Consider the following 115,343-nt stretch of genomic DNA (forward strand, 5'->3'; position numbering starts at 1 on the left):
TATCTTATCGCTGTCAATTAACATTCCGAAGCTCAGAGACTTCGGTGTTTTGAGCTTAACGTTTTGTTCGTTTTACGCTCAAATCGAAGTACTAATCTACATGATGCCTACATTTTCACGCAAGCGACTTTCTTACGCACACCCTCTTTTTTTTCTATCTCTCTCATTTTCTGTCTATTCTGCGCCTTATTTCCTGTTTTAGCGGCACTGAAAAGGCAGAGCCCTTCTGCTCAAAACAGCGGTTTCCTTATCTTTAAGCCAATTCTTGCAACCAAATCCGCCACTCCATAAAGTGAGGTTGACACAAGTAATCTAACGAGGAGCTTTATGCAGAACATATTGAAGCAATTTATCTTGGGCGCAGCCCTATTCGCGGCTGGAGTGCTTTCATCGGAAGAAACGATAGCAGACAAGTCTACGGGAAAAACCTTCCCTGTGAATGTCTCTTTCTCTCATGGTGGAAAAGAGTGGAACCTGAACGCCACAGGCGTCTCCACGAGAACCAAGTTTTTTGTGAAAGTCTACAGCGTTGCCAGCTACATCCAAGAGGGCGCCGACTTAAACAAGAACAACGTCTTCAACCAGGCGCTCAATGACAATTTAGCCAAGCAGTTGACTCAGATCTGGGTCCGCGATGTCGATTCCAAGACAATCAAAGACGGTTATCAGGACACATTCAAGAAAGTGTTCTCCCAGGCTCAGCAGCAGGCACTGCAATCCCAAGAGGAACAGTTTTTGGGCTTCTTCAATGAAAATGCCAGTGTTAACGATAAGCACGTTCTGCGCTGGATCCCCGGAGGCATCATTGAAGTTGAGATCAATGGGGTAAAAAAAGGCGAAGTGCAAAGTCCTGAGTTTGCAAGGGCTGTCTGGAGCATTTGGCTTGGACCGAAGAGTGTAGTTAATAGAGCTCAGCTCGTCTCCCGAGTCGGCGGCTAAACACTTTCTCGCACCGTTGCCCGGGGGCATCCCCGGGCATCTAAACACTCCCCTGCTACAACTCTTTTCACCCCCGTCAAAATCAAACACCCACCCCGAGGATCTCCTTGGACTTCAAAGTAATCAGCGACTCACGATGCCTAAAGCATGAGACCCCCCTCTATCACCCCGAAAGTAAGCAGCGCTTTCTTACCGTCGAAAGAGCGCTCAGGGAAAAGGGCCTGCTCAACATCTCCGATCTTCCAACTCCCCGACTGGCAGCAATGGAAGACCTGCTGCTTTGCCACAGCCCACAGTACATCACAACACTGACCCACGAAATAGAGCGTTTGCGCGAGGGAGAGATCAATCTCCTTTCCACCGGAGACGTCTGGATAAGCCCCTTCAGCTTTCTTGCCGCAAAGGCTGCCGCCGGCTCTATGCTGGCCGCCGCCGACCATATCATGGGGGGTTACTGCCGCAAGGTGTTTGTCAACGCCCGCCCTCCTGGCCACCACGCCACTTCCGATGCCGGTATGGGATTTTGTCTAATCAACAACGTCGCGGTCGCCGCAGCGCACCTGCTCTACCGCCACCACCTGCAACGCCTGCTCGTTATTGACTGGGATGTTCATCACGGAAACGGCACACAAGATATCTTTTACAGAGATCCCAGGGTCTTTTACTTCAGCACCCATCAAGAGGGAATCTATCCCGGCACAGGGCTAGCCAGCGAACAGGGAGAGGGAGAGGGCGCCGGAACGACAATGAACAGGCCGGTCGCGGCCGGAAATGGGGCGTTTGCTAAGATTCAGTCCGCGTTTCAAGACTTGGAAGAGGCAATGGAAAAATATCAGCCTCAGTTTGTTTTGATATCCGCCGGCTTTGATGCCCATGAATTGGATCCCCTGGGGGGACTAAAACTCAAAACGGAAGACTTTGGCTGGATGACTACGAGAGCTTGCCTCTTAGCGAAGCGCTACGCCGAAGGAAGGATAATTTCTGTTCTTGAAGGGGGATATAGCCTCGATGGGTTATATTCTTCCATCAATATCCATCTTGAGGGGCTGATTTAATCAGCAACCCAAAAGAAAAGCTTTTGAAATGGTTGCCTAAGGGCAACCACCCAATTTTATTGCTCTTCCAGACGGATAACATTCTGAATCATCTCTCCCATCACCCACTCTTCAAACCTAATTAAGGCCAGCTCCAGCTTATACTGCTGCGCAGCCTTGGGTGAATTGGCAAGAATAGATTGCACGCGTTGACTTAGCTTGATGTCATCACAGCCCATAGTTCCTTTCTGGCACTCTTTAAGAAACAGGAAATCCTCTTTGAGATTGTAGTCCTCATCAAAGATCTCCTCTCCGGGAAGAAAACTATATTTGATCTGGTTGCGCGCCAGCCTTTTCAATTGGTCATACGACAGCTTATAGCGGGTTGCGGCAATTTTATATTCGTTGCCAAGAGAGCTGCCATTAACCCCCGCATCATCGGTATTGATTGTAACGGGAATCCCTTCATTCAAAAACTTTTTGAATGGGTGGCTTCCATTGACGACCTTTAGCGTCTTTTCATTGCTGGAAAAACAAGTTTCGACACAGATCTTTTTACTCTTCAAAAGAGCAAGAAGCTCGAACATGTTTTTGTCCTGGGATATGCAAACGGCATGTCCGATACGACTCGGATTTCCCAGTTTGATCGCCTTCCTGATCGCCCCTCTCATCGCCTGCTTCGGCACCAGTGCCTCTGTCAGTTCTCCCGCATGCAAGCTTAAGCGGACATCAGGCATTCGGTGCTGAAAGTAACGGATCATTTTCAGCTGCGCATCTCTGTTAGTCAGCGCATTCTCATGATGCTCCCGGCCCGAGATTACAATGCCGACAATCCGGGGATTTGGTCTTTCACGCTCTATCTGAACCAGTCTGAATGCGACGGCCAGATCCGCAAAGAAACTGGGCAAAGGCAATTCGCGGTTCACATCCACATTCAATTTAACAACAGTGGGATTGTTAAGGGAAAACAGCGAATCTTTGAAGCCATACTTGTGCAACTCCCTCGGGATGGCATCCGCTTCATCCAGGTAGAGAACATACTGTCTTGCCACAATATCAATGTACGTAAGAAGAATTTGCAGCTTATCGTCTAAAATCAGCTTTAACTCAACATCCTGTTCATCATCCTTGATCGGCAGTAATTTGTTATCAAAACGCTCTGCGGTAGGAAAGCTGTTCAAGTAAAGTGTCTTGCGGCAAAGCGTTTCGACCGGAATTTTTTCAGAGGATTGCGCGCATAACAAGTCGAGTCCTTCGGTTTGAGCGGGCGACGACAACTCAAAACGGCCCAGAATCGTATCCTCGTCCCATCGGCCCTGGCTTTGGGGCGGTTCTTTCAGAAGATCGAGGTCAAACTCAAAGCCCTTGCTCGTCTCAAGGTAAAATGTTTTCTGTTCATAGGCATCTTTAAGAAGCGGTGCCAGCAGCTGTGTCAGCTTCAGATATTTTTCTATGCTCTCAAATACTGGAAATGTTTCAAAAAAATGATGGTGGGTCAAACCGGTTTCTACTGTCTGTCCACGAGTCGTCGCTTTTTGATAATATTTAGTCTGCAAGGAGAAATTGGACATAATCTCGGCCGCGGTCAAGACACCGCTCGACGATGCGTCCCATTTATCTCTCTTTCTGAAAATGAATGTCTCGGGATCGCATACCAGATCCAGCGATACCGCGTAGCGCAAATAGGTGTTGGCATCAAGTGAACCGGTAAGATGGCAGTGTGTATCTCCGCCCTTGGGGAACACGCTTAGAAACTGAGTCAGATAGTGCTCGTCCACCATTATTTCCGTCAGAAACTGACCGACACCAAGTTCCCTGCTGGCCTGAGCGATGTGGCTAATTTGGGACAAAACTCTAGTGTCTATTGCCTGATCATCCCTTGCTTTGCCGTGCATTCCTTCCTTAGGACTTCCACTAGAGCCTCCCCGGGATATCACATAACAAATCGTGACAGGATCTTCGGCATCGTCGTCGCTCGATTCGGCAGAGATTCTTCCTACCAGCGAAACACTTTCATCACCAACGCGTGGGACATAGCAACCTATTCGATTTGTAAATTGACTTAGGGGCGAGGTACTGTGCGTGCTGTTGCCTGGCTGTGAGTAAACACCGCCTGTTCGCGTGATGCTAATGGGCGGCGTCCCTAAGGAGCTGGAAGTACCCTCCCCGGACGAGTTGTACCCTGGAAGAGGTCTTATCTCTAGCGATTGATGCAAAGGAGACTTTCCTTCCGACGAAAGAAAAGAGGTTTTTTCTGGAGACGACATACCCGGCTACCTGATATTAAAGTAATAAGTATATAGTTTACTAATTGATTCTTTGGTTCTTAGGGTCTAGTATTCACACTCTTGCCCAGACTGTCAATACTCGAATTGGAATCGGAGGAAAGGCCTTTGAGCGTCTCACGGGGAGCTCACCATTTGACGCTTATATCCTAAATTTCCAGTTTACCCCTTAATTCAGGGAACAGTATAAGCCACAAAGCGATTTAATGTAACGTACTTTATATCAAAACAATTGCTATTAAGTATATTATAAAAGATGATTAAAACTTTTTGAAATTCATTGAGCTTTGCGATGACACATCTGAGATGTGTCTTAGCATTTAGTTTTCGCCACCCTCAAAGCCAACACAAAATTTTGAGTAGTTTTCGGTATATTTAAGAACAAAAAAAAACAGCCCCCAATCGGGGGCTGTCACAGGCTTGTACTTTTGACTGAAGTAAAAGCTTTAAGCGCCGCGCGCAAGCATCGCTAGCAACAGAAGCGCAACGATGTTGGCGATCTTGATCATAGGATTGATCGCAGGGCCGGCCGTATCCTTATAAGGATCGCCCACCGTATCTCCGGTAACGGCGGCCTTATGCGCCTCAGACCCTTTGCCTCCATGGTATCCCTCTTCAATACGCTTTTTAGCGTTATCCCAGGCACCACCGCCGGAAGTCATCGACAGTCCTACAAACAGACCTGTTACGACGATTCCAAGAAGCATTGAACCCAAGGTAGCAAACGCCTCGGATCTTCCCGCCACATAATCGATCACAAAAAAGACCACTACAGGGGCAAGAACAGGGAGAAGTGAAGGAGCGATCATCTCTTTGATCGCCGACTTAGTCAATAGGTCAACCGCTCTGCCATAGTCGGGCTTTGCAGTCCCTTCCATCAGCCCTTTAATCTCTCTGAACTGACGTCTTACTTCAACCACCACAGAACCAGCAGCTCTGCCGACAGCCATCATGCTTAACGCTCCGAACAGGTAAGGCAGTAAGCCACCGATGAAGAGACCTACCACTACATAGGGGTTCTGCAGCTCAAACTGCGTCACAACCTTGGGGAAATAGTGCTGGAGGTCCTCTAAAAACGCAGAGAAAAGGACCAAGGCAGCAAGTCCCGCCGAGGCGATCGCATAACCTTTTGTCACCGCTTTTGTTGTGTTGCCCACTGCATCGAGCAGGTCGGTTGTTTCCCGTACCTCTTTCGGCAGGTGCGCCATTTCAGCAATGCCGCCTGCGTTATCGGTCACAGGACCGTAAGCGTCGAGCGCTACGATCATCCCTGCCAGTGCAAGCATTGTGGTCGCCGCCACGGCAACGCCATAGAGGTGGCCGTTGGCATACGACACCAAGATCGCTCCGCAAACGACAAGCACAGGAAGAGCTGTCGCTTCCATCGAAACCGCGATACCTTGGATAATATTAGTACCGTGGCCTGTTGTGGAGGCATCGGCAATACTCTTGACGGGTCTATACTTGCCTAAGGTGTAGTACTCCGTAATTTTCATGATCAGACCGGTTACCACAAGACCTGTCAAGGCACAGTAGAAAATATTCAAACCGGTGAATGTTGTCCCTTCAATAACAAAAGTGGTGTTGAATCCAATCATGGCATTGGTAACAAATCCAATTCCGAAAGCAGAAAAGACGGCTGTCGCGAACGAACCTTGGTACAAAGCAGCCATGATGTCTCTTGTTCTTCCCAACTTGACAAAGTAAGTACCAAATATAGAGGCTAATGTACAAATGCCGCCAATTGCCAAAGGATAGAACATCATCGTATCCATCAGGGGGGCGAGATCTCCTACGAACAGCACGCCTGCCAACAGCATCGTACCAACGATGGTCACAACATAGGTTTCAAAGAGGTCTGCCGCCATACCTGCGCAGTCTCCAACGTTGTCGCCTACGTTATCGGCGATTACCGCTGCGTTTCTTGGGTCATCTTCCGGGATGCCGGCTTCGATCTTACCCACAAGGTCCGCTCCAACGTCAGCGCCCTTAGTGAAAATCCCGCCGCCCAGTCTTGCAAAAATCGAGATCAAAGATGCGCCAAATCCAAGTGCCACGAGAGGCTCGAGAAGCGCGCGGTCGGCGTAACCCGACATTTTCAGATAGAGGTAATAGACTGTTAAGCCAATCAGGCCAAGACCGACAACCAACATTCCTGTGATTGCACCTGACTTGAAGGCTACATCAAGAGCCGGCTCCAAGCCGCCCTTGGCAGCTTCGGTCGTCCTGACGTTTGCCCTGACGGAAATATACATTCCCACATAGCCCGCTACTCCGGAAAGAACCGCTCCAATTAAAAAGCCGATACTTACAGACCAGCCGAGCACCCATGTCAAAAGGGCAAATATAGCGATACCAACTATCGTAATAACCTGGTATTGCCGGTTCAAATAAGCGCTGGCTCCTTCCTGGATTGCGGACGCAATTTTCTGCATCTCCGCTGTGCCTGCGCTAAGAGACAGGATAGAGCGGATCATGTAAATCCCATAGCCGATAGCTAAGAGTCCGCTCCCTATCACAAGAGCAAAGGATAAATTCATATTCTCCTCTTTATTCGTTTTGTTTTTTTGAAATTGATCACTGTCTTTAAAGATTTTCCACGATTTGAGATTGAGTTCATTTCGGTATAAGCAATACAGCTTAAAAAAGAAAAAATTTTCACTTTTTGTGGTAAAATGAACGCGCGAGAGGAAATTGCCTTATTTCAGAAGGCCCTAATTGAAAGAGGATAACGGTCAATGTATCACACCGAACGTGCTTCAAAATTTGGTCTTTGGCAACGAGAAAGCTCCCCAAAATGGAAGGACTGTAAGTCTCCTAATAGTAAAAGCTTGAGACGACTTGCATTCTTTCAATCTAGGGGCCTTTCTCAAAGCTCGCACGCCAATTATCGAGACGCTTTCGGTGCTAATTGATACTATGACCTTTGCTCTCTCTCTATCACAGCAACTTTCACGCAGGCGAAAAACCACTTATTGAGTTCATTTCACTACGAGAGACCATCCGCAAACAGATTTCGTCTGATTTCAGCCTACGGGCAGTCTGCAAAGTCAAGAGGATGCCATAACCTTACATTTATGAGGAGTCAAAATTGGAATGTAAACCCGGAGGCCATCAACCGCTTTAGCCTCCCATCTTTATTGTAAAAAACTTTTCGATCACTGATCGATCTGCATCCCAATTTTCATTTTGGCAAGCGTCTGATCGACCACTGCTTGTGTGACCTTAACGAAGACTCTCTCCCCCTCACTTTCGCTCAAGTTGCCAATTGCCCCATCCATGTCGTCCATCACCTTCTCCAAGGTAGGAAGATGATATTCCATATCCAGAAAGAGACCCAGACCCTCCCTCTCTTTATGGGAGGAAGGCCCCTGCTCTACCGCCGATATCGTTTCATGAAGAGAACTAAACAGAGCGCGGCGGGTCGCAGCTACCTTTTTATAGTTTTTCAACATCTCCCCAATCCGACGATTCTCGCTCTCTTCCCTGCTCGCATCCCGAATTTCACGCCCCTGTCCCTTCCGCTTCGGCTTGACGGATTGGATACTTTCAGTGGCATGAAGCCTTACCGCCTCTACCTCCGCATGCAGATCGCTGAGTTTTTTAGTTTTCCAACTCTCCTCAAACACCTTTGCCACTGAAGATATACAGAGGTCGAGAACCGACAAAGCGAAAGCCGGTTGCCCCTTCTTCTTAAAATCTTCATCCTCTTCTATTTTTGTCAGCAGGTACTCGAGCACCTCTGTTTCGGCAAAAACATGGGAGGAAGAGGCTTGCTGTCTTTTGAGAAGGATCTGTAAAAGGGCTTCACGTTCGATCGATTTGATCTCCATCAAATTAAACCTTCGTAAAAAGGCAGGGTCTCCCTTTGGTTTATCCGCCTCGGCTTCAGCTCCTCCCCCAGCAATATGCTCTTTGAACTCATGGTCCGTAGTCGCTGCAACGCACATCAGATCAGGTCTATCAAGCAACGGCTTTAAAAAATCAGACAGGGAGCTTTTGTTTTTCAGTGCGACATGCACCTCGTCAAAAAACAGGATCACTTGGTCGAGCCTTCTGATCCGGTTGAGAAGAACCTTCATCTGATCGGCGTAACCGAAAAATCCTCCCGATACCAAGCTTGCCGTGTTGACCAAAAACACTTTCCTGCCTTTGAGCGAATCGGGCACATCACCGCGCGCGATCCTTCGGGCAACCCCTTTAACAATCTCTGTTTTACCCACCCCCGATTTTCCAACCAGCAAGACATGATTCTTCTGCTTACACTCCTTGTTATCGAGCATGTGGATCATTTCATCGATTTCCGCCTCTCGCCCGATGACTTGACCTATACGCCCCTGTAGAGCATCCAGTGTCAAGTTCGATTCGCAATGCGGCAAAGTATCGGGACACGGCCTTAGAAAACGGATATATATCGTCATCAGCACCATTAAAACAGCGACCACACCGGCTGTGATGGCATAAACTTCAAGGCCCGCTGCGGGAAGGAATAATTTGATCAGAACCGAAATCACCGCCGGTATCATGAAAAATTTGTAGTAGATATCGAGCATCGCCTGAGCTTCCCATGCCGACTGAGGATCTTTACCGACATCGAAAAGAGTAAAGGCGATGAGGAAGATATCGATGATGTTGGTCAAAAAGCTGACAAAGGCCTTCCAGATTTTCGTGATCTCCCACGACTGATCTTTAAATTCCACTTCACTTTCGACCAACTTAAGTTTGCAGTCAGCAAGATAATCTGCAACATCTTGCAAGCCCTCATATTTATCCTGTATGATAGCTTTTACCGCTTCTAAATCGAGGCAGTCAGAAACCCATTTGGGCGCGCCCTCCCCTCCCCTTTCTGCACTCACCAGCCAAGCGGCCATCAAAAACAGATCCAGCGAGCCTGGTTTTAGCTTGGCAAGCTCTTCTTTTAACAGCTCTTTGCATTCTCTATCCGGCTCCTGTTGCAGCAGATTTTGCAGCAACTCTTTTAGATTCGAAAGGTCTATCGACTCGCTGCTTTCGTCCAAACTTCTTAACGCCCTAAAGAAGTTCTCCCAATCGGACTTATCGATCGTTTCCTGACGAAAGGAAGAAGCCTGAAAAGGAACGAAAAGACGATCCGCGGTGCTAATTTGTGCAGTGGACATAATAGGTTGATCCTAAAGTTAGCGGTTAAAGAAGCAGGTCAAAGGGCCGTAGCAAGTCCTGCCCGGCCAAGACACGAAAATGCAGAGCGAAAAACTCCATAAAACAGAGACAGAAAATCATATCTAAAGCACGGAAACCAAGAAAGGAATATCTCTCTGGATTTGTTTCAAATTTTATGTTAACGCATAAAGTGAGTGAACTCACCCTTTGACCGCAAAATATATTTTGAAAGGAGCCCCCCATGAAAGAAACCTGTGAAACCAAGACCCGTAAAGAAAAAGACTCCATGGGCGAGGTCGAAGTAGCCGAAAGCGCATACTGGGGAGCGCAAACGCAAAGGTCGCTCGAACATTTTAAGATCGGATCCAAGTCAATGCCGAAAGACCTCATCATAGCGTTCGGCATTTTAAAAAAAGCGGCCGCTAAAGCCAACTTGGAACTGAAACTTCTCGATGAAGAAAAGGCTCGTTTGATTGTGCGGGCAGCCAATGAGATCATCGAAGAAAAATTGATGAACCATTTTCCCTTAAGTGTCTTTCAAACAGGTAGCGGCACCCAAACCAACATGAATGTCAACGAAGTGATCGCCAACAGGGCAATCGAAGAGGCCGGAGGAGTACGCGGAAGCAAAAATCCCATCCATCCCAACGATCATGTGAACATGTCCCAATCATCGAATGACACTTTTCCGACAGCAATGCATATCGCTGCTGTAATGGCAGTTAAAAAAAGCTTGTTACCCGCTCTTGAATCTCTTCAAAAGTCTTTACAAAAGAAGGAAAGAGAATTTGCACATATCATCAAAATTGGCCGGACGCATTTAATGGATGCGGTGCCGATCACTTTGGGGCAGGAATTTTCAGGGTATATCGCCCAGCTTAAATTTGCCGAGGAAGCCATCGTCAACTCTCTGACAGGACTCTACCCGTTGGCGCTTGGAGGGACAGCTGTCGGGACGGGAATCAATGCCCATCCCCGTTTTGCATCGATTGCGACCGAGGAGATCGCAAAAGAAACAAAAGAGCCCTTTAGATCAGCCGAAAACAAATTTGCAGCCTTAAGCTCGCACGATCCTTTCATCGTAGCGGGAGCTGCCCTTAAAACCTTGGCATCCGCCCTTATGAAAATCGCCAACGATATCCGCTGGATGGGTTCCGGGCCAAGAGCCGGCCTTAACGAGCTACTTCTTCCCGAAAATGAACCGGGATCTTCCATCATGCCTGGGAAAGTGAATCCCACGCAATGTGAAGCGCTGACAATGGCAGCTTGTCAAGTTTACGGAAACGAGCTCTCCATCAGCATGGCAGCCTCGCAAGGCAATTTTGAGCTAAACGTCTACAAACCCCTCATTATCCACAACTACCTGGAGGCACTCTATCTTTTGTCGGATGCCATTCGGAGCTTCGAGAAACATCTGATCGAGGGTTTAAAGGCAAACATCAAGACGATGGAAGGTTATCTTGAAAGGTCTCTCATGCTTGTCACTGCTTTGTCGCCCAAGATCGGATACGACAAAGCCGCTCAAATCGCCCACACCGCCCATCATGATGGATTATCGCTTAAAGAGGCCGCGCTGAAAACAGGCTATCTTACAGAGAAAGAATTTGAACAGTGGGTGCGCCCTGAGGCGATGCTCGGACCTGCCGAAGAAAAAAGATAGATTTACCGAAAACTGGCTCAAGATTTGGGCTTGGCAACGAGAAAGATCCCCAAGATTGAAAGTCACCTAATATGAGAAATATGAGGTGGCTTACGATCATTCAATCGCGAGAGTTTTCTCAAAGCCCACATCCCAAGTTTTGAGATACTTTCGGTATAAGCATCCCACTTTAGAATCTGTAGGTGATCGAATGAATAAAGCTGTTGATTAATGACAGCACAAGAGCAAACGCAAGAGCCCACCAAAAGCCATCCACTACAAATCCGGGTACAATCGAACTGACAAGCAGCACGAGGCCTCCAAGGATTACAAACGTAAATAAGCCCAGAGTCAAAATATTGATCGGAAGTGTCAGAATGAGAATGATCGGTCTGATAAAGGTGTTGATGACTCCTAAAACCACAGCAACAACAAGAGCGGTCCAGTAGTCTTTTAAATGAATGCCCGGAAGGATGTAAGCCGTAACGAATACTGCTAAACTATTCAACAGCAGCGCGATTATAATACCCATTTGCCTCCAAGGATGTTTCTTTTTTAGAGCGGGTTTAGAGCCTATCGTAACCGGATGTGCATCAAACTTCGTGTTTGAGACAACTCCATTACATTACTCAATCTGAAGCTTTTACCATTCGACAATATCCTTCGGACAGAAGAGGCGCCCTATCCATGTAGGTCTCTGTCAGCCTTAGAAGCCTGCTTGCAGCAAGTTGTGAACTCAAAGCTTTAACGCACACGCTCACTTAAGCCTAACGCCTCTGATAATTGCAAGCAAATAGAAAGGTGGGAGACTCCCTCCGGCATTGTGCTAACGGATTTGGACTTGTGCTAGATTTGAAATCGGATGATTTGCTAATGCATGCGAGCTATCAGGGTCTGGTACACCGCAAGCGTCTCAAAATTCGAGATTTTGGAGATTTGGTAGGCTTTTGAACCGACGCCTCAATCCTTTTGCTGTGAATTTACGAGGGACAAAGACCTCTGATGATGAAATCTTGAGACTTGCAAAGTTTTAATGCGCATGGCAAAAGGAAATTTCGTACATGACAGACAGGCGGCGCTATGACTTTTCAGCAGGGACTCATCTTAGTCCTGATCAGTATCACACTCCTTCTCACATGGTATATTTTCAGTAATAACTACCTTAGGGACAAAAAGCTAAAGATGGATGACAGCAAACCTCTTTTCAAAGAGAAAATCTCCCTTTCCGATGAGGAGTGGAGGAACAGGCTTCCAGAAAATCGATACCACGTTCTACGACAGGCTGGAACAGAACAGGCTTTCAGCGGTGATTTGTGGGATGAAAAGAAAGAAGGCACTTATTATTGTGCCGGTTGTGGTTTACCCCTCTTTACGTCAGAGGCGAAGTTCGATTCAGGCACAGGGTGGCCAAGCTTTTTCAAGCCGATCAATCAAGAACACGTCGCACTGAAGGATGATTACAAATTATTTGCCAGAAGAACCGAGGTACGCTGCGCCCGGTGCGAATCTCATCTCGGACACGTCTTTGACGACGGTCCCGCGCCAACCGGTAAACGTTACTGCATGAATTCCCTCTCCCTGCAGTTTAAGGAAGAGGAAAGCCCTTAGAAACTTTCCATAAACTGAAATCGTATAATTCGAGTTTGTGGACAGCCTCTTAGAACCTGGCTGCATGCTTTCACTATAGGTTTACCGCTAATCCGACACTCTTGAGACACTTTGGCATGTATGTTTCTTTATAATCTTAAGCTTATTTAGAAGGTTAAGCATATGTCAGTTGAAACACCCCGTTTGCTGATTGAGTACGGCCAGTCCCAATCCGATACACAAGAGAAACGGACAGCACTATCACCACAGGATAAACTAAGCTGCATTGTATCCGTGATCCAGCAAGCTCCCAGCGAGGCTCATTTCCAGGGATGGAGAAGCCATAGCGTTATTGAAGACTATTCGGGTGATCCATCCGCTTGCGGCCCCTTCTTCAACCAATTTCAAGGGCGTGACGATCCCAGTTATTTTTTTGCAGCCAGGCTGAAAGCATATATCGAACAGCTAGAAAGAGAAGTCCACAGCAGTAAACGAGAAAATGAAAGATTGCTTCATAGTGAGCAGGCCCTAAAGAAGCTTGTCGAGAGATCACTTAACGAAGTTGTCGCCAAACTCAATGAAAGGCTGCTCTCGTTTATTACCTCATCATCGCCTCGCGTTGCAGAGGTGCTCCGAAAGGCTAAAAAAGAAGAAGGAGTCGATCTTGAACTCCTGCTCAAGGAGCTGCGTCTCTTGGAGAGCGAAGCTCTTATCAACAACTGGATACTCATCGAACAGCCTGCGAATGCGGAGGATCTCACCTTATCGGCTTATGAAAAACAAGAGTTTGGGTATCAGCTCATTTCACTGGAAGTGCCTCAGACAGAGCTTAGCAGCTTGATTGAAGATATCACGGCGATCAAAGGGTTTCTCTCCAAGGAAGGCGACCCGGAAATCACTCTTCCCCCACCGGCTCCAGGCAATATGGAGATCATTCTGCGGGGGCTGCTAAAAGCCCTGCGCTTCGTTGGAGAGGCCAGCTTCTATGGCCTGACTTCGCTTTTCTCCGTCTACAGAGAAGTGATTAGAGCGGCCACTTTTTTTGGTGTGGCCACTGTTGTGCTGCAAAGTCCCTGGACACCCGTCACACAAGCAGTTGGAGGACTTCTGATCGGAATAGCACGAAACGCTCTTCATGTCTAGGCCAAGCCCTCCCCCCATTTTCATGAAAATACTATGCTTTGACCGCATCTTAGTCTGCCCGGCTGTTGGATTGACTCATTCCTAACTATTGCGTGAGCATTGCCATCTCCACCCGCCCTTCTTCCCGCAAACAATTTGTGAACAGAGTCGGCACGTTAAAAAAATGTAGAGTGGTACAGTCACCAAACAATGTTGATGTCGAGTCGAGGTCTATAGATGGGTGCAGCAAAGCTGGTAGATTTGGCGCTTAGCTAAAACACTAAGAACCGGTACTAAGGGAATGTCAACGGATTTGGTCGTTTACAGGCTTTAAAACCCACCCGAGAGGGGTGGGTTTAAAAAAGGGGGGAATCGATTAGATGAAAAAGCGTTTTACGAAATCAATCGGTTTTTCGAGTGAAGCTGCAGCGATCAGCTTAAGAACGCTTCCAACCACAAAGGGAACAACCCCGAGCAAGATGGCATTTTCGAAACCGACGAAAAAGGACAGAACTGTCGCGCCCAAAATATAAATCACGGCTTCACCTGCAAAAAGAGCAGTCATCGTCCAGAGAAAACTTCTGTTTTGCTTCATCTCGAGCAGGGATGAAGAGACAAAGACAGCCGCAACGAAACCGATTAAATAGCCGGCTGTCGGAGAGATTGCCCATAGAGGTTGTACAGCTCCTCCGGCGAGTACAGGCAAACCTAGGGTGGCTTGCATTAAGTAAGCCAAAACGGCACACAGTGCTTCTTTTTTGCCCAGCGTCAAGGCGAGCAACATGACTCCGAAAGTCTGCATGGATACAGGAACAGGATTGAAGGGCAAAGGGATTGCGATCTGCGCCATACCGGCTAGAAAAATGCTTCCCGCAGCGATCGTGAGTACCTTCTTCCAAACTGACTTTTCGGCATTGAGGGCCTCTCTCTCTTTATCGAGACTGATAATTGTAGATTTCATCGGTTCACCTTAAGGTTAGAGCTTTCCACCATAGACTAAAAAGGACTGAGGATCGGGCTTTATCGCGGTATTGGGGGATGTTTAGAACCTGTCAAAACAGACACCTTTCCCTGACATAACTCTCTTTTGCAGTTGTCATATGCAAAACACCGCTTCCGCAAAGAAGAAAAAGCCTCGCTTCCAGTTCTTTTCTCCTGGTACAAGCCGGATCATATCGGTTGCCATTCATAGGCAACTTAAAAAACCAGCCGCAGCCAGTGCTACTTTGTTGTTTACGTGTAATATAGGGAGAGGCGCCAATATTTAGCAATGTGCAAAACAACTTTTTAATAGCTAAAAGCCAGAGCTAAGTGAAAGAAAATCATGCGACTTTTACTTTCCGGCCATCTTTTAGGATAGATATGCTCGGTCAACGCCGCTCCTTCTTGTAAAGCTGAAATTGAATTTGCCAAAATGGCTCTTTCAAATTATACCAACTCTTAGATACCGACAGCAGAACCTGGCCAAAATTGGACTGGCATCGGTTTTAATTGAAATAAACGAAAACACCGGCAGACAAAAATGGCAATGGACCGCCTGATCAGAGAGTTAGAGAGTGGCGATCTCCACCTTCGCGATCAATGGCAATTCGAGTTGAAGTCGGAATTTATTCCCTCCGAAGACCCCAAAAAGAACAGGTATATTCAAGAATTTTTCATTTTCATCCCGAATTCCCTGCAAATCAACGACACAACGTATCAAAAGCAGGATTTTTATAGGGATCAAAGTACCTATATTCGCTATAAAACTCCCATTTTTACATTCCAGGAACTTTGTGACCGACACAACAAACGCTCGCCCCTCCAACGTTTGTTTCTGCTAATGCAATCAAACGATTTAGAGGAGGCCGTTCCTAAGCTGGAAGATGAGCTCAAGCTCCTGGCCAATGTATTCCGCAGCACTCTAAGAATGCGCATCCATTCTCTATTTAAAACCCTGACCCAGACAGAGCACCAAACGGTCAGTGAGGCAATCTCTTCATTTGCGGCTGATTTGAAGGCGTTGGAAGAGGATCTCACTTTATTTCGCCTGCAATTTGATGAGTTGACACTTCTGATACAGACCAAGTGCACGATCGCCTCCATCTGCCAGCATCTTTTCTATGTCGAAGAGTTCATGTCCCACACTGTCTCCTACTATTTCACCGGATTATTAAAAAGAATTCGGGAAATCAACAGCGACAAATTCCCCGATTCGGAACTGCTGACGGAGAATCTCCTCATCAAAGAAAAACAAAGAAGGAAAGGCATCATTCCGGAACCTGAAGAGGTTCAACACGACCTGGAAAAGAGCGAATACATCTTTTACAGACACGGACTCATCAATAAATATGTTGCAGACGCTCTCCTTCTAAACGTGATCCGCTCATCGCCCGATACCGGTCTTCAGCATCTCATCGGCAGCTTAGCGGCCTTTGTGGCCATGTTTTTTTTCTTTGTTCTCTTCATCTGGCAGGGCCGGGTTTTTATCATCAACTCTGAACCCTTCATTTTAGCCACCGTGGTTTTATATGTCCTCAAGGACCGAATAAAAGAATCCTTAAGGAATGTCTCCTACAGAAAGGCGGTGAAGTGGTTCCCCGATTTCAAGACAGAGATTAAATCACCTGATGAAAAGGTTTACCTAGGAGTTCTCTCTGAATCATTCACCTTTATCAAAGAAAAAAATCTGTCTGAAGATATCAGACGGGCGCGCAACAAAGAGTTCCATGTCATCTTAGAGGATCTGAAACGCTCGGAAAGCATCATGCACTTTAAAAAAACTATCCAGATGCTTGAAGGTGGAAAAAAAGACGCTCGACGCAATAGCTTAAACGCAATTTTTAGGTTCAACATTCAACGATTCCTGCTCAAGGCAGACAACCCCTTCCAAGGGTATTTTACAATCGATGACATCACGCGGGAGTTTCAATTCCTGCACCTGCCAAAAGTCTATCACATCAATATCATTGTGAAAAATTCAGCTTACAATGAGAAGGGAGAGCTTGTCTCGGAAATCAAAAAATTCCGGTTAATAGCCGATAAAAACGGCATCAAGCGGATTGAGCAAGTTAAGTAGCTGCCGAAAGAGCCATTGCGAGGCTCTTTCGGCGCATTATCGATCAAGGGCCTAAGCCGGATACCCCTTAAGCTTCTTAAGAACTTCTGTCAGACTTTTGCCCACGTTGAGAAGCGACTCCTGCTTTTTTGAATCTTTGAGATCGCCCTTTTCATCAAAGTTCAGATCCGGCCCAGGAACTGAGACCTGATCGGGTATGACCAATACGTTGATGTTCCCTAAGATTGCCCGCAGATGAACAAGTCCCCTCAAGCCTCCCAGACCTCCGGGCGAAGCGCTGATGATCGCCGCCGTTTTACCGATGAAGCACTCCAGGTAGGCCTTTTCATCCGGATGGGGTCTTGAAACCCAGTCGAGAGTATTCTTCAGCACGCCCGAGATGGAGCTGTTATATTCCGGAGAAGCGATTAGAAAGCCATCAGCCTCCCTGAACATTTTTTTCAGCCTCATGGCCATGGGTGGAATACCGAATTTGGCTTCTTCATCTTGGTTTAAAAGGGGTAGAGAATATTCAGACAGGTCGATTAGGTTCACTTCCGCTCCAGCTTCTTTCGCTCCTTTGACGGCAATTTTCAATATTTTTTTATTGAAAGAATCAGCTCTTAGGCTGCCGGCAAAAGCCAGTATCTTCGGTCCTCGTTTCATCTCTCACCAACTCCTGTGTCTTAGAGACTGCATTTAAACTCAAATCAGTATGCTTTACCGCTGAATTGCCCTATAAACGAAAGAGCCTTAAATTTTGCATTAAGGCTTTGAACAAGACTCGACATCAATGGGAACTCACGCTTTTCGAGCGATATCTTCTAAACTTTTCCAAAAAAGGCCCTTATTTCATAGAATACTGGTTTTCAAAGCTCCCTGTAAACCGTATTCAGGCCTGTGAGCCGAGTGTACCGATAGGAAAACCACCCATGAAAAAGAGTTTTTTCTGCCAGGCTCTGCCCTTTTTAATCTTTTGCTGCTCTTTAGCACACCCTGCATTCACTCAAACAGAGCAGCTAAAGCAAGAACTGACCGTCACCAGCAACCAAGTCGTTTCAAAGCAGTTGTTCAAGGTTCTTTTGCTCATCGAGATGCAGCACCCTTCCACCAATGATACGGAGTTTGACAACCACATCCTGGAAACCGAAGTCCGTCAGACCCTCTCCGTGTGCCAAGCCCTCTTACCCTCAGCCGATGAGCCAGCGCAAAAAGCCCTCTGTAAAGTGATCGAATCCGTCAACAACCTGCTTTCACCTGAGCTGTTAAACCATGATTGGGATTTACTCGCAAGCTCCATCTGGAGATGCATACAGTCGCTCCGCGAGGAGGCATCTTCTCATCAGTATTTCGAAAAAGGGATTCTTTATAATGATCTTGGAGACAATCCCCATATCTCCCATCCGGAAGAACTAGCCATCAGGCGTCACCTGCTGCCTTACGAATCGGCAGCACGAAAAACGCTGGACGCTATCTTTTTCACTTCGCGCGCAGTAGAATCTCCAGACGCCTTTATCCAGGCCGGATTTACTCCCCTGCTCCCGATCCTTAAGAATAAAATAGTCATAGCCAGCCATATTGCTCTGCCTGATATGATCATCAAAACATACCTAGACTGCTACCCAGTCAATAAAAGCGGCACTGCGGACTGGGTGTGGCTCTCCAGACGGTGCGCTCTGGCAAACAAGATCCGCAAATGCATCTCTAAAAATCACTACAAGCACTTCACCGTCCCACATAAGTGGCTCTACCCGATTGCTAACACGACAAGCCAACGCGTCCACGCTCTTTTGATCGAAGAAAAAATGGATCTTGTCTCCAGCGCCGAAAACAAAGAAGCGTGGCTTACCATCCCGAAAGAGGCCCTCAGGGAGCTTCTGGAAATTATGCTATCGGAGGGAGGGCAGAGCTATCGTCCTGATAATATCTGGAAAACAAAAGGGGGCAAATTTGCTTTTATCGATACAGAATATCCCCATCTTCCCCCCAGGTTTTTAGAGTTCAGCGCTTACTTGGACAGGGAAACGCAGCAATATTGGAAAATGCTCGTCATACAGCGCCTGCTCTCTGAAACGCTTTGAGACTCTCTCAGGATTTCTGAAAAGGTCAATCAATACTGTTCGTCTTTTTCCAGATAGATAAGATGGCGCGACTTTTGCAGTTTAAAGACAGCATCTCCTTCCAAAGTAGGAGTTCCTGCCCTCTTCTGCATTCCCAGAGCCAAGGAGTTTTCTAAGGGGAAAAGGCTGAAAAATACGGCTGCAACCAGCAGCGATAAGGCAACTCTTTTTTTGGGCAGATCCAGCATGAATCCCTCCTGACAAAGTCACTGAAGTCTTCTTTTGCACTTCATCTTTTAAGACGCCGTGCAGTTATTTTTTGGCTGTATCGCGTGTGCTGATTCAGATCGTTGCGTTGAGCTACGTATTGGTAAAATGTGAAAGATACTTCCTGTCCTAAGTGGGCCTATAAACCGAAAGTGTCTCAAAAATTGGCTTTTGGCAACGAAAAAGCCCCCATGACAAATATTGAGATACTTCGCCTTAACTTGAATATTCTCCCTTTCTCATTTATTGGAAAGTAAATAGTGGATACGGAATAAACAATTGAATTTGAATGGGTAAAACAAGCCACAGAAGGCCCGCACATTCAAAAAGCAAATATTGAAGCGATTTCAAAACAGGCCGAAATGAACTCAAAAAGGGATCAGGAGTTCATTTCGGCCCCTGCGGCTTAAGCTCCGCGAGCCCACCAAGAAAGCATGACAGCTCCTGCTTGGGAAACATTAAGCGACGCGATTTTACCTAACATTGGAATGAAGACACGGTGGTCAGCCTGCTTAAGCAGCAGGGGCCGTATCCCCTCGCCTTCGGAACCTAGGAGCAATATGCACTTGGGTGGGAATATGAAATCCGTCAAGGAGCCTGCGTCAGAGGACGCATCGGCGGCCACAACCTCAAACCCATCCTCTTTTAACTCCTGAACTGCCTGAACCAGGTTGGACACCTTGACGACATCGAGCAGTTCGCAGGCGCCGGCACTGGCTTTTGTAGCCGAAGGCGTCAAATCGACTCCTCTGTTTTTTGACCACATCACCCCCGCTGCCCCAAAGCATTCGGCCGCGCGCATGATCGCACCCAAGTTTTGCGGATCGTAAATGGAGTCTAGAGCAACCAGCAGAGTTCTGTCCTTGCTCTCGTGCTTACGCATGAATTCATCCAGCGAAATCTGCGACGAGCCCCTCATCGCAGCAGCGATCCCTTGGTGAGAGTCCGTTCCTGCCAACGAGGTCAGTTCATCCTTGGAAACCTTGTGCAGCTGAATCTGATGATCTCGTGCGATTTTAAGCATGTCCTCTTCTAGGCCATCCTCTTTTTTAGCAAAGTAAAGATGAGCTACCGCTTTCGGTTTATAGGAAAGCACCTCTCTGACAGCCCTGTTCCCAATCACCAAACTTCCCGAGAAGTGGATTCTTGCCGGTTTGACATTTTCTCTAAAACGGGGCTTTCTGTTCATAAGCTCTCATATCCATTATCAAAAATTTAAAAGGCACTCCCCGCCTAATATCGCAGATTGTGCTGGACTGTAGGGAAAGTGTTGCTAGATTTAGCATCAGGGCTTAAGGAAAGCCTCGGAATCAAGACCTTAAACAACCTAGCATTAAAAAGATAAAAGCTTTCAATTGCGAGAGCTTTCTCTTTGCCAAAAACCAAATTCCATGACACTTTCGGTATATCATACGTGATTTGCGCCGTTTCAAGCTATACCGAAAGTATCTCGAAAATTGGGGTTTTGAGACACTTTCGGTATACACCAACCGGCACAGGACTCTTCCTGCAACTTTTAATGCAGCGAGTTGTTCAACGAGCTTCCTCCACCCCAAAGGGGAGGAATTTTCCACTGAACAAAAAGGCCCTGCTGCTGTCCTCTGTCCTATTGAAACGCGGCCATGAGTTGCCTGTCAAAGAAAGATAGGGATGCTTTCCTTCCGGCTGAAGCGGATGAACCTGATCTGGAGACTCTGGCTCGAGACCGGCAAGAGCGATTTTTACATCTTCGCTATCGGGGATGAAGTTGATGAAATTGTGTCGATGGCTGTTGATTACCCGTAGCAAATCGTCAAGTTCCGCCGCCCCCCAGCTCATCACGATTGAAGGCGGGGTCTTGCGCTGCATCGTTTCGACCAAAGCAGTTGACGGTGGGTAAATTTTAGCGGCCAGCTCAGGATTAATCCACTCCGGCTGAGGAAAGCCGGGATGGGTCCACCACCAAAATAGCCACCAGCTCTCCGTACGGCTGAGCAAAGTACTTCCTTTCCAAAGCCACCACGAAGGAACGCTCCCCTTCAACAGCCAATACGCGGGATTGCGGACAAAGTGCTCCTGCAAGAAAAACTGATAATCCGGATAGGAGAGAAACAACTCAACGAGGAGCGCGTCCAAATTAGTGCTATTGCCTTCACCTGCTTTTACCGCAAACCTTTTCTCAAGCGGCAGATCAAAGTAGGGCGGAACCAAGATAAACCCCTCCCCGTCGAAGACAAAATCAGCCGGAGTGTAGGTTCGATCTTTTTCAAGAACGACCCACCTCCCGGGAATGGAGCGCTTCAGACCGCCTTGCAGATCCCTGACCCAGAATCCGGGCGCGTAAAGGCAGGGGCTTAGCGGGGAATCGGTTGGTTTTTCCTCCACTTTGCAGAGAGAAGGCGTTTGCTGAAGTCTCGCCAGCGATCGATCGATGGGGTGCCAATACCCTTTAAGCCTGATCCAATATCCTCCCCTTTCGATCCACCTGGGAGGTTGCCACTTCATCCCTGGGGGTGGGACCCGATAGATCCCCTTTACGAAGGCATAGGAGTTTTTTTCCGGATCCCATATCCAGTAGCCGCTAAGCCAAATGGCATTTTCATCAAAATCGCTCCCCTTTTCTGGTCGCAGCTCACGAGGAAGCCCCGGCGGCCTTTCCCTAACAGATGCCGGGACAATCCCCTCTCCAATCGCTCCGATTAAGCCCTCGTGCACAGGGGTTACTGAGAAAGAGGGTTCCGCCGAAAACGCCATCAGCATCGCCAGCAACAGGTATGTTATAAATCGTCTCATGTCCGCACCTTTGAGAACGTCAGGTTATGCCAAAAGTGTCTCAAAATTGGGTGCGCGGCAAAGAAAAAGCCCCCTAGTTAAAAGATTGCAAATCACCTAATATTAGAAATATAGAGTAACTTACAAACCTTCAATCGCGGGGCAGGTCTCTGTTTGTCAAAATCCCAAATTTCGACGCACTTGCAGTATAGGCTCATTTCAAAAATCTTTCCTTGTACACATCTTGACAATTTTTTTCTATGAAAGGACGCAAAGGGGCTCCTTGTTTTTTCTTGGGGAACATCCCCGCAATGGATTGTCTGATACCGAAAAAGACCCACTGTGGAGGGATGGCCCACCGCGTTCCATCCATAAAAAAATTTGATAAGGCCGTTCAATCCCTTTCTTTACTTTTTTCTTTTGCCGGGAAAGCCGGTTTTAATCCATACTCCTTTTCAATCTTAGAATCCCCAATCAATTTATTTTTAATAATTCTTAATACCCTCTTTACACAAACAGTTTAGAATAGATGTAACAAATCAAAATTCAATAAAAATATCCAGGTGGTTAAATGACTATCTATTTCAAAAATAATCACAGCATCGATCAGTACAAACTCCTCTCTCCCTCCTCGTTCGATGACAAAAGAAGCCATATTCTCCCTGAAGCACAAGTTCTTGAAAACAACACCGAAACCACCCCTTCTTCCCTTACATCCGAGCAAAACTCCGGCTTTATCCACTCTCTCGGCAAAACAATTGCCTTGATCACCATGACCATTACCGTGATCCCGCTTGTGGTGAAGATGATTATGCATTGGCAAAATCAGAAAGAGAAAACACAAGCCTTGGAAGAACTTGAAAAGTTGAAGTGGTATGGTTTCTTCGGCCCGGAAGAACTCGAACCGGTCATCAAAGCTGTCGCCAAGGGCCACGATGCCCTATCCGCTACCCAAGCATTTGTCAACCGTCTGCCAGCTAAAGACTTTCCCGATGCTTCCGTAAAGGAGGAGATTGTCGCCAAAGTAGAGAAAGGACACATCTCTGAGGCTCTGAAAAAAATTAAAGAGCACTACCAAATCCTCAACTTTTATAAGGCGTGCAAGGAAAAAGGCAACCTCCTTACCCAGATTGATCCTGCCCAAAAACCCAAGGTTCAAGCAGCTTTTGAAAGATCGCAGCGCTACCTGCAAGACTCCAGGCAGTCGGCAAAAGAACTAAAGGATTTGTACCTGACAATTTCAAATCTGCGCTCCATTCCTTTAACCAAGAGCTGGATCGACTCTCTTCATCAGAGAGGAGAGCTCACATCAGGAGAGTGTGAACAACTTAAATCATTAATTGATGAAAACGACGGTCCGGCATTCATTGAGGCCTTAAAAAAATGCGTTGCCCACAAGCTAAAAAACGCCAAAGAGCAGGGGCCCAACATTGGCTATTATTTCTACAAGGAGATGTGGGATGTATTAGTCGCAATCGATTCACGAAAAGGAATTCAGTCTCTTGCCAACCACTTAGCTCCGCTTTTTTATTACCAGAACATCTACACAAAACTTTCCGTCATCGAGTGCGAGCTGACAACTCTCACCGCGACCGAAGACCAACTTGCAGGGTACATCCATGAGATCAAAAACACTCTCAAAGAGGGCGCTACTCAATTGACCTCATCGGTTGGAGCTGATTTAATTCTGCCTCCCTCTTTTGACTACCAGTTCAGATCGGCTGTCGGACTGATCCGCAGAAAGTTAACCCATATCAACGACCAGCTTTCGAAGCTGGAGGGACAGGGTGGAGTCTGTGAATCAAACCACGAACTGTGCGGATGCCATCACGCGTACACTGCCGAAGATCTCCAGAACGATCAAGCCGGCAAACCAAATGGACTATTCCCCAAGCAAGTCGTCGACATTAAAAAAGGACGTATCGTCCTCGAGAAGAAATTGAAGGCTCTCGAAGGAAAGATTGAGCAGCTGGCAAGCGAGAGCTTAAACCCCACCGTAGAGAAATCCGATACCGGAGTAAACCTGCACTCTTCCAAATTAAAAAGATTGGAGATTAAACGTGAGGCGCTGATTGCCGATATCGCCGCGCTCAAGTTATCGGAAAAAGGATCTCCAAACGCTACCACAAAAAAACCGATCGTAATGGGTTTCACATGCAGTTTCGGATCCGGCCACAAAGCCCCCACGGCGGCAGTCGCTAAAATGCTTGGCAGTGAAAATGCCCACTTCACAGTCGCAGACGGTCCGGATGATATATTAAAGCCTCTTTGCGGCTTCCACAAGTTTGGGAAAATGCTCGGTAAGGAGTGGAAAAAGTCGGATGCCTTCGCCTATATCCTACAAAAGCAATGGTACTGGATTCCGAGACTTTATCTATTCATCAGTAAAGTCTTCTCGAAAATAGCCAGCCTCTTCACGGGTGCTCCTAAGGAAAGACCCAGCTTTCCAAGCGACACCCCAGAGAAGGAGCTGCTAAGAAAACGCCTGCTGATGGAAATGCCAGATCACCTGATGACTTTCTACCACATGGATCTCAACAGCATCCTGGAAGTGGCAGAAGAAATGGGACTGCCCACAACCCACTTCGCGACTGACTTTAACGCCAAAATGGATGAGGCATTCGGAAGCTTGCCTCCAACACATCCGATGTTCCAGATCATGGTAGCTAACAACACCCAATCCACTCTAGACTCGGCATCGCCCGTGAAGCCAGGTGATATCGTCGTCACTTCCGGTGCTGTCCGTCCGCTCTTCTACCAAAAGACCGATGCTGAAACTCTCGAACAGATGCGTGAAGAAAGAGGGATCGACGAAAACACTTCCACCATCCTTTTCATGGGCGGGGGCTTTGGCCAGTCGATCGACTATCCCGAAAAACTAGCGGCTGACATGAGCATCCAAGACAAGATGCATCTCGTGGTTATCGCCGGCGCCAATAAAACTTTCGGTGAGCATTTTGAAGAGGAAGTCAAAAATGGTAAGCTGGTCAAGCACGGCAAGTTTTATAAAGGGTCCAACCCCAACATCACGATCGAAGTCGCTCAAGATCCTGCCACAAAGACGAAGAATACCCCTTTCTTCATCGGAGAGGCTGCCATAAGCCGCTACTTCGACCTGGCAGATGTGCTCTACACAAAGCCGGGTGGCTCTACAACGCTCGAAGCTTTGGTCAAAGGCCTTACCACGATTTTCGACAACAGAACAGCCCTGATGGCCTGGGAAGAAGATAACATGCGTCAAACCATCACGCTCGGTTACGGCATCGAAAACAGAGACGAAAAAGACTTTCTAACCGACCTGAAGACCGCGCTAAACAAGGCAAAAAACAGCGAGAAAAAAGGGCGCAACCTGCCTCAGGTGGGAGCCGTTCTTCAGCAAAATTTCAGTAAAATCCACGGCAAAAAACCCAATTCTTGGCAGAAATCGAAATTCGTCCATTACCGCTTTGACCTGCCGGTTAAAAATTGGGAAGCCGAATGCGCTTTAGTTTAATAATAAGGAGATAATAGTGATGATGTACCCTCTCACATTAACGCACACAGGTGCCAGATGGCATCTCGACACCTTGGTTGCAACGGATTCCAAAAAGGAAACGGAATCGGCCAAGCTATTTCAAAAGGCCGTCAAAAAGCTTAATCACGCCTTCAAAATGGCTGCCGGGGATCTCCAAAACAAAGTGCATCCGATGAAGAATGATGCGGTATATGATGAGGTGTACGATGCCGGCAAATTGATCAAAAAAATAGAAACGGCGATCGGCAAGCACGCATCGGCAGAAGACAAAGAAGCCGTAGGCGTACTCAAAAGATGCGTCATGTCAATGAGGCTCGGCGGTTCCATCACTCCCGAAATCCTCAAGGCTAACCCCGAGTTTGAAAAGTTCATCACAGCCAACCACTGGCATCATAAGGCTTACCGCTACGAACACGTGCTTCCCGTGATCGACGGAGAACCTGGCGTATTTTACGAAGGGCAGGGAATTAAGTTCAGCGAACTAATGACAAAAAATGATGAAGAAAACAAGCCCTTGGTCGATCCCTACTCGAAGAAGATGCCTAACTGCTGCATCATCAAGCAGGGTATCATGCCTTGGGCTCAACACAATGTAAAAGAACTTTTTGCCCATACCCAAGAAGATCCGAGCACATGGGGCGATCAGTATGTTTATGAAATCGTCACTTCGCTTCTTGATAAAGAGGAGAAAACACCGCATTTTACTGGAGACCACTGCTGGCTGCGTCTCCGCACAAAAGATGGCGATGTCTACTCTTGGGGCGTAGTGCGCCCGGATATCACCGTATGGCAGGGCCTTAAGCAGCGCAGCACTATGATGCTGAACGGCGCCCCTGAATGTCCGGATGGTTTCGAGTCGCTGGAGAAGAAAGAGCACCATATGCTCGCCACGCAAATCCCCATCACGGAAGAGCAGTTTGAGGAAATCAAAGGCAATCTCAACAAAATGAATAAAAACGGCGTCCCTTTCAGCGTCATGACCGGATTGACATGTCAGGGCCACGTGGTCCATCAGGCCTCCAAGATTGGAGTCAAGATCAACAGCGAAATGACGGGAGCGACTTTCATAGGTAAAAGCTTCTTCGGTAAAACAGTGAACTGGCTCTGGAAGGCAATCGTACCCAAAGTCATTCGAGTCGTCATCACCTATCTCTTTGATTTTGTGCTTGGCCTCACAGTGGGAAGGCTGCTCTCCATCCATGCCGTAGACCCTAAAGTCAGGGAAACTTATGGAGATGAATTTGACGGGTTTACCCACAACTTCTTCAATATCTTCAAGCCCGTCATGGTCCAGCACCCGCTGGCTATGCGCAAATGGCAGCGCAAGGTAGAAGCGTTCAGAAATTCTGACGAAGGAAGAAGGATTGGCCCCTGGGCAATGCCGGAAGAGTTCCTTACGCCGAAGAAGAAAGAAGCCCCACAAGTTTAACACCCTGCTCTCCTGCCTGGTTTCTAGCCAGGCAGGCCTCTATTTATAAAAAAATCTTTACATCCTTCCTCTCATCACTTATCAGCTCTCTTTGAGTTTCTCGTTTGAAATTTCCTATTTACCGCTTCGGGTTTAGAAGCACTTTCATATTTTAGCCCATTACCTAAAGAGGAGTGGAGAGATGCAAGCTGCCATCTTTGAAACACCAGGCAAACCGCTACAAGTAAGAGAGATGCCTATACCCACGATCAAGGACGGGGAATTGTTGCTCCAAGTGGAAGCATGCGGCCTTTGCCGGACAGACCTGCATATTTTACAAGGTGAGCTTATCCCACCGCACACCCCTTTGATCCCAGGCCACCAGATCGTCGGTATCGTCAAAGAATCGTCCTCAAAGAGCCGTTTCAAAAAAGGTGAGAGAGTGGGAGTCGGGTGGCTTGGTAAAACATGTGCCAATTGCTACTTTTGTCAAAACAATCTGGAAAACTTATGCGACACCCCCGAGCTGACAGGATATTCCATCCATGGCGGCCTCGCTGAATTTGCCAAGGTGCATGAGGATTTTGCCTTCCCTCTACCCCAAGACATTGAAGCGGTAAAGCTAGCTCCCCTACTTTGCCCGGGGCTGATTGGCTATCGGGCCTATAAAATGTGCAAAGAAGTGCGTACGATCGGTTTTTTTGGCTTTGGAGCATCAGCGCACCTGCTCATCCAAGTAGCCATCAGCGAAGGAAGACGTGTTTTTGCTTTCGTCAAGCCCGAAGGCAAGCAAAAAGCCATCGATGCCCAAGAGCTGGGAGCATCCTGGACAGGGACTTCTGACGATTTTCCGCCAGAACCTCTCGACGCCATCATCATTTTCGCTCCACTCGGCGATTTAGTGCCTAAAGCGCTCATGAGAGTGCGTAAAGGAGGAGCGGTAATTTTAGCCGGGATTCATATGAGCGATATCCCCTCTTTTCCCTATCGCGTGATTTTTGAGGAAAAATCGCTGAAGTCTGTCGCCAATCTCACACGTAAAGAGAGCGCTGAATTTCTTGAGATTGCCAAAAAGCTACCTGTCAAAACTTTCACGGAGTCATACCGCCTCAGTGAGATCAACGAGGCATTTCATCAAATGCAAACAGGAAAAGTTCGCGCTTCTTGTGTTATCAGGTTCCCCTGAACGGTCTTTCTTAAGAGAATGTATTCATTCTTTTGGTCTGCCTAAGCTAAAAAAATTTGAACGCTTTTCGGCACATGTGCTAGCGTCTACCTCGTTTGCCTTACCCTCAGTTATACCCAAAGTATCTCAAAATTTGGGATTTTGAGACACTTTCACTATAGAATGAAAACAGGAAGTTTATTCATGAGCCGCCCCCTGAGACTGTGCAAATTGATAGTGCTACTTCTTTCAATTTTACTCACTCCCCTGACAGCTTATGAAAAGCCCTCCAACGTTTCTGAAAGGATTTGGAAAGAAACATCCCCCTACTTTCTTCCTGAGGATAATCCAGCTTCTTCGATACTCCTTAAAATCTTCCAAAAAAAACGCGCCACCCTCAATAGCGAAGCTTTAAAAAAAGCAGGATTCACCTCCATCAAAACACAGCCCTACACCAAGGTAACAACAGCCACACACCCCACAATGCCTACACTCTTCTTTAAACTCTATTTCGACTCGCAAAAGCAGATCAAGAAACGGGAAGATCACGTCCATTGGCTGGCGCGGATCCGGGGTGCTGAATTGATTGGCGCTGTGATCCATGAGATGAAATGGGATGACAGCTTCAAAGTGCCTCGAAAATGGATCTTCCCTCTCCCCAAAGAGCCCGCTCCACCCTCGATTTTTGGCGCAGTCCGGTTTATTCTGGTCGAGGAGAATATGAAGATTTTATCCGAGGACGAAAATTTAGCTGCGTGGAAGGGGCCCCTCGTGACAGAGAAGTTGCTTGACCGCCTCTATTTTTTGGTCAGTAAGCTGGGGCTTTCCGATTGCCTCGTACCCCACAATATTCCTTTCTCCTACGACAACAAAGTCGCATTTATAGACACGGAAATCTATATGTCCTTTCACATCCTCTATAAAAGCTTTGCCAGATACCTCTCTCCCGAGATGGCTGCTTACTGGGAAAGTTTAGATTCAAAGAAAGTATCTCAAAACCAAAACCTCAAATTTTGAGATACTTTCGATATATACCGAAACAACTTGAAGAATTGGTCTTTGGCTTCGTTGGGTTTACTTAAGAATCTTCGTTCTCACTCGCGCCTTGCCTATCGGCAATGGTCGCTCGCTCCGGACAAAAATTCTTAAGGCCCTCCTGACCAAATCCCCAATTCTTCAAGTTGTTTCGGTATACCTCAATTAATCACTCCTTTGTTATAGTCTAGCTAATTTTTAAACAAAATAGACAATTCCGTACGAGATGTTTCTTTTTTTCTTTAAATAGAAAGAGACTACCTTGTGATTTTTATTAAAATTCATACTAATACAGGAAAGTGAATAAGTCATGGCTAATTTAGTAATACAACCCACTGGAAACACACCCTTTACAAACCTAAGCTTTTGGAACAGCCTCTACCCGCAGTCACAATACAAGGATCGCACCGCGTTTGCCCTGCACTTCCTCCTTGCGCTAAACCAGCCCGAAAAGACCGTTGCGGCTTATATCACGAAGTTGAATACAGAAAATCGTGCGCGGCTTTTCCACAAAGACCCCTTAAATCACAACTTGACCCCTTTGCATATTGCTGCAATGAAAGCCAATCAAGCGGCAGTAGAGAGGCTTCTCTCTCACGCAAAAGACAACCGCGAAAGACGGCAAATGCTCAATCAACAAGATGCGTTCGGCTTCACCCCCCTCCATATGGCTGCCCTGACTTCGGAGCATCTTTATCGATACTTTCTCGAACAGGGTGCCGATCCCTCATTGAAAACACTGTCCGGAGGAACCGCCGAGCACCTCCTCCCCTTGTGCGGAAGAGTCAGGGTATTAAACTCCACGGACACCCTATTTTTTGAAGATCCCCTCTCCAGTGAGGTGAAGAGGGCAATCGATCTTACCGCACATGAAAAAGAGCGGCTTTTCCCCCCAGGATTTACCCACACCGACACTCCCCTCTACGCACCGGAAATGGTTCATCGGCTGTGGCTCGACACCCAAGAACCCATTCAAAAGGCTTTTCCGAATCTTGTGGCTCGATTCCGTAAAGCCCCTCCTCGCCTGCTCGTCAGAAACAGTGCTGAATTAGCAGAAATTGACAACGCAAAAGAACTTGTGGCAATGCAAGCTATCAGGGAAGGAGAGATCATTTCAGAATACACAGGTCTTCGCACAGAATTGGTGAAGCCCACAGGCTTTAAAGAAGCTTACCTCACCAATTCCAGAAAGTATGCGTACGCAACACAGGAATTTGATTCAAAGGACGCAGGAAACGAAAGCCGCTTCGCAAATAGCGGATTTCCCAATGCCTTAATTGCCTCCTACCACTTTGAAGGGTCGCTGCACTCCTATCTGATTGCGACAAAACCAATCAAGAAAGACGAGGCGATTGTCTGGGATTATGGCATCACAATGACGCACCTTGCATTCGGAAAGCAGATCCTCCTGAACAAAACCGATATGCTTGAATTTTTTAGGGGGAAAACCGGGCACAATTGGCGTGCAGAGACGATTGCCGATTTCATGATGATAGCAAATTCCAGGAACTCTGAAGAGTCACTCTCCAGAATTCACTCCAGTGCCGCTCTACAGAATCGCTACGTATTTCCCCTAACCAACCCAACCGCTCTGCTTTACCTCTTTTTTAATGAAGCAGTACCTCTTGACCTGTGGACGACTAAAGAAATACAAAACCCTTTCCTCGATCAATTCCAGCGCGAAAACCCTTTCGAGTGGAACACTCTGGAGTGTATTTTCGAGACGCTCCAAAATGTGCTACAGCAAGCAAAATCCTCCCATCCTGAAGTGAAAGCCCTATTCTACCAATGGGTCTTAGGACATCTTGAGAGAATCCCCTTGATAGACCTCTTAAAGGGAATCGAAAAAGTCCTTGAATCCGATCTGAGTTCAAAAAATACCGCCACTCTAAGCACTCTGCTAGATGAAGCGAATCAATTTCTTGAAGGTTATGATTGGCTGCAAGATCCGCTCTACCCATTTCATCTGGAGCGAAGAGCCCGACTTCTCTTTAAAAATTTCGATTTCCTCACTCCTAAAGAAAAGGTCGCCGAACTAAAGCCGTTGCTGGGGGAAATCAAGACCAATTTAGGTTCCAATTACGAGTTATCGGAAACCTATCAGGTGATGAAACGTGTACTGGAACTTGCCAAAGAAGAGGCTTTAGTAAAATAAACAGAACCGTAAGCTTAAAAACTTGATTAATCTTGAACGCTTCTGCCGGGGTTCAATTCAAAAGCAACCCGTTGGCAGCAAAATGCCCAATTAAGGCCGATACCTTCACTTTTTTATACCGAAAGTATCCAAAATCTTGGTTACTTTCGGTATAAATCCCCCTCATTTTATTCCTGCTAGCTACCTAGGGCGTGTCACAATTTCACCACCCCTCAGCAGCGCTTTCTTCGCCGCCGCTTCCTTGTAACTTATTCAAATCTTTTTTTAATTTACATTAATTAAGGTAATGTTTATAATTCTAATTCTGCTTTAATTTAATACAAGGAACATGTGATGGAACAAAAACCCCAAGAATTCTCTAAGATAAGGGCATTTTTATTTCCAATTTATAGCCACGAGATCAAGAAGTGCTTGCCGATGGCTTTGATGATGCTCTTCATCCTCCTAAACTACACCATTTTAAGAAACGTTAAAGACGCTCTTGTCGTCAACGCCAAAGGACAGGACGAAGGAATTATTTCCTTCTTGAAGCTATACGGCACAACTCCAGCGGCAATTCTCTTCATGCTGCTCTACGCGAAGCTGACCAACATCTTCTCCAGGGAGCGCATCTTCTACATGACCATCATCCCCTTTATCACGTTCTTTGGTCTTTTTGCCTTTTTCATCTACCCCAACTCCGAGACTCTTCACCCCTCCCATGACACTGTTACAGATCTGCAGGCGCAGATGCCTTACCTGAAGTGGTTCATAGCAATGGGCGGCACATGGAGCTACAGTCTTTTCTACATTCTGGCTGAACTGTGGGGAAGCGTCATGCTCTCTCTGATGTTTTGGCAATTTGCCAACGAAATCACTAAAACGACAGAAGCAAAACGATTCTACCCTCTGTTTGGGTTCGTCGGAAACATCGGACTCGTATCCGCGGGCCTCATCGTCTCTGGACTTTCAAGAGCGGGAGACTCCATCATCGCAGGTGTTGAAAGCTTCCAGGCCAGCCTCTACCTCCTGATGGGGATCGTTGTTGCGTCAGGAATCATTACCACTTTCCTGTACTGGTGGGTAAACAAAAACATCATCCCTACACTCGATACGCAGGGCAAAGATCAGTCCGCCACCAAGAAAAAAGGCAAAAAGCCGACGATGATAGAAAGCTTCAAGCTGGTTGCCCAGTCAAAAGAACTGCTCTGCATTGCCTTGTTAGTGCTTTGCTACGGTGTTACGATCAACTACATCGACGTTCTTTGGAAAGGACAGCTCAAAATTTACGCTAACGGCGACAAAAACCTATTCCAGGCCTACATGGGAGAGTTTTCTACTACAACAGGCGTTATCACGCTGGCTTTGATGATCTTAGGTGGCAACATTCTGAGAAAGTTCAGCTGGCTGCAAGCGGCTTCGATCGTGCCTCTGACGCTCATCGTCACATCCGTTCTTTTCTTCGGGTCTGTGATGTATGGGGAAGCAAACAAAGAAACCGGACTTCCTCTGTTCACTCTCTTCGGAGTTTCTGTCTCTGCTGTCGCACTGGCAGTACAGGTCGGGTTCTGGCAGGGAGCTGTCACTAAGGCATCTAAGTACTCCTTGTTCGATGCAACGAAAGAGATGGCCTATATCCCGCTTGACCCGGAAATTAAAACCAAAGGAAAGGCTGCTGTGGACGTAGCCGGCGGACGTATGGGTAAATCGGGCGGCGCTCTGACATTGACAGTCCTCCAGACAATCTTCCCGTTTGCGACGACTGTCACTTTGACACCGTATCTGGCTTGCGCCTCGGCTGTCATGTTTGTCATCTGGTTCGTTGCACTAGTCCAGCTGAACAAAAGCCTTTTTGCAAAAGATGAAGGTCCCGGCAGCGAAAAAGAGGAACTTGTCGCAGCTTAAGCTTTCTTCTAACTCTTAATTCACCTCTGAAACGGGCATCCATCGCGATGCCCGTTTCTTTTTCCTCCCCCCCTCTTCCTCTTTAAAAACATCCTCTTGACCTTATCGCCTCTTTTTTTTAAAAATACCCATTTGCCAGTTCGCATCACAAGCAATGGAGTCACACGTGAGAAAAAACCTAATTAAACACTTCTCTGCCGCATTAATGCTGATCAGCAGCCCTCTGCTTTCTGAATTTGAAGATGATATCTACTCACAAGAGCAGATGATCAAACCCGATCAGCAAGCAGGAGCATTCCGACTGGTTGGAAACTTCGATGTCGTCGGAAAAGCAGATATCAATAAAAAAGGATACAAAGGGCAAGATGTGCAATTTTCCAGCATCGGCGGGGAAGCCGGAGCTGTTGTGCTCTACAGCATCTGCAACCGCGAAGCCCTGTTTCTAGCGGTCGGTTACTCGCATCAGAAAATCGACTGGGACGAAAACCCCTACTTCGACCAAGACAACTTTGACACTGCCTCCCTGGCACTCCGCTTTTACAGCAATCGCTTAAAGGATTGGGTGTGGCAAGGGCAAATCGCGATCAATGGCGATATCGAACACTACGATTTTGGACGCTACACCAACTATGACCTGCTCTTGTGGGGAAAATACGAGTGGAGCTGCAATTTCAACTTACACGCAGGATTTTTCATGGAGACCGGCATGCGGATCGACCGGATCTATCCTATCGTGGGTTTCGACTGGAAATTTGCAGACGACTGGATGTTGAACGCCGTCTTCCCAACCAACATCAGCTTAGTTTATACCTATGACTGCAACTGGAAAGCCGCCCTAGCGATGCGCTTTTTCGATGTGCGGCATCGCGTCGGAGAAGATGAACCCCTGCCCCGTGCACTGGTAGCCTACCGCAATTCTGGTACAGAGCTGAGCGTTACCTATCTTTGGGATCCGTACATAGAGGCCAACCTCCATGGCGGCTGGACGCTCGGCGGTAAGCTGCGCATCTCCGACAAACTGAACCACCACCCTAAACACTTCAAACTCGACTCTTCAGGCTACTTTGGTGGCGAGATGATCGTCAAATTCTAACTAGACCGCTCTTTTTAGCGCAGCTTAGCTAAGCTGCGCTGATCCTACCGAATTTGCCTTTTGCACCGAGAAATCCTCCCTAAGATTGAAAGATTCAAGTCACCACTCCTTCTTCTCGGAGAGGAAAGAGCGCAGCGCAGTTAAGGCCATGCTAAAGATCGTTACCTGTTGATTCAATTCTCCCTTCTGATGCATCTCGAAGTATTGATCTAAATTAAGCTCTTCCTTTTTTTGCAATACCCCCACAATCTCCGCTTTCCGTTTTTCTCTCTCTTCCGGATTACTGAGACTGGGCTCCACGGATGCAAAGAGGGTTGCAAAAAGACGCAATTTACTCGCTTGCCGCATGAGGTTAAGCTTCTCCACCTCGTCTGCTGTTGGCTCGCGCTGTAAATAGAGCTTAAGCAGTTTGTTTAAATCCTTTATCCGATTAACAAGTGAAAAGTACCCAAGGTCCTGATAAAAAGTGCCCAAGCCGGCATCTGTCCAGTCGATCAGCTTAAACTGCCCCTCCGACACTAAAATGTTCAGTGCATTTAAATCATTGTGACAAGGCACTAGGTCGACTCCTGAGAAGGCGCTCTTGATCGCCTCCAGATATTGGATGGATTGACGAACCTGAACCTCAGGCAAGGGTACATCGCTATTTAAAAGAGCCGAGAGCTCCTTTTCAACTTTTTCAAAGAGCGTCACTCCCTTCGGATAATCTCCCGTAGAGTCGTGTAGCACCCGGATCGTTTGAAGCAACTTGGAAAGTTGGTCATCAGCCTCTACCTCTTTCTTCGTGAGGGTAGTCCCCGCGACAAAGTCCATAAGCACCGCTTCAAAACGCGGGGCCACATAATAGATCTTGGGAGCAATTCCTAGACGGGCAGCATAAAGGCTTGCCTCCACCTCCCGTTTCCTCGTTTCCGGGGATTCTTCTTGGGGAAAAATCCGGAGAACGTATTGTTTGCCCTGGAGCTCGACTTTGTAGTTGGACGATGCGCTAAGCCCCCCCGAAAGCTCGGAAGTCTTCAACTCCTGAAAGGGCACTTTAAAATGCTCTTCCAGATAACTTCCGGGAGAGGCTTGAGTGGAGGCATAAAAGGGAAGGGCTAAGGTAAACCAATACATCATCATAGAGCCAGTACTCCACCTGCTTCGAAAATACCCTCAATTTCCCTTTTTACATCTTCTGTAAGCCGATTTTTCAATTCCTGAACGCGAAGATTCTCTTCAAGTTGCGGCAGACTGGTCGCCCCAAGAATTACCGTACTGACATTCCTGTTTTTAAGGCACCACGCAATAGCGAGCTGTCCAGGCGTCATCTCCAAACTTTTTGCGATTCTTTCCAAATCAAGCAAGACCTCCTCTCCCCTTTCCGTCAATTGGCGCTTAAATTCCGGATGGAAGAAGAAGCGGCTTCCCTTGGGTATACCCTGTTTGTACTTTCCCGTCAGGAGACCTCCGGACAGAGGGCTCCAGATGGTCGCACCCATCCCGTATTGAGTAAACAAGGGAAGATACTCCCGCTCCATTCTGTCCCGATGCAGCATATTATACTGGGGCTGTTCCATCGAGGGAGGCGTCGCGTTGATTGCCTTTGCCACAGCATGAGCCTCTTCAATCTGATCTCTACTCCACTCCGAAGTTCCCCAATAAAAACAATGCCCGGATCGAATCAGCACATCCATCGCGCGGACAGTCTCTTCAATGGGGGTTTCAGGATCGGGGCGATGGCAAAAGAGAAGATCGACATAATCTGTTTTCAGCCTCTTTAAAGAGCGTTTTGTTCCCTCGACTAAATGTTTGAAGGAGAGCCCCCGATCGTTCGGTCCCGAACCGCCCCAGAAGATTTTAGTCGAGATCACCACATCCTCTCGTTTGTAATCCCTGAGCGCTTCACCCATAATCAACTCGGAAGCACCTCCTCCATACGCTTCGGCATTGTCAAAAAAATTGACTCCCCGCTCATAGGCGTGGCGCATCAGTTTTTTTGCTCCTTGAAGATCTAAAGAAGAGCCAAAAGTGATCCACGATCCGAACGAGAGTTCGCTGACTTTAATTCCTGCTTTTCCAAGCCTTCTGTATTCCATTCATACCCCCTAAACCTTGCGTGCCCGCTGCGGACTTTTTTTAAAAGCTATGCCAAAATCACATCCTACCCTATATCATAAATTTTCCTGTCATACCGAATGTATACTGAAAGAGTTTCCAAATTTGGTTTTTGCCAACGAGACAGATCCCTGCGATCAAAAGATTACAAGTTACCTAATATTAGAAGTATGAAGTGACTTATAATCTCTCGGTCTAGGGGGCATTCTCAAAGCCCCCATGCCAAATTTTGATAGGCTTTCGTTATCTACCGAAAAAAAGTGGGGCTGCCCATGCAAAAAGACTCGTGGACTCAAGAGTGGTTTAATGAAGATTATCTCCGACTGTATGCCGCAAGAGGAGGAGAAGAGGCTGCAAAGAACGCTCGTTTCATTATCAAAGCCCTCAGGCTGAGTGGAAACGAAAGAGTGCTTGATGTCGGATGCGGATCCGGACGCTATGTATTTGTTTTCCGAGAGCTTGGATTTGCCATTGAGGGGATTGACTTTTCACCATTTCTGATCGAAATCGCGAAAAAAGAGGCTAAGAAACAGAGTCTCTCCCCCACCCTGTTCCATCTGGGTGATATTCGCACCAGCGCGCTCTCTCCGCAGTACGACACCCTTCTTTCCCTCTTCACTTCGTTCGGGTATTTCTCCGACGCAGAAAATCTGAACGTGTTGAAGGCTATGCGCGGTAAAGTGCGATCAAAGGGAAAGCTCTTTCTGGATTATCTCAATCCAAATTATGTCATAGAACACCTCTTGCCAAAGGAAGAGCTTATTCTTAATGGAGAGAAGATCGTGATTGAGCGTCAAGTAACAGAAGGGTGCGTGGAGAAGAAAATAGCTTTTCCCACAAAAGAGTACTTCGAGAGAGTAAAACTCTATTCCCTGGAAGAGCTAACCGAGCTTCTGCATCAGGCTGGATTTGAAAGAACAAACGCATATGGCAGTTTCGAGGGAGAAGCATACAATCTCTTCTCTCCGCGCTTGATTTTGACCGCCGAAGCGAAATGACAAAGCCAAACTACCTGATGTAATGCTCTAGAGCCTGATCTAAAGTACCAAAGCGGAAGCGAAACCCATTTTTCAACAATTTTTCAGGCGCCACTTTCTGAGACGAGAGCAGGAGCTCATCGCCCATCTGTCCAAACATCAACCTGACAATAGCCTTTGGCATGGGGATAAGGGCAGGCCTCCTCATCGCTTTTGAAAGCTCTTTTGTAAACTCCCGATTCGACACGGGATTGGGCGAGACCATATTGACAGGTCCCTGAATCTGCTTATCGGTCAGGATAAATCCTACCGCCGATACCAGATCATCTAAAGCAACCCAGCTCATCGACTGGGAGCCGTCGCCTATCACCCCACCGAGGCAGAGGCTGAATGGGAGAGCCATTTTAGCTAGCACCCCTCCGCCATGTCCCAGGACAATTCCGGTTCTCAAAAATACCGTGCGCACCCCTCTATCCTTGACAGGGAGCAAAGCGCGCTCCCACTCCTCGCAAACGGTGGCGAGAAACCCATCCCCCCGTTTGGACTCCTCTGTCTTGAGCTCAGTCGAATTGATTCCGTAATACCCAATTGCCGAAGCGTTTATGAAAGTGGTAGGCGGATTCTTTTTTTTGAGAACAAACTGAACTAGCGTCCTTGTGGCCATCACCCGAGATGACAAGATGGCTTCTTTGCGCTTATCGCTCCATCGGCCTGATGAGACATTCTCCCCTGCCAGGTTAATGATGGCGTCAAAATCATCCTCTGTTTCAATATCCCCTTTCTCGATATCCCAGAAGATCTCCTTTCCGCCGCTCTTACCCTTCCGCTTACGGACTAGAGTGTATACCTGATGTTCTTTCGCAAGAGATGAGACAAGAGCTTTGCCAATAAAGCCTGACGCGCCGCTGATCAAAATTTTCATGACTCCTCCCTGGGCACTAAATCGCACGCCTCCGGCGGCATCCATTTTGCATCCTTTCCGGCCCACTTGACGTTGCACCCGATAGGATTAGTCAGTGGGATCGAAACTTGTTTTCCGCTGATACTTTCCGCGAGCACTCTTTCCAAATCATTCACCTTGATCTCTTTGGCGTCTTTTGGACTATCGACACCCCTCCCACAATAGATGAGATGCCTCTCTTCATTGAAAACAAAAAAGTGCGGTGTGCGCAACGCTCCAAAAGCCCGGGCAACCTCCTGCGTGTCATCATGGAGGTAAATCCAGGGAAACCTCTTTTCCTCCATGCGCTTTACCATTTCACCGAATGAGTCCTCCGGCACTGTTTCCAGACTGTTAGAGTTGATGCCAACAAAGCGAACGCCATGATTCAAATAATTCTCGGCCGTTGTGCGCGTCACCTCGTCGGAACCCGTGACATAAGGGCAGTGGTTACAAGTAAAAAAGATAACAAGCAAACGGGCGCTGTTAAAGTCATCCAAGCTATAAGTTTTACCGTCGGTTCCCTTGAGGCTGAAGTAAGGCGGCTTTGAACCAAGAGGCAATGTGAATGGCATGCGGCATTCCTTAAATTTAAGGTCGAACAATTGGACTGGGAGTGTCCCGTCATTTGGGTTTTGGCTACAAAAACACTCCCCTCAATCGAAAAATTTCAAGCACCCCCATCTCTACGAGTAGATGACTTGCAATCGTTCTATCTCAAGGGGTTATTGAAGCCCGAAACCAAATTTCCAGACCCTTCCCCTGTAGTTCTCCTTGGGATGAGCGCCCCGGAGGCTGTTTTTGCCCAAACGAAAACAGATCAGGCTCATCATAATCAAATTTTGATTTGCCCTACAAGGAAATAGCTCGCTCCATGACGGTCCTGATATTCCTAAGATTCCTAAGACTTAATAGCATAGCAAAAGAAACAGCGGGCTTAGCCTCTTGGGTGATGTGCAAAAGCTCCAGCGCTTTAAGCTGAGAGAGGCCCGAAGGCAAAATCCTAAGGTTGTTATAGGAGAGATCGAGCAACTTAAGGGAAGACAATCCTTCGCCAAAACTATCCGGCAACAATTTAAGGTCATTCAGCTTCAATGACAGATACTCTACTTTCTCCCAGCTGCCACCAAATCCATTCTGTAGATCCTTTAACTGATTCTGCTGGAGGTAAACCTGCCGTACCTTCTTGTTGGATTCCAAAAAATCGCCAGGGAGATTCTCCAGCCTGTTAAATCCCAGATTAACAATCTCAAGTTGCAGCCATAAACTGCCGAACCTCTCCGGCAACCTCCTTAAGGAATTATTGCTGACAATCAAACTTTTAAGTTTAGGCGAGCCTGCAAAACACCCTTGCTTAAACTCCGAGAGAAGGTTGTCGCTAAGATCGACTCTTTCTAGAGCCGGCAGGTCGCTGTCTATGAAAGCCGCGAGCGATGTTAATGCATTTTTTTTCAAGGTCAGCGATGTGAGTTGCTGCAGTCCGGAAAAAAATCCCGGACTAATGCATTTTATTTTATTGCAGGAGAGCTTAAAGCTTTTAAGATGAGGCCACATTGTTTTTAACTCTCCATCCAGTACAGTCAGGCTGTTGCATGACAAGTCCACCTCGGTAACACCCTTGAAATATCGCAGCTCCTCGGGAAGAGAGGTCAGACCCACTCTTGAGAGGTCTAGCGTTGTTTTATTTCCTAAAACAGCGCTCTCCTTTTCAAGCCAGGCGCGGCAATATTCTGCTTTTTGCCTTAAGGGAAGCCGGTCAAAACTCTCCTTGTTGAAATGGCCGTATCCGAAATATCTTCCCAACGAATGGAAGAGAAGCAGGAGATTGCTGTCTCTGCACTCATCCGCCACAGCCTGCACAAGCTCCAGCCTCGGAGTGGACTCCAGGATAAATCGTTCATTTTCTCTGACGAGGCTAAGTTCCTTTCTTTCCGAGAGCAACTCCCTCCAAATCCACCGAACCTTATCTGCCGCTGTACGATTTAAGAGAGATGAAACCTTGACCAGCCTGTTTACTGACGAGCCAATACCTTTTCTCTCCAAACGGATAAAAAGGTGAACAGGATCTGTGAGAATCTGGTAAAACAGTCGGCACGCTAGACTGGACGTTTTCATATCCGATTCGAGCAAGATCAGTCTAAGGCAGTCCCTTGGCAGATCCAGCAGAGTGAAACCAGAGATTTCACTAACAAATTGAGAGGAAGTGGCTTGAGTCATACTCTTCTCCCGTTAAATAAGAGACTGTCCACACACTGCAATCGTAGTATTGGTGATACCGAAAGTGTCTCAAAATTTAGTTTTTGCCAACGAGACAAGTCCTCAGAGAATACGAGTGTAGCAAGCCGCCTACTATTAGAAATGTGAGGTGATTGGCTACCTTTCAACCCCGAAGCATTTGCAAAGCCCCCGTGCCGAAATTTGATAGGCTTTCAACACACATTGCGCTCCCCCTTTCTTTCTTCCTTTCCCTCTTTAAATCGCAAGAAAAAACCGGTCTCTTTCTTGCCTCTTTTGGACAGATGGAGTATCCTTTCTCTATCGACTAGGAGAATTGTAATGTCCCATCTAAATGAAGAGTCAATCCGTAAGCTGACGGAGCTGTCTTGCATCCAGTGCTCCAAAGAAGAGATGCAGTCTCTCATGACCGACCTTGAAAAAATTTTAAGCTACTTTGATGAACTGAATGAGCTCGATACCACAAACGTAGCGGCATGCAACCATGTGCTAAAAGAGCTGAATAACGTCATGAGGGAAGATGTCGTCCAAAACCCGATGCCGCGAGAGACATTTCTTTCCAACGCACCCGAGCACACTGGAGGCATGATCCGCGTTCCCCTGGTGATCACGAAAGCAAAAGCTGAAGAAGAAGAGGAGATGCCTTAAAATATGCACACATTATCAGCAACAGAACTGAAAGGCAAATTCCTACGAGGAGAGCTCTCGGCCAAGGAAATTACAGAACATTTCCTCCAGAGGATCAGTCGGTATGACGGCGAGGTAGGATCCTTCCTATCCACTTGCGACGAGAGAGCTATAAAAAAAGCTGAAGAGCTGGATCAGAAGAAAAAGAGCGGCGCCAAACTAGGCAAGCTCGCCGGCATTCCCGTCGCCTTCAAAGACAACATCCATGTGAAGGGTGAAATCACCACTTGCGCCTCTAAATTTTTGACCAACTACCGGGCCCCTTTCAATGCGACCGTGACCGACCTCATCGAAGCAGAAGATGGCATTGTCATCGGTAAAACAAACATGGACGAGTTTGCCATGGGCTCATCGACCGAAAACTCGGCTCTCAAATCCACAAAAAACCCGTGGAATCTGCGATGCGTACCCGGTGGGTCTTCTGGCGGTTCAGCCGCCAGCCGCCGCTGTTGCTGCCCGTTTAAGCCCCATATCCCTCGGAAGCGATACCGGAGGATCTATCCGCTTGCCCGCTGCATTCACAGGACTGATCGGCTATAAGCCAACCTACGGCCCCGTCTGCCGCGTCTCCCGTTTCGGTCTTGTTGCCTACGGCTCGTCACTCGATCAGATTGGGCCTCTTGCGACCAGCGTCGAAGATGCCGCGCTGATGATGGAAGTCATCGGACAGAGCTGCGAGCGTGATTCCACCAGCATTCCAAGAGGAAGCGAATCTATCCTTCCACTCCTTGGCAAATCGATCAGCGGACTCAGGGTCGGCGTACCCTACCACGCTATCGAATCCCTTGCGGAGGAACCTAAAAAAGCCTTCGAAAAAGGCCTCGAGCGTTTGCAGTCTCTTGGTGCAACTGTCGTTCCCATAGAGCTCTCCATGATCAAGTACTCCATTCCGGTCTACTACATCCTGGCCACTGCCGAGGCATCGACTAACCTGGCCCGATTTGATGGAATCCGCTACGGGGTGCGATCGAAGCAAGCCAAATCGTTGAAGGAGGTCTACCGACTCTCCAAGGAAGAAGGTTTCGGAGCTGAAGTAAAACGACGCATTTTGCTCGGAACATTCGTTTTGTCCGCCGGATATCAAGATGCTTACTACAAAAAGGCGCAAAAAGTGCGCACGCTCATGCTGAATGAATTTGAAGGCTGCTTCAAGACTTGCGACACGATTGCCATGCCGGTATCGCCGTTCGCGGCATTCGAAGCCGATTCGATAAAAGATCCCATCCAGATGTATCTGGAAGATATCTACACTATCTTGAGCAACCTTGTGGGCTGTCCCTCCATCAGCGTACCCAATGGTTTTACAAAAGAAGGGATGCCTCTCGGCTTCCAGCTGCTCGCAAGGCAGCATGAAGACGCCAGACTGCTTTCAGTTGCTCATGCCTTCCACTCCGCCGGCGAAAAATGCCAGATCCCGGAAAGCTATCGATAAATAATTTCAGTTAAGAACCAATCTTCCATACCAGGATAAGCTATGGCAAATGCACAATGGGAAACAGTAATCGGTCTTGAGATCCATGCCGAACTGAACACCAAATCCAAACTCTTCAGCACCGCTCCCAATCGCTTCGGAGATGAGCCCAATACCAATATCACCGAAGTGTGCACAGGGCAACCCGGAGCGCTTCCCGTGCTGAATAAAGAGGCGGTTCGCAAAGCCGTTCAGTTTGGCCTGGCAGTCAACGCCGAGATTTCCAAGTTCAGTAAATTCGACCGTAAATCCTACTTCTATCCCGACAGCCCAAGGAACTTTCAGATCACGCAGTTTGATGAGCCGATTGTTCGAGGGGGAAGCGTAGTTGCCGAAGTGGATGGTCACGAAATGACCTTTCACATCAACCGCGCTCACCTCGAAGATGACGCGGGAATGCTCAAGCACTTCACTAACTTCGCAGGAGTCGATTACAACCGGGCCGGGGTACCTCTCATTGAAATCGTATCCGAACCCTGTCTCAAAAGCCCAAAAGAAGCGGTAGCCTATGCCATGGCGATCAAATCCATCCTGGAGTACATCGACGCTTCTGACTGCAACATGGAAGAGGGGTCGCTGCGCATGGACTGCAACATCTCTGTCCGCCCTGTCGGGGAAACCAAGCTGCGCAATAAGATCGAGATCAAAAACATGAACTCCTTCTCCAACATGGAGATCGCTCTCGAAGGGGAGATCAAGAGACAGATCCGTGAATACACGCAAAATCCCGGAAAAAACCCCTCTGATGTCATTCATCAGTCGACCTATCGCTTCGATCCTGACCGCAAGACGACTGTTCTCATGCGCCGCAAGGAAGACGCTGATGACTACCGCTACTTCCCCGAGCCTGATCTTGTGCCCATCATCTTAACCGATGCGTACATTGAAGAAATCAGGGCCTCGCTGCCGGAACTGCCCTTGCAGAGGAAAAGACGGTATGTAAACGAGCTTGGACTCTCAGAGCACAGTGCTTTTGTTTTAACGACCGACAAAGCGCTTGCCGACTATTTTGATGCCGCCATGAAGCACTCACGGAATGCCAAAGGCGTCTGCAACTGGATCACTGTGGAGTTTGTAGGAAGGCTGAAAGAGGAATTCAAACCTTTACCCCAGTCCGGAATAGCTCCTGAGAATATTGCCGAACTGGTCAACATGATCGACGATAAAACCATTACAGGAAAAATCGCCAAGGCAGTAGCTGACGACATGGTAAAGACGCCCGGAGTAGCCCCCTCATTGATCGTCAGGCAAAACCCTGACTATCAGCCGGTATCCGATACCAGTGAAGTGATGGCCTTTATCGATCTCGTACTTAAAGAAAATGCGCAGTCCGTCGCAGATTATAAATCCGGTAAGGATCGTGCCTTTGGCTTTTTGATCGGCCAGGTGATGAAGCTCTCAAAAGGGAAAGCATCGCCGGATCTTGTCAACCAGCTCTTAAAAGACAGGTTGCAGTAACTGGCAGCAAAGCACACTACTCGCTGAGATACTTTTGCGGGAATTGCCGGCCTCGGCCGAAGAGCAAGAATTTGTAAATTGACACTGCACTCTTCGGCTTAGGCAGCGTCACCTGCAGGGACAGGTTCTACCTGAATCAGTAGGCTTTGCGACTGAATAGGACTGCAAGCTGCCCGAATCCCACGCCGCCCACATTCGGGCCAATCTCCAGCTCCGCTGTTAAAGCAAAAATGCCTCAAAGTCAGAAAATCAAACTTTGAGGCACTTTCGGTATAACTACCGGCATTTACTGTGAATCCTGAGCTGGCGAACAAAAATCACACGATAACGAGCACTTTATCAATAAATTATTTTGTTTATATTATTATTTCATAAACATCAACTTAATCGTCTCTTAACATTATTTTTTTATAGTAGTAGACAAAAGTAAATAGTAAAATTCTTTAATATCAAGGAGAATACAATGAGTTCGATTACAAGAGACGCTTACGGACCTAGCTTTTTCGATACAGCAAACCAATTCATCAACACCGCGATCGACACAGTAACGCAAAAATATCAGGAACTGGAAGAATCTCAACCCAAAGTGATTGCCATTGCCAAGAAAGTTCTTCCGATTGCGCTTCTGGTTATCTCCCTCTTCATTAGCCCGATTTTCACTTTAGTCGGTCTGGGCATCGGATTAGCCTTCTCCAAGCAGATCAATCCTCTCCTGGAAAGGATTCAAAACTCCGCCATCGAAGGGTTTAGAAACACAAATCTTCTGGGGAAAATTTTGATGGCAGCAGGCGCAGCTTGTATCGGGATGGTTATTCCAATGAGCGCTCAGTGCCTCATGATGGGCGTGAGCGGTGGGTTGCACATAAACAAATCACTTCAGGGCGTAGCTCTGCCAACGAATCAATAAATTTAACACACCCCCTTTTTCCTCCCTGCCGGTCTTGGAATTCTACATTCCAGACCGGTTTTTTTTAGCGCACTACCGCGACACACTGAAACTTTGAGATTCGCTCTCATCTCGGCGTGTGGCGCTGTCACTCTTCATGAGGTTGGTCTTTGAGCAAAACTGCTTTTGCTTTCACCGCCTGATCGTGAATCTCGCCAAATTCATCAGAGTCGGCCGCATATTCGATGGCCAGATCCAACGCCATCAGAGCGCTTTCCCTGTCATGGATCGCAAAAAGACACTTTGCCAGATAAAAATAGGGAACAGGACTCTCCACCTGGCAGATCGCAGCCATCTCATAGGCATCGATTGCAGATTCAAACTCATGGCACATCTGGGTAGCCATCCCAAGCCCCATCCAGTAGTCATGGTGATAGGGATTTAGGGTAACCAAAAAAAGAAAGGCATTAGCGGCATCGGTGTAGCGCTTTCCTACAAACAACTTATAGGCTGCCTGGTAGAAATCGGCCATCGATTCGTCAGAAATTTCCAAGATATCCTGCGCACTTTTCCCCTCCTGAAGCTCTCTCTTCACTCGTTCGTGATCTTTCAGTTTCTCTTTTACTTTTTTGGGTAAATCAAACTCTTTTTTTTTCTTTCGCGGTGGCAAGGATTCCTCTTCTTTGAACCGGTCCTTTAAAATAGCTGCCGGCACATACTCTTCATCGCCTGCAAAATAGAAAAAAATTCCCTAGCTGTCAAATATTCATATAAGGAATGGAAAGACTTTTCTTTTACCTTTGCTGCTAAATACTTTAAACATTATCATCTATCTTATCGCAAGTAGCGATCTGATTTTATAGTAGATAATTTGAATATTCAATTAGGTAAATACCGTATATTCACTTTGGTAAACGCCAAGAGTGTCTCAAAATTCGAGATGCCTGCGGCTGATAGCAACACTTAATAAGGCAAATCCCATGCAACCAGCAACACAAAGGACACATACCCCAATCGAAGAGCCTCCTTTACCGGTGACTTTTTGGGAAAAAGTTAAAGATATCGGATGGAAGGTCTGGGAGGCTGTAAAAGCCATTTTTTACCTGCTCGCAGGAGTAGCCCTTTTTATCGCCAATCCCTCCCTTTTTGCGATCGGCGCTGCCACAGGTGTTATTTTTGACGAGAAGGTCAAGGAGATTGCTGAAAAGATTTCGGTCATCTACAACAGTCAGCAGTGGAAGGTGCTGACTCTGACAGCGATCGGAGCTTTCTTTTCGTTGCCGGTCACTGCGGGTGCTTTGGCGATCGGCTTCGGCGCGCATCTCGGCTACAGCCTGCTTCCCGAAAAAGAAGAAGTCCGGTCCCCCGTTTAAAAGGCTGTCAGCAAGCACATCACACACTTTCATCCGCGGCAGAAGCTCTTATCTCAAAATTTGGCATGAGGGCTTTGAGAAACCCTCGGGATTGAGACATTGCAAGTCGCCTCACAGTCTTAATATTAGGTGACTTGTAATCATTCAATCGTCGGGAGCTTTCACTTTGCCAACCCCAATTTTTGAGACACATTCGGTATAACTAGCAGCCGCCCCAACTTCAATCGGGTTGGTAACGCGGATGGAAATTTAAAAACGCCTCGCTTAGATGGTGGGTGGACACTCGCATGTACCGATCCGTGGAAGAAATGCTCGAGTGCCCCATCATCTCCTGGATAACCCGCAAATCAGCCCCTCCGTCCAAGAGATGAGTCGCAAACGAGTGCCTGAGTGTGTGCGGATGAATATTTTTTTCAATACCAGCCTCCTCGCCATACTCTTTAATCTTGCGCCAGATTAAAAATCGGTCGACACGCTTTCCTTTGGAAGTCACAAAAAGGGCCTGGTTGGTCGCGCTCTCGTATTGTGCCCGGTAATGGAGCAAATAGGAATCGATCGCCAAAAGCGCCTTTCTGCCGATCGGCACAACCCGCTCCTTGCGCCCTTTGCCTTTGACTTTCACAAAAGTATCGTCCACATCATAAATATCGAGCTGTATAGCCTCGGAAACACGTAAGCCGGAGCCATAGAGAAGCTCCATAATTGCCCTGTCGCGACTCCCCTCTTCTTCGCTGCAGTCCGGTGCGTTTAGAAGAGCTGTTACCTCACGCACAGTCAAGACAGCAGGAAGAAGCTGCCACAACTTTGGAGAATCGATCAGATCGGTGATATTGGTCGCAACATAGTCTTCCTGCTTCAGAAAGCGATAGAAGATTTTAATGGCCATGAAAGCCCTGAATATGGTGGACTCTTTTAAATCCTTCGACTTCAAAAAAGCAAGATAGTCAATGAGAGAGTCTTCTGACGCCTCTTCAAGCTTCTCGCCCCTGACATCTTTCAGGTGGTTTAAGAACAAGGAAACATCATGCCCATAACCTTCCTGAGTGCTTAGGGCAAGGTTGCGCTCGCTGGCAAGGTAGCAGGCAAAATCCTCAAATGGATCCCTAAGAGAGCGGTTTTTCATAAACCTTTCCGTAAATTATGCAATCGACGATTTCTAGAATTTTGAGGCGCTTTCGGTATATACCGAAAGCGCCTCAAAATTCTAGAAATCGTCGATTGCATAATTTACGGAAAGGTTTATGAAAAACCGCTCTCTTAGGGATCCATTTGAGGATTTTGCCTGCTACCTTGCCAGCGAGCGCAACCTTGCCCTAAGCACTCAGGAAGGTTATGGGCATGATGTTTCCTTGTTCTTAAACCATCAAATTCCGATGATGGATTTAATCTCCTCGTCAAGCGAAGCTAGGTCGATGGCCGCTGCCTCAACTTTGGGAACGGAATAGGTCTCGCCGGAGGAAGGCATTTCAAATAAAAAGAAAGCGAGCCCCTCTTGCTCCACCTCTCCTCTTCTTGCCAAAACTTTCCGCCGCTCCAAGTACAGAGCAAGCAAGTAAAGCGATGGCTCTTTTCCCGAGGGGTTTTGCTGGAGTCTCTCAAACAGCTCCTTAGCCGCCTCATCCTTTTGACGGGAACCCATTGAGACTTTTTTCTCGCCCGGCATGATGGATTTCCAAGAGGAAAGAGGGGGGGCTTCCGCACTTTGTCCGCTGCAGCCGTGACAGGCGTCGACACGGACTAACGAGGCGCCTCCGCTTTGAAACAGGCACGACACCAAAGAGTCGCCCTTGTTAAATTTATTCCCGCAGATTTGGCAGTTTGCCCCTCTCCTGGGAATCTCGATGCGTCCAATGGCTAACATAGTTCATTCCTTCCTAAGACTTGGGTCCACTCTTGCCAATCCACCGCCTCTTCAAGATCGTGCTCTTTGCAGCAAGACACTAAAGTTCCTTCTGTCGATAGATAGCCCATGACCCTTCTTTTACCCTCTCTGGAAAGAGGTGCTGCAACGATCAACGTTTCTACATCATCCCATTCGCTTGGCAGTAAAGTCTCGGGTATCATGCGGAAAGCGATACCGCGTTCGATCAACCAGTGCGCGGTTTCACCAATCGCTTTATAATCGTTCCAGCGTTTATTCTCCAGCGGCGGTAGTAAAATTGCGGTAGCCTTCTCAACTGAAGAATCCGCAGGCGGTAACCTGTGGCCGAAAAAAGCATAAGGATGCTCCTGCATCTCCTCCAACCTGATTCCGGTGTGCATCTGCTGAGCTCCCAGCGGAGCGATGAGCACGCGGCCCAAACGAGCGCGGTTGAGCAGGGCGGCTTTCGTAGCTAGCGGCATCTCCCGGCTTAGCTCAAGCAAGAGAAAGAGCGGGCAATTTGCCGGCAGCTCCCCTCCAAGCCGTTCCATCAAATGAAAGACCATTTCAAAAAAAGCCAAGGAGAGAAGAAAACGCCCGGCGTCACTTGTTTCAAAATGATTGTAATCGAGATGGGAAAAATCGACGACGGTCACATTCACATCAGACGACAACGCCTCGGGTGTTGAGTAGACTTCCGACACCCATATTCTAAAAGAATCGAGTAGTTTAAAATCTCTTTTCATCAACGGAAAGAAATCGGCACTCCCTCTAAAGCCGATGACGCCGAGAACATTGTCAGAAAAAGGGATGAGTATCCTTTCTCTAAAGGCTTTCAACGAAAACGCCATCTGGGAAAAAAATGCCTCGGACTCGATCGATGTGCGCGGATTGTCAAAGAGGCCAAAATCCAGATCGAAAACTATCTTCAGCGCCAGCTCTTTGGCCCGGCTGGCAACTGCCACTGTCTCTTTGAAATGCAAATCGGCATCAGAGCGGAGAGAGACTTTGATGGCGACTGTGTTAAATCCCTGCTTCTTCGACTCCTCGGGGTCCATATCGAGCGATACAAGAGGGGTGAATAACTCCTCTCCGTGGAAGCAAAGCTGGCCTTCGAAGTAGAAAAAATCAGGTACGCTCTCCCCTGCATTTTCGTCGTGTGCATCCCGCTCGTTCACTGCTGCTCCTTCGTATTTGATCGATTATATGTATAAAAGACGATGTCTCATATCTTCCGGATCCAACTTATCGAGAAGATCCATCAAAAGATTGCCGGAGTATTTAGACTGGAACGTAAACCAGTTCAGCACTCTCTCCTGCATTTTCCCGTGCGGTGTGAGCAAGTTTTGAATGCGATTGATCGCCTTCCCACTGATTCCGCTCTCCTTTAGCATCGCGATCTGCTCTTGGCCTCTGCCGCGAAACTGTATAAACTTCACTGGATCTACCCCGTGCCCTTTAAGGAGTTCGGCATCCTCGCGGAAGATGAACGTCGAAGAGATTCTAGGAACAAGCCACGGCATGGAAACTCCGTGGAAGCGAAAATAATTCTTTAGACCGAGAAAATAGTTCAATTCGCCGGGGCCTAAAACAGCTGCAGCCGTCGGAATCACTTGCGCTGCCATCACCGGTCTTGACATGACTGAAGAGGATATCCGTGCCGGATCTTTCTCGGCAATAGCCACCAGCTCCTCTTCGGAAATTTTTCTACCACCGGCGGAAAACCGGTTTTCAACCCAGTGAATCCTTTCTCTCTTACCCGAATCCGACCTCAAAAAAAGCGATGTCTCTCCCTCTTTGGGAAACGGCAGGTCACCGCCCAGAGGAGCCAGGCTATCCTTCTCTTTCTGAAACAAAGCGCGCACATGCTCGGTCTCAGTAATTTCCTTTTTAAAGAAGGGTGTACAAAGGGTTTTTAAGTATTTTGGTTCAATAAAAATAAGTCCCGTACCTTTGAAGAGACGCGAAAGGAAGGTGGCTATCGTCCCTGAATAGGAGGGATTGGCAGGAAGCTCAAAAGGAACTCTCATCTCTTTGAGGAAAGCTTCAACTATCTCAAAACCTCTCTCCCCCAGCCGGATATCCTCTAGGGCCACACCTCTGATCAGATGATCCAGGCGATATTTTTTTAAATTTCCCGCCTCATCGACAGAAAGAGTGCTTGCCGCCTCGTCAAGGTCATGATCTTCGCTCGCGATCCAGAAAATAGCGGGAGCATCATAGCGCCTGGCGATCGAAAGTGCGGATATGGCTTTGAGGATCGTATAACAAGGCCCCCCCATAAACCCCGGTTGCTGCCCCGTGACAACCGCCTGAACATCTGGCTGCAATAGAGTGAGGGCGGCGTCTTTAGCCGCAAAGTCATTACCGATCTGCTGATTGTAGTCGATAAGAGCCTTGACTAACGCCTCTCTTTGATAAGGAAGGTGTCTGTTTCTCGCCGCCGCCCGTACAAAGCCTCCCGGGGAAAGGGGCGCTTCCTCATAGAGGGCGTCGCTTTCAGCCGGGATGTAAATTCTGGCGGTGTCGACTGGCTCTTCAACCATTGGCTTCAAGTCCTTTTTTGGAAAGAGTGCAGCCGGATCTCCTTTCCTTTGCTCACCCAAAGAGAGTGGAAATAAGAGCCTCCGTAATCCTCTGGATTCTTATCATAATAGGGCTCGGGGTAAATAGACACAAACTCCTTGAAGGCCCCCACGGTGCTGATCATCTCCTCCGAATAGGGAATGTCATCTGTCACCAAGGTGATCTTCCCTCCCGTCTTCAAGACGCGCAGCATCTCCTTGACAAACCGCGGGTTGACGATGCGGTTTTTAGCATGACGCCGCTTCGGCCAGGGGTCTGGAAAGTTAACGTATACTTCCGTAAGACTTCCATCGGGAAAAAAAGCGCGCGTACTCTCTTCCCCTTCCCCGATGAGGACAATCAGATTTTGCAAGCCCTCTTTGTGAATTTTATTGAAAATCTGCTTACCGCGGCCAATCTTTTGTTCAACGGCGAGCCAGTTGACGGAGGGGTTCTGCTTTGCTTTCTCGGCAATCCACGCTCCGTTACCGCTGCAGTATTCAACGTGCAGGGGATGGTCATTACCAAAAAGAGAAGGGTGGCTCCAGCCAGGAAAGGCAAAAGCTTCACGATCAAAGCGGTCAGGAACAAAAAAAGCCTTTTCAAAGATTAACGGTATTCTTTTTTGAAAGGCTTCCTGCGGAATGAGGAAATGGGGCGTTTTCATAGATTTCTTCATGAAAGTTTAAAAGATGTCCGATTATAAAGCGGGAATGCAGTAAGAGACAACCTTTGAATTGAAAAAAATAGAGTTATACCGAAAGTGGCTTGAAATTTGATTTTTGGCTTTGAGAGAGTTCCTCTCAACTGCTAGGCCGCAAGTGATTTCACATTTCCACTATTCGGCAGATCACATCGAATTGCGGGCCTATCGTCAATTAGCCGGCCCGATCGATGAAAATTGATCGGGCAGCCCTTTAAAGCGTCAGGTAGGGCTAAGCTCTGCCTTTAAAATTTCATTGAACATCGCTTGCTCCCGAGTGAAAAAGGCATCAATCTCCTGGTCGCTTTTATAGCCATTCTCGGTAAAGAGAGCCTGCGTGAAAGTGTTGAGAAGAGGGGTGAATCGGGCGATAAACTTCTCTTTGGCTTGCTGCTTGACCTCTTCAGGGATTGTCACCTTGGGATGTTTTTTGGCGTGCAATTTCAAAAGACCCTCAGCCACAAGTTCCGGCTGCCTTGCGAAAAGGGCGCGCACCCTCTCGAGCTCGAGCGTCACTTTTTCCCTTTTTGGGTCAGTAAATAGCGGCTGCATATTATCCTTCCAGTCCAGGTAGGCTGTATGAACCGCTTTATCTTTCAAATCTTCTTCCGTAGCATTCAGATTCACCCTTTTTTTATGCTGAATGACTTTATCGACGAAGACTTTAAAATCGGGGTCGGTTTTCATCCGATGAATTCGAATCGACTCGGTGTTTTTTAAAAAAATGGAGGCCAAAATACCCGCCGTTCCCAACGTTCCGATTCCCGTCGCCACCATCACCGTTGTGGAAGCAGCCCCAACACCCATGCTGAGCAGGGCGGGAAGGAGGGCAAAAGGGCCAAGAATCCCCGTGAAAAGAAAAATGGCGCCTACAATCAGCATCACTTTCGCCACCGTTTGATGAAAGGACGCTTTCTTGGCCAACGTCTCTTTCTCCACCTCATCGACCGGAGGAAAAGCATAAGGGTTGGCAGCTGAAATTTTTTCTTTTGGAGTTTTAAATGTGATCTTGTTGAATATTTTATCGATTAAGCCGCCTTCGCCTGTTTTCCACCCTTCAAGACCCTCAAATGCGGATTTGTATAATCTCTGCACTTCGGCATCGCGGCTGCGAAGTTTAGGGCACTCTTTTTCAAGCAGTGCGGTGTAATCCTTCTCCTCCATGACAGATCCGAGCGCCACGTCTAAAAAATGTGATTTAGCATCAAAGGAGAGAACATGCTGGGAAAAACCTGGTGCCACCATAAAAAACCTCATGATTGAACACCGATTTTACCAAAAAACTATGAATTCCATCAATAAAAAATAAATTTACACAAAATTAACAATTATGAATCTCAAAGACGATTAATAGATAATTGATTATTTACAAACAACAAACAACTTTAGTGAGCAGAGTGACCGTTTTGGGTATATCGATGGGAGAGATTTCTCTTACCCGAAATTCACTTGATATCAAGGGCGACAATGGAAAAGTCGTCCGCAAATGAAGGCGCTTTCTTATCAGCCAGGGAAAACCGTAAGATATTATCAAGGTCCTCATCCGTGGACTGCACAGGAAGAGCTTTTAAAAATTTGACGAAGTCATCCAGAGTCGTCGTAAATCCGCTCTTAAGTTCCTGTTCAAAAACCCCATCACTGAAAAGATAGAGACGCGCGGGCCCTTTCACCTCAAAAAGAGCGTTCGTGTACGAAAAGGTCGGCATGGCCCCGATCATGAGACCGGGAGTGGTGAGCTGTTCAAAAATAGGGGGGGAACCTACTGCCCTGGACTTGATGATTGCCGGTGGGTGGCCAGCACTTGAGTAGAGGAGCGTGCCCGATGAGAGAGTATAAACCCCATACCACATCGAAAAAAACATATTATGATGCTTTTCCATAGGAAAAAGGGCGTTCATCCTCATCAACACATCGCTCGGATTGTAGTAGTCGAAGCCGATCGAAGCGGCCTTTTCGCGCAAGACGTTCACTGCAGAAATCGATAGCAGGGCGGCGCCAACACCATGACCGCAGACGTCTAATAGATAGAGGGCGAAATGGTCTTCATCAATATAATGATACCCGAAAATATCACCGCCAAGAGTCATTGAAGGGATGAATTGCCACGATGCCGTTAAACTCTTGTCTTTCAAGGGCAAAGGGAGGATAGAGCGGACATAGTCGGAAGCGTCGTCAATTTCTTTTTTGAGAGCCCGCTGGCTTTCAGCCAATCGGTCGAAGGCAAAGTTTCTCTCAAGGTGAGCGATATAAGCTTTTGAGTGATACCGTATCCTGGCGATGAACTCTTCTTTCTCAGGAAGCTTAACCATATAGTCATTGGCCCCTTCGGCAAAGGCCCGGGCTTTAATCAAGGGATCTTCTTTGACGGAGAGCACGACTAGAGGGATGTTTTTGGTGTCTTTGTGTGTTTTAAAATACTTAACCAAAGTCAAGCCATCGATTTCCGGCATGATCAGATCCTGTAAAATGACCGTCGGCTTAAGCTCGATCGCCATTTTCAGGGCTTCCGTGGGATCTTGACACCAATAAAAAACAATGTCTTGTTCGGTTACAAGGCACCTTTTTATCGCTTCGGAAATGATGCGCTGATCATCCACCAGCAACACAGAGACTGGATGCTGATTCAAATACTCCAAAGTCGACCTGTCCCGGTCTAAAATCATACTCATAGCCACATCCTTCAGGAACGTACTGCGGCTGGAGAGTTTTTCGTAGCTATCAACTCTCTGATCTTCACCCCGATCAAATCGATCGGCAGGCAATACTTCGCTGCATCCAGCTCCTTTGCCGCCCTCGGCATACCATAGACGACTGCAGTCGACCAATCTTCGATAATTGTGTCGAAACCTGCATTTTTAAGATTCAAAAGTCCCTGCGCTCCATCGGAACCCATTCCCGTGAGCAGGCAAGCTATCCCTTTCAGACCGGAAACCCGTGCGACACTGTTGAAAAAAACGTCAATGGAAGGTTTGTTCAAAAGGGTGTCTAAGCTCCCTTCAGGCAAATAATTTAAACGCATTCTTGGGTTTAGCACCAAATGGGCGTTTTTTCCCGCCACATAGGCCTCTCCCGCCTTGAGCTCTGTTTCCCCCTCCACAAGAGAAACCCTCACGGAAGACTTTTCCTGCAACCAGGAAACAAGCCCCTTGGCAAATTCATGGTCAACATGTTGCAAGATTACTGTGGCGTATGGAAAATCAGTGCCTTGCGAAGACAATATTTTACGAATCGCGACAGGCCCTCCAGTAGATGCTCCTATCAGAAGTAACGGGGGTACGGTGTGGCCGGCAAAAGAGGGGTCCGCGGGCAGGACGTAGGGGATTTCTTTACTTGAACCGCTCTCAATCAAAGATGCCATGATTTCGATCTTTTTGAGCAGATCTTGCGTCTCGACCTCGCAAGTATTGATGTCAAAAGAGGGGGTTTTAACCACATCCAGAGCGCCAGCTCCCATCGCTTCGAACACCAAAGAGACGTTTCCTGCAACATTGGCAGTCACTATCAAGATAGCGCAAGGCGCTTTACCCATGATTTCCCGGGTTGCCTCGGCGCCATTCAGCTTAGGCATCAGAAGATCCATCAGAAGAATGTCAGGTTTATTCTGAGAACATTTTTCGATGGCATCCTCTCCGTCGCAGGCCGTCCAGATAACCTTATGTCTCGTCTTCTTCTGAATGAGGTTGTTGAGGAGCTCGCAAGCCAGCTTCAAGTCATTTGCAATTGCTATCTTCATGCCTCTCCTTCTCGATTTTAGAGCCTGCCTCTAAACTTGGGTTTAGCAAACTGAAAGCTCCCCAAAGTCGAGATACTTTCGGTTTATACCGAAAGTATCTCAAAAATTGGGATTTTGGCTTTGAGAAAGCCTCGGGATTGAAAGATGACAAGTCACCTAATATTAGAAATATGAGGTGACTTGCCATCTTTCAATCCCGAGGCTTTCTCATTGCCAAAAACCAAATTTTGAGACACTTTCGGTATAGTTCAAGTTTCCAAACTTCTCTAGCACACATCATTAGGTACCTTGAGCACCGCTTTAACAGCATCGACAAAGACCCGATCCTGGAACTGGCTTTTCGAAAAAAAGTGATCGACCTTCAGAGGTTTCATCGCCTCAGAAAACCCGCCTTCATCTTTATAGCTCAGCAAAATGACAGGAAGCTCCGACTCTTTAAACTCCCCTCTTATCTTATGGATTAATTCTATTCCACTCATTTCAGGCATATCGATATCGCTGATCAAAAGGTCATACTTCTCTTGATTTACCTTCCTTAATCCCTCTTGGCCATTCTCAGCTTGATCGACTACAAACCCTTCTGTGGAAAGAAGATGTGTTAAAACACGGCGCACGATTGCCGAGTCATCGACAATCAAGATACGTTTTTTTCCGACGGGGTCTTTTTGTTGCAATGGCGGTAATCGCGCCCCGAGGGGACTTTCTGCAATCTGCCGCTCAATTACTATTTTTATGCCTTCCGTATCTAAAATAAGCAGAGGATAGCCGTCCTCCATGAAAGAACCCGCGCTTATGGCATCCATCTTACCAATTTTTTTGTCCAATTCGTGGATCGCGATCTCTTTCTCTCCCAAAAAAACATCTACCTGAATTCCATAATCGCTAATACCGTCGCTCAACATCACGACAGGAATTCTTGCCAAGGGCGGTTCCGTACGCCGCAATCGAAGAATTGACAGCCCGTCAAACAGCGCCACATTTTTGCCGCCATCCTTAAAATATTCTCTGCCTTCAACTGTGAACAGATCCTCTTTTTCGACGTAGAGTACTTTTTTAATCCTAGCCAGGGGGAAAGCATACGGTTCTTTGTCAATCAGGACTAAAAGAGCTCTAATGATCGAAAGGGTGAGCGGGAGGATCATCTCAAAGAGAGCTCCTCCGGCATCCTTGACCACCACTCTTCCGCCCAACTGCTCGACAGTGCTCTGTACAACATTCAGGCCTATTCCCCTGCCGGAAATTTCCGTGACCTCCTTGGAAGTGGAAAATCCTGGATGAAACAGGTATTTGAGAACATCCTTGTCATCCATCTTTCCAAGAATCGATTCGTGAGCCAGCTTCTTTTCGATGATCGCTTTCTTGATCTGATCTAAATCGATCCCGCTTCCGTCGTCATAAACCGAAATGACAAGCGCCCCATCCCTGTGCGTTGCCTCCACCTTGACAAGACCTGTTTCGCATTTACCCCTCAGGGCCCGCTCTTGAGTTGATTCAATTCCATGGTCGATAGCGTTCCTGACAAGGTGCGTCAAAGGAGATTCCAACTTTTCCAAAATCTCTCTATCCACTAACGTGTTCTTGCCTACAATTTGCAAATCAGCTTTCTTCGAGAGTTGCTTGCAAAGATCGCGGATCAGACGGGGTAAAAACTCCGTACCCTCCGAGAACGGACGCATCCTGCTCTCAACCATCTCCTGGTAGAATTTACTCGAGAGGGCTTCAGATGCCCTCGCAAACCTGTCAAATTCCTGCATAAGCTTAGAAATATCGTGGGAGAGAGACTTACCTTGCGCAAGAAGTGAATCGGCCACCGCAATGGATTCCTCTTTTTTTCCCGACCCTATCTTTTCCTTGATGCGGGAGAGGTCCATTGTCACTTTCAGAGCTTTCGTTTTCATTCTTCCCAAGCTTCTTTCAAAGAGGTCAAGTGATTTTGCCTCGACTAAAAATTCACCGGCCAGTCCCATCAGGTGGTTGATGTGGGGAAGAGAGACCCTAAGAAAACGACTCTCCTCCTTGACAGCCTCCATCGGGAGCAAGAGCGTCTCTACTAATGCTTTTTTCACCTCAGCAGGAGGTTCGGGAGTGGCACTCTTCCGGACGAGGACCTTTCTCCCCTCTTGCGGTAGCGGGGATGAGATGTCTCTAATCAGAGTGCAGTGAGCAAAAGCTGCGGACAACTCACGCAGCAGCTGGTCGATCCGGGTCTTGTTTTCCATCAGCCAAGAATCCAAGTGTCCTGACTCAACTTTTGATATGACATGCAAAATATCGACCGCTTTAAGCAGAACATCGATTGCTTCCGGAATGATGACCCCCTCTCCTTTTTGCACAAGGGAGAAGAGGTCTTCCATGGAATGCGCCAGTCGTGTGAGCGCGTGGAAGCCCACCGCTTTGGATGCTCCTTTCAGTGAGTGGGAGGCACGCATCAGCTTGGATGCCGTTTTAGTATCGTCCGGATTTTTTTCAAGAGTCAGGAGATCTCCCTCGAAATCTTTGATCTGATCTCTTAATTCTGTAAGAAATAAGGCGACAAACCTCTGGTCCTTCTCGTCAAGATCTTGAGAGGCAAAAGATTCACCCTCCTCCGGAAGCTCCTCTTTGGGATAAGGCAGGGGATGTCTGCCTTTCAGGTCTTCGTAGTAAATAAATTGCGTCGCTTCATTGGAGATGGCTAAAATGATGTTGATGCAAGTCTCAACATTCGATTTTTTTTTAATGAGCCAAGACTGACATGTTTCAGAGCTCTCGCCCGCTAGCCCGAATAAAAATTCAACGATCTCCTGGATAAGGTCGAAATGTCCCCGAGTCCACCCCAGGAGCTTTTTACGCACAGCGAAAAAACAGAGGTTGAGAGACCTTCCGGCCTCAACGACGATTTGAATCCCCTTCGTTTTCCCAAGATCCCGGATCTCCGCTGCTAACTCCTCAAGCAAGGTTACCCTTTCCAAATCTTCAAAATTGCTTTCGCAAAAACTGAGATGCTGCTTGAACCTGTCCGTAAGCTCTTTCAGCCGGTAAAAAAAAAGTTCTCCGCTCGGCGTACGCTTATCCAAGGCACCTTCGACGGAAACAGGAGCTGATGGGCCTTTAGGGCTCATCATTTTTTCTAGGGCGCTTATCTTAGGTACCAACTCTTGGATGGCGTCGAGAAGTTCTTCTTCATTCTTCTTCAGTACAGGCTCGATGATAGCGAGAAACTCTTGAATTGCCTCTTTGACCGCCCCTCGCGTTTCCGGTGAAACCGAGTTGACTTCCTTCTCCAGCCAGCCGGCAGCGCTCTTAATCGTATCGATTTTAAGTAAACTAGCCGCTCCCTTCATCGAATGAAAGGCCCTGGAAATTTCACCGGCGGATCTCTGTTCCGAAAGTTTATCAAGCTCGCTCTTAATGAGCTCGACCTGCTCCCGCAACTCCTTTTGAAAAAGAGCCAGTACTTCTAATTGCATAAACGAAACCCAAACGCTAAAACGATTCCCTCTCAACAGACTGCTAAGGGATTGATTTTTTCCGATTTTGCAGGCTATACCGAATATATTATCCCGCTACCGCACACTCCCCGATAAAGCATCAAAACGCTTTAGAAAATATCGATGAAATGCCAATCCGTTAACAGTCTCTTATACCTAACCAAACATAAAAGTAGAGTGTTTTAAAGCCCCTAACTTCCACACCCTCCCGGTATAGCACGCCTACTTTGCGGACAACTTTTCCGAGAGAGCATAAAACAAGAGCTCCTCCTCGAGTATAGAAACCCTTTTCCCTTCGACTTCCACCAAGGCCTTAATCAGGTTTCCATGGGATTTGGCGATATTGACAGGGACGTTCTCCAAATTTTTCTGCGCGATACTAACCACTCCAAAAATTTCATCGACTTTGATCACCCACTCCTTGCGGTCTTGAGAAATTAAAATCATTAAACCATCGCCCGACTCCTTGTTTTCCCGGTATCTGCCATGAAGCAGGATCTCCAGGTCGGCTATCGGCTTCAAATCGCCGCGAACACTCACAACCCCTTTGATGGGACTTCCCTCCGGCGTTGGCATGCGATGGGAAGGCTTTGCCTCCATGACCAGCCCCACTCCCCTAGCATCCAATCCAAACCATTGCTGCTGAATGCGAAATATCAACACCTTCAAAATAAAAGGAACGTCCTCCTCTTTTTTTCTGGTGAGTTCAATCCACTCGTTGGCATATCCCGGCGGGTATGCTCTGTCGAGCAGCCTGTTGACATCGGACACTTTGTTGCTGTTTGGAAAAAACTGATTGGAACTCTCGGACATTACAAACCTCTATCTTACTGCCGGCCTCTAAGAGGTAGTCTCTTAACGGATTCGAATCCCCTCGCCATATACCGAAAGTGCCTCAAAAGTTCGCATGAGGGTTTTAAGAAGCTCCTATGCCAAATTTTAGACAATTTCGGTGAAGATCTCCCGGTTAAGCCACTCCCTATCCTTTAACTCGCTCAAATACTCTTTAAGCGCTATTTAGCCAAAAGACTCCTGCATCGATTAGATGGGCCGACACTTTCAAATAAGCATTATCTTGGCGCTGAACTTCTTGCGTAGATCTGGTGGCTAAACGCCTCAAAAAATCGCGGTACATCGATTAATTGAATGACTGTTGATCCCTGCAATACGCCAGGATGGATATACGAAAGCGGGCCGTGGTCTTCGGACTGACTGATGATAAAGGGAGAGGACGTCTCCAGGATCTCGGTCGCTTTTTCGCCTAAGATCCCAAGGCAAGGTCCTCGCTTCTCGAAAGGTGTACTTCTGACTAAAGCTATACGGGCATGCATCCGATCAGGACAAGCTTCCCCTCCAATGATACGACAAAGGTCAATGACTGTTACGGGCTCACCTTCGAACTCTAAAATCCCCTTCACAAAGTTAGGGAGATGAGCAACCGAGTTCACGCCGACCATCGGCACTACAAGCTCAATGTAAGAAGCCTCGATGGCAAAATACTCTCCCCCTGCGGAAAAAACAAAATAGAGCATGAAGCCCATCCCCCTTGTTTATACCGATTTATTGCGCGTGTCATTGAACGGAAATTCGATCTATCGAACACATCCACATTTCGTAAAACGCCTACAAAGCCTGTACTAAAACTCAACCATATATGCTTTGCTGTCGATTTGGGCGACATACCGAAAGCGTCTCTGCAGTGGGTATGGGGGCTTTAAGAGAACTTCGAGGAATTTAAATTTCTCGGCACTTAAAGTCCGTTTCAGCAGCAAAGAAGACGATTTCAGTTTAAGCACAAGCTCTAAGAGTTGAAATCACTCATTTTGAGTGCTTTCCCGATATTCCTTGATTTTCATCAACGAACAGAAGACGCCAAACCCGCGCCTACTTTTGCTTATCCACCAATGACTTGGCGCCTTTTAACAGATAGGATACCAGGCCAGGATCTCCCTCGTAGCTCATCTCAACCTGCATTTGCCCCAGCTGATCGGCGCTATCGCATGTAATCAATACATAACACGCATGCTTGCCATCTAAAATCACCTTATAGTCTTCGTGAACATCCAATGCCATTTTCTATATCACTTCCCCAGTCGTTGTTTTTATTGATGCTCAATTAGGACACATCATCAATGAGCATACCGAAAGGACCTCGAAATTTGGATTTAGCTTTGATATAGCTCCCAAGATCGCAAGTCGCCTAATATTAAATATGGAACAACTTTTCATCATGGAGAGCGTTATTAAAGCCAAATCCAAATTTCGAGGTCCTTTCGGTATGCTCATTGATGATGTGTCCTAATTGAGCATCAATAAAAACAACGACTGGGGAAAGGTACGTTCGATGCTGATTTGAATTTGCGAACAATCTCAGGATTTTTCGGTTCAGTCTTGCGGCCTCTTGTGATCGGTAGCGGAAAGCTCCTTTTCGATAATCTCAAATCAACATAACCGAGTCGATTTTTAAAACTGTAAATAAACCATTTACGCCAAATCCAGTGGTAAACGGCAGGACACGAACCTACGGACTCATGTATCAGGATTCGGCAATGAAATGTCAAGCGCGATCAGCAAAAAGAGGAGCTTGATCGGAATGAGGCAATTTGTTTTGATCGAGCAAGATAGGGAAAAATCGTCAACAAAAGAATAAATGTTTGTAAGGGTCTGTGAGCGGTATCGCAGACAAAATTGGGGCGCCTCATGATCCATCTTTCCTCCCTCTCGTTTCTTGAAAAAGAAAAACGATCCATGGTTGCGCTTACTAAAAAATTGGCCCTCATCAACAGCTTTTCAAACAATACCAAAGGGATAAAATCCGTTCAGGATATCCTGATGCACGAGGCAAAATCGCTCGGGTGCAAAGCGGTATTCATCAAAACAGCGGACGAAGCAGGCTTCGATTTAAACGGATACCCATACAAAAAAAAGAGCGGAGACATCCTCAAGCTTACCATGAGGCCAAACGCTCCTTTTCAGTGCCTCCTCATGGGACATGCCGACACGGTTTATCCGCCAGACTCCCCTTTTCAAACATGCCGGATAGAAAGCGACCGACTGCACGGGCCCGGAGTCGCTGACATGAAAGGAGGATTGGCCGTACTTCTTAAAACCTTGGAAGCGATCGAGAGGAGCCCTAATCGACAATCCATAGGGTGGACTGTTCTTATTAACGGTGACGAAGAGACTGGTTCAAGCGCAAGCCGCCGCTTTATTGAGAAAGAAGCCTTTGGCAAGGCATGCGCGTTGGTTTTTGAACCATCCAAAGAAAACGGCGCCTTCATCAAGTCGCGACCCGCTTCGGCAAATTATCTATTTGTCGCCAGGGGCAAAGGAGCCCATGCCGGCAGGGATTTTTACCAAGGCGTCAATGCCATTGCGCCCCTAATGCGACTCGCCCTGGATTTGTCGTCCTTGACTTCGAAGAAGAAAAAAATACAGGTAAATATCGCCAAACTGGTAGGTGGAAGCGAATTCAACGTGGTGCCCGACCGGGGTTCTCTCTCCATCAATATCAGGGCTTTTGGATCTAAGAGCTGGAATCTTGCCAAAGAACAAACGCAAGCGGCCTTTTCCAGACACAAGAGGGCCCATCCGGATCTGGAAATGCACCTGCTCTCGGAAAGACCTTCCAAAGAGTTCGATAAGCTTCAAAAACCTCTTTTTGACACGCTAAATAAAAGCGGAGCTCTCTTGGGAATTCCGATCAATTTGACAGAAAGCGGCGGTGTCACGGACGGCAACCTGATATCCGCAGTGGGCGTTCCTTGCATCGACTCCTTCGGGGTGATCGGAAGCGGCTTGCACACAGTGCACGAAGAAGCCCATATCGCCAGCTTTACCGAAAGGGCAAAACTGGCCGCTCTGACTATACTGATGTATGCCGACGCATTTTACAAAAGACGGACAAGGAGCCTGTCTATACCGAAAGCCTATCAAAAATTGGCATGGGGGCTTTGAGAAAGCCTCGGGACTGAAAGGTTGCAAGTCACCTCATTTTCCACTATTAGGTGACTTGCAATCTGTCAATCCTTTAGAGACCATTCACAAACTGAAATCGCATGATTTTTTTGCGGACGGCCTCTTTAAAAAAATAGGATCAAACACCTTATGGATCATCCATTACCCAAAGAGCTTAAAGCGGCCGATTTTTTCAATGACGAGAGGGTCAAAAAAGCAAAGTCACTTTTGCTTGAAGCGCTTGCCGACAAACAAAAAGAGATTTCCTCGATCCAACCGGCCCTGCCAGAGCTGAAAATTCCCTACGAACAGCTGATACAGGCGTTCGGAAATTTAAGGGGCACCCCTCTCTTTTACCCTTACATAGGAAGCGGAATCGGCAGAGGCCCGCTCGTAGAATTGATGGATGGCAGCATCAAGTATGATTTTATCAGTGGAATCGGCGTTCACTTTTTAGGACACAGCAACGCAGACATCGTCGCGTCCAGCATCGATTCGGCGATATCGAATACAGTGATGCAAGGCCCGCTGCAGCAAAATATCGACTCACTTGAGCTAATCAAACTCCTGACGGAAGCTTCCAGTTTCGACTGCTGCTTCCTTACCACATCGGGAGCGATGGCCAACGAAAACGCTCTGAAGCTCGCATTTCATAAGTCATACCCTGCCTCCAGAATTTTGGCCTTCGACCACTCGTTCTCCGGAAGAACACTCGCGCTCGCGCAGGTCACAGACAAGCCTGCTTACAGAAAAGGGCTACCGAAGACTGTAGATGTCGACTACATCCCGTTCTACGACTACAGGTTGGGTGACGAGAGCATTGAAAGGGCGGCAAATGCCCTCAGGATGTATCTGAAAAGATATCCAAAACAGCATGCAGCCATGATTTTTGAGTTGATCCAGGGCGAAGGGGGATTTTACCCGGGCACAAAACTATTTTTTACAACTCTGATGGAAATTCTGAAGGAGAGCAATATCGTAATTATTGCCGACGAGGTGCAGACGTTTGGAAGAACGAGCAAGCTCTTTTGTTTTCAGCACTTCGAGCTTGACCGTTTCGTCGATATTGCCACGATCGGTAAACTATCACACTCCTGTGCAACCCTCTTCCGGAAGGGCCTGATCCCTGAAAAGGGGCTGCTGTCTCAAACATTTTCCTCCAGCACTGTTTCGATCAAAGCCTCCTCGGTGATTATCAAGTCACTATTGGAAGGTGAGTATTTCGGCGAGCAAGGCAAAAACATGCTGCTGGAGCGTCATTTTCACAATAAACTACAGGCTCTCAGCTCCAGATGGCCAGATCTCATCCGAGGCCCCTTCGGAATGGGAGCAATGGTAGCTTTTACCCCTTATGACGGAACCTATGAGAAGACATTTGATCTGGCAAAGCGCCTTTTCGACAAAGGAGTGATTTGCTTTATTGCCGGCGAAAACCCCACTCGCATCCGATTCTTGCTACCGGCAGGAGCCATCACGACAGAGGACATTGACGTTGTCAGCGACATCATCGAGAAAGCCCTTGTTGAAGGGAAGTGACATGTATTTATTCAGACAAATCGAAGAGAAAGACATCGACGAAGTGTATCAGATGGCGCTTGAAGCGCACTCCGGAGTGACAAGCTTGCCCAAAAACCGGGATCTGATCAAAAAGAAGATAGAGATGTCCCTCTCTTCGTTTGATTCCATTAACCACAAAAAGCAGGAAAACTCACTTTTTCTTTTCGTGCTCGAAAACAAAGAGTCCCAGGAACTGATCGGAGTCAGCGGAATTAAATCAGGAGGAGGTCGGGAAGCACCTCTGCACCACTACACCCTGCAAGAAGAGGTACGTGATCACCCCTCGATGCTTTCTCAAGCAAAAAAAACGACGAGAATCTTAATTCCTGAGAGGTCGAGAGCCCCTTACAGCGAACTATGCTCCCTTTTTTTAAAACGTAAAGAGCGAAAATCAGGTATCGGGCGTCTTCTTTCCCTAGCCCGTTTTCTATTCATCAAAGAGCACCCCGGTCTATTTGAAAGAGAGATCAAAGCATCGCTCAGGGGGGTGTTTGACGAGAGGGACCTTTCACCCTTCTATGAAAACGTAGGCCGAAAGTTTGTCGACATTGAATACGATAAATTTGTCGACTTAGTCCGGCAAGACCCCTCCCTGATTCTAGCAGCCATTCCCTCGTTTCCCCTCACAATCGAACTTTTGGCTCCCGAAGCTAGAAATGCAATAGGAGTCCCCCATCAAAATACCGTACCTGCAAAACACATGCTGGAGGCGCAAGGTCTAGTATTTGACAATGAAGTCGACCTGTTAGACGCAGGCCCTATTCTGAAAGGAAATTTGCACTCCACAAGGCCTTGGATCCATGCAAAAAAAGGCTCAATTGCCGAAATAACACCCACTTCTAAGGGAAAAAAAATCATTATCGCAAGTTCTCACATGACTTTCAGGGCAATCCTTCATGTAGCTGAAGCTCAAGATGAGGTTCACATCGGAAAGAAAACGCTGGAACTTCTCCAAGCAGAGCCCGGCGAACAATTCCTTTCATTTGAATTATAAACCAGTGACGTGCTGCATGAAAAACGATTTAAACACACTTTGGATTGATGGAATATGGATGCAGGGAGACGGCCCACCACTCCGAACCTCCTCTCCCGTGGATGGTCAGAGCCTCTATGAAAAAAACGAGGCTTCGGCTCAGCAGGTGGCTTCGGCAGCCCGCTCTGCAAAAGCGGCATTTGACAACTATCGCACGACAACTCTGGAAGAGAGGATGCGACTAATCCACCTTTTTAAGGAGGCGTTGATCGCCAATCGGGAGACCATGGCCTCTACGATATCCACTGAAACGGGCAAGCCCCTCTGGGAAGCCCTTCAAGAAACCGATTCAATGATCGACAAAGTCTCCATCTCGAAGAGCGCTTTCCGTAAGAGATGCCGAGTTGAAGAGTCTTACCAGGGAACTAATCCGGTGAGAATTCACTATAAACCGGTGGGAGCCTTAGCGGTCCTCGGCCCGTTTAACTTTCCCGGCCACCTGCCGAATGGCCACATTATCCCCGCTCTATTGGCGGGCAACACCGTGGTCTTTAAACCGAGTGAAAAGACGCCTCTGACAGGAGAGCTCTACGCCAGACTAATGCAGCAGGCTGGCTTTCCACCTGGTGTCTTTAACATGGTGCAAGGAGGCAAAGAAGCGGGAAAAGCCCTTGCTACATCCAGCGAGCTGGACGGACTGCTCTTCACCGGCAGCCGGGACACCGGCAAGGCACTTTCAAAACTCTTTGGAGCCTTTCCGGAAAAATTATTGGCGCTGGAAATGGGAGGAAACAACCCCCTTGTCATCGATGAAATAGAGGACTTGAACTTCGCCTGTTATATCGCCATCCAGTCCGCCTTCATCAGCGCCGGACAACGCTGCTCTTGCGCGAGAAGACTAATCTTAATCGACTCCCCCTTTGCAACGAAGTTTCTTTCCCAATTCATAGAAAGCACTAAGCGCCTTCAAATTGGATCTCCCCTTTCAAGCCCCGAACCCTTCATGGGACCGCTGATCTCTCCCGATGCGATGCATCATCTTTTTAATACACAAGAAGAGCTGCTGCAAAGGGGCGCTATCTCTCTTTTGAGGTCAGGGAGAGTCGGCGACAGAGGGAATTTTGTGTCACCCGGCGTCATCGACTGCACCGGCCTGCAAAGTATCCCCGATGAAGAGGTGTTCGGCCCATTCCTCAAAGTAATCCGTGTCAAAGACTTCGATCAAGCGGTCGAAGAGGCAGAAAAAACGCGCTACGGCCTTACCGCTTCTCTCGTCAGCTCTAGCCGCCACCGTTATGAATTCTTTCAAAAAAAGGTTAGGGCAGGCATTGTAAACTGGAATGCCCCCTCTACGGGAGCCAGCAGCAAAGGACCTTTCGGAGGCCTTAAAGACAGCGGCAACCACCGCGCTTCCGCATTCTTTGCGGCCGATTATTGCTCTTCCCCTGTCGCATCCATCGAGACAGCAGAAGTTAAAATGCCGGCAAAGCTTCCTCCGGGAATGGCTTTATAACCCCTGATTACTGTCTATAAGGAGATTTTCCGTGAAGGATGATTACTACGAAGCCAATTTTGACGGGATCGTAGGGCCCACGCACAACTACAGCGGGTTGGCGATAGGCAATGTCCCCTCCATGAAAAACAAAAGCCTTGCGTCCAATCCAAAGCAGGCCGCTCTGCAGGGGCTTTACAAAATGAAGAGGTTAAGCGAGCTCGGTGTTATCCAGGGAGTTTTACCCCCCCATGAGAGGCCCTATGTTCCCCTTTTGAGGAATATAGGCTATAGAGGCACAGATCGGGAAGTTTTAACGGCTGCCTACAAAAATCAGCCTGAGCTTTACATCAATCTATGTTCTGCTTCCAGCATGTGGGCAGCAAACGCTGCTGTAATCACTCCTTCAATTGATACCGAAGACAATCTGACCCATATCACACCAGCCAATCTCTTCTCGGAACTCCACCGCTCCATCGAAGCGGAAACAACTTCGTTAATCCTTCAGCGCATATTCAGCAGTCCCCTCTACTTTGCCCACCACCCCCCTTTGCCTGCAAACCCTCAGTTTGCCAACGAAGGAGCTGCCAACCATTGTCCTTTTTATAGAAAATGCGGGGAGGCCGGCATCCATCTTTTTGTCTATGGAAAGTCAGCCTTTGGCAGAGGCGGACTTGTTCCCGAACGCTTTCCGGCAAGAGAAACGGAAGAGGCTGTCACAAGCATCGCCAGAAGGCACCGCATATTCCCGGGACGTGCTTTTTTTGTGCAGCAGAGCCCGCGGGCAATTGATCTTGGGGTTTTTCACAACGATGTCATCTCGGTTTCCAACCAAAATTTCTTTCTGTACCACGAACACTCTTTTGTCAGCACGAAAACTATCATAGAAGAGATCTCAAAAGCCTTTGAAAAGATCACGACAACGCCATTGATAACTTACATGGTAAAGAGTGAAGATCTTACAATAGAAGAAGCTGTAGAAACTTATCTCTTCAACTCTCAAATAGTCACCATAGACGATGGGATGATGGCAATCATCGCTCCAGTGGAGTGTCAAGCGAACCCCCGGGCTAAAACACTCCTTGAAAAATTAGTGAAGAGCGACAAAAATCCCATCAAAAATATCCACTACGTGAACTTGCGCGAAAGCATGCAAAATGGTGGAGGCCCTGCCTGCTTAAGGCTACGCATCCCCTTGAAAAAACAGGAGATCGACAGCATCACCTCCGATGTATTTTTGACCGAAAAACTCTACCTGCGTCTGATCACCTGGGTTGAGAGGCACTACAGGGATAAGTTGATGCCAAAAGATTTGCAAGATCCCAAGCTCTATGAAGAGTCGCGACAGGCTCTTGATGAACTCACCAAAATTTTAGGATTAGGATCTATCTACTCCTTTCAAAAATAGTAAGTTATGACCCTCTCCTAAAACTCCGCAGAAAACAGTCTTGTGAGGACACCGGATTGGATGCCGGGGCTTTCTCAAAGCCCTCATGCCAAGTTTTGTGATACTTTCGGTATAAATCCTTTAAGAGCCTGTCTTAATTGGAACCCTCCTTCTGTTTTCTATAGACAATCCTCCCTCAAGGGTATATATCAGATTTTGGAAACTCCCTAAGTTATGCTCAAAGCATCTTAGAATTTGGGATTTTGGTTTTGGAAAAATGTAGGGATCAAAAATTGCAACTCGTTTCATATTTCTAATATTAGGTGACTTGCAATCTTGGGACCCTTTCTCGCTGCCAAAAATAAATTTTAAGACACTTTCGGTATATGCGCACTTATCAAAACAAGAATGAGCGATGATGGACGAGAATAAACCCTTAGGAAAAGACCTGTTTGGTGCGCCATCAGAAAAACAGCCACCGCCCCTCCAGGAGAAAAAGATACCGATTCCTCCCAATCCTGCGATCAAGGAAAAAGTCTCGTTCACCTTCTCTTGGATTGCAATCATCATACGAGGTATCGTCGGCTCTCTCATATCATGGTTTGTCTTCACGCAAGCGCACCGGATCGAAGACGAAAACACAATGGGTCGCTTTCTGGTTCTATCCAGCAGCACCGATAGGGTTATCCAAATCCACATCAATCAGTTGATCCACGGCCTAGAGACGATCGCCACCCTCCACACATACGAATCAGGCATCGATCATTTGGCTGTGCAAAGAATCATCGAAACTAAGATGAAAAACAGCCCGTTTGTCAAAAAAATTGCCTGGATGCAAACAAGCTCTCCTTCCATCACTGCGATGCCGAGAGGGCTTTTAGAGCTTTTAAACAAAGCCATCGATGAAAGGAGCTTACAATCGGTTGCAATTGAAAACGAGACGGCTCCCGGCGACATTCCCGACTCTTCCGTGCACCTCTTTGTTCCGGGAATAAAAAATGGAGTGGCCTCCGGCGCTGTTTGGGCAGAAATAGATCTTGGAGAGCTTGTCAAAAACAGCCTCGATCCAGAGCAAAAAGATGCTATGAACATTTTTGTTTTTGAACGAGAACAAAATCAAAGCAAGCTGCTCTACTTCTTCAACGCAGAGCCGGTAAAAAAAATCAAATTGAGCGACAAGAGGGAAAGCTTGGAACTTGGTGCCTTTCAGAGCGACAAATTCATCCACTTCGGCAAGCTAAGCATGAATGTGACGTTCAGCGCCTCCGAGCCCTACACCGTTTACACCTGGCAAGCGGCGATCGCTGCAGGCATCGGGATGTTCATTACCTCCTTCATCGTCGTCACTGCCTGGATCTTGCTGGAGATCGAAAAGCGGCAATTCGGCCACGTTTTGCATGAAGAGCATGTGCAGGAGATGGAGGGAACTGTAGATCAATTGGAAACAGCCAAAAACCGATTGGTTGCCCAAGAAAACCTAGCTTCATTAGGCGGCCTCACCGCCGGAATTGCCCATGAGATCAAAAACCCCCTCAATTTCATCAACAACTTCTCCATGCTTTCCATTGATCTTGTGGGTGAAATTGAAAAGTGCCTGGAGTCCCACAAGGACAAGCTCGCTCCTGATGACAAAGAGAATATGCAGGAAGTGATCAAAACATTGGCTGACAATATCAACACGATTCATGAACAGGGAAAAAAGGCGGATAACACCATTCAGCGCATGCTGGCACACTCCCGCGGCAAGCCCGGAGAGTGGATCAAGACAGATATCCATAAAATCCTGGATGAATACATCAATTTCTCCTTCCATGGCATGCGCGCCAAAAACCCGACATTTAAGTGCCGGATTGATAAAGAATTCGACGAATCGGTAAAAGACATTGAGTGCGTGCAAAATGATATCTGCCGCGTCTTTTTGAATCTGCTAAATAACGCATTTCAGGCAGTTGAAGAAAAGCAAAAAAAGGGCGATCCCGGATATGAGCCCCAAATATTTGTGAAGACAAAGAACGTCGGTAATTACCTCCGGATACGCATCCGTGACAACGGACTTGGAATCGGAGAGGAGAACCAGTCGAAAATATTCACTCCGTTTTTTACCACCAAACCCACGGGAGTTGGGACGGGGCTTGGACTTTCGCTCAGTTATAACATTATCGTCAGAGAGCATGGAGGCTCTTTGACATTTGACACAAAAGATAATGAATTCTGCGAGTTCATTATCACAATACCGCTTCAGCCTAAAAAAGAAAGAGAGGTCTTGACAGCATGAAAATCTTAGTCGTGGATGATGAAAAAGCAACAGAATCCCTGTTCACCCAACGGTTCAAAGAAGAGATCAAGCAGGGGTTGTTTGAGTTTTCATTTGCCTCCTCGGGAGAAGAGGCCCTAGATAAACTATCACACCAAGACAGTACCAATGCCACCCTCATCCTCTCCGATATCAATATGCCAGGCATATCGGGGCTGCAGCTTTTGAAATCCTTAAAAAACCTCTATCCCGAAATGCCGGTGATGATGGTGACCGCTTATGGAGATGAAGCCAACCACATGAAGGCGATGGCATACAAAGCGGACGGCTTTATCAACAAGCCCATCGATTTTGCCGCGCTGAAAGATAAGATCATTAAGTACGGCCCCGACAAGGAGAGTAAGGGCAGGCACGTCCCTCAGTCTTCAGTCATCCCCAATAAAATTCTCGTCGTCGATGACGAACCGGCGCTGGAAGCGCTGATCAGGCAGAAATTCAGACAACAGATAAAAAACAACGAGATGGAGTTCCATTTCGCCTCAAACGGCGTGGAGGCTTTAAAATTCATCGAACAAGACCCTGACATCGGCATCATCTTAACGGATATCAACATGCCTGAGATGGACGGACTGACTTTCCTCTCCAAGCTGAAGGAGAAAAAAAGACTGTTCCGCTCGATTGTCATCTCCGCTTATGGCGACATGGAAAATATCCGCGCCGCCATGAACCTCGGAGCGTCCGATTTCATCACCAAACCAATCGATCTTAAAGACCTTGCCACAACGTTAGAAAAGATCACCGACCAGTACAACTTTTTGAAAGAGGGAGCGATCGCCCAGAACCGCATCATCGAGTATAAAAAGGAACTGGAGATCGCAAGCTATATCCAGCAAACTTTCATTCCACACAACTTCAACCCCTATCCGGGCAACAAATCCGTTGAAATTTTCGGTAAAATGTTCCCGGCAAAAGAGGTAAGCGGTGATTTTTTCGACTTTTTTCCGATCACAGCGGAAAGGCTCGGATTTGTGATCGCCGATGTGTCAGGCAAAGGAGTGCCGGCAGCCCTCTTCATGGTGATGAGCAAAACCCTTCTGCGATCGACAGCGCTGACAAATCCTTCCCCCAAATCCTGCGTTCAGCAAGTCAGCCACTACCTCTGCTACAATAACGAATCGATGATGTTCGTAACCTCCTTTTATGGTGTTTTAAACATCAAAACCGGAGAAGTCGTCTATTGCGATGCCGGCCACCATCCGCCCTACATCTTGTCGGCAGATGGCAATCTTCAGCAGATCCCCAAAGATGGCGGAATCGCCTTGGGAATTATCGATGATCTAGAGAGGGAGCACTCGCTTTACGTCGAAAAGAAAATACAGTTGCAGAAAGGGGATTCCATCATCCTTTTCACGGACGGCGTCACCGAAGCGATCAATAAAAAGGGTGAGATCTATCCAAAAGAGAGACTCGAAAATCTGATAAGAAGACATGCGCGGCAAGACTTCTCGCTCTTGGTCAGCAACCTAAAAAATGACCTGACCGATTTCTCAGAAGGCCAGGGACAATACGATGATATCACCCTTCTTTGCATCAGGTGGAAGGGGGAGTAAAATCGGCAGTCAGGACTTTATCCACGACTTAAAAAACGCCGTCGCAGGGTTGGTGAAAAGCGATGCTGCAACGCGTATAGTCTACAGCCAGGACGCTTCCATTTTCGAAATCGAACCGATCGCTGTCTTTCAGCCCATCCACAGCGAGGATATCAAAGCTGCACTAAAGGTCGCAAAAGAACATGGAGTGCCCATCATTGCGCGTGGGGCCGCAACAGGAATTACCGGAGGGTGCTTAGGAAGGGGTCTCGTCATCGACTTGACAAGGCATTTAAACCGCATCCTTGATGTCAACTGCGAGGAGGGGTATGCGATCGTCGAGCCGGGGGTAATCCAAGATGACCTCAACAAGCACCTCGAACCCTTCGGCCTAAGACTCGGGCCTGAGACCTCGACCGGAAACCGGGCTACCGTGGGGGGGATGCTGGCAAACAACGCTGCCGGCTCCGAATCCCTTCGATTCGGCTGCATGGCAGACCACATTTTGGAAGTGGAAACCCTTCTTGCCGATGCGACATCTATCGTGCTAAAGCAGATGCCCTACCCCAGTTTACCCGAGCACTCCCCTCCCCTGCTTTCAAAAATTGCCAAGGTTCGCTCCTCGTATGAAGCCGATATTCACTCAAGCTATCCAAAACTGCCCAGAATTTCCTCCGGGTACCGCCTGGATGCCCTGACAGATTCCTTAGATAGTATCAACCTGGCCAAACTTTTTGCCGGCTCCGAAGGAACGCTGGGCATTGCCACCAAGCTTAAAGTCAAAGTCGTTCCGCGCATTAAAAACAAAGCCATGATTCTGGCCGAATTCACCACCCTGAAGCAGGCGATGAAAGCAGTACCGCTGATCTTAAAGGACGCACCCTTCTCATTGGAATTGATCGACGACAAAATCATAGATTCGGCAAAAAAAAGCAGGTACTTAAAAAGAGCGATGCCGCTGATTTCAAACCCGAAAGCAGTGCTCGCCATACAGTTTGACCACGAAGACCCTGATCTGTTAAGGGAACTCATCGAAGAGGTTGCCTACCGTCTACGGATCTCCCTAGATGATACGCATCTGTCGACAGTCTACGATCCAAGAGATATCCAGGCGGTGCTCGATACCAGAAAAGCGGGCTTGGGACTCCTTTTATCCAAGCGTGATTACTCACGCGCTGTCGCCTTTATAGAGGATCTTTCGGTTCCGCCGGCAAAACTTCCCGGCTTTATCGAGGATTTTTTAAATTTAATGTCATCCCATAATAAAGACGCGGGAATTTATGGCCATGCCGGCGCCGGCTGCCTTCACATCAGGCCTTATGTCGATCTGCGCCACAAAACAGAGCGGATGACTATGTTCAAAATGATGGAAGAGACCCTTCAGCTGATCAAAAGGCATGGAGGGGTTTTAAGCGGCGAGCATGGAGACGGTTTGATCCGCACTTCTTTCAACAAAGAACTCTTTGGAAAACAGATCTACCAGGCATTTGTCGAAGTCAAGAAGGCTTTCGATCCTGGTAACATCCTGAATCCCGGCAAAGTAGTCGGCGACTTAAGTCCACTCGAACATTTAAGACGTTATCCCGATCAAGACCTACCTTTCGAGCCTTTTTTCGACTTCTCAAAAGAAGGTGGATTCGATCTCTCCATCGATCTATGCAACGGCAACGGACTCTGCAGAAAGAAAGAGGGTGTGATGTGTCCGTCATTTCAGGCGACTAGGGATGAATATGATACTACCCGTGCGCGCGCGGAAATATTGCGAGCCTGGATCAGCGGCGGAAAGGGATTTAAAGTCAGCGACGAGGACGTCCTTCAAGTTTTAGATCTTTGCCTGATGTGTAAAGGGTGCAAAAAAGAGTGCCCCTCGCAGGTGGATATGGCGAAGATTAAAGCCGAAGTTCTCTACCAAAATCAACACAAGATGGGAACCGGCATAAGGAGCTTCCTGTTTGGACACATGGGACTTTTCCTCTATGGGGCATCCATGTTATGGCCTCTTCCTCAACTACTTCAGGGATCATCTTTGGAGCGCCGCTTCAAGAAAATGATGGGGATTGCGGAGGAAAGAAGCTTACCTCTGCCCGCTTTAAGGCCTTTCACTGAGCTCTTCAGAGCGAAAAAGCCACGAGGCGACGCGGCCAAAGTCATCTTGTTTAACGACACGTTCAATCAGTACCTATCGCCTCATATAGGTCTTAAGGCAGCCTCGTTTCTCGAAGCCCACGGGTTTTCAGTGGTGTCTCCCCCCTATAGATGCTGCGGAAGAACATTTATCTCTAAGGGAATGCTTAATGAAGCGCTCGGCACGGCCATACGGCTGGTCAAAACATTTTACCCTTATGCACAAAAAGGAATCCCCATCATCGGAATTGAACCAAGCTGCATCCTGACGCTCCGGGATGAAATCCCCTCTCTCATTCAGAAGCAAAGACCGGATCTCTCCCCTGAAGCTGCCGCCGTCGCAAAAGCTGCTATGACCTTTGAGGAGTTTCTGTACGGCTACCTGAAGGAAGGGGGAACCATTCTCTGCAAAGAACCGGAAAAAGAGGTCGATGTTCTCTTGCATACGCACTGTCACGACACAGCCGAGACCGGAAGAGAACCAGCCAGGTCCATTTTAAAAGCGGTTCCTTTTATAAAAGTGCAGGAGGCAGAGGAGGGGTGCTGCGGGATGGCCGGCTCTTTCGGTTATGAAGAGGAGCATTTCGATCTTTCCATGAAGATCGGCGAGCTTAAACTTTTGCCGGCTGTGCGGCGTTTTACAGACAGTGGAGTCGTAGTATCCAATGGAACGTCTTGCCGCAGCCAGATTCAATTCGGCACAAAAAAAGAAGCTCTGCACATGGCAGAGCTTCTTCACCGTTATCTTTAGCCTTTTTTACCTAAAGTTAGCACTGGAAATGGTTCCAGCCGGTGTCGAAATCGGCCAGATTCTCATCACAGTTCCTTGCCCAGAAACGCTGATGATGACCCACTAAAGCTTTAGCTTCCATGTCAAGCCCCTCTTCTCTTTCGGTCAGCTTCGGGGTAATCGCGTAGAAAGAAAGCGCCTGAGAGTTGAAGAGATAAAGCTTCTCTTTTGTCTTCGGGCCGTATGTGTAGTAAGATTTGAAATCTTTCTTATCTTTCCTGAGCACCTGTCCACTGACGAAAACGTTGACTTCGATGCCGAAAGCATTGGCAAACACTTCCAGCTCAAGCTCGTTGTAATCATCACGCAGTCTCTTAGCCTGGGTCGGCTTCAAACCGGGATCTTGACCTCTCAGCCATTTGCAGTACTGGTCGGTTGTCCAACCTTCTGTCATCACCGTTTTACCGGGTAGGCGTTTTCTCGTGCGCTCCATGATTTTTTGCGACCACTTCACGCTGTTTTTCTCGATGCAACCGGCCATTGCCTGCCTGATTCTAAGCGGGCTGATTTCGGCCTTATTTCCAGCGCCCTGAAGAAGGGAGATGCTTAGCGATGAGAAGAGACATCCGTGATCTAGGTTACCGCCTTCATTGATATCTAAGTGAATGACGCGGAAGAACTTCTTGATCTCTTCGAGCGCTTTGCTGGAGTCTGCCGGCAGAGTCAGGGTTTTGCTCTTGTCGTCAATCGACTCGTGTAAAAGCTGCGATCCTCTCTTGGAAAGGCCGGTCAAGATCCTGTGGGACTTAAGCAGCGTCGAGCGGATTTCCTGATTCAGCCACGGCTTGCTCACATTGGACCAATCCACCGATTTCGCCTCTTGATCTAAGCTGTCAAGAGTTGCCACGTTGTCTGTCGCAAAATGGTTCAGTTTCGTAGTAAAGAGGCCATGGTATCTATCCATCAGGGCCAAAGCGATCTCTTCGATCAGCTCATTGGCGATCAGAAGATCCTTATTGACTCCCTCCAGATCAAGAGGCTCTGTCAAAAGAGGTTTCAGAAGAAGCTTCTCCAGCGTCTTCATCTCTTCGAACTCATCCTCATAGCGGGCCAGAATCCATTTAGCAGCGAGCGGGTCGATGCCTCTTGGGAATTTGGATGGATCGGATGGCGACCAGCCGTCTCTGTTCTTATAGAGAATCACATCTTTCGACCCGTCCGGTGCTTCAGCTCTATAGGCAATTGATGGGTCTACCTGGAGCGAGCCGCCTTTGCCGTCTTCATTAAGAATAACGTGAGGGACTAATGTACAGTCAGCGGTTACGCCTGCTGCATCAAGCATCAGGAAAACCATATGCTTAAAGATTGCCAGCTGATATTGCTTGGCCGCTTCAGAAGCTTCGGCAAGCTGATAGCTCTTGTTAAAACGGATCTCGCCCTCGTCGGCTTTCTGCAGAAGATTGAGCATTGCCCAATCCGCAGCGGATCCAAGCAGATCTTCCATCGTGGATTTGCCATTCAACCACTTGCCTTGTTCGGATGGGATGGTGTCTTGAATGGGCACTCCCCACTGATTTTTTTGGATTATCCCACCAACGACTCTGGTCTTCTTCTTATCTTTGTACTTTCCACTGATATTGATATCGTCGCCTTCGCGCTTCTTATAAAGAGGCTCAACATAGCCGAGCTTTTTGGATATCGAAGAGGTTAACGGATTGATATCGATGGAAACGTCATCATCAGCTGCACCTAAGAGATTAGCAATGTCGGCTTCCAGCTCCTCTCTCTCTGCGATGATCTGGCTAATCTGCTCTTGGGCTGAAGAGGCATTCGCTCTCAAGTTGCGCTGTTCTACAAGTCCTTGCAGCTGCTCGTTAAGCTGTCTTGCACGCTGTTCGATGCGGCCGTGCTCGGTGAAAAGATTCCTGATTCTGTCTTTCGCCGGCGCCGTTTCGTTTAGGCGGCTGGCCTGATAGGCTTCAAACTGCTTCAACTCGGTTGTTTCGCCATCAAGCACTTCCACTCTCGACTTTAAGAAAGCCAGCCACACAATCGATGCGATACCAAGAGTTACGATGTTCAAGAAAACAATTCCAATCAGCCTAAGAGCAGACAGGGCCGCGCTTTGCACCTGCTCTTCCTGATAGCCGACGTCACCGGGTTTAAGCTCAAAGTCATAGGCATTGATATTGGCCGCGATGTAGTCTTTAATGAGATGCTGGAGTATGTTCTGGCGATGAGCCTTCACAGCAAGCTCGAGAATGTGAGCGATCAGCTTACCACGGTTGAAACGTACAGCAGGATGGTCGTTGATGAAACTGTCCATCCCCTCTTTCCACACTCTTCCCTCAGGAGATTTAAAAAAGGCGGTGGGCGTGATCGCCAGGGAACCGATCTGAGCGGGTGTGTATATACCATACTCGTGATTGAATCGGGAAATAATGGTACTCATATTACCTCTTTAACTTTTCTATCTACTATATATTACTTCTATAACTGCTTAGAGAGTGCCCACAAACTGAAACTGACTTGAGTTTGGGGCGATCTCCATTGGGATGGCGGCTACCATTAAACCTTAAACCGCCCTATCCACTCAGAAACTGTTTGTCGGCGGCATTTTAAACGAATGCCAGCTACCGTATTCGATGCCATCGTTCTCACCCCAGTAGCTTTTGGCATAGTTCAATGCCCTCTTCAAATCCGACGGATCGTTAAACTTAGATGCCCTGACTTTCGGAAATAGAGCATACCAGGAGTGTCCGTTGCTGCAGAAGAGCGTTATCCTCTCTGGAGCGTTGATAGCGCCATAATGCCTCGTCGATGTGATGCGGCCATCCTTGACAGAATAAGCACCGCCATTACAGAACACCTCAACATGCAGGCCCAAAGCCCTGCAAAGCAACTCAATCTCCAAGTCGCCCATCTGATAATTGCTTCTGTTAGTGAGTCCATTTGCATGCCAGTCAATAGCCTTTCCTTTCAGGAAATCGGCGTAGATGTTCCAGGACCAGCCTATCTCATGTCCCTGTTTTGTCTCCGCATTGATGAACGTATACAAACGCTCTCCGGCGCCCGCCTCCAGATAGCTGGCGATGAAGTTCTTCAAACGCTGGGGACTGATGTCGCTTTTGGATTTGGCGCCCTGCAGCAATACACCCGCGAGAGCACTGAAAAGACATCCTTGGGAATTGATCCCCAAGTGCATCCACCAATACTGATCTGTCAACCCTTGCATATTGGAGAGGGTTTTAATCTGGCTGTTATCTGTATATTTCGTTAGGAGGCAATCTGAAATTTTATTCCAGACAGGTGCGATTTGCTGTCTTGTGCGCTCTAAGTCTGCGATCAAAGCTTCGTCCTCAAAGGCAAGGGGCAACTCAAGAGGATTCCAGCTCACGATCTTCTTCAACTCAGCTTCCTCGTCATCCTCTACAGTCTCCGCTTCAGCCTGCTTTGGCTCTTTGAAGTAGACATCGATGTCATCATCATTGAAGAAATCACCCCAGACATCATCCAAAGAGGACTGATATCTGCGCTGCAAAGCGCTGGCGATATCGGCTATGAGCAGTTCAGCATTCTTGATCGCCTCTGCACGCTGGTTCTTCTCGCCTTTCATAGCTTTTGCTTTCTTCAGGTCGTCGCTTTCATGCGGAGTCATCGGATCTAAGATGAGAGCTTCCAACGCAGATCTTGTTTCGGCATTCATACCATGCAGAAGATAGTAGGCCGAAACTGGATCAACTCCATTGGAGGGAGGATCAAGAGGAGGTGTCCAACCATCATGATGGCTGAAAATGACGTCCGAATCGCTCACCCAGTAAGGCTGCGAAGCGCTGACTTTCAGCCCGGATTCATTGAGGACGATAGAAATGTGGTCTTTTCCTGACTTCTTAACACCTGCATCCATCAGCATCTTATAGGCCATCCATTTATAGATGGCGCTGATCGCATCACCGTGTTTTTTATCGAAGACACCGCCGCCGATCTCGACAAAATCGCTGAGTAGCTTGGAGCTTTTGTTAAATTTGACTTTTCCCTGGCCATTTTTTTGAAGCAATTCGCGGGTAGCCAGGTCAAAATGGGCAGTGAGAAGCTCTTCCATGGTGCTGCAGCCATTCACTGCGGGTCTAGACCTTGGCTCGGCGGAGGTGATATCTGTTGCTTTGACAGTATAGAGCGGCTTTACCCATCCCTTTCTGGTTTCAGAACTATCCCCATTGGTCGCCATTTCAGAAGGTATCTCAACCTCGGCATCATCGGCATCAAAAGAACTTGCGACAGTATGGAAAAGCGATTTAGCCTCTACCAGCTTACTTTTCTCCTCATTCAATCTTTCAAGGAGATGAGGATCTGCTCCGGGAAGTGTTTCAAGCTGTACTGTGATCTGCTGGATATTGTTCTCGGCCTGAACTACCTGGACTTGTTGATGCTGCACTTGTCTTGCAGCTTCAGTCACTTGTCTCTTCAAGTTATGGACCTTTATTAAAGTTTCCGCGACAAAGCTCTCGTGTTTGGCCTTTTTGTCGGAGAGGTCTACTATTGCCTTTTGCTGCAGGTAGATCGAAGCGACTCCGTAGAGCCCCAAAGTGACGATGTTTAGGAAAATCTGCCCAATGACCTTCAAAATCGTGAGAGCGACGCTGCTGTTTTTATTGTTTCTGGCAGCTTCTGCATTATTGATAAAATGTACCCAGCGCGCGCTAGCTCCAAATTCCTGAATAGCCACTTGCGGGTGAGAAACTGTGGAATGCTTTCTTTGCATAAAAAGGGCAAGCTCAGCACGATTGGCCGGACAATCCATGTCAGGATTATCGCTGAAGTATTGGTGAAGGGCATTTTCCCAGGTGGGGTGTAGTTGCATGAAATCTTCCGGCGACTGCATGAGTGGATGATCATCCCTTGCCAACCCCTGAATCCAATTATCATTTTGGGAGTTTCCCACACCGAATAAATTCATATATTCCTCACTACAATTATAAAATATCTATAAAGAGAGCCAACTATAATAAAAAACGAGAATAATTTCAAATCAAAAAACACTCGTGACACAGCTTCTAAAAAAAGACAAGATATCAAAAATGAATTAAGATTTTATTAAGAGACCCGTTTAACTTTCCTCTTTTATATCCCACTGAAAACAAGCGGCTTTCATCAATTAAAAAACCATCGATTTCTAAGACTGTTAACAGCATTTTCGCCTGGCGATTTCCATCGAAATTATCTCATAATTTGGCAGGGGAGTTTTGAAAAATCCTTGGGATTGAAAGATTCTATGTTATTATTTGGTGACTTGTAATCTTTAAATCCTGGAGAGCTTTCTCCTGGCCAAAAACCAAATTTTAGAGGGAATTTCGGTATAGGGAGGGCTGAGTGCCGAAAGTGCGCCAATGCCGGCTTTGGACAAAAAGGGGTGGTTAGAAATTCAATTTATAAAGACAGAGAAAGAGAGAACACCTGCGAATTGTAACTGCTCTTCTTGACAGGATGAACGGATCGATTCCAAGGAACGGACTGCCTGAATCGGATCCAGATAAAATTTAACGAGCGACCGTATCTTGCTGGGACCGTGGGTCAGTCTTACGAATGATCGAGCTAACATTTTTTTTGTTAAACCCTTTGTACCCCTCGCGCCGCTGCAAATTTTCCAAGTGGCTGCCCAATGCCCCCATCTTTAGGAACCGCTCGCCTTCTTCCGAAGAGATCTTCCCCTCTTTGACGAGGCGTTTGACCCGATAGGGAGAAACCGGCCACATCTCCCCTCTGGTAAACGCCTGTTTTAGATAAGGGAAATTTGAGAAGGGATCCATCATGGCAACCCCGGCACCATGCAGATCGTCCTTCAATTTCTCAAAGAGAAACTGCGCTTCCAAGTGGTGCATACCGGCGGCGAGTATGGAGTCGCCATGCAACGCACACCAAAGACCAATGGTCCCCAGCTCTTCACGCTCCCTCAAACCGCCATGGGCAAAATCGATATCGAGCTCTTGCTCGTCTAAATCGACATCCAAAAAACAGACCAATTGCGCCCGCTCGTTTTCTACGACCTGCGCTCCCCAGCCGGCATCCTTCCCGGCGTAGAACCTCTCCCTGAGGTGAAAACCCAGCATTTCGAAGAGACGAACCAGTAGGTGAAAGCGTTGCCTCGATGAGCGGAATGTGTGGTGATCGTGATTGGCCCATCCCATACCGAGACTATCCTGACGGTTTTTCTGGAGCTGACCGGCCCTGTTTTTTGCTTGCCAAAACTTTCGCTCGCCTTCCAAGACAATCCAGGCGGCCATATCTTGCCCTACTTCACGAACGATCTCTTCCGCGAGGCGCAGTGTCAGGCGCATCGCTTCATCTTCATCATCCATTGCGCGTGGTCTTGTCATCCACTTTTCCAATGCCAGAAGGTATTTTTTAGCTGCCAAGGGCTCCTCCTCAATCGGCTCCATCGAGCCGGTTGACCGGCGTTCAACGACATAGAGGGAAACTTCATTGTCTGCAGAGGCAAGGCAGCGCCTGTACGGACTAAAAGGCGTTCCTTCGATGTGCCCGCCGACGCCACGGGTCATCAGATACTCGGCGATACTTTCTGCTTTGACAGCAACTCCGTCAATTGTTTGTGCGTGGTCTTTCAGCACGATTTTGGGAAGCTTAGCACCCGGATGGCCAAATACCCGGTAAGTCGGGCGGGCTTCCTCCTGCCTGAATCCGACGGCTTCCAGCTCCTTCTCAATCCCTTCTCTGTTGCCAATGGAAACGTGATCTAGAAAGTCGAACAGGAGGCAGCTTGTTTTATGCTGAAGCGCCGCATCAAGCTCCCTGATGTGATTGTTCTTTTCCATTGCCCCATCGAGAATATCCAAAAGCATTCTCTCGGCTTCGGGCTGGCAGACAAAATGAGCGGGATCTTGCTTGATCATCGGGAACTCTCCGGGCTTTTAAGCTATCTCTTACTTAACCGTAAATTTGCCCTTTTTCTCATTTAATTCAAGAGGATAGGATGCTGTATGCCTTAGCGCCCCTCTTAAAACCGGAGACTAAGGCAGGATACGCCCGAAATTGACAGTGCCCGCCCGCTTGGAGAGAGGGCCTCTCGCATACCGAAAACATCTCACGATTTGATTTGAGAAAGAGAAAACCCCCACGATTGAAAGATGATAAATCACTTAACATCAGAGATATGCGTAACTTACTCTCTTTCAATCGTGGAAGCAGTAAGAGTGCCCGATGCCAAATTTTGGGAAGCTTTTGGCGTGCGACGGATGCTAAACAGCCGGAACGAGCTCTTTCTTAAGTACCTCAAGGTTCTTTTCATCGAGCACCACAAAGGCGACTTCCCGGAGCGATGCGATTAGATGGACAAACTCATCGCTGCCATCATGATCGCTGACACCCACCACTAAACCATCGCAGTGCTTCTTTGCCATCTCCGCGATCTTATGGAAAACTTTAGTGGAGAGGCCTTCACGGGCGCTAACGCTTAAAAAACCGGGAGTCTTATCCGATAGAGCCTCTTTGATGATGAACATATGCTCCTCATCAAAAATCTTACTTAGCGGATCAAGGAGCGAAAGACGCTTGGCTAATTGTCCGACAGACACTTGCGCGCACCCAAACTGCTCGATGGCGCAGGATGCACCCACGTTGGCCAGAGCGGCTGCCTCGTGGATCTCCAAACCGCTGGCAAGAGCCATCGCAACAACGGCAAGCACGGTGTCTCCTGCACCTGTCACATCCTTGACCTCCCGTGCGGCCACGGGGTAATCATGGCGCTTCCCATCGTTTGTGAAGATGGAGATGCCGTCTTGCGATCTTGTCAGAAGAAGAATCCTGGCTCCTGTAATCTCCAAGATTCTTTCTGCGGCAAGTTCCAGGGGCGCGCCTAAAGGTAAACCGGCAGCAGCATAAGCCTCCGACAAGTTCGGCTTGATAATATCCACGCCCCTATAGCGGGAAAAATCGCTCCCTTTAGGATCGGCAATCGATGTCACTCCGCGCTTTTTAGCCTCGTCGATTAAGAGACGCAGCAATGAACCGGTTAAGAACCCCTTGCCATAGTCGGATAGCGCCACCATCTCGACGTTCTCAAAAAGTGAATCCAAATTGGCGGCCACCTTCGCCTCAATCCCATTTGACAAAGGGGTAATCTCTTCGTAATCGACCCTTGTGATCTGTTGGCCGTCAGCGATAATCCTGTTTTTTACAGGGGTCAGGAAGGAGGGTTCTTCAAAAAGGCACTCTGCCTTGACTCCCTGCTCTTTCATTAACTCGATAATACTGCGTCCTGCTTCATCTGCACCGACACGTCCCAATGCCTTGACACTGGCTTTCAGAGCCAGAAGATTTAAAACCACATTGCCTGCGCCGCCCGGCAACTTTCTTTGGCCGGTGACGTGCACGACAGGCACGGGAGCTTCCGGGGATATGCGCCTTACCTTCCCGATTGTGTAGGAATCGAGCATAAAATCGCCCGCTACCAAGATTGTACGGGGAGAAAGACGTGAAAGAGGGCCGATCAGTTTTACCATGATTTACCTGGCAGGATGTGGTTGTTGATGTAGTCGTTGACTGCAGCCGCAAGAGGGGTTGGATTGAAGTCGCTGCCCAAAAGGTGCCGCAGTTTTTCGGTCTCAGCACAGGTGTAGTTTTGATATTTGGCGGCTAATTTCTCCGGCATAGGAACATATTCGATGTGGGGTGTCTTATTCAGGGCGGCGAAGATGGCCTTTGCCAAATCGTTCCATGACGATGCCTCGCCCGAGCCGATATTGAGAATGCCTGTTTGATTGCTGGTAAGAATCTTATGCACCCACTTGACTGCATCTTTCACATAGAGGAAATCTCGTTTCTGTTCGCCATCGGCAAAATTGTGGGGATCGTTCGATTTGAATAGTTTGATAACTCCCTCCTGCAAGACCTTAGGAGTCCACTGCAGAACCACGGATGCCATAAACCCTTTGTGCCACTCGTTCGGTCCAAAAATATTAAAAAACTTAAGTCCGGCGACCTGATCTAAAAGACCGTTTTCAAAGAGCCACTGGTCAAAAAGCTGTTTGGAAAAACCATACATATTAAGCGGCTTTAACTTATAGAGATCCTCGTCTGAGTCACTGAAGCCCAGCGTTCCGTCCCCATAGGTAGCGGCTGACGACGCATAAACAAAGCGATGCCCATGCTTTAGAGCAAACTCACAGAGCTTGATAGAGAAACGGGTGTTATTTTCCAGCAGCAAAGAAGCGTTGGTCTCTTGCGTATCCGAGATAGCGCCCAGATGGACAAATGCCTCGATTTCACTCTCTCTGCCTTCAATCCAGGAAAAGAGATCTTTCTTATCGATCAGCTCAACGAAACGTTTGCCAGTGAGATTTTTCCACTTTTCATCGTGCCCTAGCTCATCTACCAAGACAAGGTTGTAAATCCCCAGATCATTGAAATGTCTGACTAGGCAAGACCCAATGAATCCCGCGGCTCCGGTGATGACAATGAACTGATCGTCAAATATTCTCATCTGTGCTGACCTCTTTTATCGGTTCTATAATAACAGGTTAGCGGCTCCAATCCCACTAGATTTTTAACCGGTTTCTAAACGATTGCAATGCCCACCCGCTAACGCAAGACCCTGCGAATCTAACCACCCGCAAGAGTCTCACTATCGCTAGCTTTCTCAGAGCCAAAAAATCAAATTATGAAGCACTCTCGGTGTGGTACCAAGTTGCGGGTGCTCGAGAGATGAAGCGCGCAGGAAAATGACGGCATCCGGGCGGAAGCAGGGGCTCTTTTGATCCCATGACCACGAGCGCTGAGCCCGAACCGGTCATGAACACTCGATCGTATCCTTGGCTCAAGAAAAAGGATTTGTAATCTCTGAGCAATGGTGCAATTTCAAAGGCCGGCCCTTCCAGGTCGTTGAAGCAGGGGTAGTTTTCGGCTTCAATATCACTTCCTTTTTGCGGATAGCTTCTCTCTCTGCATTTAGCCGCCTGAAAGAGGTTATAAACTCGCGGCGTTGAAAGCGTAAATGAGGGCATCACGATATGGAGCGGCTCCTCATTAAGAGGGGTCATCTCCTCGATGATCTCGCCTCTCCCCTTGCAAAGGGCGGTGCCTGTCGAGAGAAAAAAGGGAACGTCAGAACCTACCTCGAGAGCTGCCTGTAAAAGATCTTGCCCACTGAGAGGGGCTGAAGAAAGAGCATTCACACCAAACAGCACTGTCGCGGCATTACTGCTGCCTCCCCCCAGCCCTGCGCCATGGGGAATCTGTTTTGTTAAATGAATACGGAATGAGGTGGAGTCGTGCGAGCGCTTTCTGAAGGCGGCAAGGGCCTTCGCGACGGTATTAGTCTGGTCGGTTGGTACTGAAGGATCAGAACAAGAGAGCTGGTCTTGCTCCGCTTTTTCTATGGTTATAATGTCTTTGAGGGAAATGGTCTGAAAAAGGGAAACTAGCTCGTGATATCCGTCTGTTCTCTTGCCTAAGACTCTCAGGAATAAGTTGACTTTAGCTGGTGATGCTAGCGTTATCACTTAGTTTGCCTTTGCTTTTGTAGTTGACCTATACCGAAAGTGTCTCAAAATTTGGTTTTGGCAAATAGAGAACTCTCGCGATTGGAAGATTGCAAGACCTTCCTAAGGCGCTGTCCATAAACAAATCTTACGATTTCAGTTTGTGGTCAGTCTCTAAAAGCCAAATGCCGAATTTTGAGACACTTTCTGTATAAGCGGGGCTTAATTAAAAGCCCCGCTTTAAGCAAGCCGGCGTTATAGTTACTCAGGCTGATCTTCAGCGATGAGATGCGCTTTCTTAGCGTCATCAACGGCTTTCATCTCAAAATCCATATTTTCTGCCGAAATCTTAAGAGTGATGCTTGCGGGCACGCCCTCTTTAAGTCTTAGCTCGATCTTATGAATTCCAAGCGCCTTGACAGGATGCTTAAGCTGCACGTAACGCTTCTCCAGGTGGATGCCGTGTTCGACTTCCATCTGTTTGCAAATGTCGTGCGCAGTTACTGAACCGTACATGTGTCCTTCATGATCCACTTTAACAATGGAGTGAATCGTAATGGGCTCAAGTTTGGCAGCCAGAACTTCTGCGTCTTTTTTGTCTTCGATTGCTTGCAGGCGTCTTGCTTCTTGCAGTGCCGCTTGCCTTCTGATTGCATTCTTGTCAGCAATAACAGCCGCTCCACGTGGGAGGAGGAAGTTTCTTGCGTAACCTTCTCTGACCGAGACTAAGTCTCCGCTGCGGCCGAGATCTTCTATGTCTTCAATTAACAGCAATTTTGTCGCCATGGTCAGCCTCCTTTATACCTCGGCAGCAAATGGCAACAGGGCCATATGCCTAGCTCTTTTAATCGCTTGGGCGAGCTGCCGCTGAAAATGCGCGGAGACGCCTGTAATTCTTCTTGGCAGGATTTTGCCGCGTTCGGTAATGAACTTAGTCAACGTATCCGTATCTTTGTAATCGATCTCTTTAATGCCTGCGGAAGTGAAAGGGCAGCGCTTACGCCTTTTCTGACGCATATCCATCGGCTTCATTCTTGGTTTTGGTTCAAACATGGGTTGCCCTCCTCTTAATTTTCTTCTGCCAGAGGCTTAAATTCGATTTTTTCCAGCACTTTCTCTGTTCTCAGCGTGACGAAACGGATCAAGTCTTCGCTGAGGTGGTACTCTTTCCACAGCTCAGAGATACTGGCTGGTTTGGAGTTAAAATAGAGCACATAGTAGTGTCCTTCTCTGTGCCCATTGATTTCGTATGCAAGACGCTTTCTTCCCTGATCGTGTATTTTAACGACCTCTCCACCCCTTTCGGTAATAGCGGATTTGATCTTCTCAAGGGCTTTGCCTCTTGCATCATCGCTCAGCTTAGCGCTGATGATATACATACCCTCATAGAGGTTTTGTGTATTTTGACTCATGACAGTTCTCCTCACCTTCTTTTCGAAGGTCCATTTTCGACTGTTTAACTTTCTGGTTTACGCGGCTCATCACCTTTTCGATGTCTTCCGACATCAGGCTTTTGAGGGCGGAAACCGCATTCTCAATAACTTGCGGAAGCAAAATCGCTTCCTCTTTAGTAAACTTGCCCAGGACGTGGTCTGCCAAGTCCTGCTTGTCCTGTTTGGCTCCAACTCCGATCCTCAGCCTGGCGAAGTCCTGTGTTCCAAGGCACTTCTCTATGCTTTTAAGGCCATTGTGACCTCCGGACCGACCCTCTTTCCTTAAGCGTAGCGATCCCAAGGGTAAATCGACATCATCGCAGAGGACTACGATTTCACTCGGGGCAATTTTATAATAATCTATAAAACTTCTTACCGCCTCGCCGCTTAAGTTCATATAGGTGGTAGGAAATAGCAGCGCTACTTTCGATGAGTTGTAGGTTCCTTTTGCAATTTGCGCTCTGAAGCGACTTTCCAAAAGAAACCTGATTCCTATCTCATCAGCGAAGGCTTTAACGACTCGTTCTCCGATATTGTGCCTTGTAAGCACATAATCGGCACCTGGATTTCCCAGGCCTACGCAGACTAAGTCAAAGCTTCGCGTTGTGGGCACCGCTAGTCACCTACCTCTTAACGATTGCTACCGCTACTTCGTTCATGTCGGCAAGAGCCCTGATTCCTTCCGGAATCTGTAGGTCGCACAGTTTCTTCGAATCTTTGATCGCCATTTGCGTCACATCCACCTGGAAAGCAGCTGGAATATCTTTCGGCAAGCAACGAACTTTCAGTGCGCGGATTACCTGGCGCAAAACACCGCCGAGCTTGATACCCTGACAGTCAACAATCCCAGTGCACTCAATGGGCACTTTAACGTTAACATAGACATCCGAGTGAAGCTCTTCGAAGTCAAGGTGCAACACGTTGTATGTCGTAGGATGGTACTGGATATCTTTTATAATGGCTTTGCGTTCGCTGCCTTTTTCGTCAACAAGCGTAATGATTGTTGTTGCCAGATGACCTTTCTTCACTTGGCGTAGCCCTGTCTGGAACTCTTGGGAATCGATCGCGATTACTCCGCCTTCTTTTCCATCCGAATAGAGAACCGCTGGGATTTTGCCTTCGCGTCTTAAGCGTCTGGCTTCTCTTTTTTGCTCATGCGAGCGCTCTTGAAACTTTAGCTTCATGTTTCCTCCAATCAAAAACATCAAGGAAGCGCTGCCTACCCAATGCAGTGCAGCGCTGATCTCATTGAACTTGTGTTAACAAACTATTAACTCTGGGATACTTAGGATTACAGGTGGTTAAACGCTGTAAGCGAGGAGATAGACTTACTATCCAGGATGCACTCGATAGCCTGACTAAGAAGAGGTGCGATTGAGACAGAAATGATTTTTTTCGAAAGCTGTTCCGCATTTCTTAAAGGCACTGTATTGCTTACATAAAGGGATTCAATCGGGCTTTCAGCTATTTTGCCGATTGCATTCCCAACAAACAGTCCATGCGTTACCGCTGCAAAAATCGATTTCGCCCCCCTCTCTTGGCATGCTTTCGCAGCTGACACCAATGTGCTTGCTGTAGAGCACATATCATCAGCGAGAAGTACATTTTTTCCTGTGATATCTCCTATGATCGTGACCACTTCCACATGATGGGCGTCTAATCTGTTTTTGTCCAAAACGGCGAAGTTCACATCAAGTTCTTTGGCAAAATCTCTTGCCAACTTGACGCCTCCGGCATCGGGGGCAACAACAACGACAGATTCTTTTTCTTTCCTTGAGAACGCTGCAGCCAACTTGGGTCGCGCTTGCAAATTTTCAACAGGAATATCAAAAAAACCTTGAACCTGATCTGCGTGGAGATCAAAGGTTATCACCCTTGAAGCACCCGCTTTTTCGATTAGGTTCGCCACCAATTTGGCAGTGATCGGCACTCGGGGTTTGTCTTTGCGGTCTTGCCTGCAGTAACCCAAATAGGGGGCTATTACATTGATTGACTTAGCAGAGGCTCTTCTCAAGGCATCGATCATCACTAACAACTCCATCAAGTAGTTGTTAGGATCCAGGGCGATTGTTTGCACTATAAATACATCTCGGCCCCGCACGCTTTCGTTTATCTGGAGAGATATTTCGCCATCCGGAAATGTCGCTATTTCCACACTGGCTAATGTAACTCCCAGCTGAGACGCCACCTCTCCGGCCAATGCCGGATGAGACCGACCTGACAACAAAAGAAACTGACGCTCTTTTTCACTCATGCTATGCTTTTGCCGAGCGTTTTTGGGGCGGTAGGATTCGAACCCACGCGTGGCGGTACCAAAAACCGCTGCCTTACCACTTGGCTACGCCCCAGTTGTTAAACATGCCAAAAAGATACCTTTCATCCCCATTTATTTGCAAGCCATAAATCGAAAAATTTATCAAAAACAGCATTTTTAGGCCCATACAGACCTTTTTCTCCCCTATCAGGCTCCTTTACCCACTGCTATACACCCCATCAACTGGCGCCAATCTTCACTGATCCAGAAGGTTTTACAGCAAATCAGCTCTCCTTTTTCCCCACACCAGATGCACACAGCCCCCAAGACTCCTCACTAAGAAGTGCTAGAAATTTACCCCTCTCTTCCTTAATCTTGATTTAATTAATGGCCGTTCATGACCTTTATTTCTCCAGCTTGAACTCTTTTCAGCTCAAGCGGCGATCTTCGGCTTGAACGCGCCCGTCAAAGATAAACGATCGCACGAGGCAGATTTTGGGACTGGCTAACTTTCTGACATTGACTAGGGTACTCTTGAGCCCCTTTTTTCTGATTATCTACGTACACTACTCTTTCCTTGGCCTGTCGCAAGAGTCGATGCCCTATGCCCTGCTGATCCTGCTGGTACTCCTAGAGCTATCGGATGCGTTTGACGGATACTATGCCAGGCGCTACGGAGAGGTCTCTGACCTTGGCAAGATATTGGATCCGATGGCAGACAGCGTCGCGCGTATTTCCATGTTTTTAGCCTTCACCTACCCTCCCATCGACATCCCGGTGCTCTTTGTCTTTTTGATCATCTGGAGGGATTCCATCGTCAGCACGCTGCGCACCATCTGTGCTTTGCGAGGAGTGGCTCTTGCAGCCCGCAAAAGCGGCAAAATCAAGTCGGTAGCCCAAGCTGCAACTGCAATTTTTATCGTTCTTCTCATGCTGCTGCAGAGCCGTGGGACCATTGCCTTAAGTCAACTGCAAACGATCAGTTTCTGGATTGCACTCGCCGCTGTTTCATTCACCTTGCTGACAGCTGTCGATTACATCTCCTCCAACCGCGTACACATTAAAAAGATACTTTCCTTCAAAAGGCGAAAACAAAAGAACCTCAAGACGTAAGGAGAAGATTTACGTGGCTGGAGGCAAAGTTTTAGGCATCGGCGCAGCGGTGCTAGATCACACACTTTTTGCAACGGATGATCTCCTGAGCGAAATTCATGTTTTCAAAGGATCCGCCGGGCCCGCCTCGCAAGAGAAACTGCGCTATATCCTAGCGAAAGGCAAGATCGCCAAACCTCCCGCGGCAGGTGGCAGCGCCGCCAACACCATCCGTGGGCTGGCGATGCTGGAGCAACCTTGCGCCTTTTTCGGGAAAGCGGGCAATGATCAAGCCGGCGAAATCTTCCGGCAATCTCTTGCAAACGCCCAAATCGACTCCTTCATGGTCACCTCCCCTCTCCCTACCACAGAAGTGGCTTGCCTGATTACAGAAGATGGCGAAAAAACGATGTTTTACCATCTCGGAGCGAGTACAGATATAAAGCCGGACGAAATCACCCAGGCTCTTTTTCAAAACACCCGTATTGTCCATATCGAAGGCTATACCTTTTTGCAAGAAGGTGTACCTGAGAGGGCGGCGGAATTGGCGAGGGAGGCAGGCTGCCTCGTCTCATTAGATCTCGGAAGCTTTACTCTTGTCCGGCAAAAAAAAGGACGTATGGCGGACTTCATCATCCGCTATTGCGATATCGTTTTTGCCAATGCCGATGAAGCCTTCGCGCTCACCGGCCAACCCCCGAAAGAGGCATGCCTCCTGATGAAAGATCTCTCGGAGACGGCTGTAGTGCTTTTCGGCGAAGGGGGAGCATGGGTTGGCAAAGGGTACGATCTGATGCACGGCCCCAGCCTGCCGGCAAGGGCGGTGGACACCACTGGCGCCGGTGATCTTTTTATTGCCGGCTTCCTCTATGGAGTGCTCCAGGGATTTTCTCTTGAGCGTTGCGCCCTAAACGGCAATCTGCTGGCCAGCGAGGTGATCGGCCACCTGGGCAGCGAAATTCCGCATGAACGTTGGCCTTCTTTAAAGGCCCGCATTAAGGGTTAAAAACTTTTCTTTCCAGTGGTAGTGATCGAGTAAACCCGAGGAGTCCCGTCCCTGCAGTGTGCGCGCAATGAAGAGAGCCTCAACCGACGCAAGTCCCCTGTCCGGGTCGTCACAGTCGTCCTGACGTCGCGGGTAGGCAGTGATGAAATGCAGCGGAAGCGATCGTTTCTCCAGTTGGTGAAGCGAGGGAGTGTTCTTATAGATAGCCTGGGCAAGCTTCCAGGTTCCGTCCACCACTACAATCCCCCTATCCCTGTCCTCTGTACTCAAGGGTTTACCTTCAAACGAAAGGAGAAGGAAACCTGTCAGATCCGGCACCTGGTCGCGCGGATAGGTGAAAAATCGCAAATCGCTTCGGCTCTCAAGGCCGCGCAAGCTGCATTTTTTGAGGTTTTCCCGGCGATGGCGAATAATGATATCTACAACTTCTGACTGCATTAAAACTTCCTTCATCCGGCTAAAAAAAGAGAGACGGTCACTTTGAGAAACGCCCTCAAAATTGCCGCTTCTAGAATATCCAGATTACCCTTTGATGTACACCGAAAGTGTCTCGAATTTTGATCTTTGGTAAAAAGAAAGCTCTCCAAGATTAAGTTTGTAAGTTGCCTAATATTAGAAATATGAGACAAACCACCCTCTTAATCTTGGAGAGCTTTCTTTTTACCAAAGATCAAATTGTGGCGGGCTTACGGGACATAAAACATTGTTCCCCAAGCAACGCTTAAGCGGCCGACTTCATCCTTTCCATGCTGGTCAAATTCGATTCAAACCAAAAGGTTTTATAGGCGTGAGACCCGATGGCCGTGGTGGCTTTCATCGCTGCTACAACAGAAACCGCAATCGCCGCCGGAGGACAGAGGATACCGGCTACCAGAGCCGTCAACATAGCCCCGTTGGCCACTGTTGCGACTGTGCCAAGAGCCATCTTTCTTCTCATTATGACTTTCATGTCATTGAGTGCTAAATTGACGCCTTCCAGATCGCCCGGATTCTTCTCAAGATGGACCTTGAGCTGCTCCATGATCGCCGTGACTTTCGGATCGGCATGCCTTGAGAGCACCCGGATTTTTTTCGCCTTCAACTTCGCATCGGGATCATCTAATCTCTCCGCGATCATTTTTTTAAATTCTTCTAAATTCTCTGCGTTAATCTCCTTGGGGAGGGAAGCGATGAACTGCCCATGACGGACTAGACTGTAGCTCTTGCTGAGAATGGCGTAACTCAAAAGACTTATCGCAAGCGGCATGCCGATCGCACCAAAAAACGCGACTGCCGGAATCGCACCGACAGCTGTGAGCGATCCGGTGAAACAGGAGACATCGTCAAGCATTCCCCCAAGCGTGGCGAAGAGGTCTAAAGTTCCCAAGATACCGCCCTCTAAATCTTCCAGCGGAAAGTTCTTGTACCAGTTAGCCATTTGACTGGGGAGGGATTTAATAGAGAGGAGAAGGCTAACTCCTGCAAGGAACCCGATGTGGGCAATGACCTTTGAGAGGCGCTCGGCGTACTCGGGACACTTGACGATGACTATTTTCATCGTCTGCTTTAGCACTTTGCTAGTCTGGTTGATAAAATCCCAGATGGCCTTCTCGAAAACATTCATGACGCGCACAGCCAGATTTGACTCTGCCTCAACCTTTTTCCTGCACTCGACCGGTACCTGACTGTCGAGAGGAGAGCCACTCACTCTACTAACTGCAACCATATCCCACCTACCACCTGTTTTTTTAAATATAATTTTACAACATAAATGTTAATGAAGTATTAAGATAATATATAAACAAAAGAGTTAATTAAACTAACTAAGGAATAAGCAACCACCTGATTTTATTTAAAAAACGCATATTAGTTGCATCTTTACTCTTATGCGGAATAGGACTATCCTTGAGAAAGCCGGAAAATGCGCCAGGTACGCTCAAATTTTCCTTGAGCGGCCCTTCTGCCATTTCCACCAGCTATGCGCTTTTGCCCTGTGCCGCTTTCGATTTCGTGATGGAAACGAAACCAGCCGGTATCGGCGTAGTTGTTTAACCTCCTAGTACCCAACCGTATAAATTTTAATCAGTTGGGTGGCGGGAAAACTTCTTTGCTTAGACGATCATAAATGGGGTAGCACAATCTCCCTTGCTGTGATCATCCGGCCAAAGGGGCTTTCGTGCTACCTCATCAAAATTTATATGGTTGGGTACTAGGGAGAGAGTGTCCATGAACTCAAATCTGCGGCACAACGTGCTGGTTTGAGTTTTGGACAATCCCTACGACTCAACATTTAACCAATGAGAGTGCCATGAGTAGATTTGCCTTGTTTTTCCTGAATGCTTTCTTGTTTTTGACCTTTGCATCCTTCGAAAAAAGCGATGCAGTAGTCTGGATGACAAACTATGACGAAGCTGCCAAAACAGCTAAAGATCAAAACAAACCCCTAGTCCTCTTTTTCACAGGCTCCGACTGGTGCGTATGGTGTAAAAAATTGGAATCAGAGTCTCTTTCGACAAGAGATTTCGAACAAGCGGCTGCCTCGCAATTTGTTTTTGTGAAAATCGATTTCCCGCAAAAGGGAAGTCAACCTGCCGGAGAAGCGACCAAGAATAAGGAGCTGCAGAAACGTTTCGACGTACGCGGTTTCCCCACGATTGTTATCTTGGATCCACAAGGACACAAGATCGGCGTCACGGGATACCGTCCTGGAGGCGGAAAGTCCTACGCTTCGCATCTGATGAAAATGGTTGAAGAATATTCATCCTACAAGTCCAAGATGTCCAGACTTGATCAAGACGACCTCTCGGGAGCTGAGCTGAAAATGCTGTTCAAGCAAGCACGCCAGCTTCAGCAGACCTCCGATATCGCCACGATCATTGAGAAAGGAAAAACCTCCGACAGAAAGGATTTTTTTTTAATCGAAGAGTACCGTCAGCTGGCTAAAGAGGGGAAAATATCCTCCACTGAAGCTGCTTCTTTAAAGAAGCAGCTTCTTACGGAAGACCCTAAAAACTCCCATCTTACCCATTACCAGATCGCCTGCATCGATTTTGACGCTCTGTCTGACAAGCTCGAATCAGGACAGTGCACTCCAGAAACTGCCGTGGAGCCGTTGAGCAGCTATCTAAACAGGTTTGCCGACCAAGACAAAGAGAACCGTTGGAGAATCGAGATGATCATTTCGCAAGTGTATCTGGACAAAAAAGAGAAAGAAAAAGCTCTGATCCATGCCAAAAAGGCGTTTGAATCCGCTCCCGAATCCATGAAAGAAGACATCCAATCCTACATCGAAGAGGCCAAATAATGGGGGGTTGCCCGTTTGACAACTTTCCGAAAACTCTATACCGAAATTCTCTCAAAATTGGGTTTTTAGAAAAGAGAAAGCTCCCAGGCCAAATTTAGAGACAATTTCGGTATAAGCAAAAATATACCCGATATATCTGAAAATTTATCCTTCCCAAAGCCAAAGTCATAAATTGTGAGATACGTTGGAACCTTGGGGTTTAAGAGGCGCTTAAAACAGGCCTATACCTCATCCCATTTCGTCGTTTTAAGATACTCTTTGGGAATTTCAAACAGAAAGCGTGAAGGCCTTGAGACTGCTTGCTTTCCAAGTCTTTTACGTTCCTTTGCCATGCTGATAGTCAGGTTACGCATCGCCCGCGTAATCGCCACATAAAGCAAACGCCTCTCTTCTTCGACCCCCACATCAAGCACGCTCTTCTCATGAGGAACGATGTGGTCTTCCACTCCCATCAGGAAGCACGCTTTGAACTCAAGCCCCTTGGAGCTGTGGAATGTCATCAGCTGCACGGCATCGGTCTGGCCTGAATCCTTTCCTTCGAACCGCGCCAGATTATTTTTAAGCGAAAGATCCCCGACAAACTTTTTTAGCAAGGAAGAACTCTCTTCCCCGGCATGCTCCTCTTCAAACTCCTGGATACTGCTGACAAACTCCTGCACGTTCTCCCATTTGAAGTCCTGCCCTTTTTGGCTTTTCACTTCCAGATCGATTGCTGCCTTCAACCGGATCCGCTCGATCAAAAACTCCACACCTTGAGCCACGGAGCCCTCTTTTAACTTTCCCTGGACATCTTCCAAGATATGCAAAAACTGCTTCACCCCTGCCAGCGCTTGATTGGAAAGATCAAGCGAGACCTCTCCTGCGGCAGTCTTTTTCAAAAGTTCCATGAGAGGCAACTTTTCTTTCCTGCTGAAAGCTGTGATGCGATCCAGGGATTCGTCTCCCACTCCCCTCCTCGGGTAGTTGATGATGCGAAGAAGTGCTTCCGCGTCTTTCTCGTTGACAATCGCTTTAAGGTAAGCGAGCAGATCCTTAATTTCGCGGCGCTCATAGAATTCGGTTCCACCGACGATTTCATAGGGAATCCCTCGTTTAACGCCACCCGGAGTTACATACATATGCTTAAGAAGCGCCTTTTCCATGATTCTGGAAAGAGCGTTGGAGCGGTAGAGGATGGCGATATCCCTGAAAGCGAATCCTTTTAATTCCTTCAGCTTAATAATCCGGTGGGCAATTGCTTCTGCTTCCATCATCTCATCGGGAGCGACGAACACCTCCAGGGGGTCGCCATCGCCAAAGCCGCTCCACAAGTTTTTCTCGTGGCGCATGGTATTGCCTGCGATCAGGGCATTGGCAGACTTCAAAATGTGATTGGTCGAGCGGTAGTTCTGATCTAAAGTGATGCGGTGGGTATATTGGAAATCTAAGATATTTTTAAGGTGTGCGCCTCTCCAACCGTAAATCGACTGATCGTCATCGCCTACAACACAGAGGTTTCCTGATTTCCGAGTTAACAGCTCCGTGATCTGGTACTGAACAGGGCTGGTGTCTTGATACTCGTCAATCATGACATAAGAAAAACGGTCCTGCCATTTTTCCAAAATATCGGGACACTCTTCAAACAGCTGTTTTGTAAAAAACAGCATACTATCGAAGTCAAGAGCATTATACGCCCTCATACTCTGTCCAAGACGCTTCAACACCTCATTGGCAAATTCATCATGCCAGTTAGGCTCCATTCCTTCCTTAAGAAAAAGCTTTCCCTGACTCCTTGCCTTGGCGATCAAAGCCATGGTCGGCGCCAGCGACGGAATCTGTTTTTCTGTTCCTAAGATGTCTTTGGCTATCCCGGTCACCATCCTTTCGATATCGCTTTCGTCATAAATGGAAAAAGCGTCGGTGAAGCCCAAGCGATGAATATCTTCTCGCAATATGCGCAGACAAAAACTATGGAAAGTTGAAAGAGTGACCTGTTCTGCACTTGTAGCGCCGATCAGCCCACTCAGCCTCTTGCGCATTTCTGCGGCGGCTTTATTGGTAAAAGTCAATCCAAGGATTTTGCTGGGCGGAATTCCTTTTTCCTGAATCAAAAAGGCGGCGCGATGCGTCAAAACCTTGGTCTTGCCGCTGCCTGCGCCTGCCAAAACCAGAACGCGGCCTTCCGTCGTCCGGACAGCCTTTGCCTGATTGGGATTTAAAGAATCGGATGCTTTATGTGACATCGATCAGCGGGCCAAGTAGTGTGTTTAACTCATCCCTGATCTCGTTTGTCTTAGCTTCCCGCGCTTTTGCCCGGGGCCTGATGTGAAAATCGAAACTTTTGCTTCTCCAGTCCATAGTTCTGAACACTTCTCGGACTGTTCTTTTGAATCGATTGCGTAATACGGCATTGCCGAATTTTCTAGATACTGTGATGCCGAGGCGACAGTGTCCGCGTCTCGTGGCTTTTTGGTCAATAATGACTAAGCTGCCTGTGTGCGATGCCGCCCCAACTTTGACTTTAATAAACTCAACTCGTTTAGTTAGGCGAGCTTGTTTCGGAAACCCCCTAGCTTTAAACATGTGCGATTTTAAACTCTGGTCAGAGCTTTTCGGCCGTGCCTTCTTCTGTTTCTCAACACTCTTCTGCCGCCTGGAGTCTTCATTCGGGCGCGGAATCCGTGTGTTTTTGCTCGCTTACGTTTGCTGGGTTGGTATGTGCGTTTCACTTTAAGGTTCCTTATTTGTATTGTTTTTTAGTGTTTACATCCTACCCAAGAATGAAGATAAAATCAAGAGCTAGTTGCAAAAAAACAGTCGGGCCAAGCTTGGAAGCTTACGCCGGACAACTCCTTTACCCTTCAAGAGAGCGTAAAGGACTCACACGCCCCTCTCTCCCCTTTTGACAGAGCCATTTTAATGAAAACGTTCTTTTTGCGTTGAAAAGAATCCCCGAATTCGTTATAAATAGGCCTTTCTTCGAAACATTAGTAGGACAACAAATGAAAGTTCGAGCATCTATTAAAGCAGACAAGTCCAAAGGCGACATGGTTGTTCGTCGAAAAGGACGTCTCTACGTCATCAATAAAAAAGATCCCAACAGAAAGCAGAGGCAAAAAGGCCCTGCGTTGAAAAAATAGGACTGCCATGGCCAAAACATCATCTGTAGAAAAAGAGAAGCGTCGCGAAAAACTCGTTAAATTGAAGTGGGAAAAGCGCCAAGCTCTGAAGAACATCATTTATAACATGAACCTTTCAGAAGAAGAGCGCAGCAATGCACGCATCGCATTAAACAAAATGCCGAGAGATTCTTCCCCGATCAGACTGCGCAACCGTTGCAAGCTCACAGGCAGATCGAGAGGGTTCTTAAGAAAATTCCAAGTCTCCAGACTTTGCTTCAGAGAAATGGCATCCATGGGCGAAATCCCAGGCGTCACAAAATCCAGCTGGTAAGCCAGCATTCCAGATCAAAGGCAGTAAGAACATGTATCTTATTGCCTTTATTCTTTCTCCCTCTCCTGCTCTCCCTTAATACGCTCCTTCAACATTAAAGCCTTCTCCCTAAGAGTCCTCCACTCTTCATTACCCATAACGCGCATCAGCGCGAGATCAAGGGAGCTAAGCGCATTCTCATGATCGCCAAGAGAGCGATAGCATAAAGCGGTATGATAATGAGGCAGAGGCGACAGACTATCGGCCATCATCGCCATCGCAAAGGCGAGAAGCGCTCCATTGAACTCCTCAAGCCGCTGTTCTGCCATCCCCAGTCCCACCCAGAAATTGGCAACAAAAGGATTCAGTGTCGTCAAAAAGGTGAAAGCTTCTCGCGCCTCCTGGAATCTGTTCTCGCCGTAGAGGGATGAGGCCTTCTGATAAAACAACTCGAGCCTGCCATCATCGAATCCCAAGATCTCCTGGAGCGATTTTCCCTCCAGAATGTGCTGTCTAAACACATCGGGATCCTTAAGACGCTCCTTTATCTCCTTAGGTATCTCAAACTCTTCCAAGTTCTCCATAACCTTCCCTTTTGAAACAACGCTTCAGGCTCCTAGAGCCTGTCTTAAAGCTGAAATCGTATGATTTGTTTGCCGAATTTAGCTATAAGCTTCGAAAAAATTTTCAGTATATTAATCCAATATGCTGAAAATTTTTTCGAAGCTTATAGCTAAATTCGGCAAACAAATCATACGATTTCAGCTTTAAGACAGGCTCCGTTTTAAGACAGGCTCTTATAAGTTTCTAACTGTTTTTCATTTCAGCAGAGATAACCTCGTAACCTTTCTGAAACCTCTCACAGTAACCTTCCAAATCTCGGTATAACTTCAAACGCAGTCTTTTTGAATAGCTTTCAAAGGGCTCGACTTCGTTAAAATACTGCTCCTCAAGTTGGTGTAACATAGCATTGATCAAAGCTTCCATAGAAGCCCTGACGTCGCCGCCCTTGTCACCTTCAACATCTTCCTGACTCCTGCCCACTGATTTTTTAGCCATAAACTCCTCTAAATAATGAAAATCAATCACGCACGAGCATTCTACGGAGAACTTCCGCCGCTTCTGCACGCGTTGACGGGTCGTGCAGGAGCCACAAGAATTGAATTGTATAGAGATGCATTGGATCCAACCCCTGCTTCTCGGCCAGCTCCGCGATAAGCTTTTTGTTCTCGGCCTGAAACAGCTCGCGTTGACTGACCTTATTCTCTATCCCGGATTTCAGTGGTATGTCAACAAAAGTTTCCGCATCCGACAGAGAGTGATGCGCCGCCGGACTCTTTTTGGGCTCAGGCCCTTCCGCCCACGGGGGGTGGTGTGCATGCCTGTCAATACGCATAGGACAAACCTCCTGCAAACTGAACACTTATACCGAAAGTATCTCAAAACTTGGCATGTGGGCTTTGAGAAAGCCTCGGGATTGAAAGGATTTAAGTCATCTCATATTTCTAATATTAGGTGGCTTACGATCATTCAATCGCGAGAGTTTTCTCTTTGCCAAAAACCAAATTTTGAGACACTTTCGGTATAGACTTGTTGCCACACACAACACGGCTTCAGTCGATTATCGAGCGCCTTCAGGCCGAGTTTTTGCTGCGCATGCCAAAGTTAAACACCAGTCAGCCCTGAACTTAAGTCTCCGTAACCAACCTGACCGCCCAATCCAGACAAATTTCTTCGACACAGGTTACTTGTATTATACACATTGTTTTATTAAAAAAAACAATACGAACTAGCTGACCAAATAAATTTCTTTAATATATGTGATATTGCCTGAAATTAACAAACTCTTTACAATCACAGGGAATTAATGATTGGCCGATCGACAATTGATCAATTCTCCTGTTCCGACTCTGCATCGCTCCTCTCCCTCTCAATAAGGCCAAGCATGCGCCGATACATCATTTACACACCTGTCACATCTAGAGAGAGCCATCCTGCACATCCTCAAGATTTGCCCCGGCTCTGATAAGCCTCTCTACGAAGCTTGACTAAAGAAGGAGAATACGGATGAACGTTGCGCCTCCTAAACGCAATAAAATCGAGCTGTCCCACTACAATTTTAAAAAGGACATCGCTAACCGCGCTCTGCTCTCAAAACTTAACCAGCACGATATCGCAATTCTCGTCGAAATCGTTAACGGTTCTCTTAAAATCTCCCTTGATTCGCTGGCACAAGCCCTGGACTGTTCACAAGAGTCCATCGAAAATTTGGCGAAAATCATAGAGCCGACCGGGCTGCTGAAACTCGAGCAAGGAGCCTTATCAGTCGATAAAGATGTGCGAAAGTATTTTGAGTGCCTGCTGGCTCGTTTTGAAGAAGGATTCGATCCCGATTTAGACCACATACAGGGACTTATGCAGCAAGTGCCAATCCATGTACTGCCCGTCTGGTATACCCTTCCGAAAAATACCGATAAGATCTTCCCGGCCATTGTCGAAAAAGTCTTGCACAACCCGAAGTGCTACATCAAACACCTGCAGGAGCTTCCCTTTGAGTGCGAAGCGGCTGAACGCACAATCGACGATGTGCATGCCTCACAAGACCTCTCCTTGCCAAGCGCACTAATCAAGGAAAAATACAAACTGACCGACGACGCCTTCATGGAGTGTATGCTCTATCTGGAATATAGCCTGCTGTGCTACTGCGTCTATATTCCGAAAGATTCAGGTTTTGAAGAGCGAGTCGTCCCCTTGCATGAATGGGCGCAGCTCATCCGCTTCCAGCGTGAAAACGCCTGTAACCCGATTGAAAAACCATCCCTCATCGAGAGAACACACCCGTCCGATTTCGGCTATGTGGAGGAGCTCACCCAGGCACTTAAAGCACTCGGCAAAGAGGGCAAGGATCCTAAAGAGCCGCTCCAAAAAGAGATCGTTTCCAAGCTGCTCTCACTTTCTTTGATTGAAGAAAGTCACGGGACATACAAAGTCACACAGGCCGGTCTTGAATTCACTGCCAAAACGCCTCAGGAAAAGGCGATGACCCTCTATCTCTCGGCCATGAATCGCCTGCGCCGAAGCCAAGGGATTTACTCAGATAAAGACATCCGTGAAATTGAGCGCTGCTTAAAGCGCATCGTCAAGACAGGCTGGGTACTGCTGGATGACTTCCTTAAAGGAGCGTGCGCCTCGGTAGGAAATATGCCCCCCGTAACCCTCGTAAAAAAGGGCAAACGCTGGAGCTTTGCACTTCCGCAATACAATGAAGAGGAAAGACGGTTCGTGACCGACTGCCTAATGGGCTTTTTCTACGAATCGGCCCTGACAGCGACAGGGAGCATCCAAGGCAAACCCTGTTTTACCCTGACTCCCTTTGGATGTTCTATCATCGGCGAATAAAGCTCTTTTTATCGCGTTAGATCAAGCTGCGACCAAGAGCCTTCCAGCTTGTCCGCCGAAGTGATAAGCACCTGCCCCCGGCTCTTAAGCGCATAAAAAAATCGCTCGCGGCGCAGGGCATCAAAACCAAGCGCTGCATCATCAACAAGCAGCAGCGGCAAAGTCGACGAAACGCACGCGAGGTGGGACCACGCAGCGAGTTTAATCGCCGCAGCCACGCTGCGTTTTTGCCCCTCCGAAGCGTATAGCCGACACTCTTTGCCGGAAAGGTGAATCAAAAGGTCATCTTTGTGTGGCCCCGCCAGCGTAAACCCAAGATAGGACTCTTTCATACGGTTAGCCCTCATTAAATGCATGAATGAGGCACAAGAGACTTCTTCTTTCCCAAAAGAGGACAGATAGCTCAGGCGCACGTGTTCGCTCTCCTGAGAGAAAAGGGCGAACTCCCGCGCAGCGATCTGATCCATAGCCTGCACTGCATCCACCCTGGCTTTTGTGATATAAACAGCGCTTTTCGCCATTTCCTCCTCAAACAGGTCAATCGCTTTGAATTCGCGCGCTTTGAGCAGGCAGTTGCGGCTTTTCACCGTTTGGGCGTATCGTGATAAATGATGGATGTAAAGAGGATCCACCTGTGCGATGATGGAATCGATAAGAGAGCGACGGAGCTGCGGTTGTCCTGTAATGAGATGAACGTCGGTAGGAAGAAGGGAAGCGCCCGTCAAAAGGCCAATGAGGCTTGTCAGCGACCGGTATTCTGTCGCGTTAAACCGAATCTTTTTCCTCTCCTGGCCAAAATAGAGGCCAAGAGTGTGCTCCACCCCCTCCTTGACTAAATCGAGTTCAACAGCGGCATCCTCTTCCCCATCCATAATCATCTCTTTCATGTGCATCGCACGAAAAGAGCGCCCGAATATCAGTAGGTGGACAGCTTCGAGGAGCGTTGTCTTCCCGGCCGCATTCGGACCGGAAATCAAAGTGCATTCAGGGGAAAACTCCAAAGCCGCTCCCTTAAAGCGCCTGAAATTTTTTAAATACATTCGTTTGATCTGCACTCTGGAGCACCTTCTGTTGCGCGAAGAGATTATCGCTGATCCACACCCTCAATTCCAAGAGAAATTGTGGGCAACTTCTCCAAAGCGGTAAGTCGAAAAAAAACTATGGAAAAGAAGGTTCTTCTTTTCCTTTAACCGCCGGAACGAATAAAATCATTACCTTGACCACTTCATTCCTTAACTGATGTTATACCGAAAGGGTCTCAAAATTTGGCTTTTGGCAAAGAGAACGCTCCGATTTTGAGATCCTTCCGGTATAATTAAACGAAGGCTAACATGCGCCTTCAGGAGTCCATTCTATGCTAGGTATTGATCTTAAAGGAAAGAAAGCGTTCATCGCCGGAGTCGCCGATGATCAGGGATTCGGCTGGGCTATCGCGAAAGCATTGGCAGAGGCGGGAGCGGAGATTATCATCGGCACCTGGACGCCGCTGGTAAACATCTTCGAAACCTCGTGGGAACGAGGCAAATTCGATGAGTCGCGCAAATTAAGCGACGGTTCACTGATGCAGATAGCCAAGATCTATCCCTTGGACGCTGCGTTTGACTCCATGGAAGATGTCCCCGAAGAGACTAGGCAAAACAAACGCTATTTAGCCTATAGTCGCTATGCCGTCAAAGAGGTTGCAGCCGACGTCGCTCAAGACTTTGGTTCAATCGACATCCTGATCCACTCGCTGGCCAACGCACCCGAAGTCTCTAAACCCTTACTTGAAACCTCCAGACAAGGCTACCTGGCAGCGCTATCCGCCTCTTCCTATTCTTGGATCAGCCTGTTAAAACACTTTGGGCCTATCATGCCGCCGGGAAGCTCCACGCTGTCTCTAACCTACCTGGCAGCGCAGCGTGCCATCCCCGGTTACGGAGGTGGAATGAGCTCTGCAAAAGCGGCCCTTGAGAGCGACACAAAAACTTTGGCCTGGGAGGCAGGAAGAAAGTGGGGCGTCCGCGTCAACACTCTCTCTTGCGGCCCCCTAAGAAGCCGTGCCGCCAAGGCAATCGGCTTTATCGATACCATGATTGAATATGCGGAAGCTAACTCGCCGCTACCTTCCGAACTAAAAGCTGAGCATGTAGGCAAGGCTGCTCTTTTCCTCTCTTCGCCCTTTGCGGATGCTATCACCGGCACAACGATATACATCGATAACGGACTTAGCATCATGGGAGTTGGAATGAAAGGGATGCAGGAGTGCCAGAAGGAAGCCAAAGCCTGACTCTCGTTCTAGCCGACCGAGCTACATAGTGAGAGCGCCCCAAAATCCCAATTTTGAGGCGTTCTCTTCATTTCCGGTCTAAACAGCATTTCATCTCGGCAAAATACCAATCCAGCGCATATTCCGCCCTGCCTTCAAAAACTCTCCTGATGAGTTCTTGTTCGACCATGTCGGGAGAGCAAAAAGTGATGGTGGAGTACTTTTCATCCTCGTAGAGCGAAAAATACTGCCTACCTACTCTCACACACTTGGGCAGAGGAAGCGTAACCTCCGCCGTAATCGAAAGATCTGCCAAAGCTGCCACCTGAACAACAAAAGAGGCGCATTGCCTCCCCGTAAGACTGTACGATTTATAAGGATAACAAGAAGGATGGATGTAGGCCAATATGGCTTCAAACTGCTCTCTAGTCAGATCGATTTTGGCGGCGAAAGTAGGGCGGTGCGTTCCGGAACCCGATTCGAAATATCCGTCTTCCAAGGACTCAAAGAGATAACGGACCGGATTTTTCTCTCCCCTCTGAATCAGCAGGTCCACCCCCTCCATGTAAGTCAAGCTGCGCACCCCTCTCTCGCCACTGTGCCCGCCCTCTATTTCCACAACTTTACCGTCTTTCACGCCGCGGAGATAAATCCAGGCGTGGCCCACTGTTCCATCTTTACGCCCCCCCTGAGGATGCTTGCGCCAACTGCGTAAAAAAAGATCTCCGTCAGAATAATCAAAGTGGGGAGCATCAACTAACATCACCAAAAAACAGGGGCTTGGTTTCATCGGGGACATCTTTTTTGCGGCATAACGCGGGCAGATATACTGTGTCGGGCAAGCAGGCTCCAGGGCAACAAGCGGAAAAAAAAGAAGAAAGAAAAACGGAATCCAAGCTCTTTGCCGCCCCATCACTTACACTCTTTTGTCACTTAACCGAAATCGTCATCAGAAAATCGGACTTTGCTTCGAGCTTGACTGGTCTTAAATAAGCAACCCAATCGACGCCATCACCGCACTCGACAGCAGGCCGAGCCCCGGCAGTCATGTGGCCGCAAACGGTGGAGGTTCCGGAAATTTGGCTGAACACGACTTGTATCTCGCCAAATCCCCCTTTGAAAGACAAGATATCACCTAAGTTAAAGACGGTAGACCGGCAATCGTTAACCGTATACTCGATTCCTGACCTGGGGCCAACATAGAAGCCGATCAAGTCGGTGGGATCCGCGACACCCACCTGCTCACCCGTGTAACTAAATCGCACCTGAACTGCTAAACCGTCTTTAGAAACTGCCACTTCTCCCTCCACCTTCCCCTGAACGGAAAAAGAAACCATGGGCCCGTTTCCGGAGATAAAGCCGCGGACCAGATGAAATGCGCGCCAATAAGGCTTAAGTCGCAGGTCTCCTCGGCGATAGGTGAAAAGGGAGTGTGTAGGATTTATCCAATTGTCCGCTATGGAAGGTACCGATGCAGGCATGGAGCTTGAGGAGGGAAACGCAAACGGCTTATCCGGATATAGAGCCGATTCGAGAGGAGGAGCTTTCCGTTTTAACTTCTCCCCTAAAGTTCCGGTCAGACAACTCATCCAAAAATCGGCTCGTTGAACCGACGGCAAAGCTCCCTCGTGAAAGCTACAGAGCGGAGGGCCCAAAAATGTTCCTTGCTCATCGCTCCAAACAAGACGAAGGGACTGGAGAAGATCCTGTCCAACGTGGCGCCGCCCCACTGCTTCCAACGTGAAGAGGAGGGTAAAGAGATCCGGTGACAGCTGCGGATGAAAAAAATCATCGATCGATAGTGAAGTTTGCTGCAAAGCACCCTCATCTCCGAGCAACTCTGCAGCTATCGATAAAGTTAATTCTATTCGGATCCTTAGAAAACGGCTCAAAGACGCCCCCTCCTTGCGCATGCTCTCCTGCAAGTTAGCGCCAAGAAAGAGAAGGTAGGCTCTGAGCTTCTCTTGTACTGCTGTGCGAATGCCCAAAGATTGCGCTTGCAAAAGGGCTGCAACCGGAGGAGCTGCTCTCAGGGCAAAGTAGGGATCCTCATCGACAGGAAGAGGGTCTTCACTCATCACCTTGTCGAGGCGGGTTAAGGCACATTCGCGATATTGCCCTCCCTCTTTCAGGAAAAGCAAGATCGCGAGCAACTCCTCTGGAACGGACGCAAAAGAACCTGACCCGTTAAATCTTTGCCACTCACTCTTGGCTGCCTTTTGCCGAAAGTGCACCGCCGGATTAGACCGCTGATCCATCAAAGCCCCACCCCTCCCGCAACTTCTATATTCTGACCCGTAATGTAGGCGCTCGCCGGTTCCAGTAAAAAGCGCACGACCCGCGCCACCTCCTCAGGCGTGGCTGCACGCTTCATAGGCAACACGCTTAAGTCGTCCGGAAGATCGACCGCATTATCGATGTATCCGGGAGAGACCATGTTGACTCGCACCAGGTCTTTGGCCACCTCTTTGGCGAGGGACTTGGTGTATGCCAAAAGGGCGATCTTGCTCATAGTGTATGCTGCGGCGTTGACGTCAACTTTCAGCTTGCTGATGCCGGCAACCCCGATATTGACGACGGCGCCCCTCTCCTGTTTCAGGGAAGACAGCAGGGCGTTAGTCAAAGCCACCGGCGCGAAAAAATTGGTTTCGAAGAGCTCATGCCACTTTATGGGAGCTGTTTCCGAAGGAGGTTCAATTAAGTAATTCCCCACATTGTTGACGACAAACCGTGTTGCCAAGAACTGACGTTGATACTCTCTCAAAAACTCCTGAAGGCTCTCTGCGGTGGAAAAATCACCGCGGATCGTCTCTGCTTTCACCCCAAAAGCCCTGAGAGTGACAGCAAGCGCTTCTGCCTCATCTTGGCTTTGCCTGTAGTGAATGACAAGATTGTGTCCCGCCCGCGCCAATTCCAGGCAGATGGAAGCTCCCAGGCGCTTTGCCGCTCCTGTTACCAAAGTCCAAGCCATCGTTATTTCATCCCCATCTCTTTAAGCGTTCAATCGCCTGACTCAGCCCCGTGATAATGCCTGATTTATCTGCCGGTGGGCAGATAATGTCGCTCATCATGAGAAGATCTTTGGGAGCTGTCTCTACAACCACTTTGATGTCAGCTTTTCTTAGCATTGCAAGATCATTCATATCATCGCCGGCGGCGACAACAGGCCTGGCACCCTTCATTTCAACGACAGCATCCACCACATCCCCTTTACTCGTCATTGTCCCCTGGGCGACAAAACTCCCTTTGACTACCGGATCAACGATCACAGGAATATGCAGATGGGCCGCCTTGCTTATTTCATCAGCGATACTCTGAAGTTCATTTTGGCCGCCAAAAAATTTCACTGCGGGGAATGACTCTACAGGAAGGTCTCGAAATGATGCTACCGAAATCCACTCTTCCCCTACACTTTGCGCCCTATCGAGAAGTGTCTTTTCTTGGCACGAAGTGAATAGACTCTCCCGGTAGTAGCAAAGGGAGTTGTTCTCTCTGCCTGTGTAGACAACATAGTCTTGCCTAAAAGGTTCAGCTATTCGATCCAGCAGGGAGAGCATTTCCTTTTCGATATAGTTTTGAAAGAGAACTCTTCTTGAAGGCATCTCCTGAATCAGGGCGCCATTCTGGCAAGAGAATAGGTAGGATCCTTGAAGAAAGGAGAGCGATTTTTCAGCCCATAGATAAGACCTGCCTGTGACAAAAACAAGTTGATGTCCCGAGGCCGCAAGGGCGTTTAAATACGCCGCGACTTCCGGTTCGACAGAGTGGAGAGATGAGGAAATGGTTCCATCGATATCTAAAAAAATATAAGCCGATTTTTCTCCGCTGATCTCACTCATCGCTAACCGATTGATATATACCGAAAGTGTCTCGAACTTTGGCTTTAGGCAACTTCAAAGTTCGAGACACTTTCGACATCCCCCCTTCTTATAGCATAGATAAACGGCGCAGCTTAAGCAATATTTTCGCTGATGCATAGAGGAGAGCATTAGCCTATCTTACTAAAGGTCACTCCCAGCAGAAGGTGTTCATGGCTAAGATACCAACCCGAGACGAAGTCAATTGATTTGACCTGGCTCCGTCTATACCAGCAAAAATTTTGTTCAAACTTATGTTTTGGACGAATAGAATGCGCCTTTAACCCTGAAAAAGGCTGCTCCATGGATAACAAGATAGCTCAAGGTAAACTGCTTCCAAACCTTTTCTTCACTGTTTTACTAAGACCCGCCGTTATCAGGGGGCTCTTGCTGATTTTCACGTGCGCGTTCGCTCAAACGGTTTTTGCAGAAGATGCAATTCCTTCTGCTGAAAAGAAGATCGAGAGTGGCGAAACCCTCAAACAAGCAGAATCTACTCAGCAGCAGGAGCTACTCCCCCCTCTGGCTGAGGAACCGGTCCCTGAAACCAATTTCTACCGAGAATTTTTAAATATGCTGATCACACTGGGATTTCTTCTTGTACTCTTAGTGGGTCTTTCATGGTTCCTAAAACGAATGAACCTGTCGCGCATCCAGATGTCAAATCAAGGCAGCAGCATAAAAATCTTAGACCAGAGATCGATCTCTCAAAAATCAGCGCTCTTTGTAGTTGAATACGCAGGCAAAAAACACCTGCTCGCCGAGTCGGCGACCGGAATTACCCTCATCTCTTCCGATCATTTGCCGCACGAAGAAAGCGAGGCGGTGGAAAGAAAGAAGTTCAGCGACATTCCTCTCTAAGAGATACTCCGCACGCTGAAATAGCATGTTGTATTTTGCTGGAGCCGGTTATACCGAACAACATCTAAAAATTTGATGTTTATCGGTACCTGAAACTGTGTTTCAAATATTATAACCCGTTTCATCAGTGCAGCAAACTGATTTAAGTTTGTGGTAGGTCTCTACGAGGCTGTTAACAGATTCACGTCCTGTTGACTTCAAGGTTCGTTTGACCAAATCTCGACTCTTAAAGGGTTAATATCCGCTCTGGCATAATGACCTCAAAAAGATCGAAAAGCGGTCAAAATAATTCCCAAAACCGACAAAATCCGTTTCCGTTAACAGTCTCTAAGATACCCCGGCACATCGGCAGAATGCCCCCTCAAAATAGGGTCTGGCACACATTGTATTTTCTAAATTCATATTGCATATTTTTAATGTGGTATATAGAATGGCCGCAGCTAAGAAACACCAGAGGAAAATGTGTCTACAGCAGCTTCTAGAAAGATATTCGCGATTTTGACGACTGCAGCACTGGCTATAGCATCTCTTAGCGGTTGCTACCGAATGCCCACCGACGATGACGTCTCATTGATTCCGACAACCAACAATCCCGACGTGACTAGAGACTGCGGCAACTCAATGCTGCCAGGAAATAACTTTTAAGCGAATCACTGCTTGAAGGAGTTATTACTCCACTTTAACTGAACACAAGACCGCAACTAGTGCGAAGAAGATAACATCTTAAAACGCGAACAGAAACCTAGGTGAACTATGCTAGTATTGACCCGCAAATCCGAAGAAAAGATAGTAATCGGTAAGCATGAACAAGACCAAATCGTCATTACTATATTAAAAATTCAAGGTGGAAAAGTTTCCCTGGGAATTGAAGCGAATAAAAAATGGGAAATTTTACGACAGGAACTGATAGAGCCCCGGCAAAAAGAGGCTGCTGCCCCTATGCGCGAGCTTGAAGAGAGCTGCGTTGCCGACTAGACATATTAATTCCTTGGACAAAGCACCCGCAAACCCGTTATCCTTTTACTCTTTGCCTTTCCGCTTAATATGGAAAAGCTCTCTCTCAATTAAACCTTCCGCCTCTTGTACCACTGATAGCAGGGGCACAAGAGCTGGAGCCTTCTTCCCACCCCACGATAAAGCAAGAGAAATACCGCAATGGAACTTACGTACAAAAATCTGGAAAAGCTGATAAAACAGCTTGGCCATCAAGTTTTTTATCAAAAAGAGACCGATCAGCTCGTGCTCACCTTTAAGAAGGATCTCATCGAGTACCCTGTCTTTATACGGATTATCCAGCAACAAACAATCTTGCAAATAGTCCTCTTTCTCCCCTGCAGAGCCGAAGAAGGAACACTTGCCGACACATTAAGACTGCTCAATTTTTTCAACAAAGAGCTTGACCTGCCGGGATTTTGCTATGATGAGCTTTCCAAGCTATTATTTTACAGAGTAGTAATTCCGGCTTTTGATAAAATGGTTGTCTCCGTCATGACGTTGGAGCGAATTTTAGGCTCGCTCCCGGAGATTGCCCACACATTCGGACCTTTAACCCAGCTTGTCGCTTCAGGCACGAAAACCTTCCAGCAGATTCTGGAGGAGTTTGTCAAAACAGGAAGGAAGTAAATAACTACTTATGCGCCCAATCTTTTACGACACTGAAACCACCGGAATCCGACTTGAGGAAGACCGGATCGTCGAAATTGCAGCCTTCGATCCCATACGCAATGAAAGCTTCTGCAGCTTTGTCAATCCCAAACAACCCATTCCCAAGGAAGCAACCAATATCCATAAGATCAGCGATGACATGGTTAGGGATGCACCTGATTTTGCGACCGTGGGTAAAAGCTTTATCGAGTTCTGCTCCGAAGATGCTGTTCTCATCGCCCACAACAACGATGGGTTTGATGTTCACATACTGCGTAATGAACTGAAAAGAAACAACCTGCAGATGCCATCGTGGAAATTTATCGACACCCTGAAATGGGCGAGAAGATACAGGCCAGACCTGCCACGGCACTCCCTACAATTCCTCAGGGAAATTTATGGTATTGAAAAAAACAACGCCCACAGAGCGCTCGACGACGTCGTAGTCCTCTATGAGGTATTTTCACAAATGGTCGATGATCTTTCCTATCAGCAAATCCTGGATCTGATGTCTTTTCAGAAAGCCGTTAAACAAATTACTCATATGCCCTTTGGCAAACACCAGGGACTGCCGCTCGAGAAGGTACCCAAAAGCTATCTCAAATGGCTTAACGAAAGCGGAACGCTGGAAAAGGAGAACAACCTGTCTCTTAAAGACACTCTAGCGAAGATGGGCTTGATCTAAAAGCTACAGGCCTAAACGAGCGCTTACAGGGAAGATTGTAATTCATCCCCGGCAATTTACCGAGTTCCTCCTCCAGGTACCAAAGCTCAGCCTCCCCTATCATCGGCTGCGAAAGTGTGAATCCGCGGATGCATCGATTCATCTTAAACAAGTGCACTAGCGCTTCAGCGGCCCTCTGTCCTACAAAAGACCCTCTTAATTCAAGTCGTCGCATAGGTGAATTCAAAGCCGCTAGCGTAACCTGGGCAATCTCCATAGTGGAGGCGTGTTCCAAACACAGGCTTTTCATACAGGGACGCTCAAGCACTTTAGCCAGTGGTTCAATGCAGGATTCATCAAAATTAAGCTGATCGATCTCAAGATGCTCCAATACCACATTTCCCCCTAATGCTTCTGCCAGCTGTGCAAACTCCTGTGCACCAAACAACAAGTTTTGAAACTTCAATCTTTTGATGTTTTCGCTCGAAGCGAGGCAAAGAAGGATTTCCGGCAAGAGCCTGTTGACTCCTCTCTCGCCCTGTAGTGTCAGCGCTTCAAAGTGGTAGGCGTTCACTTTGAGCCGATGAAAGAAATGTGATTTCAACGGAGAGGGTAAATTTAAATTCATCAGAACGTGCTTGACACCTACCTTGTTCTCCATCGCCTCAAAAAAACAGTCGAGGGAATAAGGAGACATCGACTTGAGTAAATGTTCGCCAATCTCAAAATAACCTTTGGCAAAGCATGACTGAAACTGCCTGATCCATTTGCCGTGCTCCTGCACGATCTTTCGCCGAAGCATTGGTTCAACTCTCGACCCAGAGGCTTGCTGTCTGTCGATGGAAAAGGCAGCCAGTTCCTGGATACCCGCCCTCTCCAATCTGGAATAGACTTGACGCATTAAGCGAGATAATTCTTCCAGGGTAAACCTTCTTTCTACCGAAAATTCAGGCTCTTGCCTGATCCCCAGCCGGGCCAGTACCAGCGCGGCAACCTGATGGTCTCTCTTCAAATACTGCCAGTCATTGCTAACGCGCCAAAACTGCCTGTTGACACGCGATGCTGACAAAAGATCGTGAAGAGGAAGCATCGCAAGAATCAACAACACCACTTCATCAGAAAGTCTGTCAAATGTCTGATTGGGTAAGTCTATACTCGGAGCAGAGCCAGCGAAACCTTGCACATTCATGATATCCTCCTTGATTAAATCAGATCGAATGCTTCAATCGCCACGCACAAATAAAACGAAAGAGAGCATCATATTTTACCGAAAGCGTCTCAAAACTTGGTTCTTGCCAAAAAGCCCCAGCCGATGGCTGCAAGTCACTTAATATTAGAAATATGAGCCAACAAACAATCAGCGAGGCTTTCTCTTTACCAAAAAACAAATTCTGAGTCACTCTCGGTATGGATTAAAGCCGAAGAAGTTAATCCCAAGTGAAAGAGTCCCTCAATGATCCCGAATGCGTCTCACAACCGGTTGTTTGCAAAGTAAAAGCTCATGGAATTCAACGAACGCGCTAATCCATACCCTGCTGATACTGGCAGCTTATCGCCGCTCAGCGCCAGAGCGCTCTTTTTCTGCACCGCAGGATGCGTAAACTAAAAAGACTAATAAACAGTATTTTAGAAATTGTCTTAAAGACGTTAAGGCAATTTTCAGCGGCATATCATACGATTTCAAACTTCGATCTGAAAGGGAAGCGCCACCTTTGGATAAGCTTTAGCAAACTGAAGAAGACTTTGGTTCCTCAGGACACAGGAAGGGCACTTTAGGCAACCTTGCCTGCCAACGCCTTCATAGCATGTGATGGTATTTTCTAAAAGATAGGACAGCACGCTTAGGCTATGGGCAAGCTCTAATGTGGCGAGCTTGGTCAAACGGATCAGAGGTGTATGAATACGGAAGTCATCACTGTCAACGTCCAGACGGATCACCTTTTCCATCAGACCAATATACTCTTGCGAGCAATCGCGGTAACCGCTGTTACCATCTTCCGTCCCTATTACCCCTAAGTCAATGCGGTGAATACCTCGGGAAAAGGCATAGATGGCAGCTAAATGGATGAAAAGGCCATTTCTACCGAGCACCATCGTATTGGGCGGCTCGCCGGCAAGCCCCTTTTTGATTCCGAGGCTTTTATCCGTGAGCGAACTTTGCTGAATCAGGGGAAGGGCCTCGAGAGGAAGAACCTCATGCTCCACCTGAAAAAACAGAGCGATTTTTTTGGCCGCTTCAAGTTCAACTCTGTGACGTTGACCGTAGTCAAAGGAAAGAGAGACAACACGGTCGCAGCCGAACTCCTTGACTGCAAGAGCCAGGCAAATAGAGGAATCCATCCCGCCCGAGTGAACAACCACCGTTTCCTTTTTCACTGAACAGCCACCTCAGTTTGGCGCTTGGTCATCATATTCCACATCGCCCGGAAAGGCTCGCACGTTTGCAGGAGCTCTTCCTTGGTCCCTTTGGCAATCACATGCCCTTCATCCATATAGATAATGCAGTCGGCGTCTTCGATAGTCGATAAACGGTGAGCTATGACAATCTCTGTCACTGTTCCACGCAAAGTTTTTAGGGCTTCCTTGATCTTGTGCTCACTGATCATATCCAGGGAAGATGTTGCCTCGTCCATTACGATAACTGGAGCGTTCTTTAAAAGAGCCCTGGCGATAGTGATTCGCTGCTGCTGGCCTCCGGATAGATCCTTACCAGCCTCTGAAAGCATGGTCTGATAACCATCAGGGAGCCGTGCGATAAACTCATCCGCCTGCGCTTTCTTCGCAGACATTACAACATCCTTGATGTCATGCCCCCTTCCCACCGCAATATTGGATTCTACGGTGTCGATGAACAAGAAAGGTTTCTGCGGCACGACAGAGATCGTTTCCCGAAGCGATTTTTGGGTGTACTCGCCAAGTGGGTGACCGTCGATGAGGATGCTGCCTTGAGTGACATCATATAATCTGGTAAGCAACTGGACAATTGTCGATTTGCCAGCGCCCGTCGGACCTACTATGGCAACCATCTGCCCCTTTTTAACCTCAAAATTAAGTCCTTTAAGGACCCAGTCGGTGTCGCGATACTTAAACCAAACATCCTTAAATACAATCGACTCTTTGAACTCGCTCAAAGTTTTAGCGCCGAAGCTGTCTTCGATGACCGGCTTTTCCTGGATAATCTCAAACAGCCTCTCGGCCGCGGCGACCCCACGCTGGATACGGCTATTTTCTTCCGCAAATTTTTTTACGGGCTCATAAAAAAGATAGAGAAAGCCACAGAAGATCAAAATTTCGGGTACGCTCATCTCCTGGACATAAAGTCCCATCAAAATGGTCGCAGACAAAAAAAGCATGCCGATCGTGTGGACAATGGGCCTGGTCGAGAGATCATAGCGGGCGCTTTTTTTCTCCAGCTCTGCAAGAGCGTCGTTCTGCTCGGTATATTTCCGCTTGGAAAAATCCTCCATGGAAAACATTTTGACCGTTTGGATGCCCGAAATGAAGTCGATCAGGATTGACGAGAAGAGCTCTTGCCTTTTCAGAATCTGATAAGAAACCTTTTTTACCTTACGCGTCAGTAAATAGATCGGAACCGCGATCAGGGGCATGCCAATAAAGATAAATGAACTGAGCTGCCAGGACGTTGCAAAGCAGAGGATGAAAGTGGAAACGATTGTGAGAGGGGTCTGAAGATAATTGGTAATCAGACTGTTGGTCGCCTCAGCGATCACATAGGCGTCTCCGACGGCTCGGTTGGATAAAGTGGCGATGTTATGCTTTTGATAGAAGCTCATGGGAAGAGTCTGAATATGGCTGAAAAATCGCTCTCTCAAAAGACGGCTCGTTTCTATGGCAGCGAGTTTTGTTGTGTAACGGTAGCCAAAAAGCGTCACCGCTTTGAAAAGAGCCACAACCGAGATAAGTCCGGCAAGAAAGAGGATATTGCTACTCAGGTTATCAGGGAGGGGTAAATAGGAGAGAATCTTACTGATGATATCCCCTTTGTTCTCCTTTTTTAGATAGCGCTCGACATCTTCCTTCGTGATGCTTCCTTTGCCATCGGAGTCAATTTCCTGCCATCGCTGCTCAAACTGCACTTTTGTGACAACTTCAGCAGGTGCTTTTTTCCCTCCGCTCTGAGAGAATATCTCAAAAAAATCAGGACCTTTTCTGGCGATGATCCCAAGCGATACCACTTCAAGCTGTGAAGAAATAGTCAAAAATATCATGAAGAAAACGGAGATGGCGACAAGCAGCCTTTGACGCGCTGTGGAGAAGGCTGTAAAGAAGAGTTGTTTCATTGAGGCGGTCTTGGGATGGCTGTTTCTAAAAAGTTTTGTGTGATTTTCGTGTGCGATACACTGAAATAGGGGTTGAAGCGCATGTAAGCGATGCACTGTGGTGACTCGTGCTTTACCTTGGATAACTGCTCAAGACTTTGAGAGGCTTCCTTAGATTCTAAGACATTGATCCTGAAGATAAAAATATTGGGGTCATTCCTGTCTTTCTCCAGTTTTTCCAAAATCTCGTTTGCCGCCACACACAATTCGCATCTTGGGCTATACTTAAAGAAAAGGACAAAAAAGCGCTCACTGAGTCCTATACAGCTTAATACCTCTTCCTTGGAGTAGATTTCTTTCACTTTTTATCCCCCTCATAAAAATAACGGCCTATCGTCCTGAACTTCTGATAGCGTTTCTCGATCAATACCTCGGATGAGATCGATCTTAAGACAGAGGCTTTTTCTACGATGAATTTCTTGATGGAAGCGTAGACCAAGGCCGGATCTTGATGGGCTCCGCCCATCGGCTCGGGGAGGATCTCATCGATAACACCAAACTCGAGTAGGTTCTCTGCATTCAGCTTGAGGGCTCCTGCTGCATCTTTGTTTCGTGACGAGTCCTTCCAGAGAATGGAAGCACACCCTTCCGGTGAGATCACAGAGTAATAGGCATGTTCCATCATTCCCACCACATCTCCTACTCCCATCCCCAGGGCTCCTCCTGAAGAGCCCTCTCCGATAAGGAGAACAATGATCGGTGTTTTAAGGCGTGCCATCTCGCGA

General features: G+C 47.7%; 96 protein-coding genes, 1 tRNA gene and 1 pseudogene (1 of these 98 running past the window's edge). 40 read left to right on the top strand and 58 right to left on the bottom strand.

The window, feature by feature from the left end; genetic code table 11:
* The first annotated feature begins 327 nt into the window (after window positions 1-327).
* Entirely contained in the window at window positions 328-939 is a 612-nt protein-coding gene (locus tag ELAC_RS05055) for a chalcone isomerase family protein (RefSeq protein ID WP_098038203.1), read from the top strand.
* A gap of 107 nt (window positions 940-1,046) precedes the next feature.
* Entirely contained in the window at window positions 1,047-1,994 is a 948-nt protein-coding gene (locus ELAC_RS05060) for a histone deacetylase family protein (RefSeq protein WP_158227813.1), read from the top strand.
* A 56-nt stretch (window positions 1,995-2,050) separates the two neighbouring features.
* On the opposite strand, the gene ELAC_RS05065 is transcribed toward ELAC_RS05060, so the two are convergent.
* The 3 genes from ELAC_RS05065 to ELAC_RS05075 form a co-directional block, all read right to left on the bottom strand.
* A complete protein-coding gene (locus ELAC_RS05065) occupies window positions 2,051-4,240 on the bottom strand; it encodes an amidohydrolase family protein (RefSeq protein WP_098038205.1) in 2,190 nt (729 codons plus the stop codon).
* Window positions 4,241-4,704: 464 nt separating this feature from the next.
* A complete protein-coding gene (locus tag ELAC_RS05070; RefSeq protein WP_098038206.1) occupies window positions 4,705-6,798 on the bottom strand; it encodes a sodium-translocating pyrophosphatase in 2,094 nt (697 codons plus the stop codon).
* Between the two features lie 618 nt (window positions 6,799-7,416).
* Window positions 7,417-9,396 (bottom strand): AAA family ATPase, encoded by a 1,980-nt coding sequence (locus tag ELAC_RS05075; RefSeq protein ID WP_098038207.1) that lies wholly within the window; start codon window positions 9,394-9,396, stop codon window positions 7,417-7,419.
* Between the two features lie 242 nt (window positions 9,397-9,638).
* On the opposite strand from ELAC_RS05075, the gene fumC reads away from it, so the two are divergent.
* The gene (gene fumC, locus ELAC_RS05085; RefSeq protein WP_098038209.1) at window positions 9,639-11,057 is read left to right on the top strand and encodes a class II fumarate hydratase; all 1,419 of its coding nucleotides are present in this window, start codon (window positions 9,639-9,641) and stop codon (window positions 11,055-11,057) included.
* A gap of 169 nt (window positions 11,058-11,226) precedes the next feature.
* On the opposite strand, the gene ELAC_RS05090 is transcribed toward fumC, so the two are convergent.
* Window positions 11,227-11,568: a phage holin family protein gene (locus ELAC_RS05090; RefSeq protein ID WP_098038210.1), complete on the bottom strand. Its 342-nt coding sequence runs from the start codon at window positions 11,566-11,568 to the stop codon at window positions 11,227-11,229.
* Between the two features lie 548 nt (window positions 11,569-12,116).
* On the opposite strand from ELAC_RS05090, the gene msrB reads away from it, so the two are divergent.
* Together msrB and ELAC_RS05100 are read left to right on the top strand one after the other, a co-directional pair.
* Window positions 12,117-12,644, top strand: a complete 528-nt coding sequence (msrB, locus tag ELAC_RS05095) for a peptide-methionine (R)-S-oxide reductase MsrB (protein ID WP_239414385.1) — start codon at window positions 12,117-12,119, stop codon at window positions 12,642-12,644.
* 162 nt (window positions 12,645-12,806) lie between these two features.
* Window positions 12,807-13,766: a hypothetical protein gene (locus ELAC_RS05100; protein WP_098038211.1), complete on the top strand. Its 960-nt coding sequence runs from the start codon at window positions 12,807-12,809 to the stop codon at window positions 13,764-13,766.
* A gap of 355 nt (window positions 13,767-14,121) precedes the next feature.
* Here ELAC_RS05100 and ELAC_RS05105 read toward each other — a convergent pair whose 3' ends face one another.
* Window positions 14,122-14,706 (bottom strand): biotin transporter BioY, encoded by a 585-nt coding sequence (locus ELAC_RS05105; protein ID WP_098038212.1) that lies wholly within the window; start codon window positions 14,704-14,706, stop codon window positions 14,122-14,124.
* Between the two features lie 561 nt (window positions 14,707-15,267).
* Here ELAC_RS05105 and ELAC_RS05110 point away from each other — a divergent pair.
* Window positions 15,268-16,803 carry a hypothetical protein gene (locus ELAC_RS05110; protein ID WP_143406446.1) on the top strand — a complete coding sequence of 512 codons (1,536 nt, stop codon included), beginning with the start codon at window positions 15,268-15,270 and terminating at the stop codon, window positions 16,801-16,803.
* A gap of 51 nt (window positions 16,804-16,854) precedes the next feature.
* Here the strand turns inward: ELAC_RS05110 and ELAC_RS05115 are convergent, their stop codons facing one another.
* Entirely contained in the window at window positions 16,855-17,448 is a 594-nt protein-coding gene (locus tag ELAC_RS05115; RefSeq protein WP_098038214.1) for an NADPH-dependent FMN reductase, read from the bottom strand.
* A gap of 266 nt (window positions 17,449-17,714) precedes the next feature.
* Here ELAC_RS05115 and ELAC_RS05120 point away from each other — a divergent pair, with 266 nt between their 5' ends.
* Entirely contained in the window at window positions 17,715-18,863 is a 1,149-nt protein-coding gene (locus ELAC_RS05120; protein ID WP_098038215.1) for a hypothetical protein, read from the top strand.
* 29 nt (window positions 18,864-18,892) lie between these two features.
* On the opposite strand, the gene ELAC_RS05125 is transcribed toward ELAC_RS05120, so the two are convergent.
* The 3 genes from ELAC_RS05125 to ELAC_RS05135 all read right to left on the bottom strand — a co-directional run bounded on the left by ELAC_RS05125 (window position 18,893) and on the right by ELAC_RS05135 (window position 21,881).
* Entirely contained in the window at window positions 18,893-19,090 is a 198-nt protein-coding gene (locus ELAC_RS05125) for a hypothetical protein (protein WP_098038216.1), read from the bottom strand.
* Window positions 19,091-19,515: 425 nt separating this feature from the next.
* Window positions 19,516-20,298, bottom strand: coding sequence for a 23S rRNA (guanosine(2251)-2'-O)-methyltransferase RlmB (gene rlmB / locus ELAC_RS05130; RefSeq protein WP_098038217.1), 783 nt, complete (start codon window positions 20,296-20,298; stop codon window positions 19,516-19,518).
* A gap of 344 nt (window positions 20,299-20,642) precedes the next feature.
* The gene (locus ELAC_RS05135) at window positions 20,643-21,881 is read right to left on the bottom strand and encodes a hypothetical protein (protein WP_098038218.1); all 1,239 of its coding nucleotides are present in this window, start codon (window positions 21,879-21,881) and stop codon (window positions 20,643-20,645) included.
* 550 nt (window positions 21,882-22,431) lie between these two features.
* Here ELAC_RS05135 and ELAC_RS05140 point away from each other — a divergent pair.
* From ELAC_RS05140 to ELAC_RS05170, 7 genes are all read left to right on the top strand, one after another.
* Complete coding sequence (locus ELAC_RS05140) at window positions 22,432-25,353, top strand: glycosyltransferase family protein (RefSeq protein ID WP_098038219.1); 2,922 nt, start codon at window positions 22,432-22,434, stop codon at window positions 25,351-25,353.
* A 19-nt stretch (window positions 25,354-25,372) separates the two neighbouring features.
* Window positions 25,373-26,803, top strand: coding sequence for a hypothetical protein (locus tag ELAC_RS05145; protein WP_098038220.1), 1,431 nt, complete (start codon window positions 25,373-25,375; stop codon window positions 26,801-26,803).
* Window positions 26,804-26,984: 181 nt separating this feature from the next.
* Window positions 26,985-27,968 carry a zinc-dependent alcohol dehydrogenase family protein gene (locus ELAC_RS05150; RefSeq protein ID WP_098038221.1) on the top strand — a complete coding sequence of 328 codons (984 nt, stop codon included), beginning with the start codon at window positions 26,985-26,987 and terminating at the stop codon, window positions 27,966-27,968.
* A gap of 183 nt (window positions 27,969-28,151) precedes the next feature.
* Entirely contained in the window at window positions 28,152-28,964 is an 813-nt protein-coding gene (locus ELAC_RS05155; RefSeq protein WP_098038222.1) for a hypothetical protein, read from the top strand.
* Between the two features lie 328 nt (window positions 28,965-29,292).
* Entirely contained in the window at window positions 29,293-31,137 is a 1,845-nt protein-coding gene (locus ELAC_RS05160; RefSeq protein WP_098038223.1) for an ankyrin repeat domain-containing protein, read from the top strand.
* Between the two features lie 333 nt (window positions 31,138-31,470).
* Window positions 31,471-33,021 (top strand): Npt1/Npt2 family nucleotide transporter, encoded by a 1,551-nt coding sequence (locus tag ELAC_RS05165; RefSeq protein WP_098038224.1) that lies wholly within the window; start codon window positions 31,471-31,473, stop codon window positions 33,019-33,021.
* A 166-nt stretch (window positions 33,022-33,187) separates the two neighbouring features.
* The gene (locus ELAC_RS05170) at window positions 33,188-34,114 is read left to right on the top strand and encodes a DUF6268 family outer membrane beta-barrel protein (protein ID WP_098038225.1); all 927 of its coding nucleotides are present in this window, start codon (window positions 33,188-33,190) and stop codon (window positions 34,112-34,114) included.
* Between the two features lie 99 nt (window positions 34,115-34,213).
* On the opposite strand, the gene ELAC_RS05175 is transcribed toward ELAC_RS05170, so the two are convergent.
* Both ELAC_RS05175 and ELAC_RS05180 read right to left on the bottom strand, forming a co-directional pair.
* The gene (locus ELAC_RS05175; protein WP_098038226.1) at window positions 34,214-35,236 is read right to left on the bottom strand and encodes a choline/ethanolamine kinase family protein; all 1,023 of its coding nucleotides are present in this window, start codon (window positions 35,234-35,236) and stop codon (window positions 34,214-34,216) included.
* Window positions 35,233-36,192, bottom strand: a complete 960-nt coding sequence (locus ELAC_RS05180) for an aldo/keto reductase (RefSeq protein ID WP_098038227.1) — start codon at window positions 36,190-36,192, stop codon at window positions 35,233-35,235. Before ELAC_RS05180 ends, ELAC_RS05175 begins: the two co-directional genes overlap by 4 nt.
* A gap of 291 nt (window positions 36,193-36,483) precedes the next feature.
* Here ELAC_RS05180 and ELAC_RS05185 point away from each other — a divergent pair, with 291 nt between their 5' ends.
* On the top strand, window positions 36,484-37,209 hold the full coding sequence (locus tag ELAC_RS05185) for a class I SAM-dependent methyltransferase (RefSeq protein WP_098038228.1): 726 nt from the start codon (window positions 36,484-36,486) through the stop codon (window positions 37,207-37,209).
* 10 nt (window positions 37,210-37,219) lie between these two features.
* Here the strand turns inward: ELAC_RS05185 and ELAC_RS05190 are convergent, their stop codons facing one another.
* The 3 genes from ELAC_RS05190 to ELAC_RS05200 all read right to left on the bottom strand — a co-directional run bounded on the left by ELAC_RS05190 (window position 37,220) and on the right by ELAC_RS05200 (window position 40,345).
* Window positions 37,220-38,155, bottom strand: coding sequence for a TIGR01777 family oxidoreductase (locus ELAC_RS05190; RefSeq protein ID WP_098038229.1), 936 nt, complete (start codon window positions 38,153-38,155; stop codon window positions 37,220-37,222).
* Window positions 38,107-38,703: a thioredoxin family protein gene (locus tag ELAC_RS05195; protein WP_098038230.1), complete on the bottom strand. Its 597-nt coding sequence runs from the start codon at window positions 38,701-38,703 to the stop codon at window positions 38,107-38,109. The genes ELAC_RS05190 and ELAC_RS05195 overlap by 49 nt, the downstream gene beginning before the upstream one ends.
* A gap of 277 nt (window positions 38,704-38,980) precedes the next feature.
* Entirely contained in the window at window positions 38,981-40,345 is a 1,365-nt protein-coding gene (locus tag ELAC_RS05200) for a leucine-rich repeat domain-containing protein (RefSeq protein ID WP_098038231.1), read from the bottom strand.
* A 339-nt stretch (window positions 40,346-40,684) separates the two neighbouring features.
* Between ELAC_RS05200 and gatC the strand changes: the two genes are divergently transcribed.
* From gatC to ELAC_RS05220, 4 genes and pseudogenes are all read left to right on the top strand, one after another.
* The gene (gene gatC / locus ELAC_RS05205) at window positions 40,685-41,011 is read left to right on the top strand and encodes an Asp-tRNA(Asn)/Glu-tRNA(Gln) amidotransferase subunit GatC (RefSeq protein ID WP_098038232.1); all 327 of its coding nucleotides are present in this window, start codon (window positions 40,685-40,687) and stop codon (window positions 41,009-41,011) included.
* A gap of 3 nt (window positions 41,012-41,014) precedes the next feature.
* A pseudogene (gene gatA, locus ELAC_RS12055) lies at window positions 41,015-42,482 on the top strand (Asp-tRNA(Asn)/Glu-tRNA(Gln) amidotransferase subunit GatA).
* A gap of 42 nt (window positions 42,483-42,524) precedes the next feature.
* A complete protein-coding gene (gene gatB / locus ELAC_RS05215; RefSeq protein ID WP_098038233.1) occupies window positions 42,525-43,979 on the top strand; it encodes an Asp-tRNA(Asn)/Glu-tRNA(Gln) amidotransferase subunit GatB in 1,455 nt (484 codons plus the stop codon).
* Window positions 43,980-44,442: 463 nt separating this feature from the next.
* Entirely contained in the window at window positions 44,443-44,886 is a 444-nt protein-coding gene (locus ELAC_RS05220) for a hypothetical protein (RefSeq protein ID WP_098038234.1), read from the top strand.
* Between the two features lie 127 nt (window positions 44,887-45,013).
* Here the strand turns inward: ELAC_RS05220 and ELAC_RS05225 are convergent, their stop codons facing one another.
* On the bottom strand, window positions 45,014-45,580 hold the full coding sequence (locus ELAC_RS05225) for a SycD/LcrH family type III secretion system chaperone (RefSeq protein WP_239414387.1): 567 nt from the start codon (window positions 45,578-45,580) through the stop codon (window positions 45,014-45,016).
* 265 nt (window positions 45,581-45,845) lie between these two features.
* On the opposite strand from ELAC_RS05225, the gene ELAC_RS05230 reads away from it, so the two are divergent.
* Window positions 45,846-46,238: a hypothetical protein gene (locus ELAC_RS05230; RefSeq protein WP_098038235.1), complete on the top strand. Its 393-nt coding sequence runs from the start codon at window positions 45,846-45,848 to the stop codon at window positions 46,236-46,238.
* A gap of 220 nt (window positions 46,239-46,458) precedes the next feature.
* Here ELAC_RS05230 and ELAC_RS05235 read toward each other — a convergent pair whose 3' ends face one another.
* The 12 genes from ELAC_RS05235 to ELAC_RS05290 all read right to left on the bottom strand — a co-directional run bounded on the left by ELAC_RS05235 (window position 46,459) and on the right by ELAC_RS05290 (window position 60,643).
* Window positions 46,459-47,361, bottom strand: a complete 903-nt coding sequence (locus ELAC_RS05235) for a tyrosine recombinase (protein ID WP_098038236.1) — start codon at window positions 47,359-47,361, stop codon at window positions 46,459-46,461.
* A gap of 240 nt (window positions 47,362-47,601) precedes the next feature.
* A complete protein-coding gene (locus tag ELAC_RS05240; RefSeq protein WP_098038237.1) occupies window positions 47,602-48,099 on the bottom strand; it encodes a hypothetical protein in 498 nt (165 codons plus the stop codon).
* Window positions 48,093-49,277 carry a hypothetical protein gene (locus tag ELAC_RS05245; RefSeq protein WP_098038238.1) on the bottom strand — a complete coding sequence of 395 codons (1,185 nt, stop codon included), beginning with the start codon at window positions 49,275-49,277 and terminating at the stop codon, window positions 48,093-48,095. The genes ELAC_RS05240 and ELAC_RS05245 overlap by 7 nt, the downstream gene beginning before the upstream one ends.
* A 24-nt stretch (window positions 49,278-49,301) precedes the next feature.
* Window positions 49,302-50,645 carry a bacillithiol biosynthesis protein BshC gene (gene bshC / locus ELAC_RS05250; RefSeq protein WP_098038239.1) on the bottom strand — a complete coding sequence of 448 codons (1,344 nt, stop codon included), beginning with the start codon at window positions 50,643-50,645 and terminating at the stop codon, window positions 49,302-49,304.
* Window positions 50,646-50,650: 5 nt separating this feature from the next.
* Entirely contained in the window at window positions 50,651-51,331 is a 681-nt protein-coding gene (gene trmB, locus ELAC_RS05255) for a tRNA (guanosine(46)-N7)-methyltransferase TrmB (RefSeq protein ID WP_098038240.1), read from the bottom strand.
* A gap of 258 nt (window positions 51,332-51,589) precedes the next feature.
* Complete coding sequence (locus ELAC_RS05260; RefSeq protein ID WP_143406447.1) at window positions 51,590-52,612, bottom strand: hypothetical protein; 1,023 nt, start codon at window positions 52,610-52,612, stop codon at window positions 51,590-51,592.
* A 200-nt stretch (window positions 52,613-52,812) separates the two neighbouring features.
* Window positions 52,813-54,036 carry a fused response regulator/phosphatase gene (locus ELAC_RS05265; protein ID WP_098038242.1) on the bottom strand — a complete coding sequence of 408 codons (1,224 nt, stop codon included), beginning with the start codon at window positions 54,034-54,036 and terminating at the stop codon, window positions 52,813-52,815.
* A gap of 11 nt (window positions 54,037-54,047) precedes the next feature.
* Window positions 54,048-55,100: a chemotaxis-specific protein-glutamate methyltransferase CheB gene (gene cheB / locus ELAC_RS05270; RefSeq protein ID WP_098038243.1), complete on the bottom strand. Its 1,053-nt coding sequence runs from the start codon at window positions 55,098-55,100 to the stop codon at window positions 54,048-54,050.
* A 266-nt stretch (window positions 55,101-55,366) separates the two neighbouring features.
* Window positions 55,367-58,549, bottom strand: a complete 3,183-nt coding sequence (locus tag ELAC_RS05275; RefSeq protein WP_098038244.1) for a hybrid sensor histidine kinase/response regulator — start codon at window positions 58,547-58,549, stop codon at window positions 55,367-55,369.
* Between the two features lie 243 nt (window positions 58,550-58,792).
* A complete protein-coding gene (locus ELAC_RS05280) occupies window positions 58,793-59,383 on the bottom strand; it encodes a chemotaxis protein CheW (RefSeq protein WP_098038245.1) in 591 nt (196 codons plus the stop codon).
* Window positions 59,384-59,640: 257 nt separating this feature from the next.
* A complete protein-coding gene (locus ELAC_RS05285) occupies window positions 59,641-60,102 on the bottom strand; it encodes a chemotaxis protein CheW (RefSeq protein ID WP_158227814.1) in 462 nt (153 codons plus the stop codon).
* Between the two features lie 352 nt (window positions 60,103-60,454).
* Window positions 60,455-60,643 carry a hypothetical protein gene (locus ELAC_RS05290; protein WP_098038247.1) on the bottom strand — a complete coding sequence of 63 codons (189 nt, stop codon included), beginning with the start codon at window positions 60,641-60,643 and terminating at the stop codon, window positions 60,455-60,457.
* A 627-nt stretch (window positions 60,644-61,270) separates the two neighbouring features.
* Here ELAC_RS05290 and ELAC_RS05300 point away from each other — a divergent pair.
* The 8 genes from ELAC_RS05300 (at window position 61,271) to ELAC_RS05335 (ending at window position 74,654) form a co-directional block, all read left to right on the top strand.
* A complete protein-coding gene (locus tag ELAC_RS05300; RefSeq protein WP_098038249.1) occupies window positions 61,271-62,527 on the top strand; it encodes a hydrolase in 1,257 nt (418 codons plus the stop codon).
* 150 nt (window positions 62,528-62,677) lie between these two features.
* Entirely contained in the window at window positions 62,678-64,063 is a 1,386-nt protein-coding gene (locus ELAC_RS05305) for an aminotransferase class III-fold pyridoxal phosphate-dependent enzyme (protein WP_098038250.1), read from the top strand.
* 1 nt (window position 64,064) lies between these two features.
* Window positions 64,065-65,078, top strand: coding sequence for an arginine N-succinyltransferase (locus tag ELAC_RS05310; protein ID WP_098038251.1), 1,014 nt, complete (start codon window positions 64,065-64,067; stop codon window positions 65,076-65,078).
* Between the two features lie 16 nt (window positions 65,079-65,094).
* On the top strand, window positions 65,095-66,570 hold the full coding sequence (gene astD / locus ELAC_RS05315; RefSeq protein ID WP_158227815.1) for a succinylglutamate-semialdehyde dehydrogenase: 1,476 nt from the start codon (window positions 65,095-65,097) through the stop codon (window positions 66,568-66,570).
* Window positions 66,571-66,601: 31 nt separating this feature from the next.
* On the top strand, window positions 66,602-67,957 hold the full coding sequence (astB, locus tag ELAC_RS05320; RefSeq protein ID WP_098038253.1) for an N-succinylarginine dihydrolase: 1,356 nt from the start codon (window positions 66,602-66,604) through the stop codon (window positions 67,955-67,957).
* Between the two features lie 394 nt (window positions 67,958-68,351).
* Window positions 68,352-70,211: a sensor histidine kinase gene (locus ELAC_RS05325; protein WP_098038254.1), complete on the top strand. Its 1,860-nt coding sequence runs from the start codon at window positions 68,352-68,354 to the stop codon at window positions 70,209-70,211.
* Entirely contained in the window at window positions 70,208-71,800 is a 1,593-nt protein-coding gene (locus tag ELAC_RS05330; protein WP_098038255.1) for a response regulator, read from the top strand. The genes ELAC_RS05325 and ELAC_RS05330 overlap by 4 nt, the downstream gene beginning before the upstream one ends.
* On the top strand, window positions 71,760-74,654 hold the full coding sequence (locus tag ELAC_RS05335) for an FAD-binding and (Fe-S)-binding domain-containing protein (RefSeq protein WP_098038256.1): 2,895 nt from the start codon (window positions 71,760-71,762) through the stop codon (window positions 74,652-74,654). The genes ELAC_RS05330 and ELAC_RS05335 overlap by 41 nt, the downstream gene beginning before the upstream one ends.
* A 16-nt stretch (window positions 74,655-74,670) precedes the next feature.
* Here the strand turns inward: ELAC_RS05335 and ELAC_RS05340 are convergent, their stop codons facing one another.
* From ELAC_RS05340 to ELAC_RS05400, 13 genes are all read right to left on the bottom strand, one after another.
* Complete coding sequence (locus ELAC_RS05340) at window positions 74,671-77,085, bottom strand: hypothetical protein (RefSeq protein ID WP_098038257.1); 2,415 nt, start codon at window positions 77,083-77,085, stop codon at window positions 74,671-74,673.
* A 141-nt stretch (window positions 77,086-77,226) separates the two neighbouring features.
* A complete protein-coding gene (locus ELAC_RS05345) occupies window positions 77,227-79,590 on the bottom strand; it encodes a hypothetical protein (RefSeq protein ID WP_098038258.1) in 2,364 nt (787 codons plus the stop codon).
* 580 nt (window positions 79,591-80,170) lie between these two features.
* Entirely contained in the window at window positions 80,171-81,541 is a 1,371-nt protein-coding gene (locus tag ELAC_RS05350; RefSeq protein WP_098038259.1) for a hypothetical protein, read from the bottom strand.
* A 345-nt stretch (window positions 81,542-81,886) separates the two neighbouring features.
* Complete coding sequence (locus tag ELAC_RS05355; protein WP_098038260.1) at window positions 81,887-83,149, bottom strand: bifunctional heptose 7-phosphate kinase/heptose 1-phosphate adenyltransferase; 1,263 nt, start codon at window positions 83,147-83,149, stop codon at window positions 81,887-81,889.
* Window positions 83,143-84,129: an ADP-glyceromanno-heptose 6-epimerase gene (gene rfaD, locus ELAC_RS05360; RefSeq protein ID WP_098038261.1), complete on the bottom strand. Its 987-nt coding sequence runs from the start codon at window positions 84,127-84,129 to the stop codon at window positions 83,143-83,145. Before rfaD ends, ELAC_RS05355 begins: the two co-directional genes overlap by 7 nt.
* 175 nt (window positions 84,130-84,304) lie before the next feature.
* Window positions 84,305-85,147 (bottom strand): 4-(cytidine 5'-diphospho)-2-C-methyl-D-erythritol kinase, encoded by an 843-nt coding sequence (ispE, locus tag ELAC_RS05365; protein ID WP_098038262.1) that lies wholly within the window; start codon window positions 85,145-85,147, stop codon window positions 84,305-84,307.
* Window positions 85,148-85,387: 240 nt separating this feature from the next.
* A complete protein-coding gene (gene rplI, locus ELAC_RS05370) occupies window positions 85,388-85,912 on the bottom strand; it encodes a 50S ribosomal protein L9 (protein WP_098038263.1) in 525 nt (174 codons plus the stop codon).
* Window positions 85,913-85,924: 12 nt separating this feature from the next.
* Window positions 85,925-86,158 carry a 30S ribosomal protein S18 gene (rpsR, locus tag ELAC_RS05375; protein ID WP_239414410.1) on the bottom strand — a complete coding sequence of 78 codons (234 nt, stop codon included), beginning with the start codon at window positions 86,156-86,158 and terminating at the stop codon, window positions 85,925-85,927.
* 35 nt (window positions 86,159-86,193) lie between these two features.
* Window positions 86,194-86,538: a 30S ribosomal protein S6 gene (gene rpsF, locus ELAC_RS05380; RefSeq protein WP_098038265.1), complete on the bottom strand. Its 345-nt coding sequence runs from the start codon at window positions 86,536-86,538 to the stop codon at window positions 86,194-86,196.
* Complete coding sequence (gene pth, locus ELAC_RS05385) at window positions 86,510-87,172, bottom strand: aminoacyl-tRNA hydrolase (RefSeq protein WP_098038266.1); 663 nt, start codon at window positions 87,170-87,172, stop codon at window positions 86,510-86,512. The genes rpsF and pth overlap by 29 nt, the downstream gene beginning before the upstream one ends.
* A gap of 10 nt (window positions 87,173-87,182) precedes the next feature.
* A complete protein-coding gene (locus ELAC_RS05390) occupies window positions 87,183-87,743 on the bottom strand; it encodes a 50S ribosomal protein L25/general stress protein Ctc (RefSeq protein ID WP_098038443.1) in 561 nt (186 codons plus the stop codon).
* A 107-nt stretch (window positions 87,744-87,850) separates the two neighbouring features.
* Window positions 87,851-88,813: a ribose-phosphate diphosphokinase gene (locus ELAC_RS05395; RefSeq protein WP_098038267.1), complete on the bottom strand. Its 963-nt coding sequence runs from the start codon at window positions 88,811-88,813 to the stop codon at window positions 87,851-87,853.
* 22 nt (window positions 88,814-88,835) lie between these two features.
* Window positions 88,836-88,907: transfer RNA gene (locus ELAC_RS05400), tRNA-Gln, on the bottom strand.
* A gap of 401 nt (window positions 88,908-89,308) precedes the next feature.
* On the opposite strand from ELAC_RS05400, the gene pgsA reads away from it, so the two are divergent.
* Window positions 89,309-89,926, top strand: coding sequence for a CDP-diacylglycerol--glycerol-3-phosphate 3-phosphatidyltransferase (gene pgsA, locus ELAC_RS05405; protein ID WP_098038268.1), 618 nt, complete (start codon window positions 89,309-89,311; stop codon window positions 89,924-89,926).
* 13 nt (window positions 89,927-89,939) lie between these two features.
* A complete protein-coding gene (locus ELAC_RS05410; RefSeq protein ID WP_098038269.1) occupies window positions 89,940-90,911 on the top strand; it encodes an adenosine kinase in 972 nt (323 codons plus the stop codon).
* Here ELAC_RS05410 and ELAC_RS05415 read toward each other — a convergent pair.
* Together ELAC_RS05415 and ELAC_RS05420 are read right to left on the bottom strand one after the other, a co-directional pair.
* Window positions 90,888-91,349, bottom strand: coding sequence for a DTW domain-containing protein (locus tag ELAC_RS05415; RefSeq protein WP_098038270.1), 462 nt, complete (start codon window positions 91,347-91,349; stop codon window positions 90,888-90,890). The two genes, ELAC_RS05410 and ELAC_RS05415, sit on opposite strands and share 24 nt — an antisense overlap.
* 283 nt (window positions 91,350-91,632) lie before the next feature.
* On the bottom strand, window positions 91,633-92,616 hold the full coding sequence (locus ELAC_RS05420; RefSeq protein WP_098038271.1) for a hypothetical protein: 984 nt from the start codon (window positions 92,614-92,616) through the stop codon (window positions 91,633-91,635).
* Between the two features lie 582 nt (window positions 92,617-93,198).
* Here ELAC_RS05420 and ELAC_RS05425 point away from each other — a divergent pair.
* On the top strand, window positions 93,199-94,194 hold the full coding sequence (locus ELAC_RS05425) for a thioredoxin family protein (protein WP_098038272.1): 996 nt from the start codon (window positions 93,199-93,201) through the stop codon (window positions 94,192-94,194).
* A 221-nt stretch (window positions 94,195-94,415) separates the two neighbouring features.
* On the opposite strand, the gene ELAC_RS05430 is transcribed toward ELAC_RS05425, so the two are convergent.
* The 3 genes from ELAC_RS05430 to rpmH are packed head-to-tail and all read right to left on the bottom strand — an operon-like array spanning window position 94,416 to window position 96,902.
* The gene (locus ELAC_RS05430) at window positions 94,416-96,416 is read right to left on the bottom strand and encodes an ATP-dependent helicase (protein WP_098038273.1); all 2,001 of its coding nucleotides are present in this window, start codon (window positions 96,414-96,416) and stop codon (window positions 94,416-94,418) included.
* On the bottom strand, window positions 96,406-96,756 hold the full coding sequence (gene rnpA, locus ELAC_RS05435) for a ribonuclease P protein component (RefSeq protein WP_098038274.1): 351 nt from the start codon (window positions 96,754-96,756) through the stop codon (window positions 96,406-96,408). The genes ELAC_RS05430 and rnpA overlap by 11 nt, the downstream gene beginning before the upstream one ends.
* 8 nt (window positions 96,757-96,764) lie before the next feature.
* The gene (gene rpmH, locus ELAC_RS05440; RefSeq protein WP_098038275.1) at window positions 96,765-96,902 is read right to left on the bottom strand and encodes a 50S ribosomal protein L34; all 138 of its coding nucleotides are present in this window, start codon (window positions 96,900-96,902) and stop codon (window positions 96,765-96,767) included.
* Window positions 96,903-97,175: 273 nt separating this feature from the next.
* Between rpmH and rpmJ the strand changes: the two genes are divergently transcribed.
* Window positions 97,176-97,313, top strand: coding sequence for a 50S ribosomal protein L36 (rpmJ, locus tag ELAC_RS05445; protein WP_098038276.1), 138 nt, complete (start codon window positions 97,176-97,178; stop codon window positions 97,311-97,313).
* Window positions 97,314-97,320: 7 nt separating this feature from the next.
* On the top strand, window positions 97,321-97,626 hold the full coding sequence (gene rpsN, locus ELAC_RS05450) for a 30S ribosomal protein S14 (RefSeq protein WP_098038277.1): 306 nt from the start codon (window positions 97,321-97,323) through the stop codon (window positions 97,624-97,626).
* 47 nt (window positions 97,627-97,673) lie between these two features.
* On the opposite strand, the gene ELAC_RS05455 is transcribed toward rpsN, so the two are convergent.
* The 3 genes from ELAC_RS05455 to ELAC_RS05465 all read right to left on the bottom strand — a co-directional run bounded on the left by ELAC_RS05455 (window position 97,674) and on the right by ELAC_RS05465 (window position 99,001).
* A complete protein-coding gene (locus ELAC_RS05455) occupies window positions 97,674-98,189 on the bottom strand; it encodes a SycD/LcrH family type III secretion system chaperone (RefSeq protein ID WP_098038278.1) in 516 nt (171 codons plus the stop codon).
* A gap of 223 nt (window positions 98,190-98,412) precedes the next feature.
* On the bottom strand, window positions 98,413-98,664 hold the full coding sequence (locus ELAC_RS05460; protein ID WP_098038279.1) for a hypothetical protein: 252 nt from the start codon (window positions 98,662-98,664) through the stop codon (window positions 98,413-98,415).
* Window positions 98,665-98,686: 22 nt separating this feature from the next.
* On the bottom strand, window positions 98,687-99,001 hold the full coding sequence (locus tag ELAC_RS05465) for a hypothetical protein (RefSeq protein ID WP_098038280.1): 315 nt from the start codon (window positions 98,999-99,001) through the stop codon (window positions 98,687-98,689).
* Between the two features lie 671 nt (window positions 99,002-99,672).
* Here ELAC_RS05465 and ELAC_RS05470 point away from each other — a divergent pair.
* Complete coding sequence (locus ELAC_RS05470) at window positions 99,673-101,004, top strand: hypothetical protein (RefSeq protein ID WP_098038281.1); 1,332 nt, start codon at window positions 99,673-99,675, stop codon at window positions 101,002-101,004.
* Window positions 101,005-101,012: 8 nt separating this feature from the next.
* On the opposite strand, the gene recF is transcribed toward ELAC_RS05470, so the two are convergent.
* The gene (gene recF / locus ELAC_RS05475; protein ID WP_143406448.1) at window positions 101,013-102,059 is read right to left on the bottom strand and encodes a DNA replication/repair protein RecF; all 1,047 of its coding nucleotides are present in this window, start codon (window positions 102,057-102,059) and stop codon (window positions 101,013-101,015) included.
* A gap of 299 nt (window positions 102,060-102,358) precedes the next feature.
* Between recF and ELAC_RS05480 the strand changes: the two genes are divergently transcribed.
* Window positions 102,359-103,273 (top strand): enoyl-[acyl-carrier-protein] reductase, encoded by a 915-nt coding sequence (locus ELAC_RS05480; RefSeq protein ID WP_098038283.1) that lies wholly within the window; start codon window positions 102,359-102,361, stop codon window positions 103,271-103,273.
* 67 nt (window positions 103,274-103,340) lie between these two features.
* Here the strand turns inward: ELAC_RS05480 and ELAC_RS05485 are convergent, their stop codons facing one another.
* The 4 genes from ELAC_RS05485 to ELAC_RS05500 all read right to left on the bottom strand — a co-directional run bounded on the left by ELAC_RS05485 (window position 103,341) and on the right by ELAC_RS05500 (window position 107,091).
* Window positions 103,341-104,042, bottom strand: coding sequence for a hypothetical protein (locus ELAC_RS05485; protein WP_143406449.1), 702 nt, complete (start codon window positions 104,040-104,042; stop codon window positions 103,341-103,343).
* 139 nt (window positions 104,043-104,181) lie between these two features.
* Window positions 104,182-105,510, bottom strand: a complete 1,329-nt coding sequence (locus tag ELAC_RS05490) for a hypothetical protein (RefSeq protein ID WP_098038285.1) — start codon at window positions 105,508-105,510, stop codon at window positions 104,182-104,184.
* Window positions 105,510-106,223 (bottom strand): SDR family oxidoreductase, encoded by a 714-nt coding sequence (locus ELAC_RS05495; RefSeq protein WP_098038286.1) that lies wholly within the window; start codon window positions 106,221-106,223, stop codon window positions 105,510-105,512. The genes ELAC_RS05490 and ELAC_RS05495 overlap by 1 nt, the downstream gene beginning before the upstream one ends.
* A gap of 7 nt (window positions 106,224-106,230) precedes the next feature.
* Complete coding sequence (locus ELAC_RS05500) at window positions 106,231-107,091, bottom strand: HAD-IIB family hydrolase (protein WP_098038287.1); 861 nt, start codon at window positions 107,089-107,091, stop codon at window positions 106,231-106,233.
* Window positions 107,092-107,412: 321 nt separating this feature from the next.
* Between ELAC_RS05500 and fliO the strand changes: the two genes are divergently transcribed.
* From fliO to ELAC_RS05520, 5 genes are all read left to right on the top strand, one after another.
* Window positions 107,413-107,970 carry a flagellar biosynthetic protein FliO gene (gene fliO, locus ELAC_RS05505; RefSeq protein WP_098038288.1) on the top strand — a complete coding sequence of 186 codons (558 nt, stop codon included), beginning with the start codon at window positions 107,413-107,415 and terminating at the stop codon, window positions 107,968-107,970.
* 462 nt (window positions 107,971-108,432) lie between these two features.
* Window positions 108,433-108,615: a hypothetical protein gene (locus ELAC_RS11615; RefSeq protein WP_143406450.1), complete on the top strand. Its 183-nt coding sequence runs from the start codon at window positions 108,433-108,435 to the stop codon at window positions 108,613-108,615.
* Window positions 108,616-108,723: 108 nt separating this feature from the next.
* Window positions 108,724-108,945, top strand: coding sequence for a carbon storage regulator (locus ELAC_RS05510; protein ID WP_098038289.1), 222 nt, complete (start codon window positions 108,724-108,726; stop codon window positions 108,943-108,945).
* 180 nt (window positions 108,946-109,125) lie between these two features.
* Window positions 109,126-109,593, top strand: coding sequence for a YbjN domain-containing protein (locus ELAC_RS05515; RefSeq protein WP_098038290.1), 468 nt, complete (start codon window positions 109,126-109,128; stop codon window positions 109,591-109,593).
* Between the two features lie 10 nt (window positions 109,594-109,603).
* Complete coding sequence (locus tag ELAC_RS05520) at window positions 109,604-110,299, top strand: putative quorum-sensing-regulated virulence factor (protein WP_098038291.1); 696 nt, start codon at window positions 109,604-109,606, stop codon at window positions 110,297-110,299.
* On the opposite strand, the gene ELAC_RS05525 is transcribed toward ELAC_RS05520, so the two are convergent.
* From ELAC_RS05525 to ELAC_RS05545, 5 genes are all read right to left on the bottom strand, one after another.
* Window positions 110,265-111,467 carry an F-box protein gene (locus ELAC_RS05525; protein WP_098038292.1) on the bottom strand — a complete coding sequence of 401 codons (1,203 nt, stop codon included), beginning with the start codon at window positions 111,465-111,467 and terminating at the stop codon, window positions 110,265-110,267. The genes ELAC_RS05520 and ELAC_RS05525 overlap by 35 nt on opposite strands.
* A 491-nt stretch (window positions 111,468-111,958) precedes the next feature.
* Window positions 111,959-112,654 (bottom strand): 7-cyano-7-deazaguanine synthase QueC, encoded by a 696-nt coding sequence (gene queC / locus ELAC_RS05530; protein WP_239414391.1) that lies wholly within the window; start codon window positions 112,652-112,654, stop codon window positions 111,959-111,961.
* Complete coding sequence (locus tag ELAC_RS05535; RefSeq protein ID WP_098038293.1) at window positions 112,651-114,579, bottom strand: ABC transporter ATP-binding protein; 1,929 nt, start codon at window positions 114,577-114,579, stop codon at window positions 112,651-112,653. Before ELAC_RS05535 ends, queC begins: the two co-directional genes overlap by 4 nt.
* Window positions 114,576-114,920 carry a monothiol bacilliredoxin BrxC family protein gene (locus ELAC_RS05540; RefSeq protein ID WP_098038294.1) on the bottom strand — a complete coding sequence of 115 codons (345 nt, stop codon included), beginning with the start codon at window positions 114,918-114,920 and terminating at the stop codon, window positions 114,576-114,578. The genes ELAC_RS05535 and ELAC_RS05540 overlap by 4 nt, the downstream gene beginning before the upstream one ends.
* Window positions 114,917-115,343: the final stretch of an acetyl-CoA carboxylase carboxyltransferase subunit alpha gene (locus ELAC_RS05545; RefSeq protein ID WP_098038295.1), read on the bottom strand. It continues 536 nt past the right edge of the window; the window shows 427 of its 963 coding nt (coding positions 537-963); its start codon lies off the right edge, out of view; its stop codon occupies window positions 114,917-114,919. Before ELAC_RS05545 ends, ELAC_RS05540 begins: the two co-directional genes overlap by 4 nt.

The sequence above is a fragment of the Estrella lausannensis genome (assembly GCF_900000175.1).
GTDB lineage: Bacteria > Chlamydiota > Chlamydiia > Chlamydiales > Criblamydiaceae > Estrella > Estrella lausannensis.

Bases quoted from the DNA above. Each gene is read 5' to 3' on its own strand.
- ELAC_RS05055 (WP_098038203.1), top strand. From the start codon at position 328: ATGCAGAACATATTGAAGCAATTTATCTTGGGCGCAGCCCTATTCGCG.
- ELAC_RS05065 (WP_098038205.1), bottom strand. From the start codon at position 4,240: ATGTCGTCTCCAGAAAAAACCTCTTTTCTTTCGTCGGAAGGAAAGTCT.
- ELAC_RS05070 (WP_098038206.1), bottom strand. From the start codon at position 6,798: ATGAATTTATCCTTTGCTCTTGTGATAGGGAGCGGACTCTTAGCTATC.
- ELAC_RS05075 (WP_098038207.1), bottom strand. From the start codon at position 9,396: ATGTCCACTGCACAAATTAGCACCGCGGATCGTCTTTTCGTTCCTTTT.
- fumC (WP_098038209.1), top strand. From the start codon at position 9,639: ATGAAAGAAACCTGTGAAACCAAGACCCGTAAAGAAAAAGACTCCATG.
- ELAC_RS05090 (WP_098038210.1), bottom strand. From the start codon at position 11,568: ATGGGTATTATAATCGCGCTGCTGTTGAATAGTTTAGCAGTATTCGTT.
- msrB (WP_239414385.1), top strand. From the start codon at position 12,117: ATGACTTTTCAGCAGGGACTCATCTTAGTCCTGATCAGTATCACACTC.
- ELAC_RS05100 (WP_098038211.1), top strand. From the start codon at position 12,807: ATGTCAGTTGAAACACCCCGTTTGCTGATTGAGTACGGCCAGTCCCAA.
- ELAC_RS05105 (WP_098038212.1), bottom strand. From the start codon at position 14,706: ATGAAATCTACAATTATCAGTCTCGATAAAGAGAGAGAGGCCCTCAAT.
- ELAC_RS05110 (WP_143406446.1), top strand. From the start codon at position 15,268: ATGGCAATGGACCGCCTGATCAGAGAGTTAGAGAGTGGCGATCTCCAC.
- ELAC_RS05115 (WP_098038214.1), bottom strand. From the start codon at position 17,448: ATGAAACGAGGACCGAAGATACTGGCTTTTGCCGGCAGCCTAAGAGCT.
- ELAC_RS05120 (WP_098038215.1), top strand. From the start codon at position 17,715: ATGAAAAAGAGTTTTTTCTGCCAGGCTCTGCCCTTTTTAATCTTTTGC.
- ELAC_RS05125 (WP_098038216.1), bottom strand. From the start codon at position 19,090: ATGCTGGATCTGCCCAAAAAAAGAGTTGCCTTATCGCTGCTGGTTGCA.
- rlmB (WP_098038217.1), bottom strand. From the start codon at position 20,298: ATGAACAGAAAGCCCCGTTTTAGAGAAAATGTCAAACCGGCAAGAATC.
- ELAC_RS05135 (WP_098038218.1), bottom strand. From the start codon at position 21,881: ATGAGACGATTTATAACATACCTGTTGCTGGCGATGCTGATGGCGTTT.
- ELAC_RS05140 (WP_098038219.1), top strand. From the start codon at position 22,432: ATGACTATCTATTTCAAAAATAATCACAGCATCGATCAGTACAAACTC.
- ELAC_RS05145 (WP_098038220.1), top strand. From the start codon at position 25,373: ATGATGTACCCTCTCACATTAACGCACACAGGTGCCAGATGGCATCTC.
- ELAC_RS05150 (WP_098038221.1), top strand. From the start codon at position 26,985: ATGCAAGCTGCCATCTTTGAAACACCAGGCAAACCGCTACAAGTAAGA.
- ELAC_RS05155 (WP_098038222.1), top strand. From the start codon at position 28,152: ATGAGCCGCCCCCTGAGACTGTGCAAATTGATAGTGCTACTTCTTTCA.
- ELAC_RS05160 (WP_098038223.1), top strand. From the start codon at position 29,293: ATGGCTAATTTAGTAATACAACCCACTGGAAACACACCCTTTACAAAC.
- ELAC_RS05165 (WP_098038224.1), top strand. From the start codon at position 31,471: ATGGAACAAAAACCCCAAGAATTCTCTAAGATAAGGGCATTTTTATTT.
- ELAC_RS05175 (WP_098038226.1), bottom strand. From the start codon at position 35,236: ATGATGATGTATTGGTTTACCTTAGCCCTTCCCTTTTATGCCTCCACT.
- ELAC_RS05180 (WP_098038227.1), bottom strand. From the start codon at position 36,192: ATGGAATACAGAAGGCTTGGAAAAGCAGGAATTAAAGTCAGCGAACTC.
- ELAC_RS05185 (WP_098038228.1), top strand. From the start codon at position 36,484: ATGCAAAAAGACTCGTGGACTCAAGAGTGGTTTAATGAAGATTATCTC.
- ELAC_RS05190 (WP_098038229.1), bottom strand. From the start codon at position 38,155: ATGGATGCCGCCGGAGGCGTGCGATTTAGTGCCCAGGGAGGAGTCATG.
- ELAC_RS05195 (WP_098038230.1), bottom strand. From the start codon at position 38,703: ATGCCATTCACATTGCCTCTTGGTTCAAAGCCGCCTTACTTCAGCCTC.
- ELAC_RS05200 (WP_098038231.1), bottom strand. From the start codon at position 40,345: ATGACTCAAGCCACTTCCTCTCAATTTGTTAGTGAAATCTCTGGTTTC.
- gatC (WP_098038232.1), top strand. From the start codon at position 40,685: ATGTCCCATCTAAATGAAGAGTCAATCCGTAAGCTGACGGAGCTGTCT.
- gatB (WP_098038233.1), top strand. From the start codon at position 42,525: ATGGCAAATGCACAATGGGAAACAGTAATCGGTCTTGAGATCCATGCC.
- ELAC_RS05220 (WP_098038234.1), top strand. From the start codon at position 44,443: ATGAGTTCGATTACAAGAGACGCTTACGGACCTAGCTTTTTCGATACA.
- ELAC_RS05230 (WP_098038235.1), top strand. From the start codon at position 45,846: ATGCAACCAGCAACACAAAGGACACATACCCCAATCGAAGAGCCTCCT.
- ELAC_RS05235 (WP_098038236.1), bottom strand. From the start codon at position 47,361: ATGAAAAACCGCTCTCTTAGGGATCCATTTGAGGATTTTGCCTGCTAC.
- ELAC_RS05240 (WP_098038237.1), bottom strand. From the start codon at position 48,099: ATGTTAGCCATTGGACGCATCGAGATTCCCAGGAGAGGGGCAAACTGC.
- bshC (WP_098038239.1), bottom strand. From the start codon at position 50,645: ATGGTTGAAGAGCCAGTCGACACCGCCAGAATTTACATCCCGGCTGAA.
- trmB (WP_098038240.1), bottom strand. From the start codon at position 51,331: ATGAAAACGCCCCATTTCCTCATTCCGCAGGAAGCCTTTCAAAAAAGA.
- ELAC_RS05260 (WP_143406447.1), bottom strand. From the start codon at position 52,612: ATGGTGGCACCAGGTTTTTCCCAGCATGTTCTCTCCTTTGATGCTAAA.
- ELAC_RS05265 (WP_098038242.1), bottom strand. From the start codon at position 54,036: ATGAGTATGATTTTAGACCGGGACAGGTCGACTTTGGAGTATTTGAAT.
- cheB (WP_098038243.1), bottom strand. From the start codon at position 55,100: ATGAAGATAGCAATTGCAAATGACTTGAAGCTGGCTTGCGAGCTCCTC.
- ELAC_RS05275 (WP_098038244.1), bottom strand. From the start codon at position 58,549: ATGCAATTAGAAGTACTGGCTCTTTTTCAAAAGGAGTTGCGGGAGCAG.
- ELAC_RS05280 (WP_098038245.1), bottom strand. From the start codon at position 59,383: ATGTCCGAGAGTTCCAATCAGTTTTTTCCAAACAGCAACAAAGTGTCC.
- ELAC_RS05285 (WP_158227814.1), bottom strand. From the start codon at position 60,102: ATGCTCTATTTTGTTTTTTCCGCAGGGGGAGAGTATTTTGCCATCGAG.
- ELAC_RS05290 (WP_098038247.1), bottom strand. From the start codon at position 60,643: ATGGCATTGGATGTTCACGAAGACTATAAGGTGATTTTAGATGGCAAG.
- ELAC_RS05300 (WP_098038249.1), top strand. From the start codon at position 61,271: ATGATCCATCTTTCCTCCCTCTCGTTTCTTGAAAAAGAAAAACGATCC.
- ELAC_RS05305 (WP_098038250.1), top strand. From the start codon at position 62,678: ATGGATCATCCATTACCCAAAGAGCTTAAAGCGGCCGATTTTTTCAAT.
- ELAC_RS05310 (WP_098038251.1), top strand. From the start codon at position 64,065: ATGTATTTATTCAGACAAATCGAAGAGAAAGACATCGACGAAGTGTAT.
- astD (WP_158227815.1), top strand. From the start codon at position 65,095: ATGAAAAACGATTTAAACACACTTTGGATTGATGGAATATGGATGCAG.
- ELAC_RS05325 (WP_098038254.1), top strand. From the start codon at position 68,352: ATGATGGACGAGAATAAACCCTTAGGAAAAGACCTGTTTGGTGCGCCA.
- ELAC_RS05330 (WP_098038255.1), top strand. From the start codon at position 70,208: ATGAAAATCTTAGTCGTGGATGATGAAAAAGCAACAGAATCCCTGTTC.
- ELAC_RS05335 (WP_098038256.1), top strand. From the start codon at position 71,760: ATGATATCACCCTTCTTTGCATCAGGTGGAAGGGGGAGTAAAATCGGC.
- ELAC_RS05340 (WP_098038257.1), bottom strand. From the start codon at position 77,085: ATGAGTACCATTATTTCCCGATTCAATCACGAGTATGGTATATACACA.
- ELAC_RS05345 (WP_098038258.1), bottom strand. From the start codon at position 79,590: ATGAATTTATTCGGTGTGGGAAACTCCCAAAATGATAATTGGATTCAG.
- ELAC_RS05350 (WP_098038259.1), bottom strand. From the start codon at position 81,541: ATGATCAAGCAAGATCCCGCTCATTTTGTCTGCCAGCCCGAAGCCGAG.
- ELAC_RS05355 (WP_098038260.1), bottom strand. From the start codon at position 83,149: ATGGTAAAACTGATCGGCCCTCTTTCACGTCTTTCTCCCCGTACAATC.
- rfaD (WP_098038261.1), bottom strand. From the start codon at position 84,129: ATGAGAATATTTGACGATCAGTTCATTGTCATCACCGGAGCCGCGGGA.
- rplI (WP_098038263.1), bottom strand. From the start codon at position 85,912: ATGGCGACAAAATTGCTGTTAATTGAAGACATAGAAGATCTCGGCCGC.
- rpsR (WP_239414410.1), bottom strand. From the start codon at position 86,158: ATGAAGCCGATGGATATGCGTCAGAAAAGGCGTAAGCGCTGCCCTTTC.
- rpsF (WP_098038265.1), bottom strand. From the start codon at position 86,538: ATGAGTCAAAATACACAAAACCTCTATGAGGGTATGTATATCATCAGC.
- ELAC_RS05390 (WP_098038443.1), bottom strand. From the start codon at position 87,743: ATGAAGCTAAAGTTTCAAGAGCGCTCGCATGAGCAAAAAAGAGAAGCC.
- ELAC_RS05395 (WP_098038267.1), bottom strand. From the start codon at position 88,813: ATGAGTGAAAAAGAGCGTCAGTTTCTTTTGTTGTCAGGTCGGTCTCAT.
- ELAC_RS05415 (WP_098038270.1), bottom strand. From the start codon at position 91,349: ATGCAGTCAGAAGTTGTAGATATCATTATTCGCCATCGCCGGGAAAAC.
- ELAC_RS05420 (WP_098038271.1), bottom strand. From the start codon at position 92,616: ATGGTTGCAGTTAGTAGAGTGAGTGGCTCTCCTCTCGACAGTCAGGTA.
- ELAC_RS05425 (WP_098038272.1), top strand. From the start codon at position 93,199: ATGAGTAGATTTGCCTTGTTTTTCCTGAATGCTTTCTTGTTTTTGACC.
- ELAC_RS05430 (WP_098038273.1), bottom strand. From the start codon at position 96,416: ATGTCACATAAAGCATCCGATTCTTTAAATCCCAATCAGGCAAAGGCT.
- rnpA (WP_098038274.1), bottom strand. From the start codon at position 96,756: ATGTTTAAAGCTAGGGGGTTTCCGAAACAAGCTCGCCTAACTAAACGA.
- rpmJ (WP_098038276.1), top strand. From the start codon at position 97,176: ATGAAAGTTCGAGCATCTATTAAAGCAGACAAGTCCAAAGGCGACATG.
- rpsN (WP_098038277.1), top strand. From the start codon at position 97,321: ATGGCCAAAACATCATCTGTAGAAAAAGAGAAGCGTCGCGAAAAACTC.
- ELAC_RS05455 (WP_098038278.1), bottom strand. From the start codon at position 98,189: ATGGAGAACTTGGAAGAGTTTGAGATACCTAAGGAGATAAAGGAGCGT.
- ELAC_RS05460 (WP_098038279.1), bottom strand. From the start codon at position 98,664: ATGGCTAAAAAATCAGTGGGCAGGAGTCAGGAAGATGTTGAAGGTGAC.
- ELAC_RS05465 (WP_098038280.1), bottom strand. From the start codon at position 99,001: ATGCGTATTGACAGGCATGCACACCACCCCCCGTGGGCGGAAGGGCCT.
- ELAC_RS05470 (WP_098038281.1), top strand. From the start codon at position 99,673: ATGAACGTTGCGCCTCCTAAACGCAATAAAATCGAGCTGTCCCACTAC.
- ELAC_RS05480 (WP_098038283.1), top strand. From the start codon at position 102,359: ATGCTAGGTATTGATCTTAAAGGAAAGAAAGCGTTCATCGCCGGAGTC.
- ELAC_RS05485 (WP_143406449.1), bottom strand. From the start codon at position 104,042: ATGAAACCAAGCCCCTGTTTTTTGGTGATGTTAGTTGATGCTCCCCAC.
- ELAC_RS05490 (WP_098038285.1), bottom strand. From the start codon at position 105,510: ATGGATCAGCGGTCTAATCCGGCGGTGCACTTTCGGCAAAAGGCAGCC.
- ELAC_RS05495 (WP_098038286.1), bottom strand. From the start codon at position 106,223: ATGGCTTGGACTTTGGTAACAGGAGCGGCAAAGCGCCTGGGAGCTTCC.
- ELAC_RS05500 (WP_098038287.1), bottom strand. From the start codon at position 107,091: ATGAGTGAGATCAGCGGAGAAAAATCGGCTTATATTTTTTTAGATATC.
- fliO (WP_098038288.1), top strand. From the start codon at position 107,413: ATGGATAACAAGATAGCTCAAGGTAAACTGCTTCCAAACCTTTTCTTC.
- ELAC_RS05510 (WP_098038289.1), top strand. From the start codon at position 108,724: ATGCTAGTATTGACCCGCAAATCCGAAGAAAAGATAGTAATCGGTAAG.
- ELAC_RS05515 (WP_098038290.1), top strand. From the start codon at position 109,126: ATGGAACTTACGTACAAAAATCTGGAAAAGCTGATAAAACAGCTTGGC.
- ELAC_RS05520 (WP_098038291.1), top strand. From the start codon at position 109,604: ATGCGCCCAATCTTTTACGACACTGAAACCACCGGAATCCGACTTGAG.
- ELAC_RS05525 (WP_098038292.1), bottom strand. From the start codon at position 111,467: ATGAATGTGCAAGGTTTCGCTGGCTCTGCTCCGAGTATAGACTTACCC.
- ELAC_RS05535 (WP_098038293.1), bottom strand. From the start codon at position 114,579: ATGAAACAACTCTTCTTTACAGCCTTCTCCACAGCGCGTCAAAGGCTG.